Source organism: Chelativorans composti (genome assembly GCF_039541695.1).
In the GTDB taxonomy this organism is placed as follows: Bacteria; Pseudomonadota; Alphaproteobacteria; order Rhizobiales; family Rhizobiaceae; genus Chelativorans; species Chelativorans composti.
The window spans coordinates 111867-226843 of the sequence record NZ_BAABGS010000018.1 but is presented as its reverse complement, the minus strand read 5'-3'; the positions used below and the strand labels follow the sequence as shown (position 1 = coordinate 226843).

Here is a 114977-nt window from a genome sequence, read left to right as displayed (position 1 = left end):
TCAGGTCCGGGCCGACGCCGAAGGGTATGACGGCAATCACCGCGAGAAAGAACAGCGCTCCGGTCAGGGCGCCGCTGCCGGCACCGGCGGCGAGCTTCAGATCGCGGAGGTAGAGGGAAAGCATGTCAGGCGCCTCCGGCGGGGAATGCTGCGGCGGGAAGAGATTGGCCGATGGAACTCATGCGCGACCCGCCATTTGCAGTTCCTGCGTGTTGTCCAGCCCGAGCGGTAGATGGGTCGCGGCGACGATGAGGCCGCCCTCCGCGAGGTGGCCGCGCATCAGTTCGGCAAAGCGGGCCTCGGAGCGGCGATCCAGGCCAGAGGTCGGCTCGTCCAGCAGCCAGAGCGGCCGGTGGCACATGAGCAGGCGGGCGATGGCAACGCGGCGGCGCTGACCGGTCGAGAGATAGCCGAAGGGCAGATGGCCCACGTCCCAGAGACCGACCTGCTCTAGCGCATCGTCGACCGAGCAGCGGATTTCGCCAAGGAAACGGCTCCAGAAGGTCAGATTCTCCGCAACGGTAAGCGCCGGCTTCATGGCATTGGTGGCGCCGAGGTAATGGGCGGCCGCGGCCGGAGTGTCCCATTTCTCGCCACCGCCCAAAAACTTCACCTCGCCTTCGGCGGGAACCAGAAGGCCCGCGATGATTCGCAGGAGGGTCGACTTGCCCGCGCCGTTCGGGCCGGTGACCAGCAGCGCCGACCCCGCCTCGACGGTGAAGGAAATGCCAGAAAACACGGGCTCTCCACCGCGTTCACCGCCGAGGTCCGTCACGGCAAGCTGCACAATCTTTCTCCCGCTTCAGAAGGGATCCGACCCTAATCGATTCAGAGGAAACAAATGGTCCTTTCACTATGGAACTCTTTTGCAAAATTCTTTATATCGCGGTCAACCACGCCAGCGGCCGGTGTGACCCTTTGAAACCGATGACTGCGCGCGAGCCGCCTTTACCGGCTTGAGACGCAGGGAGCGGACAGCGGAAATGGCCGTACCCGCACCTAAGCACCCGTGTCTCAGGACGTCCGTTCCCCTTCGGATGCAACGACAGGATAGGATCGCACGTGTCTACCTCTCTTGACAGTTTCAATTGTCGCCGGACCCTTACCGTCGGTGGGAAGGAGTACACCTATTTTGATCTGAAGGAGGCAGAGAAGAACGGTCTTGCGGGCGTCTCCCGCCTGCCCTTCTCCATGAAGGTGCTGCTGGAGAACCTGCTTCGCAAGGAAGATGGCCGGTCTGTCACCAAGGAGAGCATTCAGGCCGTGGCGGCCTGGCTCACGGACCGCGGCACGGCTGGCGTCGAGATCGCCTATTCGCCCGCCCGCGTCCTGATGCAGGACTTCACCGGCGTGCCCGCCGTCGTTGATCTTGCCGCAATGCGCGATGCGATGGTGGCCCTCGGCGGCGATCCCAGCAAGATCAATCCGCTCGTGCCCGTCGATCTCGTCATCGACCACTCGGTCATCGTCGATGAATTCGGCTCGCCACAGGCCTTCGCCCGCAACGTGGAGCTGGAGTACCAGCGTAACGGCGAGCGCTACCGCTTCCTGAAGTGGGGCCAGAAGGCGTTCAACAACTTCCGCGTCGTTCCCCCGGGCACCGGCATCTGCCACCAGGTCAACCTCGAGTATCTGTCGCGCGTCGTCTGGTCCCGTGACGAGGACGGCGTCACCTACGCCTATCCCGACACCTGCGTGGGCACCGACTCCCACACCACGATGGTCAACGGCCTCGGCGTGCTGGCCTGGGGCGTGGGCGGCATCGAGGCCGAAGCGGCCATGCTTGGCCAGCCGGTCTCCATGCTGCTGCCGGAAGTGATCGGCTTCAGGCTCACCGGCAAGCTCAAGGAAGGCGTCACGGCCACCGACCTCGTGCTCACCGTCACGCAGATGCTGCGCAAGAAGGGCGTGGTCGGCAAGTTCGTCGAGTTCTTCGGTCCCGGCCTTGCCAACACCACCGCCGCCGACCGCGCCACGATCGGCAACATGGCTCCGGAATACGGCGCCACCTGCGGCTTCTTCCCGGTCGATGGCGAGACGATCAAGTATCTCGAGACCTCCGGCCGCTCGCAGGAGCAGATCGCCCTCGTCGAAGCCTACTGCAAGGCTCAGGGCATGTGGCGCGATGCCGACATGCAGGATCCGGTCTTCACCGACATCATCGAGCTGGACCTCGGCGACGTGGTGCCGTCCATGGCCGGCCCGAAGCGTCCGGAAGGCCGCCTGCCGCTCGAGGAGATCGCCAGCAACTTCGAAAAGGCGCTGGAGGCCGAATACAAGAAGACCGTTGACACCGCCAAGCGTTATGCGGTCGAGGGCGAGAACTATGACCTCGGCCACGGCGACGTGGTGATCGCGGCCATCACCTCCTGCACCAACACCTCGAACCCGAGCGTGCTGATGGCCGCCGGCCTGCTGGCCCGCAACGCCAACCGCCGCGGACTCAGGACCAAGCCGTGGGTGAAGACCTCGCTGGCTCCCGGTTCGCAGGTCGTGGCCGAGTACTTCAAGAAGTCCGGCCTGCAGGAGGAGCTCGACAAGCTGGGCTTCAACCTGGTTGGCTTCGGCTGCACCACCTGTATCGGCAACTCCGGCCCGCTGCCGGCGCCGATCTCCAAGACGATCAACGACAACGGACTGATCGCCGCCGCGGTGCTCTCCGGCAACCGCAACTTCGAGGGCCGCGTGTCGCCCGACGTGCAGGCCAACTACCTCGCCTCGCCGCCGCTGGTGGTGGCCTATGCGCTCGCCGGCACGGTTCGCAAGGACCTGACCAAGGAGCCGCTCGGCGAGGACAAGGACGGCAACCCGGTCTACTTGCGCGACATCTGGCCGACCGCTGCCGAGGTGCAGGAGTTCATCGCCAACAACGTTACCCGCGAGCTCTACGCGACCAAGTATGCGGACGTGTTCAAGGGCGACGAGAACTGGCAGGCGCTGGACGCCCCGAGCGGCCAGACCTACGCCTGGGACGAGAAGTCGACCTACGTGCGGAATCCTCCGTACTTCGCGGGCATGTCCAAGACTCCGAACCCGGCGGGTTCCATCCGCGGCGCACGGATCCTCGGCCTGTTCGGCGACAAGATCACGACCGACCACATCTCGCCCGCGGGCTCCATCAAGGTGGCCTCGCCGGCCGGCAAGTACCTGCTCGACCATGGCGTCGCGGTGGCCGACTTCAACCAGTACGGCACCCGCCGCGGCAACCACGAAGTAATGATGCGCGGCACCTTCGCCAACATCCGCATCCGCAACTACATGCTGGGTGAGAACCCGAAGGAAGGTGGCTACACCATCCACTATCCGTCGGGTGAAGAGATGTTCATCTACGACGCAGCGATGAGGTACAAGCAGGAGGGCGTGCCGCTCGTGATCTTCGCCGGCGTCGAGTACGGCAACGGTTCGTCGCGTGACTGGGCCGCCAAGGGCACCAACCTGCTCGGTGTCCGCGCTGTCATCGCGCAGTCGTTCGAGCGCATCCACCGCTCGAACCTGGTCGGCATGGGTGTCATCCCGTTCGTCTTCGCCGAGGAGACGAGCTGGAAGGAGCTCGGCCTCAAGGGCGACGAGATCGTCGAGATCGAGGGCATCGAGAACCTCAAGCCGCGCGCCACGCTCAACGCGAAGATCACCTTCGCCGACGGCAGCGTGAAGAACGTGCCCCTGCTCTGCCGCATCGATACGCTGGACGAGCTGGAGTACTTCAAGAACGGCGGCATCCTGCAGTACGTGCTTCGCGCACTGGCTGCCTAAGCCGCACCGCAAGGCAAGACGCAGAGGGGGCGGGTCCGACAGGGCCCGCCCTTTTCTTTTTGCCAGACGCCGCAACTCCCCACCTTCTTGCGCGCGGCGCGGCGGACGCTTATGTTGCGAGCCGTCTAACGGGGTGCCGAGCTGCATGGGGCAGCACGGCTGAGAGGCAAGCGTGCCAACCCGCAGAACCTGATCCGGGTCATACCGGCGGAGGGATTAGAACCATGACCGATCTGCTTTCTTCCCACCATCGTGGCTTCTTCTGCGCGAGCCTCCTGCTCGCGGCAATGGCGCTCGGGTCCGCCCAGCCGGCCCAGGCGCAGGATCTCACCGTCTACACCTACGACAGCTTCACGTCGGAATGGGGCCCCGGCCCCCAGGTCGAAAAGGCATTCGAGCAGGCGTGCAAATGCGATGTGCAGTTCGTCTCGATCGCCGATGGCGTCGCGCTGCTGAACCGCCTGCGGCTCGAAGGTGAAGGCTCCAAGGCCGACATTGTCCTGGGGCTCGATACCAACCTGACGCACGAGGCCAAGGCCACAGGGCTGTTCGCGCCGCACGGGCTGGACACATCCCGTATCAAGGTGCCGGGCGAGTTCTCAGACGATACGTTCATACCGTACGACTACAGTTATTTCGCCTTTATCTTGAACAAGGACTCCGGAATCACGCCGCCAGAATCCCTTAGGGCGCTGGTGGACGATCAAAGCGGGCTCAAGGTCGTAATCATGGACCCGCGCACGTCCACGCCCGGCCTCGGACTTCTACTGTGGGTGAAGGCCGTCTATGGCGACGAGGCAGCCGCCGCCTGGGAAAAGCTGCGCGACAAGGTGCTGACGGTGACGCCGGGCTGGAGCGAGGGCTACGGCCTGTTCACCAAGGGGGAGGCTCCCATGGTGCTCTCCTACTCGACCTCGCCGGCCTACCACGTCATCGAAGAGGGCACGGACAAGTACGTGGCGCTGCCTTTCTCCGAGGGCCACTACCTGCAGATCGAGGTGGCGGGCCTGACGAAGAAGGGCGTGGAGAACCCGCTGGCGAAGCAGTTCCTCGAGTTCATGCAGGGGCCCGGCTTCCAGGACGCGATCCCGCAGACGAACTGGATGTTCCCGGCGGGCGAGACATCCAAGCCGCTGCACGAAGCCTTCAATACGCTGATCGACCCCGCGAAGACTCTCCTCTTCACACCGGAAGAGGTGGCCGAAAAGCGGCGCGCCTGGGTGGATGAGTGGTTGGCAGTCATGAGCCGCTGATGGCTTCCGGAATGCGTATTGCGGCGGGCGCCCTGCCGCTGGCGCTGATCGTGGCGCTGGTGGGCGGGGCGCTGGCCGGTCTGTTGATGCAAGGCGCCTCTTCCGCGGGCAGCACTGCCCTGTTCGACTCCTATCTGTTCCAGGTAACGCGGTTCACCTTGTGGCAGGCGGCCCTCTCGACGCTCCTCTCGGTGCTGCCGGCACTGCTGGTAGCCCGGGCACTTGCGCGGCATCCAAACTTTCCCGGACGGCGCTTCATTTTGCAGATGTTCGCCGTGCCGCTGGGGCTGCCGGCGATCGTGGCGGCAATCGGCATCCTGTCGCTCTACGGGCGCGCGGGGTACCTCGCGCCGGTGGCGAAGGCGCTTTGGGACTGGCAGTGGCCCGGCGCCTACGGACTTTCGGGCATCCTGATCGCGCACGTCTTCTTCAACCTGCCGATGGCGGCGCGGCTGTTCCTGGCCGCGCTGGAGACGGTGCCGCCGCACCAATGGCGGCTTTCCGCGCAGCTCGGCATGGGAAGTCTCGCCTCGTTCCGGTTCGTGGAATGGCCGGTGTTGCGGACCGCCCTGCCGGGCGTCGCGGGCCTTGTGTTCATGCTGTGCGTGACCTCCTTCACCATCGTGCTGACGCTGGGCGGAGGACCGGGGGCGACAACGCTGGAGGTTGCGATCTATCAGGCACTGCGCTTCGACTTCGATCCGCAGCGGGCGGTGGCACTGACGGCCGTACAGCTGGTGTTGACCGCCGCGGCGTTGTGGCTGCTTACGCGCTTCGGCGTTTCGCTGACCGGGGACGCCAACCTGCCACTGTCGTCGCGCCGCGTGCTGTTTCCAACCGGGCCGGAGAGGGGTTTCAACGCGATCGTCATCGCGCTGGCGGTGCTCTTCGTGGGAAGCCCGATGATGACGGTGGTTGCGGCCGGGCTTGGAGCTAACCTTGCACGGCTTGCAGGCGAGGATGCGGTGCACCGGGCGACCGCGACCAGCCTTGGCCTCGCCTTTGCCGCGGCATCACTCAGCGTCACACTTTCCTTCGGGCTGGTAATCGCCCGCCGTGCGCTGGAACTCCGGCGCGGTGCGGGCAAGCCGGGCCTGACCGAGCGACTGTTCGACAATGGCGCCATGATGGTGCTGGTGATCCCGCCGATCGTGATCGGCGCCGGCTGGTTCGTGCTGCTGCGAAACTTCGTGGATGTGTTCCAGATCGCCCCGATCATGGTGGTGAGCGTCAACGCCGTGATGGCACTGCCGTTCGCCATGCGGATCATCCGTCCAGCTTATGACGCGGCCAGCCAGAGGCACGAGCGCCTGTGCGCCTCGCTCGGGATCGGCGGATTCGCGCGGCTGAAGCTCATCGACTGGCCGCCGATGCGGCGGCCGGCGCTGCTTGCCTTCGCTTTCGCGATGGCGCTCTCGCTCGGCGATCTCGGCGTGATCGCGCTGTTCGGCAGCGACCAGGTGCAGACTCTGCCCTATCTGCTGCTACAACGAATGGGCAGCTACCGGACGGCGGACGCCGCGGGACTTGCCCTTTTCATCGGAATTCTATGTCTGGGCCTGATGGCCATCGCAGGCCGGGAGAAGGCTGGCGCCAATGTTGCACGCGAATGAGACCATGCGGCCGAAAGGTGCCGCACTGACCCTCAGGGAGCTGGCTTTCACCTATCCCGGCGGGACGGAGATGCGGTTCGACCTGCATGTCGAGCCGTCCGACATCGTGGCCGTGATGGGGCCGAGCGGATCCGGCAAGAGCACGATGCTCAACCTCATCGCCGGCTTCGAGCAGCCTTCGTCCGGCCGGATCCTGATCGATTCGCGGGACGTGACGCGGCTTCCGCCGCACCAGCGCGGCGTATCCATGATCTTCCAGGAGAACAACCTGTTCGCCCATCTCACGGTGGAACAGAATGTGGGGCTCGGACGCTCGCCTTCGCTGCGGCTCAGCGCGAAGGACCGGGAGGACGTGGCAACAGCTATCGAACGCGTGGGACTTGCGGGAAAGGGCGGCAGGCTTCCGGGCTCGCTCTCAGGCGGGGAAAGGCAGCGCGCGGCGCTGGCGAGGGTTCTGGTACAGCAGAACCCCGTCCTTCTGCTTGACGAGCCGCTGGCCTCACTGGGGCCCGCGCTCAAGGATGAAATGCTGGACCTGATCGAGGAGCTGCATCGGGCGCAACGCATGACAATCCTGATGGTCACGCACGATCCGCGGGATGCGCGACGGCTTGCACAGTCGCTCGTGTTCATCGAAAAGGGTCATATTGTTGCCACAGGAAAAACAGAGGAACTGCTGCGCGAAGGCGCCCCGGAGGCACTCTCGCATTATCTCGGTGGCCGAAGCGTGGTATGATTTAGGGTCCGTTCCTATATCAACCGTGGCGGGGCAACTGAGGAGACTGCTTTTTGCCTGAACCAGTTGCTGTTATTAGGTGAGTCATAGGGCGGCTTCGTGTTGGATCGAAAGGACACATCCCTGTCACACCGCTTTTCGAGTCTCCGGAAAACAAGCGTCAAGGCATTGTCACTGCAAGCGCGGCTCCTGGGAGCGTGCGCAGCTGCGGCACTGCTTGCCGGCTGCGCGACCACGGATCTGGTCGAATCGAGCTTCACGCCGCCCCACGATCCGGTGACGGTGGACACGGTCATGCGCGGCGACCGCGTCGCGAGCATGGCCGCGCGGCAGCACCCCAAAATCCTGCAGACCTACGGCGGCGAATATTCCGATCCAAAACTCGAGCGCATGCTGGCGCGCATCGTCGGCAAGCTGACGCTCGATCCGGACAACCCGAACCAGACGTACCGCATCACCATCCTCGACTCCCCGAACGTGAACGCGTTCGCGCTGCCCGGCGGCTTCCTTTATGTGACGCGCGGGCTGCTGGCTCTGGCAAACGACTCGGCCGAGGTAGCGGCCGTGCTGGCGCACGAGATGGCGCACGTGACAGCCAACCACGGCCTGGAGCGGCAGCGACTCGAAGCGCAGACGCAGCTTGCCAGCCGGGTGGTCACCGAAGTGCTCGGCGCGGACCCGGTGGCCCGGGCGGCCGTGGTGCGCGGCAAGCTGCAGCTCGCGCAGTTTTCCCGCAACCAGGAGCTGGAGGCCGACGTGATCGGCATCCGCTCGATTGGCCGGGCCGGTTTTGACCCATACGCCGCGGCGCGCTTCATCCGCTCCATGGACGCCTACCAGAAGCTGCGCGATGTGAGCGGCGCCACCGATCCCAGCCTCGACTTCCTCGCGACGCACCCTAACGCACCGAAGCGCATCGAGCTCGCACTGCAACAGGCGGAGCAGTTCGGCGCGCCCGGATATGGCGTCACCGACCGCGACCAGTTCCTGGCCGGTATCGACGGGCTGATCTTCGGCGACAAGCCTGAGCAGGGCTATGTGCGCGGCAACAGCTTCCTGCATCCGACGCTCGGAATCGGCTTCTCGGTGCCGGAGGACTTCAAGCTCGACAACGCAGCGGGTGAGGTCATCGCGACTGGCCCGGGCGACCTCGCGTTCCGTTTCGACGGCGTGACGGTCAACCGCAACATTTCCATGACGGACTACCTGCGCGGCACGTGGCTCGCAGGCGTCGACCCCGCGTCCATCCGGCCGCTGACACTGAACGGCCTCGAGGCAGCGACGGCAACGGCCCATGCCGACCAGTGGAAGTTCCGGGTGACGGTGTTGCGCGTGGGCGACCAAGTCTACCGTCTGCTCACCGGTGCGCCCGCCTCCAATTCGCGGCTCGACCAGGTGGCCAACAGCATCGCCAGCAGCTTCCGCGTCCTGTCAAAGCAGGAGATCGCGTCGCTGCAGCCGTTGCGCGTGCGTATCATTACAGTTCAGCCGGGTGAGACGGTCGCCACCCTCGCCAACAAGATGACGGGCGTGAGCCGCAAGGTGGAGCTTTTCCGCGTGCTGAACGGCCTCGGGCCGGGCGGCAACGTGTCCGCCGGCGACAAGGTGAAAATCATCACCGACCGATGAAATCTGGGCTCTGACGAGGTTATGCTTTCCGCTCAGCCGACGGGCGGACCCAGCTCCGGATGGCGCCGCACGAGGGCTATCCTGAGCTTTTCCAACGCACGTGATTCGATCTGTCTGACACGCTCCTTGGAAATGCCGAGAGCGGCGCCCAGCGCCTCAAGCGTTGCGCCGTCCTCGGAAAGACGGCGTTCCCGCACGATCTTCAGTTCGCGGCCATTCAGCGTATTCAGCGCCTGGCGCAGCCAGAGAGCGCGACGCTCGCTGTCGATACGATCGGAGACCACCTGGTCCGGCGTCGGATCCTCGCAGACCAGGAACTCAATGCGCTCCGCGGCCGAGTCGCCGTTCAGGCGCGTGTTGAGCGACGTGTCGCCGCCCGCAAGGCGCGTGTCCATGCGCGAAACCTCGGAGGTGGTCACGTTAAGCGCCTCGGCCACGCGCTGGTAAACTTCTTCGCTCGGCTCTCCGCCGCCCAATTTCTGCAGACGAGCCCGAAGCCGGCGCAGGTTGAAGAACAGCGCCTTCTGGGCGGAACTGGTGCCGCCGCGGACGATTGACCAGTTGCGAAGGATATAGTCCTGCATGGAAGCGCGGATCCACCAACTTGCGTAGGTGGAAAATCTTACCTCCCGCGAGGGATCAAACCTGGCTGCGGCTTCCAAGAGCCCTACATGACCTTCCTGTACGAGATCCGCCATGGAAAGTCCGAAATGGCGGAACTTGCCAGCCATCGCGATCACCAGCCGCATGTGGGCGATGGTGATGTCGTGAAGCGCGTCCAGGTCGTTGTTCTCCTTCCACCGCCGGGCAAGGAGATGCTCCTGTTCGCGCTCCAGATAGGGTGCCGTCATGGCAGCTTTGACGAGCCTGCGACCACCGTCCTGCATTGTCCGCTCCTGCGGGAGCATTCCGGACCTCACCAACCGCCGAAATGCTCCAAGGGGTGATTTCTCACGGTCCAGGAAAGCGTGGCGAACACCCTTTCCGGCAACCGCGTTCATGCCGGCGTGTCGGAATTTCACCGGGTGAGTGTTAACACGGAAGAATTTCGAAGGTTCCACGGGTTCAACAGGTTGTGAGCGGTTCGCGGCGACAGACCGCCACAAAAAAAACCGGGCTTTCGGCCCGGTTTTTCGTTCGCTTCGATCCGAAAAGTTGTTACGCGGCCTGTTCGGTCTCGTCCTTCTCGGCATCCTCCGCATCGGCGTCCGACTTGGAACCGCGGCGGGGCGCCTTGGTCAGGTTCATCTCGATGAGGCGAACAGCCTCGGTCTCGGACAGGCCATTCACGGCAGCGATTTCACGCGCCATGCGGTCAAGGGCGGCCTCGAAGAGCTGGCGCTCAGAATAGGACTGCTCCGGCTGGTTCTCGGCGCGGTACAGATCGCGCACGACCTCGGCGATGAGAATGAGATCGCCGGAGTTGATCTTGGCGTCATACTCCTGGGCGCGGCGCGACCACATGGTGCGCTTCACGCGGGCACGGCCCTGAACAATCTTCAGCGCCTTCTCGACGCTGTCTTCCTGCGAGAGCTTGCGCATGCCACTGGATGTCGCCTTGGCGACAGGAACCTTAAGGCGCATCTTGTCCTTCTGGAAGTCGATGACGAACAGCTCCAGTGTGTGACCGGCAACTTCCTGGCTCTCGATGTTCACGATCTGACCCACGCCATGAGCGGGGTACACGATGAACTCGCCTGTCTTGAACCCGGACTTGTGTGCCACTTTCTTCTGCTGCTGGGTTGCCATACGCCTAAAACTCCTGTTGCAGGTGGCAGCAGCAATCGCTCAGCCACCCTGGGTGTCATGCTGCTTGATGACTAAACGCAGTAACGGAGGTGAATTCGTTTCATCCGTCTGCCGAGGCAGGTGAACTCTTGCGCGCGAAGACCAGGTTCAAGCATCCTTGTAAACAAGGCAACTCCACTTTTCGTGATTAAGATGTTCGCGCCGTCAAGACGTTCTTTACTGACATACACCCGTAGATTAACATAAGAAGGCGCGAAATTCAATTTTTCGCGCATGCAAAATGTAGGGTAGAAGCGGAAGCTTACTACCCCATCATAATGCGGCAAAGCGCCGCAGCGGGAATTATTGTCTCAGCGACCTGTCTCAGTCGCCCTGGCCGGGGTTCGGCGAGAAATACTGCTCATACTTGTTCGGCACGCCGTCCATTTCCTTGGCATCGGCCGGAGGTTCGCGCTTCACGGTGATGTTCGGCCAGACGGCGGCGTACTTGGCGTTGATTTCGAGCCACTTTTCAAGGCCGGGTTCGGTGTCCGGCTTGATGGCTTCCGCAGGGCATTCCGGTTCGCACACGCCGCAATCGATGCACTCGTCCGGATGGATCACGAGCATGTTCTCGCCTTCATAGAAACAGTCGACGGGACACACCTCAACGCAATCCATGTATTTGCACCGAATGCAATTGTCCGTCACGACATAGGTCATTTCGTGCTCCTGCGGGGTGTCTGTGGAAGCTCGGGCGTTCAGGTAGACCCTTTGACGCCTGATGGCAAGTACGCACATCGCGATGCACAACAACGCAGCGAGGCGGCTTGCTCACGCCAGCGGGAAAGGTATCCGCCGAACCCCTTTGGTTGGCGTGTTCATTATTCCATATAGCCTTACCGGATCTTGATTTCCCGCAAATTCTTGCAGGTACCGGTTATCCCGACGAGGATGCCCATCCCCGCAATGCATCTACACCATGCCAACGAACAACCCTGAGGGACCGTTTTTCGGGTCGAGGTGCGCTACCGGGGCGTACCTCCTCGGCGCATACCCGGAGGGCTATGGTCTTCCCTTCAGCTGGTCGAGCTGGCGGCGTTCGCGCTTGGTCGGCCGACCCGCTCCCGGCTCGCGTACCGGACCGGCTTCCGCCTCGGACCTGGGCGGCTCGGGAGGGGAGAGATCCTCATAGAGCAGCCGGGCCTCGGAGGCCGGGCCGCGGCGTTCGCCCGTGTCGAGAATGCGATAGACGAGGATGCGCCGGTCCAGCGTGATCGTGAGCACATCGCCCACCTTCACCTGATAGGAGGCCTGGTCGATCTTGTTGCGGTTGACACGGACCCTGCCGCCCTGGGCGAGCCTGGCGGCAAGCGTGCGGGACTTCACCACCCGCGCGAAGAACAGCCATTTGTCTATTCTCTGGCGTCCTTCGGCGGGCACGCGGACGGTCTCCTACTTGCGAAGCTGTTCCTTCAGGGCAGCAAGAGCGGCAAAGGGCGAGTTCGGGTCGATCTTGACCGGACGTTCCTCACGCTTCGGACGGCGCTGATCGCCCTTCTTGCCTTCGCCCTTCTTCGGGCGATCCTGGCCCCGGCCCTCGGCCGGACGAGCATCCCTGTTGCGGCTCTTTTCGGCGGCCTTGCGGTCGCGCTGCGGCTGCGGGCGGCGTTCAAAGCGGGCCTGACGCCAGACCAGAACGGGCTTCGGAGCCTCCTCGGCGGCGGGCTCACCTGCGGGAGCGGTGGCAGCGGCCTCCTCCGTCGTGGGCGTGGCGGTCTCAGCAGCCGGAGCTTCAGCGGCAGGCTGCTCGCCGGCCGTTTCCTCGGCTGCCGCTGCAGATGACTGCTCTCCCTCTTCTGTCGACGGAGTGGTTTCGGCCGCAGGTGCCGGCTTGGCTTCGGCTGCAGGGGCAGTCTCGGTCGCGCCCAGCGCGGCCAGATGTGCCTGAACCTCTTCAGCCGGCTTGGCCTCGGCGCGGTAGCCCAGCCCCTTCAGGATGGCCTCCATGTCCTCGGCAGTGGCGCCGAGAATGGACATCATGGCCGGGGTCACAACGAAGCTTTCGTTGCCATAGGCGCCCTCGGGGCGCTTGCCGCTGCCGGGCTTCCAGCCCAGGGTCGGACGGATGAGATCGGCCAGGCGCTCCAGAATGTCGACGCGGACCGCGCGGCGGCCGAGATTGCGGAAACCGGCCAGACGGTAGAAGGCGCGATCGAACTGCGGATCGGTGACGATGGATGTGCGGCCGGCTGCAAGGGCAGCCACCACATCGCCGTAACCGGGCTTCTCGCGGGCATCGTTCTTGAGGGCCCAGAGAAGCGTCGCAAGGCCGGCCGGACCCGGCTTGATGAGCGCGGGGACGAAAATGTGGTAGGCGCCGAAACGCACGCCGAGACGGCGAAGCGCAGCACGCGCATCCTGGTCGAGAGCGCGCACTTCCTCAGCGACATCGCGGCGGTTCAGGATGCCGAAGTTCTCGGAAAGCTGGAAGGCAAGTCCGCGGGCCGTGCCGGTGAGAGTTTCAGCATCGCGCAGATCGAGCAGGGGCTTCAGATGCGTCTCGATCTGGTAGTTGACGAAGCGCTCGGCGCGGGCGGCTACCTTGTCCCGGGCTGCGCCGGTGAGCTGCTCATCCGCCAGCAGGACAACCCTGGGCTTCAGCACGTCGTCGGTCGCGACGAGCGTACCGACGGGCGCCCCGAGCCAGCGCAGGATGCCGTCGGATCCCAGGGCCAGATCGCCGTTCGGCGCGGCCGCGAACCGTTCCGCCCGCAGCTCGAACTCCGCCGCCAGGGCTTTCTGAGCCGCGGCTTTCACCGCACGGGCATCTTCTCCCTCAGCGGTTCGGTCGGCCGTGAACCGGAACCCCTGCATTTCACCAACATGATGTCCCTCAACGAGCACTTCGCCCGACGGGTTGATTTCTGCTTCCGGCATTGCGTTCTCTCTAAGGCGCCTCATCAGCACAGATGTCCTGCGATCAACGAACCGTTTCGTCAATCGTTCATGCAGCGCGTCGGACAGTCTATCCTCAATCTCGCGCGTTTTTTCCTGCCAGTGTGTCGAATCAGACAACCAGCCAGGACGGTGGGAAACAAACGTCCAGGTCCGTATCTGGGCAATTCGTTGCGAAAGCGTATCAATTTCGCCTTCCGTCGATGAGGCTTTGGCGACCTGGCTGGCCATGTAATCCTCATCCACGTGACCGTAGCGCACGAGGTCGCGGAAGATCGCACCAACGATCTCGGCGTGCTGGGCCGGCGCGATCTTGCGGTAGTCAGGCAGAGCGCAGGCGTCCCAGAGCAACTGGACGCGGGCGCGCCCCGAAACGAGCGACCGGATGTCGTCCTCGCGGGAAAGGTACTCGAGGACACGCTGGTCGGTGGCCGGCAGGGCACGCGTGAGACCTTCGATGGCCGGGGGACGGTCCAGAGAGATCCGGAGCGCGTCGATGCTGGAAAAATCGAGATCCGCAGAGCGCCACTGAAGCACCTTCACCGGATCGAAACGGTGGGTCTCTATGGCTTCCACCAGGGCATCCGGGAACGGATCGACCTGGCCGGTGACGCCGAAGGTGCCATCGCGCGTGTGGCGGCCGGCACGGCCGGCGATCTGGGCAAGTTCCGCTGCCGTCAGTTCACGGTAATGGAAACCGTCAAACTTGCTGTTCTGGGCAAAGGCGACATGGTCCACGTCGAGGTTGAGGCCCATGCCGATGGCATCGGTGGCAACCAGATAATCGACATCGCCCGACTGGTAGAGCTCGACCTGGGCATTGCGGGTGCGCGGGCTCAAGGCGCCAAGAACGATGGCTGCGCCACCGCGCTGGCGGCGGATCAGCTCGCCGATGGCGTAGACCTCGTCAGCGGAGAAGGCCACGATGGCCGAACGGCGCGGCAACCGCGTGATCTTCTTGGATCCCGCATAGGTGAGCACCGACATGCGGGGACGGCTAATGATGGAAATGCCCTTGAACAGGCGCTCCAGAATGCCGCGCATGGTGGCCGCGCCAAGGAACAGCGTTTCCTCACGTCCGCGCAGGTGGATCATGCGGTCGGTGAAGATGTGACCGCGCTCGAGGTCGGCAGCCAGCTGAACCTCATCGATGGCGACAAAGGCCGCATCAGTCTGGCGCGGCAGAGCCTCGACGGTGCAGACGGAATAGCGCGCGTTCGGCGGGATGATCTTCTCCTCGCCGGTGATGAGCGCAACGTTGCCCACACCCACGCGAGCCGCCACCTTCGTGTATACCTCGCGCGCAAGAAGGCGCAGCGGCAGGCCGATCACGCCCGACGAGTGCGCAACCATCCGCTCGATGGCAAGATGGGTCTTGCCCGTGTTGGTGGGACCGAGAACAGCAGTCACTCCCCGACCATCGAGAGAAACCGTCTTGCTCTTATCAAGCAGGATATTCATTCAAAGCACTCGCGCGCGCCCTTGTATGCGTATGGCCTTGCGCAGACATATAGGAAATACGCCCGGGAGCAACAGGCAAATGCAAGGGCCTTAACCATTGGAACGAGTCTGGAACGAATCAGCGACGAATCGCTGACTCTCAGGAGTTCCAGCAATGTTCACCACCAGATCTTGTGGCAATGCCAGACAAATCTACGAAAAATTGAATCGACAGGTCAACTGAAGCCTCAATTTATGGCCTGAGCGTTAACCATTTCATCGCCCGGCCCAGGCGGGAAATCGCCAAGTCGGCTTAAATCGTTAATTTTATTAAGAAAAGTTTCCGATGTCTTTACATCTTCCGTTTCCGGAGGGCCGACCGGGGTCAAAAGCAGAACGAATCGGCGACGAATCGCTTATGGACGGATTATCTTCTGCGAAGCGTTGGGTTTGGCGAAAAATAATGCACCGGTCATGAACAGCTTATGCACAACGTGTCCACAGGAAGCACGTGCTTTCCGGTGGAAGCCGCGCGAAACGGGTTCACCGACGGATGCCATGTGGCGGCGCAGCTGGCCGTCAATTCATCAGACCAGATACTGACCGCCGTTCGCCGTCAGGGTCGAACCGGTGATGAAGCCTGCCTCATCCGACGCCAGGAAGGTCACGCAGCGGGCAATTTCCTCCGGTTCGCCAAGACGGCCAACCGGGATCTGGTCGACGATCTTCTGAAGCACTTGCTCCGGCACGGCCCGGACCATTTCCGTGGCAACGTAGCCGGGGCAGATCGTATTGACGGTAATGCCGAAGCGCGCACCTTCCTGCGCCAGCGCCTTGGTGAAGCCGATGAGGCCGGCCTTGGCTGCGGAGTAGTTCACCTGCCCGATCTGCCCCTTCTGGCCGTTGATGGATGAGATGTTGATGACGCGGCCAAAGCCGCGTTCGCGCATACCGCCCCAAACCTGATGGGTCATGTTGAAGACGCCGGTGAGATTGGTGTCTATCACCTGATGCCAGGCTTCGGGGGTCATCTTGTGGAACATGGCGTCGCGCGTAATGCCGGCATTGTTCACCAGCACCTCCACCGGGCCAAGATCGGCCTCGATCTGGGCGATTCCCTTCACGCAGGCTTCGTAGTCGGTCACCGACCAACGATAGGCCGACAGGCCATGCCGGTTGGCAAATTCAGCCGAGGCCTCGACACTCCCCACGAAAGTGACCGCAACCCTGTACCCCGCTTCCCGCAGGGCAAGCGCCGTGGCCGCACCGATGCCCCGGGTACCTCCTGTTACGACAGCCACTCGCGCCATGACGTTTCCTCTGCTCCTGTTATCGCGCAAGCCAATACAGCAAGTCGCATGCCAGGGGCTAGTGCATCGTCACAACAGGAGGAAGATCGCGGAACGCCGCGAACGCGCGAGCCCGTTGTGCTTCTTGCGGTTTTCAATCATGGGCGCCGCCGCGAGCCATGCGGCTCCCCGGTGATAACGATATCCTCAGGCGGTTTTTTTGCAGCGCACCATGAACTGCGCTAATATGTTTGAATGGAGGCGATAATTGCCCTTCCATTCCCGACCCGGTTGCGCCTATTTTTGCCAACCTGACGGCCCGCTGCCGGGTCTGAATACATGCGTTCAGGGGGAGGCCCTTATGCCCGAAAAGAACGAACCGGTGATCATCAAGAAATACGCGAATCGCCGGCTCTACAATACGGGTACGAGCACCTACGTGACCTTGGAAGACCTTGCCCAGATGGTGAGGCGCAAAGAGGAGTTTGTTGTCCGCGACGCGAAGACGGGCGAGGACCTAACGCATTCCGTCCTGACGCAGATCATCTTCGAGCTGGAGAACAACCGCGAAGGCCAGAATCTTCTGCCTATCTCCTTCCTTCGCCAGATCATCTCCTATTACGGCGACCAGATGGAGACGGTCGTTCCATCGTTCCTGGAGCAATCAATGCAGCTGTTTGCCAAGGAACAGGCGCGCATGCGCGAGCAGATGCAGCAGGCCTTCGGCGGTAAGGACTTCATGGATTTCACCGTGCCAATGTCGCTAATCGAGGAGACGACGCGGCGCAACATCCAGATGTTCCAGGAGGCGATGCGCTTCTTCGCACCGCAGCCGCCGCCCGCGCAGGAGAAGGAAGAAAAGAAGAAGGAAGAGCCTCAGCCCCAGAAGGCCAATGGCGGACCGACCAGCGCGGAGCTTCAGGAGCTTCGCGAGCAGCTCGCCGCTATGCAGCGCAAGATCGATTCGCTGACCAAGTAACCCCTGCACACCGCACCGCGCGCGGCATCCAGCACACACATCCGATCGACCATCAGAGCGGTGTCCGAGTTTCCCGGAACCGCTGCCGCCGGCAGCCGGACTGCATCAGCCCAGAAGTTTCAAGCGGGCACACGAAAGCAGGGCCCACGGTAACCCGTTGACCCTGCCAAATGTTGCCTGAGCCCCGGTGCGGTGCCCCGAACGAAAAACGGGGCAAACGACGTGAGTCGAAGCTTACGCTTCCTTCGGCTGCAGAACCTGGCGGCCGCGGTACATGCCCGTCTTCAGGTCGATGTGGTGTGGACGGCGCAGCTCACCGGAATTCTTGTCCTCGACGTAGGTCGGAGCCTTCAGGGCATCGGCCGAACGGCGCATGCCGCGCTTGGAAGGCGAAGTCTTTCTTTTAGGTACTGCCATGATACTCTCCGCTGCTCGACGGACCCGAGCGCAGAATCCGCGCTACTGCCTGCCGAGAAAATAGAATTCGCGCCGCCTATACACGGCTTGGATCGTTTTGGCCAGTGGGGGAGCGCGCATTTTTCGAGTCAAATGACGCCGAAACGCCCGTCACCCCGGCTCCTGGTCGGCTTCTATACCATAATCATCCCTTAAGGTTGGATGAAGAAGCCCCGCGTGCAGCATCAGGAGGACGATCGAGGCATCAAGGCCCTTCCCCACCTCCAGCGCCCGTTCGAGGCGCCCCAGAACGGCCCGACGTGCGGGCTCGCCGTTGTTGCGCGCAAACTCCTCCTCGCCCAGCGCAGCCAGCGCCATGAGAGCGCCAACCGGCGGATAGGCCCCGGTAGGCGGTTCCGGCCCGTCTTCGGCCATCAGGCTCACCGCGGCCATCTTCACGCCCTCGGGAACAAGCGACGGGTGCAGTCCGGCGCTCCGCAAGGAAGCGTCGAGATAGCGCATGTCCTGCGAACGGCCGAACCTGCCGAGAAAGCCGATTGAAACACCGCGTTTGACCATGGCTAACCCTTTGCTGTTGACAGAGCGGGCATCCAGAGGTGCGCCGCACACCGGATCATCGGGATTCCTGCACGATGCACCCGATATAGGCGCCCGACGCCCGGGCCCTGCGCTCGATCCGGTTTGCCAGCCGGTTCAGCTGGTTGGAGGGCTTGGCCGGATTGCGCGCGCTCGGATTTGGAAGGGTAACAGCGAGAAGAGCGGCCTGCCGCGCTGTCAGATCCCGGGCGGGACGGCCAAAGTAGTGCTGCGACGCCGCCTCAAGCCCATAGATGCCGGGTCCCCATTCGGCAACGTTGAGATAGATCTCCATGATGCGCCGCTTCGGGTAGATCAGGTCGAAATACATGGCCAACGGCACTTCCACCAGCTTGCGGACGTAGGACCGGCCAATGGGAAGGAAGAGGTTCTTCACGGTCTGCATCGTGATGGTCGACGCTCCGCGGGGGCTTTCACCGTTGAGGAACTCGTTCAGGACCGCCCGCATCTCGCCCCAGTCGACGCCGTTGTGGGCGCAGAACTTGGCATCTTCCGACATCATCACGGAGATGGGCCCGATCTGCCCCATCTCCTCCAGCGGCACCCAGCGCCGGTCATAACCCTTGAGCGCGACCAGATCTGCCAACATGAGGGTGGAGACGGGATGGATGAAGCCTGGCCGGTAAAGGATCGAGAGAACGAGCGGAATGGCAACGATGATCAGCAGCAGCTTCCAGAAGCGCCTGAGCCAGATCCGTGCAGAGGCGCGAATGCCGGTTCGCGGTGGCGGCATCTCAAGTGCCCTCTCTTCCGTCTCTACTTCCGGAGCTGCCAACTACTCGCCTCCCCAATTCTCAAACTGAGATACTCACAGACAGCACTTGTGGCAAATGTTTCTGATGATATGCCTTGACCGGAAAACCGTAACGGGCCATCGCTGACCAATGGATCACTCGACCCCCTTGTCATTTGAAACTCGTTTTTTCCTTCAGGCGGCGCAGGTCGAACAGCTCCTTGCGGAGCTGCTCTCGTCGCGCCCGCGCGAGGGAGAGATCGCCCGACCAGAAACCCTGATCGCCGCGATGCGCCACGGTGCGCTGAACGGTGGCAAGCGACTGCGCCCGTTCCTGCTGCTGGAAAGCGCGCGGCTGTTCGACGCCGAAGGCCCGGCGGTCCTGCGAGTGGCAGCTGCGCTGGAGTGCATCCACTGCTACTCGCTCATCCATGACGACCTGCCGGCCATGGACGACGACGATCTGCGACGGGGCCAGCCCACGGTGCACAAGGCATTCGACGAGGCGACCGCCATTCTCGCCGGCGACAGCCTGCTGACACTCGCCTTCGACATCATCGCCAGCGACGAGACAGAGCTGCCGGCGACGGTCAAGGTGCAGCTGATTTCCGCACTCGCGCGGGCAGCCGGAGTGGGCGGCATGGCGGGCGGACAGGCGCTCGATCTGGCCGCGGAGAAGGTGAAGCCCGACGAGGCGGAGATTGTGCAGCTGCAGGCGATGAAGACGGGAGCCCTCATCCGCTTCGCGTGCCAGGCCGGTGCCATCATCGGGAGCGCCACCGATGCCGAGCGGGAGAGCCTGACCGCCTTCGGCGAAGCGATCGGGCTCGCGTTCCAGCTCGCCGACGATCTGCTGGATGTGACCGCGAGCGCCGAGAAGGTCGGCAAGGCAACCGGCAAGGATGCCGCCGCCGGCAAGGGCACGCTCGTGGCGTTTCATGGCGTGGAGTGGGCCAGGCAGCAGCTCAACGGGCTTGTCGCGCAGGCCGAGGAATTGCTGGCTCCCTTCGGCGAGAAGGCCGGGGTACTCATCGAGACCGCGCGGTTCGTCGCATATCGGGAATACTAGGACGCCGCAGCCTCATTAGCCCGGAACCCTCAACCCGGGCTTGTCAACGGATGAGGGACAAAGCACCCGAAGGCGAATGCAAAATCGGCCCGTGGTTCGGCAGCTCACCATGAGGCCCGTCTCGCCGACCGGACCGGCCGTACTGCCAATCAGGCAGTGACAGCCCGATCCTGTTCAGATGTGTGCAGGCCGTATTTTCGCTCGATGTAATCGGCCAGCATCTGCTCGAATTCCTCGGCGATGCGGGGCCCGCGCAGCGTGGCCACCTTCTTGCCGTCGATGAAGACGGGGGCCGCGGGCATCTCCCCCGTTCCAGGCAGAGAGATGCCAATGTTGGCATGCTTGGACTCGCCGGGGCCATTGACGATGCAGCCCATCACGGCGACCTGCAGGCTTTCCACGCCGGGATATTTCTCGCGCCAGACGGGCATGTTGCGGCGGATGTCCTCCTGAATTTTCTGGGCAAGTTCCTGGAAGACAGTTGAAGTGGTGCGGCCGCAGCCGGGGCAAGCCGCGACCACGGGCACGAACTGGCGGAAGCCCATGGTCTGCAGCAGCTCCTGGGCAACCTGAACCTCGCGCGTGCGGTCGCCGCCCGGCTCGGGCGTCAACGAAATGCGGATGGTGTCGCCAATGCCCTGCTGAAGCAGGATGCCCATGGCAGCCGACGAGGCGACGATGCCCTTGCTGCCCATGCCGGCCTCGGTAAGGCCAAGGTGAAGCGCATGGTCGGAGCGCTTCGCGAGCTCCGTGTAGACGGCGATCAGATCCTGCACCTGGCTGACCTTGGCGGACAGGATGATGCGGTTGCGGGGCAGGCCGATCTCCTCGGCCATCTGGGCCGAGATCAGGGCGGACTGCACGATGGCTTCACGCATGACCTGCTGCGCGGTCAGCGGCGAGCCGTTGGCCTGATTTTCGTCCATCAGGCGTGTCAGCAGTTCCTGGTCGAGCGAACCCCAGTTCACGCCGATGCGGACCGGCTTGTCGTAGCGGATCGCCGTCTCGATGATGGCGCCGAACTGCAGGTCGCGCTTCTCGCGAAAGCCGACGTTGCCCGGATTGATGCGATACTTGGCCAGCGCCTCGGCGCAGGCAGGATGCTCGGCCAGAAGCTTGTGGCCGATGTAATGGAAGTCGCCGATCAGCGGGACATTGATGTTCAGGCGGTCGAGGCGTTCGCGAATGCGCGGCACGGCGTCGGCCGACTCCGCGCGATCGACGGTAATGCGCACAAGCTCCGACCCGGCGCGATGGAGTGCCGCAACCTGCGCCACAGTGGAGTCGACATCGGCGGTGTCGGTGTTCGTCATCGACTGGACGACGACGGGCGCGTCACCACCAACGATAACGCCGCCAACATCCACGGGAACGGAGCGCCGGCGCGGAAGCGGCGCAGAGAGATATTCCGAAACTGTCTCGGCGGTCATGGGACCTGCCCTTCCTTCTTGCGAACGCCACCGTGAGGTGGCGAAGCCGCGTTCAAATGTCAATGGGAATTGATGCCCCGCCCCAACTGGAACCAGCTTCCGACATTCCCGTTATGGATGAAACCGAACAGCGATATTCAGGAACCGTGTTATGGACAACAGATACGACACGACGCTCGGCGAAACGCTCCAGGACCAGATCGCCCAGCTTTCAAGCGAGGTAGCCTCCCTGCAGAAAAAGCTGCGCCGACACGGCCGCACCGCCCTGGGCGAAGCGCGCGAACTCAGCGGCGAAGCCTCCGAATGGATCCGCGAGCAAGCCCTGCCAGAAATCCAGAGGGGCGCGCGGCATCTGCACAGAACCGCACGCAATAATCCAGGCGCAACCGTGGGGGTGGCGGCCGGGCTGCTGTTCCTCGGCGCGGCTCTCGCATTCCTGATGCGCCGATAAGCAGAATTTTTGAACTGAGGTTCAAGAAAATCCATGGCGTTCGCGCGCGAACGCCCACTGCCGCCCGCCCGAGGAACGCGATAGTGCGTTCAATTAGGATAAGTGCGGAATATTTCTGAATATTCTAATACTGACATCATTCTGTCAGGAATAATCAACCCAATCACAATTAGACCACAGCCGTACTGTAGGGGTCAGCCGCCTTCCAGCGTCTGTGATATGGAAATATTGCGCACGCGTCCTTATCTGGGCCAAATGAGCTCACCAGGCCGGAAATGGATTCCAGTATGCCTAAGCTGAAGCTTCACAAGGTCATCGCAGTGGGCGTTCTTGGCGCCACGATTCTCTACGTCGCCACGGGCGAGTTTTCTTCCGTCGGCAGCGCCGAACCGGAACCGGTTCAACGAGCCAGCCAGGAGCAGACTGAAGCCGCGCCCGAGAAGACGGTTCAGGTGGCCGTTCCCCCGCAGCTTGAACATGCCCGCACGATCCGTGTGTCCGGCCAAACGGAGCCTGACAAGAAGGTGGTGCTGGCCTCCCGTGCAGCCGGCGTGATCGCGGAACTGGCCGTTGAGAAGGGCCAGCATGTGGAAAAGGGCGATCTGATCCTGCGGCTGGATACGGAAGGCAAGGAGGCCGCGGTCGCCTCAGCGGAACAGACACTTGCCCAGCGCCGTGCCGAAGCCGAAGCGGCCGAACGGCTTGCCAAGAGCGGCAATCTGGCATCCCTGCAGCTGGAAGCTACACGTGCAGCCCTGGCGGCAGCGGAATCGCAGCTGCAGCTCGCAAAGGCCGAACTCGACCGCGTCAAGATTCTTGCCCCGTTCTCCGGGATCGTCGACCGGACGCACGTCGAAGAGGGAAGTGCGATCATGCAGGGCGCGGAAGTGGCGACCCTGCTGAAACTCGACCCGATCGTCATTTCCGGCGAAATCAGCGAGCGCGAACTGGGCAACTTGCAGACCGGGGATCTTGCGTCGGTGACTCTCGTCAATGGCCGGACCGTCCAGGGCAAGCTGCGCTACGTGAGCCGTTCAGCCTCCCCGCAGACGCGGACGTTCCGTATCGAAGTGGAAGTGCCCAATCCGGACAACGCCATTCCCGCCGGAATGACGGCTGAGATCGCCGCCCAGGCGAAGGCTCTGGCCGCCGTGGCGCTACCGCGGTCGGTCATCACGCTGCATCCGAACGGCGATCTGGGCGTGCGCAGCGTGGAAGCCGACGGAACGGTGGTGTTCCATCCCATCGAAATCATCGATGACACGCCGGAAGCCCTCTACGTGGCCGGGGTGCCGGCGGATGCGCGCATCATCGTGGCCGGCCAGGACTTCGTCGTCGACGGTGAGAAGGTCGTCGCCCGCGATGCGGATGAAAGCATGATCAAGAACCTCGCGCGCATCAACGGCCACCGCGCGCTCCAATAACAACCCGGCCCGGACGCGTGATCCGGCCTACCGGTGTCCCGGAGAGACAAACTCGGTTGCTCGGAGGAGGGCAACGCCATGAACATCGTCCGTCTTGCCATTGACAATGCGCGGCTGACGCTTTCCATCCTGGCGTTCTTCATCGTCGCCGGGGCGCTGTCCTATCTACAGATTCCCAAGGAAGCCGAGCCCGACGTCCCGATTCCCATCATCTACGTGAGCCTCGTGTATCAGGGCATTTCGCCGGAGGACTCCGAGCGGCTGCTGCTGAGACCCATGGAAACCGCCCTCAAGGGCCTTGAGGGCGTGAAGGAAATGCGGTCTTCCGCCTATGAGGGCGGCGGTTACGTCCTGATCGAGTTCCAGGCGGGATACGATTTCTCGAACGCGCTCGAGGACGTGCGGGCCAAAGTGGCGGACGCGCGGCGCGAGCTTCCGCAGGCGGCGGAAGAACCGAGCGTTCACGAAGTGAACATCTCCGAGTTCCCGATCCTCGTCGTGACACTCGCGGGCGACGTTCCCGAACGCGTGCTCACCCACGCAGCCAAGGAGTTGCGCGACCGGATCGAGGAAGTGCCTGGCGTGCTGGAAGGCGCGCTCCAGGGCTCCCGTGACGAGCTGGTGGAAATCATCATCGACCCGGTGAAGCTTTCCTCCTACGGCATCCAGCTCAACCAGCTCATGTCAGGCGTGGCCGCCTCCAACAGCCTGGTTGCCGCCGGCGCTCTGGAAGGGGCTGACGGACGCTTCGCGGTGAAGGTCCCTGCCCTGATCGAGAACCTCGAGGATATCGCCAACCTGCCGATCGTCGCCAGCAAGGATGCGGTGATCCGCGCGCGCGATCTCGCGTCGTTGCGCTCAACCTTCACAGACGCCACGACGATCACCCGTCTGGACGGCCGGAAGGCGATTGCCATCGAGGTGAAGAAGCGCGTCGGCGCCAACCTGGTCGAGACGGTTGATCAGGTGAAGGCGATCGCCGAGGAATATGCCAAGTCGCTCGGGCCCTCGATCACCGTGAGTTACTCGCAGGACAAGTCGGAGATGATCCGCGAACTGCTGGATGAGCTGCAAAACCACGTGCTGGTGGCGGTCATCCTCGTCTTCATCATCGTGCTCTACACGCTGTCCGGGCGCGCCTCGATCATCATCGGCCTTGCGGTGCCGGCCTCGTTCCTCATGGGCATCCTTGCCCTCGCCCTGCTCGGCTACACGGTCAACATGATCGTGCTGTTCAGCCTGATCCTGGCAGTGGGCATGCTGGTGGACGACGCGATCATCGTGACGGAGTTCGCCGAGCGCCGCATGACCGAAGGCATGCCGCGCGACCAGGCGTTCGAGCTGGCTGCAAAGCGCATGGCGGGCCCGGTGATCGCCGCGACGATGACCCGCATCGCCGCCTTCTCACCCCTGCTGTTCTGGCCGGGCATCGTCGGCGAGTTCATGAAGTACCTGCCGATTACGCTGATCGTGACGCTGGCGGCGTCCATGGCCTATGCGCTGATCTTCACGCCGACGCTGGGCGCACTGTTCGCAAAGGCGCACGTGGAGCCTGAGCCGGGCCCGGACGGGTGGTACATCAAGCTTGTCCGCAAGGCGGTGCACTATCCCGTTACCGTGCTGGTGTTGGCCGTCAGTCTGCTGGTCGGCGTGAGCTTTGCCTATTCGCGCTATGGCGCGGGCGTCGAGTTCTTCCCGAATGTCGAGCCCGAATACGGGCTCATGTACGTGCATGCGCGCGGCAATCTTTCTCTCGATGAGATGGACCGGCTGGTGCGGCCGGCCGAAGAGAAGCTGCTCGACTGGCCCGGCATCAAGTCGGTTTATACGCGCGTCGGCAAGACGCGCGGCGGCGGGCAGGACATCGACGAGGATGTCATCGGCGTCATTCAGTACGAGTTCGTGGACTGGCGCGAACGCAAGCCTGCCCACGAGATCCTGAACGACCTGCGCGCCGAGATGGCCAACATGCCCGGCGTGGAAATCGAGGTGCGCGTGCCGGAGGCGGGCCCTCCGACGGGCCAGCCGATCCAGATCCGGCTCTCTGCCGCCGACCCCACGAACCTTGCCGACCACGCGAAGATGGTCGCGCAGCGGATAGCGGACATTCCCGGCGTGATCGACATTTCCGACGGTCTGCCGCCGCCGGGCGTCGACTGGGCGATCAGGGTGGATCGCGCCATGGCAGCGCGCTACCAGGTGAGCCCCGCCGCGGTTGGCTCCGTGGTGCAATTGGTAACGAACGGACTCAAGCTCTCCGAATACCGGCCCGCCGGGGTTGATGACGCCGTGGATATCCGGCTGCGCCTGCCGGACGACCGCCGCACGCTCTCGACACTCGACCAGCTGCGCGTGCAGACGAACGAGGGTCCGGTGCCGATCTCCAATTTCGTCGTGCGCGAGCCGGAGCCGAGCAGCGGAATTCTGAACCGCATCGACGGACAGCGTACGATTACCGTTACCGCGAACGTGGCCAGCAACTACCAGGTGGCGGCCGTGCAGCAGCAAGTGATCCAGGCCCTGCAGCAGATGGATCTCGGCTCCACACGTTGGAAGCTCGCGGGTTCGAGCGAGGAAAGCGACGCGGCGGCGGCCTTCCTGGGCAATGCCTTTGGCGCGGCAATCTTCCTGATCTTCGTGGTGCTGCTGGCGCAGTTCAACCGCTTCACCAGCGTGTGGCTGGTGCTGATGACGGTCGTCATGTCCACGATCGGCGTGTTCCTCGGCCTCCTGATAACCGGGCAGCCATTCGGCATCGTGATGTCCGGCATAGGCGTGATCGCGCTTGCCGGCGTGGTCGTGAACAACAACATCGTGCTCATCGACACCTACGACCGCCTCCGGCACGAGGGCCTGAACAAGTATGACGCCATCATCCAGACCTGTCGCGAACGCGCCCGGCCGGTGCTTCTGACCGCAATCTCGGCGGTTCTCGGCGTGCTGCCCATCGCGTTCGGCCTGGGTCTCGAACTATCGCACCACGAGGTCACGTTCAACGCGCCGTCGACGCAGTGGTGGGTCTCGCTGTCGAGCGCCATCGTCTACGGGCTCAGCTTCGCGACCATCCTGACGCTCGTTGTGACGCCCTCCGCGCTTATGGTGTTCACGCGCGAGCACCGGCATGAGGGCGGACTGACACGGTGGCTCGGATCGCTGTTCCACCGCCGCCGCGGGAGCACACCCGACGACGGAAAGGAAAGCGCGCCGCCAACCGCGCATCCGGCGGAGTGAACCTCATTATTACGCCGGGAAACATTTCCCGGAACCCCTGACGCCCAGGCGGCGTTGTTCTGTCGTATCGCAATCATGGGCAGGACAGAACAATGACGCTTGGCACAATTCTCATCATCATCCTCATCCTTCTTCTGCTGGGCGCAGTTCCAGCCTGGCCTTACTCCCGCGGATGGGGCTATGGACCGTCGGGGCTCGTTGGCCTGGTGCTGGTCGTCCTGCTCATACTCGTCCTCATGGGACGTATCTGAGGCGGGACCAGTCAACCAGTTTGCGGCCAGGTGGTTCAGCCTCTGGACCGCCCGACCGCTCCGTCAGCTCGGGTTGTGAGGTGCTTACGGTCTGAGTCCAAACTGGAGTCCATCTTCCTGGAAACCGACTAGCGCCGCGCGGAGGGATCCAGGAGACGGCCCACCGCCGGCGCCGTTCTGGCAGCGCCAAAGCGCACCTGATGCACCCTGCCCTGTGACGCTCGCAGCCATGCCGGATTTCTCGTGGTGAGCTCATAGCCCTGCGGCAACGTGCGGGTGTCCACCTTGAGGATGTAACTCGAGCCGAAACGTCCCGGCACGACGGCGCAGGGCAGGACGCACCGCCCCAGTCGATCCGTAACCACCCAGACGCCATGCACCGTTGCGATGGCTATGCCTGGAAGCCCGCGCTCGCCGCGGTCATGAATGCCGTTGCGGTTTTCATCGTCGAAAACCACCCCAATAATGTCGCTGCAGCTGAAAGCAGTGAAGGCGGCGTTCATGGCAAGGGCCGCAACAGCTCCAAGAGACGCAATCATCGTACCCAACTCCGTACACATGCGCCCCCACCGAAACTGAAACAAACGATGCGCGCGGAAACGGCCGAATTCGTGATACAATTATGACCTGTATCGACCCGTTGCGAGCATGGTTAAGGATAGCTGAAAGGCTGTGCGTGGCCGTCCTGCCGTGCCTTGCTGTTCATGGGCGCTCGCCTGCTCTTCCGGAAGCATGCACGGTGGCGTAGTATCCGGTCATGGCTCAGAAGAAATCTCATGAAGTCGACGGGTGGCTTGCTCGGCCCGACCCCAGCGTTCCCATTGTGCTCATCTATGGCCCCGACCGGGGTCTGGTGTCGGAACGGGCGGCGGCATTTGCCGCCAAGACCGGGCTGCCCCTCGACGATCCGTTCAGCGTGATAAAGCTGGATGCAAATGACGCCGATCAGGATGGCCGTCTTCTCGATGAAGCGCGAACCGTGTCTATGTTCACCGACCGGCGGCTTGTTTGGGTAAAAGGGATCGGCAACCACGCCAGCATCGTCAAGGACGTAGCCAGCCTGCTCTCCGAGCCGCCGCGGGACACGATCATCCTGCTGGAAGCCGGCGACCTCAAGAAGACTTCGCCGCTGCGCAAGGCCGTCGAGGACGCGAAGACCGCCATGGCTCTCCCTTGCTATGCCGATGATGCGCGCGGCGTGGACGGACTGATCGACGAGGCTTTGGCCAAGGCAGGCCTGAGGATTGCGCTCGAAGCGCGGCAGTTGCTCAAGGCGAATCTCGGCGGTGACCGGCTTGCTTCCCGCGGCGAGATCGAAAAGCTCGTCCTTTACTGCAACGGCGCCTCCGCGATCACCGTCGATGACGTCCGAAACCTCATCGGCGACGTGGCCGGGCAAAGCGCGGATGAAATTGTCGACGCCGTGCTATGCGGGCGTGTGGCCGAGTTCGACCGGCTCTTTTCTCGTTACCTCGCCGGAGGCAACCCTTCCTTTGTCATCCTTTCAGCTGCGCTGCGCCAGGTGCAGGGGCTGCAGATTCTGCGCGAGCAGATGGACAAGGAAGGCAAGCCGGCGTCAGCGGTCGTTGCCAGCGCCAGGCCGCCCATCTTCTACAGCCGGAAGAAGAACGTGGAACTGGCGCTCCAGCGGTGGACCCAGTCGATGCTGCAGTCTGCGGCGGACCGCCTGCTCGGCGCAGTGCTGCGCACGCGCCAACAACAAGCCTTGGCGAGCGAACTTAGCCGTCAGGCTTTGTTTGCTCTAGCGGTGGAAAGCGCGCGGGTGGGGCGGTAGGGCCAGCAAGCGTTTCACGTGGAACGTTCGTGCTCAGGAAATGAGCTTTCATTGGCGCTACTGTCGGCCAGGAGAGAGTGGCGCGCAGTTCCTTACCCCGACACAGATCGGCCAGCCGTCTCTTGCTTCAACTGCCTGACCAGAAGGCCGCTTCGAGTTCGCTTGCTGTGACGTGAACCGGGCACAAACCGAACGGCATTACGTTCCCCCCCCGTGGTCGACAAGTCTACTGTTTGGGGTGGGATGGCTGACGCGATGGTCCAAAGAACGCGAACAACAAAAAGCCCCTCGTGCTAAGCTTTTCGAAGCACGAGGGCCTTTTTTGCGCTTGGAATGGTTGCAATCCCAGAGCGTTGGCGGCTCACCCTGGACCGGGCTCATCCGGTGCCAAGCTCATCCTTCTACAAACTCAGGATGAGGGCTACACGTCAGCGCTGCAAAAGGCGGCAGAGTTCGTCCAACTGCTCGAGTGTCTTATAGCCTACGCGGAGTTCGCCGCCGCCATTTTCCTTATGGTTGATCTGGACCTTCAGGCCGATGTGGTCGCTCAGAAGCTTTTCCAGCGCGCGGGTGTCGGCATCCTTCTCACGGCGGACACGCGGCTTCTCTTCCAAGGCATCCGGCGAAGCGGCAAGAGCCTCCGCCTGCCGCACGGACAGGCCCTCTTCGATGATCTTCTTCGCCAATGCTTCGGGGTCCGGCGCATTCACCAGGGTGCGGGCATGGCCGGCCGTGAGTTCGCCGTTGACGATCATGTCACGTACGGACTGCGGGAGCTTCAGCAGGCGCAGGGTATTGGCCACGTGACTGCGGCTCTTGCCGATCACCTGCCCAAGGTCGGCCTGGGTGTAGTTGTGCTCCTCCATCAGCTGCTGGTAGCCAATGGCCTCTTCGATCGGGTTCAGGTCAGAACGCTGGACGTTCTCGATGATCGCCAGCTCAAGCGCCACACGATCGTCCACGTCCCGGACGATGACGGGAACTTCGGTGAGGCCCGCCCGCTGCGCAGCGCGCCAGCGCCGTTCGCCAGCGATGATCTCGTAGCGGCCTTCAACGGGCGCCGGACGCACGACGACAGGCTGGACAATGCCATGCTCACGGATCGAATTTGCCAGATCCGCCAGCTCTTCCTCGGCAAAACTGCGCCGCGGATTGCGCGGATTGGGCGAAATGAATTCGATCGGAACACGCCGATCCTCTCGCACGGCCGATTCATGGCCGGCGCTCGGCGGACGGTCGATCTCGCCGATCAAGGCCGCCAATCCGCGCCCCAGGCGCCTGCGGGAGGGATCTTCATTCATGACGCTTCACACTCCATGCAATACGGGGTCGGTTCACGCCGCCTTGGGCCGGCGCTCTCGCCGGATCACCTCCGAGGCGAGTTGCAGATAGGCCTGGCTGCCAGGACATTTCAGATCGTACAGGATAGCGGGCTTGCCATAGGATGGCGCTTCAGACACGCGCACGTTACGCGGAATAACCGTCTCGTAAACGGTATCGCCCATGAACGCCCGAACATCTTCGACCACCTGAACCGCCAGGTTATTCCGGCGGTCAAACATCGTCAGCACAATGCCCTGGATGCTCAACCGGGGATTGATTGTCGAGCGGATCTGCTCAACCGTCTTGAGCAGCTGACTAAGTCCCTCAAGCGCAAAGAACTCACACTGCAGAGGCACGAGGACCGAGTCGGCTGCCGCCATGGCATTGAGCGTGAGAAGATTGAGCGATGGCGGACAGTCGATCAATACATAGGTGTACGGGGCCGGCTGTGAAATATCACGCAGTGCGTGCCGGAGCTTCAGAACACGATCCGGCTGATGGGAGATTTCCAGCTCCACGCCCAGCAGGTCCATCGTGGACGGAACAATCCAGAGCCCTGGAACGGCGGTTTCCATCGCCGCATCCTGGATTCCGGCCTCACCCACCATCACATCGTAGGACGACTTCTTCCGCGCCTCCTTGTCGATACCCAGACCCGTGCTGGCGTTGCCCTGCGGGTCGATATCGATAATCAGGACCTTCTCGCCAATTGCCGCAAGCGCCGTCGCGAGGTTTATTGCCGTGGTGGTCTTGCCAACCCCGCCCTTCTGATTGGCTACGGTGATGATTTTCGGTCGCGTGCTCATTTGCTCACACAGCCTGTTCGCTACACCAGTGTGTTAGAGGTGCTGAAGATTGCGAATCTCCAGAATCACGCCATCACCCCATTTCGATTCATGGTCGTGTTTTACCAAATCGTAACGCCAACTGATACTGCTCTCTTCAATTTCGCGCTGATAATCCCGACCTTTATGAAACAAGCCGACGGCACCGGCAACGAGCCAGGGTTCAGCGAGCTCCAAAAGAAGCGGCAGCGGCGCCAAGGCGCGCGCCGTGACCACCTCGGGCTTTCCGACCCTGTCGTAAGACTCCTCGATCCGCATGGCGTGAACTTTCGCGGGAGCGTTGAGGCTCGCGAGGGTCACCGCCAGAAACGAGGCCTTTTTGCGGTTGCTCTCCACAAGATCAATGTGCGCGCCCGGGCGCTCGCCGAGCAGTATCGCCATCACGGCCCCCGGGAACCCCCCGCCCGAGCCGATGTCCACCCATTTCGTGGAATGCGGAGCTAGCTTAAACAGGCGGGCGCTGTCGAGAATATGCCGCTCCCATACGGTCGGGAGGGTCGAGGGCGCCACCAGATTGATCTTCACTGCCCAGCGCTTGAAGGACTCTTCAAAGTTGCAGAGCTTCTCGAATGTTTCACGTGAAACGGGGCCGGCCGCGTCTTGGAGGGATTGGTATTTCTCGGTCATGCGGCACCCTTCTCCAGGGTCTTACCCATGTGAAGCATGATGATCGCCAGGGCTGACGGCGTCATGCCGTCGATCCTTTGCGCCTCAGCTATCGTGCGCGGACGCCGGCGCTTAAGCTTCTCCCTTAATTCATTGGATAAGCCGGGCATCCCATCGAACTGAAGATCCTCTGGAATCTCCCGATTTTCCTCATGCTTCAGACGTTCCGCGTCTGCCCTCTGCCGCTCCAAATAGACCGCGTAACGGGCTTCCGTCTGTAGACGCTCCTGCGTCTTTGAGTCAAACTGGCGCAGTTCTGGCCAGACCTCCGCAAGGCGGTCGATGGACAGGTCGTTGTAGGACAACAGATCGTAGGCACTGCGGCGCACGCCATCCTGATTGAGCGTTATGCCGTGGCGGGCGGCTTCCGAGGGCGTAATTGTCAGGCTTTGGGCAAGCTGACGGGCGCGGGCGAGACGGTTCTGAAATTCAGTGAAACGCTCACGCCGTGCGGTGCCAACCAAACCGATTTCGATTCCGAGCGGAGTCAGCCGCTCGTCCGCGTTGTCCGCACGCAGGGAGAGACGGAACTCGGCCCGCGACGTGAACATGCGATATGGTTCCGTGACGCCGTTGGTGATGAGATCATCAATCATCACGCCAATGTAGGCATCCGACCGGCTGATGATCACGGGAGAAAGACCACCTGCCAGGCGCGCGGCATTCATGCCCGCTACGATGCCCTGAGCCGCGGCCTCCTCGTAGCCAGTGGTGCCGTTGATCTGCCCGGCGAGGAAAAGGCCCTTCACCCGCTTTGTTTCCAGCCAGGGGTACAACTCGCGCGGGTCGATGTGGTCATATTCAATGGCATAGCCGAATTGCAGGATGCGGACATTCTCCAGGCCCGGCATGCTGTGAATGAAACGGTCCTGCACGTCCTCGGGGAGCGAGGTCGAGATGCCGTTCGGATAGACCGTATGGTCGTCCAGGCCTTCGGGCTCGAGGAAGATCTGATGGGATTCGCGATCCGCAAAGCGCACGATCTTGTCCTCGATGGACGGGCAGTAGCGCGGACCGACACCTTCGATTGCGCCGGAATAGACCGCGGACTTCGTAAGGTTCTCACGGATGATACGGTGAGTCTCAGCCGTCGTGCGCGTGATCCCGCAGGTAATTTGGGGAACTGTAATTTTGTCCGTCATCAACGAGAACGGAACCGGATCCTCGTCCGCCTCCTGCTTGCCGAGCACTTCCCAGTTGATGGTCCGGCCGTCGAGGCGCGCAGGCGTGCCCGTCTTGAGGCGCGCCAGATTGAACCCGACCTTCTCAAGAGAGCCCGAAAGCCGTATAGCGGCCGGCTCGTTGATGCGGCCGGCGGGGATACGTTTTTCGCCGATGTGAATGAGACCGCGCAGGAACGTACCAGTCGTCAGGATCAGAGACTTGCAAAATAGCTTGCGGTCGCCACCGACGATCAGGCCGGCCACCTGGCCATTTTCTATCAGAATTTCCTCGGCCTCGCCCTCAATGACGTCGAGGTTGGCGGTGGCCTGGATTGCATCCTGCATCGCGAGCCTATAGAGCTTGCGGTCCGCCTGGGTGCGCGGCCCGCGGACCGCAGGCCCCTTGCGCCGGTTCAGCAACCGGAATTGGATGCCTGCGGCGTCAGCGACACGACCCATCAAACCATCGAGCGCATCGACCTCGCGGACGAGCTGTCCCTTGCCAATTCCACCGATGGCGGGATTACAGGACATTACACCTATATTGTCGAACCTGAGCGTGACAAGCGCGGTACGGACGCCCATACGCGCCGCAGCGGCTGCGGCCTCACAGCCGGCATGACCACCGCCAATGACAATAACATCATAGAGTTCGTGCATATTCAGCTCCACTTGCGCGCTGAATGCGCCTGTTGTCCGCTCAGGTCAAGGCTGTTTCACGTGAAACTGAACAACTCTTCGGAGCGCCTGTTTCACGTGAGTCATCCCGTTTTCATGCGACGTGTTTCACGTGAGTCGCGTTGGTATAGCAGGCTATGTTTCACGTGAGTCAGCTCAGACAGTCGTTTTGTCGCTGTTTCACGTGAATCATGGCCATAGGCGATCCAAGCCGCGCATACCTACTTCCCAATGCAAAAGCGGGCAAAAATGGTGTCCAGCAGGTCCTCCACGTCAATGCGGCCGCAAATGCGCCCCAGTGCATCTGAAGCGAGACGCATGCGTTCGGCGGCGAGTTCAAGCTCTGATTCCTCCAAAGCAATATCCAGATGGGCTAGCGCTTCTTCGAGGAGAACCTTGTGTCGTTCCCGGAAGGGAATGATCGACCCGGCGCTCGCAGTATATTGGTCCGCGTGCTGGCGCAATGACGAAATCAGGCGGTCGATACCTTCTCCCGTCCGCGTCGAGATCACACAATCGTAGTCCCTGCACTTGGTGTCAGTCACGAGATCAGCCTTGTTGCCCACCCGTATGGTTGGAACATCCGGTAGGCCGGGAACCATGACGGGGTTGGCCATGTCCTCGACCAGAAGAACCAAGTCGGCGGAGGACGCGCGGTCAAGCGAACGCTGAATGCCGATGGCCTCCACCTTGCCGGGGGTTTCGCGCAGTCCGGCCGTGTCCGCCAGGTTCACTTTCAGACCGCCGAGATCAAGATGGACCTCCAGTACGTCGCGTGTCGTTCCTGCCTCGTCCGTGACGATTGCCACGTCCCGCTGCGCCAGCACGTTCATCAGACTGGACTTGCCTGCATTGGGGGCACCCAGAATGACGACTTGCAGGCCCTCGCGAATGATTTCGGCATGATGATACGCGGATAGGTGCGCCGAGATGCGCCCTCGAAGCTCGCGCACGTCCTTCCAGACGCGGTCAGATACGGAGCCTGGCACGTCGGCTTCGTCCGCGAAATCCAGCTCTGCTTCGATAAGCGCCCTCGCCTCAATCAATTTCGCGCGCCAGGAATCATAGATCTCCCGATGGCGGCCGCTCGAATTGGCAATTGCAAAACGGCGCTGGGTTTCCGTTTCGGCTGCGATCAGATCGGACAATGCTTCAACGTTGGCCAGGTCCAGCTTGCCGTTCATATAGGCGCGACGCGTGAACTCGCCCGCCTCCGCTGCACGCAAACCCGGCATAGCCGACAAGGTAGACAGGAGCTTCGCCACCACAGCCTTGCTGCCGTGGACCTGGAGCTCGACGCAGTCCTCTCCGGTAAAGCTTGCTGGCCCGGCAAAGAAGATGCCGATTCCGCGGTCGATCAGTTCATTGTCTGTGTCGCGCAGCGCCACGTAAGCGGCCCTGCGCGGCTGTGGTTCGGATCCACAAAGCTCCTCCCAAATGGCCCGGCATTGCGGGCCGCTGATGCGGATCACGGCAACGCCCGATGGCAGGCTGCCGCTGGAAAGCGCAAAGATGGTATCCGTGCTGAAGATTTGATCGCGCATTAGTTCTGCTCTACCTATCGGTCACGTCGCGTTTTCCGGAGAATCATTGTGGCCCTGCCTCAGAAGAACCTGCTTGTCAACGAAACCAGCCCATATCTTCTCCAGCACAGGGACAATCCGGTGCATTGGAGGCCGTGGAGCGCGGCCGCGCTGCACGAGGCGAAGCAGCTCGACCGGCCCATACTCCTCTCCATCGGTTATGCCGCCTGCCACTGGTGCCATGTCATGGCGCATGAATGCTTCGAGGACGAGCAGGTGGCGGAGGTCATGAACCGATACTTCGTCAACATCAAGGTGGATCGCGAGGAGCGGCCGGACATCGACCAGATCTACATGACGTCGCTGCAGGCAATGGGCGACCAGGGTGGCTGGCCGCTTACAATGTTTCTTACGCCCGACGGAAAGCCCTTCTGGGGTGGCACGTATTTTCCGAAAGAACCGAAATTCGGGCGTCCGGGGTTCATCGAGATTCTGAACGCGATCCATCAGGCCTGGCAGGAGCAGCGTCGCACACTCGTCGAGAGCGCGGATGCGCTGGCTTCGCACGTCCAGAACGTGCTTTCGCCGCAGAAGGGTGGGAAGGAATTCCAACCGTCCGCGCTGCATGCACTGGCAAACCGGATTGGCACGACCATGGACCGTGAACGCGGGGGCATGAAGGGCGCGCCGAAATTCCCGAACGTGCCCTTCCTCAACCTGCTTTGGCTCGATTGGCTCGAATACGGCACGGCCGAACACCGAGACATGGTGCTGACGACGCTCAGGGCTATCCTCTCAGGCGGCATTTACGATCATGTGGGCGGCGGCATGTCGCGCTATTCGACCGACGACGAATGGCTGGTGCCGCATTTCGAGAAGATGCTTTATGACAATGCCCAAATCATCTCGCTCTGCTGCCAGGCTTACGGTGAGACGGGCGACCCGCTCTTCCGCGTGCGCGTGGAAGAAACGGTGAAATGGATGCTGAACGAGATGTGGCTGGCGCAGGGCGGGTTTGCCTCCAGCCTTGACGCGGATTCGGAAGGCAAAGAAGGCAAATACTACACCTGGACCGAGGACGAGCTCGTTTCAGTGCTCGGCAAGGACGGCGCCGAAGAACTGCTGCAGACCTATCAGCTTTCCAAGCCCGCCACGTGGGAAGGTGGACCCATCCTGCACAGGTCGGCCTCCCCCAACATTCTGGAAGAGCCCAGCGAGCGCCGGCTACACACGTTGAAACACAAGCTCGCGGATGCCCGAAAGGCGCGCGTGCGTCCCGGTTGCGACGACAAGATCCTGATCGACTGGAACGGTCTTGCGATCAATGCGCTCGCGGAGGCTGGGCGGGTGTTTTCACGGCCCGAGTGGATCGAGGCGGCACAATCGGTCTATGCTTTCATTCAGAGCACGATGCGCGACGGACGCCTGCCCCATAGCGTTCGCGGCGATGCCATGCTGTTCCCCGGCCTTTCCAGCGACTATGCCGCGATGATCAAGGCTTCGCTCGCGCTTTATCAAGCGACCTGGAACGAGGATTATCTCGTCCAGGCGGAACAGTGGGCGGAGATGCTCAATCGCTGGCACGGAGATGAAAAGGGCGAAGGCTATTATCTGACAGCCTCCGACAGTCGCGACGTGCCGGTGCGTATCCGTGGCGACATTGACGAGGCCATTCCCTCGCCCTCGTCACAGATCATCGAGGCCCTCACGAAGCTTGCGATCATTACCGGGAATGATACGCTTTATGACAAGGCACTGAAGGCAGCGGCGTCCGCCTCGGCGCGCGTTGAAACGTTGCTTTATGGCCAGGTCGGCGTGGTCTATGCCTCGGCAATCGCTCAGAAGCCGCACAAGCTGATGCTTCATGACGGGAGCGGCGCGCTGCTTGCCAAAGCAAACCGCATCCTCGATCCGCGCCGTGTGGATATCAGACTCGGGTCCGAACCCGCCAAGGCGGAGAAAGCAGCGGGCATATCCGTCGACCGCAGCAAGAACGCCGCTTGGCTGTGCGTCGGCCAAAGCTGTCTTGCGCCTATCACCGATCCTGCCGAACTCAGAAAAGCTCTTCTCTAAAGGTCGTCGCCGAACCGGGCACACCCGCGATCAGATCACACTCTCCTGCCGTCTGGCTGGAGGGTGTTTTCTTGCAAATGGCCGGCTGTGCTATTCGACACTTGGTCTCATCGCGGTTGGCCGGCAGCCGTTTCCAGATCGGTCAGGTCCCACAGAAACAGTAAGTATATTTGCTTTATTATAAAAGTAATACCTCAAACAATAAAACAAAAGGCGCCGGATGTTCCGGCGCCGTTCTGCATTCGTCCAAATAGTTTGACTGAAATCAAGTATTCATCGAATCAAAGAACTCTGCGTTGTTCTTCGTCTGTTTCAGCTTGTCGATGAGGAACTCGATCGCATCCGTGGTACCCATCGGCGCGAGGATGCGGCGCAGTACGAAGATCTTCTGCAGCTCGTTGCGCGGGACCAGCAGGTCCTCCTTGCGGGTACCGGACTTGAGGATGTCGATCGCCGGGTAGATGCGCTTGTCGGCAACCTTTCGGTCGAGAACGATTTCCGAGTTGCCGGTGCCCTTGAACTCTTCAAAGATCACCTCGTCCATGCGGCTGCCGGTGTCGATCAGCGCCGTGGCAATGATGGTGAGCGAACCGCCCTCCTCGATGTTGCGGGCCGCACCGAAGAAGCGCTTCGGACGCTGAAGAGCGTTCGCGTCAACACCGCCGGTCAGCACCTTGCCCGAGGACGGGATGACGGTGTTGTAGGCGCGGCCGAGGCGGGTAATCGAGTCGAGCAGGATGACGACGTCGCGGCCATGTTCCACCAGGCGCTTGGCCTTCTCGATGACCATCTCGGCCACCTGGACGTGACGGGCAGCCGGCTCGTCAAAGGTCGAAGAAATCACCTCGCCCTTCACCGAGCGCTGCATGTCCGTCACTTCTTCCGGACGCTCGTCGATGAGAAGGACGATGAGATAGCACTCGGGATGATTGGTGGTGATGGAGTGCGCGATGTTCTGAAGCAGCACCGTCTTACCGGTTCGCGGCGGCGCCACGATCAGGGCGCGCTGACCTTTGCCGAGCGGAGCGATCAGGTCAATGATGCGTGCGGACAGATCCTTGCTGGTGGGATCGTCGATTTCCATCTTGAACCGCTCGTTCGGATAGAGCGGCGTCAGGTTGTCGAAGTGAATCTTGTGACGGATCTTTTCGGGATCGTCGAAATTGATCGAATTGACCTTCAGAAGTGCGAAGTAGCGCTCACCTTCCTTGGGGCTGCGGATCGGGCCTTCAACGGTGTCGCCGGTCTTGAGAGAAAAGCGCCTGATCTGCGAAGGCGAAATATAGATGTCGTCAGGGCCGGGAAGATAGCTGGCGGAAGCAGAACGCAGGAATCCGAATCCATCCTGGAGAACCTCGACAACGCCCTCGCCGATGATCTCGATGTCCTGCGTCGAAAGCTTCTTCAGAATGGCAAACATCAGCTCCTGTTTGCGCATGATGCTTGCGTTTTCCACCTCGAGCGATTCGGCAAACGCGATCAAATCCGTCGGCGATTTGCTCTTCAGCTCTTGTAACTTCATCTGCTGCATATGGGTGGTCTCTAGGTAGGTGAGAGAATCAAAAAAGGAGTAGGCAGGCGCTTGATGGTCCGGTCGTGTCCGGATTTCCGCGGCAGAGACGACAACCTAACCTGATGTGGGAGGAGCCTTCTTCTACCGCGACTGGCAGCAAAGCGCAAGAAGCTTGTTGGTAGTTCGGTCCGTCCGCGTTCTAGATAAGAAGTCGCAGGCGACCTAAAAAGGCTTAACGATAACCATTATGACGATAAGGATCATCAGTACTGTTGGTAATTCATTTACCATGCGCCAATGGCGCGCAGGCTTCTCATTCGCATCACTGGCGAAACGGCGGACAGCGGCCGACAAATAGCCGTGAACACCAGACAGAAGAACCACCAGCGCGAGCTTGGCATGCAGCCAGCCGCCCTGGAAACCGAAGACTTTCCAGGCAAGCCAAAGACCGAACACCCATGAGGCGATCATGGCCGGGTTGATGATGTAGCGCAGCAGGCGCTTTTCCATCACCTTGAAGGTCTCGCTCTGCGGCGAGCCCTTTTCGCAGTCGGCATGGTAGACGAAAAGGCGAGGCAGATAGAGCATGCCGGCCATCCACGAGATGACCGCTATGACATGCAGTGCCTTGATCCAGAGATAGAGGTCGTCCGGAGCCAACGCGAAGAGCAGAACGGAAAGAACGGCAAAGATGAGCAGCGCAGTGAACGCGCGCTTTCCCGCCTTGCTGCCGTCCGTGTCAACCTTAGCCATCAGGCCTGTTTCCTCACCAGTTTCAACATCTGCTCCACGTGCTCGATCGGCGTCTGTGGCGTGATGCCATGCCCCAGATTGAAGATGAGCGGGCCATTCCCGAGCGTTTCGAGAATGGTACGCACCCCCTCTTCGAGCGCCTTGCCACCGGCCAGAAGCCGCATGGGATCAAGGTTTCCCTGCACCGGACCCTGAGTCTGCAGTTCAGAAGCCTGACTCATCGGCACGGTCCAGTCGAGTCCCAGGACGTCGACTCCTGTGGAGCTGCGGTAATTTGCGTAAAGCAGACCTGCATTCCGGGGAAAACCGATCACGGGAACGTCCGGGAAACGCGCCTTTACACGTTTCACGATCTCGGTCACCGGCTTCACGCACCAGCGCTCGAAACTGGGCTGATCGAGCACGCCTGCCCAGGAGTCGAAAATCTGGATCGCATCGGCTCCGTTCTCGATCTGGCGGATGAGATAGGCAGCGGAAGCTTCCGTCAGTTTCCCGAGCAATTCGTCCATAGCTTCCGGATGACGATAGCCAAAGACACGGGACGGCGCCTGGTCGGGGGTTCCGTGGCCGGCGATCATGTAGGTGGCAACCGTCCAGGGAGCCCCGCAAAAGCCGACAAGGGCCGTTTCGTCCGGCAGTTCGACGCGCAAGCGGCGGACCGTTTCATAGACGGGCTCGAGCTTCTCGTGGATCGACTCCGGTTCAAGAGATGCAATGTCGCCCGGTTCGATCGGCGTCATGACCGGACCACGTCCCTCTTCAAAGCGGAGATCACGCCCCAGGGCGTGAGGTACGACGAGTATGTCGGAGAAAAGGATGGAGGCGTCAAAGCCGAAACGGCGGATCGGCTGAAGAGTTACCTCGACGGCCAGCTCAGGGTTGTAACAGAGGTCGAGGAAGGAACCCGCTTTTTTCCGGGTTTCCCTGTACTCCGGGAGATACCGGCCCGCCTGCCGCATCAGCCAAACAGGTGGGGGGAACACACCCTGACCTTTTGCGGCCAGGAGAAACTTCCGCACTGTCATCTCCGATATCTCTCCGCGATCCGTCAAAAAGAATCCTGAATCTGGAATCTTCTTTTTCTAATTCCCTGTGCGCACTGTGAATTCCGACTTATCCACCAAAGGGCTGAAAATGCGAAGCCGGACAGCGCTCTGTGTGCAGCCCTTATAATCTCTGGATAAAGATTTGGAAGATCAGGAATCCTACATTGGAGTCAAGGAAGTAGGGATGAGGCGATTCGCAGCTGGCCGTGCGCGGGGCTGGGGATAACGGAACTGATTCCAACATAACTCTCTACAGGGCCGGATTCATTTTCACTGGGGGGTGAAATGTGAATAAGGGGGCCGATTATCCCAAGCGGCGGTCTCGCCTTGGACGGCTCTCCAAGCTATCAACACGTGTCCACAGCACGGGAGCAATGTGTGCATAAGCAGCAGAATTTCTTTCATCTCCACCTGATCTCCGATTCGACCGGAGAGACGCTCCTGGCTGCTGGTCGCGCCGCGGCGGCGCAGTACAAGAATGCGCGGGCGATCGAGCACATCTACCCGATGATCCGCACGGAAAAGCAGCTGGAGAAAGTGTTTGCCGGCATCGAGGCGGAACCCGGCATCATTCTCTACACGATGGTGGACCAGAAACTGGCCCGAAAGGTGGATGAATGGTGCGTCAACATCGGCCTGCCGAGCGTCAATGTTCTGGAGCCGGTGCTGTCCGTGTTCCAGGCCTATCTGGGCACGCCAGCGGGACGGCGCGTGGGCGCCCAGCACGTGCTGGACGCGGACTACTTCCGCCGCATCGATGCCCTGAATTTCACGATGGAGCATGACGACGGGCAGCTCGCCCACGAGCTTGATCAGGCAGACATCATTCTGGTCGGGATCTCACGCACGTCAAAGACGCCGACGAGCATCTATCTCGCCAATCGCGGCATCAAGACGGCCAACGTGCCGATCGTGCCGGGCGTGCCGCTGCCGGAGGCGCTCATCAATGCGAAGAATCCGCTGATCGTCGGACTCGTGGCGTCGGCCGAGCGAATTTCGCAAGTCCGCCGGAACCGGGAGCTAGGGACGGCGGAGCTGCCAGACCGCGTGGATACGTATATAGATAAGACGGCAATCGCCAATGAGCTCGCCTATGCGCGTCAGCTTTGCCAGAGACATGGGTGGCCCATCATTGACGTGACCCGCCGTTCGATCGAAGAAACGGCAGCCGCCATTCTCGACCTGCGCCAGAAGTGGCGCCAAGGAGGACACCATGCCGGAAGCTGAGACCATCATTCTCGCATCCACCAGCCCGTTCCGCCGCCAGCTTCTGGCCAATGCGGGGCTTTCGATCGAGGCGGTCGCGCCGGAAATCGACGAGCGTGCCGTGGAACAGAGCCTCGAAGGCGCTGACGTGACACCGGAGGACGTGGCGCAGATCCTTGCCGAGGCGAAAGCGGTGAACGTATCCGAGCGCTACCCGGACCGGTGGGTGATCGGCGGCGACCAGACGCTTTCGCTCGGCGACCGGATCTTCCACAAGCCCGCGGACATGGAAGGCGCGCGGCGGCATCTGCTGGCGCTGTCCGGCAAGACGCACCAGCTCAACAGCGCCATCGTGCTCGCCCGAAACGGCGAGGCGGTGTGGCGGCACGTCGAGATCGCGCGGATGACGATGCGCGAGCTTGATCCCGGATTCATCGGCCGCCACCTGGCGAGAGTGGGCGACATCGCCCTGAAGAGCGTCGGCGCGTATCAGATCGAGGGCGAAGGAATCCAGCTATTCGAGAAGATCGAAGGCGATTATTTCACGATCGTCGGGGTGCCGCTCCTGCCGCTCCTCGCCAGGCTCAGAGAACTGAAGGTCATCGATGGCTGAGAATTTTCCGCGCGCGTTCGTCTGCGGCTTTCCGGTGGCGCATTCGCGCTCGCCGCTCATTCACAATCACTGGCTGCGCGCCTATGGCATCGCCGGATCCTATGAGCGGCGGGAGGTGGCGCCGGAAACGTTCCCGGAGTTCATCCGGACGGTGCGGGAGGAAGGCTTCGCCGGCTGCAACGTTACCATTCCGCACAAGGAAGCGGCCTTCTCGCTACTGGAACAGAAGGACGAGTCGGCCGAGGCTATCGGTGCGGCCAATACGCTCTGGTTCGAGGATGGCAGACTTTGCGGCAGCAACACCGATGCTTACGGCTTTGCCGCCAATCTCGACGAGCGGGCGCCCGGCTGGGATCGGGGCGGCGTTGCCACGGTGCTTGGCGCCGGAGGTGCCGCGCGGGCGATCGTTCACGCGCTGCAGACGCGTGGCTTCCGCGATATACGCATCGTGAACAGGACAGTTTGGCGCGCCGAGGAACTGTGCCATCACTTCCGCGGCGGAACTTCGGCGCACGGGTGGGAGGCGATGGCTGAACTGCTGGCGGACACCAGTCTGCTCGTCAACACGACGTCGCTCGGCATGGACGGCGGTTCTTCCTACGACCTGCCGCTCGACCCGCTCCCTGAAAAAGCCGTCGTCACGGATATCGTCTACATACCGCTCGAAACACCGCTTCTCAAAGCGGCGGCGCAGCGTGGCCTGACGACCGTGGACGGTCTCGGCATGCTGCTGCACCAGGCTGTGCCGGGCTTCGAACGCTGGTTCGGCCGCCGGCCCGAGGTGACGGAGGACCTGCGGGCGCTGGTGATCGAGGACATGGAGAAGGCGCATTGATCATTCTGGGCCTCACCGGTTCCATTGGCATGGGCAAGACCACCACGGCCAGGCTCTTCATGGACGAAGGCGTGCCGGTGCATGACGCCGATGCTGCCGTCCACCGGCTCTATGCGGGTGAGGCCGCGCCGCTGGTGGAGGAGCTGTTTCCCGGAACGGTCGAGCACGGGGTAGTCAATCGCGAGAAGCTCGCGCAACGTGTGGTGGGAAACCCAGAGGCGATGAAGAAGCTAGAGACGGTCATTCATCCGCTGGTTCGGGCGGATTGCGAACGCTTCCTGGAGGAGCACCGGCAGAAGGGGACGCCTGTCGTCGTTCTCGACATCCCACTGCTCTTCGAGACGGGAGGGCGCGAGCGGGTAAACAAGGTGGTCGTCGTTTCGGCGCCCGCCGATGTCCAGAAGGAGCGGGTGCTTGCCCGTCCGGGCATGACGGAAGAAAAGTTGGAGGCCATCCGCGCCAGGCAGATGCCGGACGAGGAAAAGCGCCAACGCGCCGATTTCGTCATTGAAACAGGCTATGGGATCGAGCCGGCCCGGCAGGCGGTGCGGGAAATCTTGCGGCAACTGCGCGGCGCGTGACTTATCCACACGGGGACGCGGGCTCTGGCTTCGGCCATGATGGTCGCGTATGAAGGTCTACATGCGGGAAATCGTCTTCGATACGGAAACCACCGGCCTTGATCCACGCGAGGATCGCGTGATCGAGCTCGGCTGCGTCGAGCTGGTCAACCGGTTCCCGACGGGACGCAGCCTGCACTACTACATCAATCCGCAGGGTCGTTCCGTGCATCCGGACGCGCTGGCGGTGCATGGCATCTCCGATGCCGATCTGGCGGACAAGCCGACCTTTCCGGAGATTGCGGACGAATTCATCCAGTTCATCGACGGCGCGAAGCTCGTCGCCCACAACGCGAACTTCGACATCGGTTTCATCAATGCCGAGTTCGAGCGGATCGGGCAGTTGCTGATCCAGCCGGATCGGGTGATCGACACGCTCGCGATCGCGCGGCGAAAGCATCCGATGGGCCCGAACACGCTCGATGCGCTCTGCCGCCGCTACGGAATCGACAATTCTCGGCGCACCAAACACGGCGCTCTGCTTGACGCCGAGCTGCTGGCGGAAGTCTATATCGAGCTGGTGGGCGGCAAGCAGGCCAGCTTCGGCCTGGAAGTCAATCCGATCGAGCAGGCCAGCGATGATACGGGTCATCAGGTGGCGATCACGCTGCCGCCAAGGCCGCGCCCCCTGCCCTCGCGGCTGTCGCCCGAGGAACTTGCCGCGCACCAGGCCATGGTGGCCTCGCTTGGCCCCAAGGCGCTCTGGCTCAAGCTGGACGCGCCGGCGGACGAGGCCAAGACGGGTTAAGACCTTCCGGCAGTGTGGTCACGGAGGAAGCTCGAAGGTCGGGCAACCGGGCGCTCAAGAATTTCCAGAGCAGTTCAGATTTTCACGGAACCTCTGAATAGCTCCAAGCAATTGTCTTGTCGCAGTTCCGGACGGAAAACCGGTTTCCACTTTTCCCTGCTCCAAAGCCGGGCACAAATGAAAAAGCCGCGCTGGCTTCCCACCGCGGCTTGCTCATATCGTCTGTAGGACTCAGGTCTTAGGAGACCTGCACCTTGGCCTTCGCCTGTTCCTCGGCGATGCGCTGCTGGAACATGCGCGCGAAGTCGATCGGGTCGATCATCAGCGGCGGGAAGCCGCCGTTGCGCGTCGCGTCCGCGATGATCTGGCGGGCGAACGGGAAGAGCAGGCGCGGGCACTCGATGAACAGGATCGGCAGAAGGTGCTCCTTCGGGAAGCCCTCCACGCGGAAAACACCACCGTAGACCAGCTCGACGTTGAACAGGACGGAATTCTCCTGCTCAGCCTTCGCGGCGAGCGTCAGAACGACGTCGTAGTCCGTGCCCGAGACCGGGTTCGCGTTGACGTTGACGTTGATGTTGATCGAAGGGGGATTGCCGCGAGACACCAGCGACTTCGGCGCGCCAGGGTTCTCGAACGACAGGTCCTTCACGTACTGCGCCAGAATGCTCAGATTCGGCTGCTTGTTACCTTCCGGAGCGGCAGCCCCGTTGTTGTCCTGCGGTTGATCCGCCATTCCATCATGTCCTTTGCTGTTGCCTCAAGAGGCGTCATTTCCCTCGATTCGCTGCTAACACGCACCCTCTGTCATTACAAGTTGCGGGAGGTCTAATCCTTGTCGATCCTCCGCCAGGGGGTGTCTCCGGCCGAGCGGCTCGACGAATATTCGTCCTCATCCAGGTCGATGACCTTGTCTTCCCGGCTGTAGCGCCAGGTACGGGCCGAAAAGGTCGAGCTCTCGGACAGGATTATAATGTGGCGCCGCATGTAATGCCATGCGATGTCGCGCACGGGCGGGATGAAGAGCAGAAGGCCGATCGTGCTCGTGATGAAGCCCGGAACCACCAGAAGAAATCCGGCGACCAGGATCATGGCGCCGTGGACAAGCTCACGGTCGGGAACCCCGCCCTCGGTGGAAATCTGACGGATTCGTGACAGGACACCAAGCCCCTGGATGCGTACCAAGACGAAGCCCAAGACCGTTGAAAGAATAATCAGCCCGATCGTCGCCAAAACGCCAATTTGACGGCCTACGACGATAAAGCCCGCGATTTCCAGCAGGGGCAGGACGAGAAAGAAGACAGGAACCAAGGAGAACGGCAATGGCGTGGTTTAACCTCCGTGAGACAGGAATGGCTTTTCCCAAAGATAGGAACTCGTCAAGACAGTTTGAATGATCTTCAATCCCGTTCTATATGGGATAGTGCAAGGACGCAGGAAGGTTTGCCACGATGGCGCCGCTCCGGTCTTCTCCAGTACAATAACCGGCTAGGCTGATATGCAGTTCTTCGATTTTGGAACGATCTTCTTCATGGTCGCGGCGATCGTGATCTTCTTCCAGCTGCGTAGCGTCCTCGGCCGCCGGACAGGGAACGAGCGTCCTCCCTTCGACCCCTATTCCTCGGACCGCTCGACGCTTTCCGAGAAGGACAAGGTCGAGAAGAACGGCAATGTCGTCGCCCTGCCGCGACGCAACGCGGAGCAGCAGGCCAACATGTACGCGGTCATCGACCGCTATGCCGCGCCTGACACCGAGCTGAACCGGGGCCTGCGCGCGATCAAGGATGCCGATCCCAACTTCGATCCCAACAGTTTCATCGAGGGCGCCAAGCTGGCTTACGAGATGATCGTCATGGCCTATGCCCATGGCGACCGGAAGAGCCTCAAGAACCTGCTCTCCAAGGAAGTCTACGATGGTTTCGTGGCGGCCATCGAGGAACGCGAGAAGCGGGGCGAAAAGATCGAGTCGTCCTTCGTGGGCATCAACGAGATTTCCATCATCGCCGCCGAGATGAAGAAGACCGAGGCGCATGTCACGCTGCGGATCACCTCCGAGCTGATTTCGGCCACGCGCGACAGCGCCGGCGTCATCGTGGACGGCGATCCGGAGACAGTGGTCGAGGTCAAGGATGTCTGGACCTTCGCGCGTGACACGCGATCCAGGGATCCGAACTGGAAGCTGGTGGCCACCGAAGCCGAGGAGTGAGCCCGCATGCGGGCGCGGAAAGGGAAGAGAGGGACACCGTGAGTCTCTCGCCGCAACTCCAGCGAAGTTCCTTCCAGGAACTCCCGGGATGGCAAGAGGACAAAGGCATCTCAGCGGCGCTGGATGCCTTTTCTCGTTCCGCCCGTCGCGTGCGCGTGAAACCCTACCGCTCAGGCGCCCTCGGTCTGCGGCTCGAGGCGTTCGGGGAGGCATTCGATCGCGCGGCAGGTATTGCCGGGCCTGTTTCGGATGCGCAGGCGCGGATGTTCTTCGAGCAGTTCTTCGTGCCGTATTGCGTCATGCCCGAAGCGGGCGCGCGGTCGCTGGTGACGGGCTATTACGAACCTGTGGCCGAGGCCTCGCTGGTACGGACCGACGAGTACCTTCAACCGCTCTACCGCCAGCCGGACGACCTGATGGAAATCGAGGACCCGGCAAGCCTGCCCGGGTGGGATCCGAGCTTCCGGTTCGGGCGGAAGACGGCGGATGGTTTCGAGCAATATTTCGATCGCGGTGAGATCGACCGCGGCGCGCTCGAGGGACGCGGGCTGGAGCTTTGCTGGCTCAAGGACCGCGTGGACACGTTCTTCATTCATGTCCAAGGCGCGGCACGGCTCAAGCTTGCGGACGGAAGCCACATGCGGGTCACCTATGCGGCGAAGACCGGCCATCCATTCACCGGGATTGGCCGGGTGCTCGCCGACATGGGCGAGATCCCGCTCGCCGAAGTGACCATGCAGTCGATCCGGCGATGGCTGGCGGAGCATCCCGAGCGGATGGACGAGGTTCTCTGGCAAAACCGCAGCTATATCTTCTTTCGCGAGACGGAGCCCGGCGATCCGGCGCTCGGGCCCGTTGCCGCGGCGAAGGTGCAGCTCACGCCTGGCCGCTCCATCGCGGTCGACCGGCTCCTGCACACGTTCGGCACGCCGTTGTTCATCAGTTCTCCGGGGCTGGAGCCGGTGTTCGGCGAGCCCTTCCAGCGCCTCATGATCGCGCAGGACACGGGCAGCGCCATTCTCGGGGCAGCGCGGGCGGACCTGTTTATCGGGACCGGCCAAGCGGCAGGTGAAATCGCCGGAGTCATCAAGCACGACGCCGCGTTCTTCGTGCTGGTGCCGCGAAGCCTTGCGGGGGAGTCATGAGCAGGCGGAGAAAGTCCCTGACCGAAGAGGACCTTATCCTCTGGAGCCGCGTGGCGCGCACGGCGGTGCCGCTCAAGGGGCGGACGTATCCCGAAGAGCCGGAGCAGCCTGCAACCAAAGCGCCCGCGGACACCGTTCAGGATCTGAGCTTTCCGGCGGTCACGCCCGTCGGGGCACCGATTCCCCCGCAGACCCCGAAGAAGAAGGAACTCGTGGTCCGCAAGCTGGATCAGCCCACGCGAACCAAACTTGCGAAGGGGCGCCTGGAAATCACCGGCCGTATCGACCTGCATGGCATGACGCAGGACGAGGCCCATGCGGTCCTTCAGGCGTTTCTGTTTCGCGCATATCACAGCGGACAGCGCTATGTGCTGGTGATAACCGGCAAGGGCTCGACCGGCGAAGGCGTGCTGCGGCGTGCCGTGCCGCGATGGCTGGCCTCAGATCCGTTCCGCCAGTACGTCGGAAGCTATGAGGATGCCGCCCGGCATCACGGCGGGCATGGCGCGCTCTATGTCAGATTGCGCAAGAGGGGAATCCGGTGACACCGTTTGCCGCAAAGATCCGCCAGATCCGCAAGGCGCGCGGCATCAGCCAGAAGGAAATGGCCGCGGCGCTGGGCGTTTCGCCGGCCTATCTGTCGGCGCTGGAGCATGGGCACCGCAGCCCGCCCAACTGGAGCATGGTCCAGAAGATCATCGGCTTTCTCAATGTGATCTGGGACGAGGCCGACGAGTTGCAGCGCCTGGCGAAGCTCTCCAATCCGCGCGTCGTGATCGATACGGCGGGGCTGTCGCCCCGGGCCACGGAGCTCGCCAATTTGCTCGCGCAAAGGATTGGCGACCTCTCGGAAGAGGATCTCGCCCGTCTCAGCGAGACGGTCGGGAAGATGCTGGAGCGGAAGACGGAGTAACGGCGCTCCACACGGGGAAGCGACGAGCTCAGAACTCAGATGAGGCTACAAGAGCTTCCAGTTCCTCGCGCTTCTGGTTCACCAGCCAGCCGTAATAGTTTTCCTCCGGCAGTCTGATGGGCTGCCCCTTGGCCCGGCGGGCACGGTTTTCCGCCGCCAGCTTCGCGGCGCGGGCCTCCGGGTTGCCGATGTTGTAGAGCGTGGAGGTGATGCCGGGATTCTTGCTGATATCGAAGTTGGCGATGCGCTTGTAGGCCTCGATGGACTTCTTCAGCGTGGCCGCGACATAGGCCAGCGAAATATCGGGGTCCATGATTGCCTGATAGACCTCGGTGGGCTTGCAGTGGTCCAGCGGTCGGAAGCCGGAGACCTTGGCTACCGTGTCGGTCATCTTCAGGGCGGTGAGCGGGTTCAGCTGTCCGATGCCGAAGGTCTGGCCGGCGTAGAAGGGCTGGAAGAAGACGGCGCCGAAGCGGTCGTTCGGAAAGCGCTTTCCATCGACCGTCTTGCCGCGGAACTGGCCTTCCCAGATGTTCTCGCGGCAGGTCCAGAGGTCATAGCTGTCGGTGAACTTCTCGCAGCTCTTGAACTGTGGACGCTTGATGAATTCGTCGAGGGCTTCCCCGCTGTGGGAGAACGAAAAGCTCGACGTGAGGTACGACGCGGCCTTGACGTAGTAGGTCTGGAGGCGGTCGTAGGCATCGACGTTGTAGGTGTGCTCGCCGACGATAGCGCCAACGATGTGAACGGGCGCGATGCCATAAGCGGCCGCGACTTCGCGGATCTTGGCCCGCAGGCGGTTGTCCTTGCGAAGCAATTGGTAGACGCGCGCGTACTTGGCCTCATAGGTGGTCTGGGCTGCCCTGGTACGTTTCGCGGAAACGCCCGGGATGGGTGGCTGCTCGGCATTTCTGTTGCCGGGAGGCACGATCTGCGCTGCCTCAGCCGCGCAGGCGAGACCCGTGACAAGCGTCAGTCCGATCAATAAGCTGCGAATGGTAATCACCGCCCAAACCCATTGATGTGCCGCGTCGCAAGCGGCGAAGTTCACCGCTGGGCCGCAGTACAGTCAGTCAGATTGCGGCTTGCCGCGGGAGAATCGCTGCCGCCGCGAATAATCATGATTAACGATGGTTGCAACCTAGAAAAACCCCGCGCCAAAGTCGAGGACTTTGCCAGGCGCGGGGTCGATATTGCGGGAGTGTGGCCTTTCGCTCACAGGATGTAGCGCGACAGGTCCGTGTTGCGGGACAGGTCGCCCACATGCTGCTCCACGTAGCGGGCGTCAATCACCACCTTCGTGCCGCTCCGGTCGGGGGCGTTGAAGGAAATGTCGTCCAGCACGCGCTCCATCACCGTCTGCAGGCGGCGAGCGCCGATATTCTCGACATTCGCGTTCAGTTCGACGGCGATCTCGGCTAGACGGTCGATCGCGCCGTCGGTGAACTCGAGCTCAACGCCTTCGGTCGCCATAAGTGCAATATACTGCTTGATGAGGCTGGCTTCCGTCTCGGTCAGGATGCGGCGGAAGTCGTCCTTCTCCAGCGCGCGCAGCTCGACGCGGATGGGCAGGCGGCCCTGAAGCTCCGGCAGCAGGTCCGAGGGCTTCGAGACATGGAAGGCGCCGGAGGCGATGAACAGGATATGGTCGGTCTTCACCGGGCCATACTTGGTCGCGACGGTCGTGCCCTCGACCAGCGGAAGCAGGTCGCGCTGCACGCCTTCACGCGAGACGCCGGCGCCGAGGCCCCCTTCCCGCGAGGCGATCTTGTCGATCTCGTCGATGAAGACGATGCCGTCGTTCTCGGCGGAAGCCAGCGCGCGGCGGATCACCTCGTCCTGGTCCAGAAGCTTGTCGGACTCGTCGTTGATCAGGATCTTGTAGGATTCGCGGACCGTCGTCTTCACAGTCTTGGTGCGCACGCCGCCCATCGCCCGCTGGATCATGTCATTGATGTTGAGGACGCCGATGTTCGCGCCGGGCACGCCGGGGATCTCGAACCCGCCGAGCGGGCCGCCGTTGTCCGCGACCTGAATCTCGATCTCCTTGTCGTCCAGTTCGCCGTTGCGCAGCTTCTGGCGAAAGCTGTCGCGGGTGGCAGGGCTGGCAGTCTTGCCCACCAGCGCGTCAAGCACGCGCTCCTCGGCGTTCAGATGGGCGCGGGCCTGCACGCCCTGGCGCATCTGCTCGCGGGTGAGTGCGATGGCCGCCTCGACGAGGTCGCGGATGATCTGTTCCACGTCGCGGCCGACATAGCCAACCTCGGTGAACTTGGTGGCCTCGACCTTGATGAAGGGCGCGCCGGCGAGCTTCGCCAGGCGGCGCGAGATCTCGGTCTTGCCCACGCCGGTCGGGCCGATCATCAGGATGTTCTTCGGCATGACCTCTTCGCGCAGGTCCGGCGGCAGCTGCTGGCGGCGCCAGCGGTTGCGCAGGGCGATGGCTACCGCTCGCTTCGCCTCATGCTGGCCGATGATGTAGCGGTCGAGCTCAGAAACAATTTCACGGGGAGAGAAAGTCGCCATGTGCTGTTATAATCCAGATTGCCACTGCTTAATCGCCTCGGAGGGTAAAGCAGCATGATTACGTTGAGGGTCAGGTTGTCCCGGATGGCGTAGCCGACGCCAACCTCGAAAATGATGGCCAGAGTCACTGTCACCCATATAGGTAGCCGTGCGGCAAGTACAAAACCCACTATCATCCAGAGTGTGTCGGACACCGAATTGATGACGCTGTCGCCGAAGTAGTCGAGCGAGATGGTCGCCTCGCGGGAACGGTTGATGACCCGGTCTGTGTTCTCCAGAATCTCCCAGAAAACCTCGACCGCCGTGGCGATGGCGAGCCGGTAGCTGACGCGCAGCCGGCGGCGAAAGAGCGCCCATGTGGCGAAGTAGAACAGGAAGCCGTGAATGATGTGCGAGGGCGTGTACCAGTCGGCAAGATGCTGGCTGTTCTCGCTACTGTTGACCACGCCCCACCACAGCTTCACCGTGCCGCATTCGCAGATGAGCGGCTGGCCCATGAAGGTAAGCGCCATGCCCTGAAAGGCGACAAGCGCGGCGGTGATGAGAATGCCCCCCAGAAGGAAGCGATCGGAGTTCGCTTCCCCGCTGGTCATGATGGATCGTCTTCCGGATTGTCGATGGCCATGAGAAGGACCCTGCCGTATTCGCTCGTTCGTTCGCCCAGCGGGCGGAAGCCCGCCTTCGTGTAGGCGGCGATTGCGCGGGTATTGTCCGGGCTCGGATCGATGATCACGCGCGCGGCCCCTTCCCCGAACAGCTCTTCAACGAACTGCCGGAGGATCGCCGAGCCGTGACCCCCGTTAATGAGTTCCGCCGGGCCGATGGAGAGATCGACGCCCAGGGTGCCGAAGGGCTGATCGGCATAGGGATGGTCATCCTCGAGATGCGGGTCGTAGGACTGAAGGTAGGCAATGGGCCTGCCATCCAGCTCGACGATCAGCGGCTCGACCGAGACGCTGTCCATATGTTCACGGATCTCGGCGATTTCGCGGACGGGATCGCCCCACCATTCAGCCCAGTGCGGCTGCCTGATCCACTGTTCGAGGAGCGGAAGATCCGCTTCCTCGACAGCACGAAAATCGTAAGTGTCGTCCGACGGCTCACTCCGCGGCATCGAGCGATTCCAGGATGATGTTGTTGTTGGTGTAGATGCAGATGCTGGCGGCGATCTCCATGGCCTTGCGGGCGATCTCCTCGGCGCTCTTGTCCGTGTCGATCAGGGCCTTGGCCGCGGCAAGCGCGTAATTGCCGCCGGAACCGATCGCCATGATCCCCTGCTCCGGCTCGAGAACGTCACCGTTACCGGTGAGGGTCAGAGTCACGTTCCGGTCCGCCACGAGCATCATCGCCTCGAGGTTGCGCAGGTAACGGTCCGTGCGCCAGTCCTTCGCAAGCTCCACGCAGGCGCGGGTCAGTTGGTCCGGGTACTGCTCCAGCTTCTTCTCCAGGCGCTCCAGGAGGGTGAAGGCGTCGGCGGTCGCGCCGGCGAAGCCCGCAATCACGTTGCCATTGCCGATGCGGCGGACCTTGCGGGCATTGCCCTTGATCACGGTCTGGCCGAGGCTTACCTGGCCATCGCCGGCGATGACCACCTTGCCGCCCTTGCGCACGGTCACGATGGTCGTGGCGTGCATAGAGATTTTTTCACTCATTGATCGTTATCCTTGATGCCATCCGGCTGTCTTAGCCACCTATGTAAGCGCGGGGCGGCCGATTGCAATCACGGGCCGCGGTTGCGTCTGCGTGCTGGCGTTTGTTGTTCACATGCTCTAAAAGGCCCCCGTTGGCGATAAGGAATTGATTATGGTCCTCGGCAATTCTCGCGCGGCGCAGATCAGCCGCAAGACAAACGAGACGGACATTACCGTTTCCGTCGACCTCGATGGCAGTGGCCGGTACGAGATCTCGACCGGCGTGGGATTCTTCGACCACATGCTGGAGCAGCTGTCGCGGCATTCGCTGATCGACATGACCGTGAAGGCCAAGGGCGACCTGCACATCGACGACCACCACACGGTCGAGGACACCGGCATCGCCATCGGACAGGCGATCGCGCGAGCGGCGGGCGACCGGCGCGGCATCGTGCGGTATGCCTCGCTCGACCTCGCCATGGACGAGACGCTGACGCGCGCAGCCGTGGACGTCTCCGGCCGGCCTTACCTCGTCTGGAACGTCAATTTCCCGACCCAGAAAATCGGCACGTTTGATACGGAACTGGTGCGCGAGTTTTTTCAGGCGCTGGCCCAGAATGCAGGCATCACGCTGCACATCACCAACCACTATGGCGTGAACTCGCATCACATCGCCGAGACCTGCTTCAAGGCGGTGGCGCGGGTGCTGCGCACCGCGCTGGAGCCGGATCCGCGGCAGCCGAACGCCATTCCTTCCACCAAGGGTACACTGAACGGCTGAGCTGATGGCCAGTTACTACGTCCTTGAATCTCCTGAAACGGATGGCATGGGGCGACCAGCGGATGCCGTCCTGATCAGGGACGGATTTTCGGTCATCGCGTTCATCGCCCCCTTCCTGTGGTTCCTGTTCCACCGGATGTGGTTCGAGGCGCTGCTGGTCTTCGGTGCGTTCACCCTGCTGGCCATGCTGTCGCTGGTGCCAGGGCTCGACTTCTTCTCAGTGCTTGGGATCATTGTCTGCCTGTTCTGCGGACTCGAGGCGCAGAACCTGTGGGCCGCATGGCTCCGGCGCCGCGGCTGGAGGGACTGGGGCATCGTCGTCGGGGCAAACCGGGACGAAGCCGAGCTGCGCTATCTTTCCGCGCTGGCGGCAGAGGGCGATGAGGACGGGACCGCAGGTCTCACTGTTCCACGTGAAACCGCTTCGCAGACCGGACCATGGTCCGATGGTTCCCAATTTGGCTTGATTGACTACCCACGAAAGGCCTGACGCAATGCGTGTCGCCATTATTGATTACGGCTCGGGCAACCTCCGGTCTGCCATGAAGGCTTTTCAGAAAGCCGCGGAGAATTCCGGCATCAGCGCGCAGATCGAACTCGTGAGCGAGCCCGAACGGGTGAAGTCGGCGGACCGCATCGTGCTGCCCGGCGTCGGGGCCTATGCGGACTGCAAGGCAGGCCTGGTGGCCGTGCCCGGCATGATCGAAGCGATCAACGAGGTTGCCATAGAGCGCGGACGTCCCTTCCTAGGCATCTGTGTCGGCATGCAACTCATGTCCTCGCGCGGGCTCGAGAAGCAGGTCACCCAGGGCTTCGGCTGGATCAAGGGCGACGTGAAGCTGATGACGCCGGATGATCCTTCGCTGCGCATTCCGCAGATCGGCTGGAACACGATTCACGTGAAATATTCGCACCCCCTGTTCGAGGGTATCGCCACGGGACCCAACGGCTATCACGCCTATTTCGTGCACTCCTACCATCTCGACGCCGAGAACAAGGAAGACGTTCTCGCCACGACCGACTACGGCGGCGAGGTAACCGCTGCGGTCGCGCGCGGCAATCTCGCGGGAACCCAGTTCCATCCCGAGAAGAGCCAGGTGCTCGGCCTGCTTCTCATCGCAAACTTTCTGAAGTGGAAGCCATGATCCTGTTTCCTGCCATTGATCTGAAGAATGGCGAGTGCGTCCGCCTGAAACTGGGCGAGATGAGCCAAGCCACGGTCTACAACACGGACCCCGCGGCGCAGGCGCGGACGTTCGAGGAGCAGGGTTTCGAGTGGCTGCACGTGGTAGACCTCGACGGCGCGTTCGCCGGCACCAGCGTGAACGGGGCAGCGGTTGAAGCGATCCTCAGGGCGACGAAGAACCCGGTGCAACTCGGCGGCGGCATCCGCTCGATGGAGCAGATCGAGGCGTGGTTCGACAAGGGGCTGGCCCGGGTGATCCTGGGCACGGTGGCCGTGCGCAATCCGCAGCTGGTGCGCGAGGCCTGCGCGGCGTTTCCCGGCCGCATCGCCGTTGGCATCGACGCGCGTGGCGGGCGCGTGGCGGTCGAAGGCTGGGCCGAGACCTCGGACCTGACGGCAGAGGAGCTTGCCAAGCGCTTCGAGGGCGCGGGCGTGGCTGCGATCATCTACACCGATATCGACCGCGACGGCGTGCTCAAGGGCATCAACTGGGAGTCCACCATCGCGCTCGCGAATGCGGTCAACATTCCGGTGATCGCCTCCGGCGGGCTGGCCTCCATGGCGGATATCGAGCGGATGATCCAGCCGGATGCGGCGGTGCTGGAAGGCGCAATCTCCGGACGCGCACTATATGATGGGCGTATCAATCCTGCCGAAGCCCTGGCTCTACTCAGAAAGGCACGGTCATGAGTTTCAAGGCGCGCGTCATCCCCTGCCTCGACGTCAAGGACGGACGGGTGGTCAAGGGCGTGCAGTTCGTCGACCTGATCGACGCGGGCGATCCTGTGGAAGCCGCCAAGGCCTATGACGAGGCCGGAGCGGACGAGCTCTGCTTCCTGGACATCACGGCGAGCAGCGACAACCGCGAGACCATTTACGACGTGGTGGCGCGCACGGCCGACCAGTGCTTCATGCCTGTCACCGTCGGCGGCGGCGTGCGGGAGGTGCAGGATATCCGCAAGCTGCTGCTCTCGGGCGCCGACAAGGTGTCGATCAACACGGCGGCGGTCCGGAATCCGGAGTTCGTGGCCCGGGCGGCGGACAAGTTCGGCGACCAGTGCATTGTCGCCGCCATCGACGCCAAGAGGGTCTCGGGCGAAGGCGAGACGCCGCGCTGGGAAATCTTCACGCACGGCGGGCGCAATCCAACCGGCATCGATGCGGTGGAGTTCGCCTGCAAGGTGGTGGAGCTGGGCGCGGGTGAAATCCTGCTCACCTCCATGGATCGCGACGGCACCAAAGCCGGCTATGACATTCCGCTGACGCGCGCTATCACCGATGCGGTGCGCGTGCCGGTGATCGCTTCGGGTGGCGTCGGAACGCTGGAGCACATGGTGGAAGGCATCCGCGACGGACACGCCACCGGCGTGCTGGCCGCCTCCATCTTCCATTTCGGCACCTACACGATCCGGCAGGCGAAGGATTACCTCGCGAAGGCGGGTATTCCCGTGCGGCTTGATCCAGTGAGAGAAGGGTGATGGCGATGAGCGACTTCGACCTCAAGAAACTCGAGGCCATCATCGCCACGCGAGGCAGGTCGGGCGACCCGCAGTCGTGGACGGCGCAGCTGTTCAACGCGGGCATGCCGAAGGCTGCCCAGAAGATGGGCGAGGAGGCCGTCGAGGCGGTGATCGCCGCCGTCAAGGGCGACCGCGAGGAACTCGTCTCCGAAAGCGCCGACCTGCTCTATCACTGGCTGGTGGTGCTGGCGCTCGCCGGCGTGTCGGTGGATGAGGTCATGGCCAAACTGGAGTCCAGGACCGGACAGTCGGGCATTGCGGAAAAGGCTTCCCGCCCGAAAGCGTGAGCGCACGCCGGCCGGGTTTCTCCACGCGAGGCACAGAATTCAATGATCCAGAACGCCCAGAACGAACGCTATTCACCGTATCGCGTTTTCACTGCGGAGGAGTGGGCGCAGTTTCGCAACGACACGCCGCTGACGCTGACGGCGGAAGAGGTGGAGCGGCTCCGGTCGCTCAACGACCCGATCGACCTGGAGGAGGTCCGCCGGATCTATCTGTCGCTGTCGCGCTTGCTCAGCGCCCATGTGGAAGCAAGCCAGCTGCTTTACCGCCAGCGGCGCGTGTTCTTCCAGATGGACGATTCGGTGAAAACGCCGTTCATCATCGGCATTGCCGGTTCGGTGGCAGTGGGCAAGTCCACCACGGCACGCGTGCTGAAGGAGCTGCTGCAGCGGTGGCCGTCCAGTCCGAAGGTGGACCTGGTCACCACCGACGGCTTCCTCTATCCCAACGAGGTGCTGCGCAAGAACGGGATCATGGACCGCAAGGGCTTTCCGGAAAGCTACGACATCGGGGCGATCCTGCGGTTCCTGTCGGCGATCAAGGCGGGCATGCCGAACGTCAAGGCGCCGCTCTACTCGCATCTGACCTATGACGTGTTGCCGGGCCAGTATGTCACGATCGACCGGCCGGACATCCTGATCTTCGAGGGCATCAACGTGCTGCAGACGGGTAACCTCCCCGCTGATGGCATCGCGGTGCCGTTCGTCTCGGACTTCTTCGACTTCGCAATCTACATCGACGCGCCGGTGGAGCTCATTCACGACTGGTACGTGGAGCGGTTCATGCGCCTGCGCGAGACCGCCTTCCGCGATCCGCAGTCGTTCTTCCACCGCTATTCCAAGCTCTCCGAGCACGCAGCTAGAGCCATCGCGGAGCAGCTCTGGGAGAACATCAACCTCAAGAACCTGAAGGAGAACATCCTTCCGACTCGGCCGCGCGCGGACCTCATCCTGCGCAAGGGCGCCAACCATCTCGTGGAGCGGGTCGCCCTGCGGAAGCTGTAAGGCTTGGCTGCAATCCACAGCGGTGCAGCGGGATCAAGCTTCTTCTCCACCCCCGCAGATTGATCTCTCCGCCGAGAGGAACACTCACCGTTTCACGTGATGATTTCCGAGGCCCGTGGCGGCGTCACGCGGCGGAGCGTCAGGTTGATGCGGCCGCCGTTTTTCAGGAGCGTCGAGGTGCCGGGGTAGATGCGGTCGACGCCGTGGAAGGCCAATCGCCCCTCCCCGCCCAAAACGAAGACATCGCCGCTCTGCAGCTTGTAGGAGACAGTCGGACCCTGGCGGGTCTTGCCGCCGACGCGGAAGCGGCAGGTGTCGCCCAGCGAGACGGAAACCACGGGGGCGTCGAAGTCTTGCTCGTCGCGGTCCTGATGCAGGCCCATCTTCGCTTCCGCATCGTAATAGTTGATGAGGCAGGCTTCCGGATCGAAGGGATAATCCGCAACGGCACGCCAGAGGTCGAGCAGCATCGGCGGGATCGGCGGCCAGGGCTTTCCGGTGACGGGATGGATGGGCTGGTAGCGATAGCCACGCTCCTGGTCGGTCACCCAACCGAGCGCACCGCAATTGGTCATGCGCACGCTCATCGGCTTGCCGGTGCGCGGCATGCGCGGGACAAACAGTGGCGCTTGGGCGACCACCGCCCTTACCTCTTCGAGGAGAGCCTTCTGCTCGTCGGCGCTGAAATACGCCGGCAGGTAGCGGATGCCAGGAAGCATTTCCGTCATGGATCAGGTCTCCAGCCCCGTGGTGAATCGTCTTCCTGGTCAGTATCTAGAACATTCAGCGTTCCGGAAAAATGCCGAAACGCAGCGGGTTCCGTGCCGGGAACCGTCCCTGGTCATCTCCTGATAAAGGTTCTGGACCGAGAGCCGGTTCCCGCTTTTCCTTGAGCCGTTGCGGCGGCTATTCGTCCAGCTCGGGAATGCGGAGCACCTGACCGGGATAAATCTTGTCCGGGTGGGTAAGCATCGGCTTGTTCGCCTCGAAGATCAGGGTGTGCTTGTCCCCCTTGCCCTTGCCGTAATGGGCCTCGGCGATCTTCCAGAGGTTGTCGCCCTTCTTAACGGTGTAGAAAACGGGGTCCTTCGCAGGCGCTTCGGCGACCTTCAGCTCGGCAGCCTCAACCTTCGATACGCCCAGGGTGTTACCGACGGCAACGATGGCCTTCTCGAAGATCGACTGGTCCTTGACCTCTCCGGAGAGGATCACCTTGTCGCCCTCGACCTTCACGTCCACCTTCTCGGTGCCAAGAGAGTGGGATTCCAGCGCCTTCTTCAGTTCTTCCGCATCGGGCGCCTTCTCCTCGTCCACCAGGCCGAGCTTGACGCCAACCGATTTCACAAAGTCAAAAACACTCATGCATTATCCTCCGGAGGTTGAAAATTCCACTTTAGCCGCAGCCAATGCAGGAAATCAAAACATATTCAGCACTGTCATGCGACCGCGCGCCTATTCCGGCGTGACCTTGCCGCGCATCTTCTTCACCTGCCCGCGGGCAGATTTCGCCTTCAGGCGGCGTTCGACGGCGCCGCGGCTGGGGCGGGTTTTCCTGCGGGGCTTGGGCGGCGGTTCGGATGCCCGATAGAGGAGGTCCACGAGACGGGCGCGGGCATCCTGGCGATTCTGCTCCTGGGTACGGAAGCGCGAGGCCTCGATGACAACCACGCCATCCTTCGTGGCGCGGCTGCCCGCAAGTTCAATGGCGCGAAGGCGGACGGCTTCGGGGAGATAGCCGGCATTCATGACATCGAAGCGAAGCTGGACGGCTGTGGCGACCTTGTTCACATTCTGCCCGCCCGGGCCGGATGCGCGGATGAACTGCTCGTCGAGCTCGTCTTCCTCAATCCAGATGCCAGGTCTGACGTCGAGTCGTCCGCCGCTCACGGTCTTTCTCCAGGTCTCAAGAATGAAACAGGCCGCCCCGAGGCGGCCTGTGAACCGTCATTCCTTGACGCGACGCTTACTCGGCAGCCTGAGCCAGCCGGGGGGCCGCGTTCAGCACGTCCTCGCCGACATAGTCCGCGAACTTGGCGAAATTGTCGATGAACATGCCGACCAGGCGGGCGGCCTGCGCGTCATAGGCGGCCTTGTCGGCCCAGGTCTCGCGCGGGTTGAGGAACGAGCTGTCGACGCCCGGAACGGAGACCGGAACCTCGAAACCGAAGTTCGGATCGCGGCGGAACTCGACGTTCTTCAGCGAGCCGTTGAGGGCAGCGGTGAGCAGCGCGCGGGTGACGGCGATCGGCATGCGGCGGCCGACGCCATAGGCGCCGCCGGTCCAGCCGGTGTTCACCAGCCAGCAGTCGACGTTGTGCTCCTTGATGAGGTCGCGCAGCAGGTTGCCGTAGACCGACGGATGGCGCGGCATGAAGGGAGCGCCGAAGCAGGTCGAGAAGGTCGCTTCCGGCTCGGTTACGCCACGCTCGGTTCCGGCCACCTTGGCGGTGTAGCCGGACAGGAAGTGGTACATGGCCTGGGCCGGCGTCAGACGGGCGATCGGCGGCATGACGCCGAAGGCGTCGGCCGTCAGCATGATGATGTTCTTCGGCTGGCCGGCGCGGCCCGTGGCGCTCGCGTTGGGGATGTAGTCGAGCGGATAGGCGCAGCGGGTGTTCTCGGTCAGGCTGCCGTCATCGAAATCCGGAACGCGGTTCTCGTCGAGGATGACGTTCTCGAGAATGGTGCCGAAGCGGCGGGTGGTTGCGAAGATCTCCGGCTCGGCCTCGGCGGACAGGCGGATGGTCTTGGCGTAGCAGCCGCCCTCGAAGTTGAACACGCCCTCGGGGCCCCAGCCGTGCTCGTCATCGCCGATGAGGGTGCGGTTCGGGTCGGCGGAAAGCGTGGTCTTGCCGGTGCCCGACAGACCGAAAAAGACAGCCACGTCATCCTCGGCCCCGACATTGGCCGAGCAGTGCATCGGCATGACATCGCGCTCGGGCAGGATGTAGTTCAGGGCGGTGAAGACCGACTTCTTCACCTCGCCTGCGTACTCGGTGCCGCCGATGAGCACGATCATGCGCTTCATGTCCATGGCGATTACCGTCTCTGTGCGGGTGCCGTGACGGGCCGGATCAGCCTTGAAGGACGGAATGTCGATGATCGTCATCTTCGGGACGAAGGTCTCGAGCTCTTCCTTCGTCGGACGGATCAGGAGATTGCGGATGAACAGCGAATGCCAGGCGTACTCGGTGACGACGCGGACCGGCAGCTCGTTCTTCGGATCGGCGCCGCCGCGCAGATCCTGTACGAAGAGGTCCATGTTTGCCGCATGCTTCAGCATGTCCTGGTAGAGGACCTCGAAGTGCTCCGGCGAAAGCGGCTTGTTGTTGTCCCACCAGACGTTGTTCTCCGTCAGATCATCGCGAACGATGAACTTGTCCTTCGGCGAACGGCCGGTGTGTTGGCCGGTCGTGGCCACCAGCGCGCCATGAGCCGTCAGCCGGGTCTCGCCGCGTCGGATGGATTCCTCGGCCAGTTCCGCCGGATTCAGGTTGAAGAACACCTTTCCGGTGGTTTTGAGGTTGCTCTGCTCAAGTCCAAAAGTAGGATTGCGAAGGCCGGTTTCGGGCATTGACTTTACCAAAGTTAGAATTCTGTCCAGGAAGCCGGCCATCAAGCCGGGTGAGACCCGCCAGTAGCAGGCGGCGCAGCTTTAATCATCAGAAAAGGTGAGTGAAATCAAATCATTAATCGATTTAGATTTTTTAAAATCTTTTTAAATCGGTTAGATGTGTGAATACCGCGGGATCGGGAACCGGGAATGTGCAGGCGTTTGCCACAGGGCGCGGGGGTTCCCACATGGTGCGCAAATCAGGGTGTGACTTTGAACGTTATGTGTGCCACATTTTGTACCTAATTTGTCCTGCAACTGAGCGCACAGCACAGAGAGGGACATTCGCAGATGAGGGAGCCTTCCGATATGGCGACAATCGCGCTCGTAGATGATGACCGTAACATTCTTACGTCTGTGTCTATCGCGCTCGAGTCCGAGGGATACAGGGTGGAAACCTATACGGATGGCGCGTCAGCCCTGGAAGGTCTGATTGCCCGTCCGCCGTCGCTCGCGATCCTCGACATCAAGATGCCCCGCATGGACGGCATGGAGCTGCTGCGGCGCCTGCGGCAGAAGAGCGATCTGCCGGTGATCTTCCTGACCTCCAAGGACGATGAGATCGACGAGCTGTTCGGCCTGAAGATGGGCGCCGATGATTTCGTCCGGAAACCTTTCTCGCAGCGGCTGCTGGTCGAGCGCGTCCGGGCCGTGCTGCGCCGCGCCGGCGCGCGGGAACAGGCCGCCAAGGGTGGTGACAAGCCGACGCGGTCGCTGGAACGCGGCAACCTGGTCATGGACCAGGAGCGGCATACCTGCACCTGGAAGGGCGAGCCGGTGACGCTGACTGTGACGGAGTTTCTAATTCTGCATGCGCTGGCGCAGCGGCCGGGTGTGGTAAAGAGCCGCGATGCGCTGATGGATGCAGCCTATGACGAACAGGTGTATGTGGACGACCGCACGATCGACAGCCACATCAAGCGGCTGCGCAAGAAGTTCAAGGCGGTGGATCCCGATTTCGACATGATCGAGACGCTCTACGGTGTGGGATACCGCTTCCGGGAAGTGTGACGTCTGAGGCGGATGATCAAGCGAGCGCGTAACAGGCTGGACAGTGTCGCCAGCAGCCGGCCGGTTCGACCGTGGCTGCCGAAGCGGCTCGCCCAGCCGGTCCGCCGCGTGCTGGGTCACTACATGTTCTCGAGCCTGACCCGGCGCATCCTGATTCTGAATTTCGGCGCGATTGCCGTCCTTTTCGTCGGCATCCTCTACATCAACCAGTTCCGCGACGCGCTGATCGAGGCCCAGGTCGAAAGTCTGAAGACGCAGGGCGAGATCATCGCGGGCGCCATTGCGGGATCGGCGACGGTCGAGACCGACACCATTCTGGTCGATCCGGAGAAGCTGCTTGAACTGCAGGCCGGCGAAACCCTGCCGCCGCGAAGCGACCGGCTTGAAAACCTGCACTTTCCCATCAATCCGGAGATCGTTGCGCCGCTGCTGCGCCGGCTGATCTCGCCTACCAAGACGCGCGCGCGCGTCTACGACGGCGAGGCCAATCTCATCTACGACACGCGGCAGCTCACGCAGATCCTCCGGTACGATCTGCCGCCCCTCGACCCGCCCAAACCGGGCCTGTGGGACCGGTTCCGCACCTGGGTGACGTCCTATTTCCTCGACAACAACCTGCCGATCGAGCGCGAGCAGCCCGGCGGCAGCGGCCTGGCCTATGACGAGGTAACGACCGCGCTGAAGACGGGAACAGTGCAGGCCGTGCAGCGGCGCAGCGAAAAGGGCGAATACATCATTTCGGTCGCGGTGCCGATTCAGCGTTACCGCGTGGTCGTGGGCGCGCTGCAGCTCTCGACCCAGGGCGACATCGACCGGATCATCGCCGAGGAGCGCAGGGCCATTTTCCGTGTGTTCGCGGTGGCGGCGGCGGTCACGGTCATGCTGTCGCTGCTGTTTGCCTCCACCATCGCCAATCCGCTGCGCAAGCTCGCTGCTGCGGCAATCCGTGTGAGGCGGGGCGTGCGCAGTCGCGAGGAGATCCCGGACTTCTCCCACCGCCAGGACGAGATCGGCAACCTCTCGGTGGCGCTGCGCGACATGACCAAGGCGCTCTATGCCCGGATCGACGCGATCGAGAGCTTTGCGGCCGACGTGGCGCATGAGCTCAAGAACCCGCTGACCTCGCTCGGCAGTGCCGTGGAAACGCTGCCGTTGGCCAAGGACAAGAAATCGCGTGACCGGCTGATGGAGATCATCCAGCACGACGTTCGCCGTCTCGACAGGCTGATCACGGACATTTCCGATGCTTCGCGCCTCGATGCGGAGCTGGTGCGCCAGGAGGCTGAGCCGGTCGACCTCAAGCAGCTGGTCGATCACATCGTCGACGCGGCGCGGAATGTCAGCGCGAAGAAGAAGCAGGTGGAGATCGTCGTCAGCGTCGAGGACAAGGGCAGGAATTTCATCGTGATGGGCCATGACCTGCGTCTGGGGCAGGTGCTGACCAACCTGATCGAGAATGCGCGCTCCTTCGTGCCTGCCGAAGGAGGACGCATTACCATCACGCTCATGCGCACCGGCAAGCGCATCGTCATTTCGGTGGAAGACAATGGCCCGGGTATCCGGGCGGAGAACGTCGAGCGGATCTTCGAGCGCTTCTACACCGACCGGCCCGGCGAAGAGTCCTTCGGCCAGAACTCCGGCCTTGGCCTCTCCATCAGCCGGCAGATCATCGAAGCCCACGGCGGCACCCTCACAGCGGAGAACATTCCGGGTGCCAAGCCAGGTGAAGTGCGCGGCGCGCGCTTCGTCATTTCTCTCCAGGCGGAGGGACAATAGTGCCGGCCAGCAATGTTCACGGTACGCTCGTTTCGGTTGCCGGCAAGGGTGTGCTGATCGAAGGGCCGTCCGGCTCGGGCAAGTCCACGCTGGCGCTGAAACTCCTCATCACCGGAACGGCACTCGGCTTGCCGGTGAAGCTCGTCAGCGACGACCAGGTGTTTCTTTCGGTTCAGGACGGCAGGCTGGCCGGCACGGCGCCGGAGGCGATTGCCGGGCTCATCGAGGTATGGGGCGTGGGGCCAACGGCGGTGGATCATGTCGCGTCGTCGCCAGTAGACCTGCTGATTCGCCTCGTGCCCAGGGGCTGCGCTCCCCGCATGAACGACGACCGCCGGGAGGAACGATTCGGCATCGGGCTGCCCTTGCTGGAACTGGAAGAGCGGAACGCGGATGGCGCCGTGCTGGCAATTCTTGCCGTTCTCAAGCGCGGCCCCTTCCGCGAGCATTAATCGTGATGGCAAAAAAGCCGCAGCGCTTGACCGATTTGGACTTGTCATTAATGGCAGGCTGGACAAGATAGCGCTCCGGCCTGGAAAATGCATTCCAGCAAGAATTCCGCGACCTGGTGGCGAAAACAGGCAAGTAAACGGAGAGTGCTCTCGCAGTGAGTAGAGAAGTGGTGATCCGGATCCCGCATCACGAGTGGGCAGGCCTTCGCCCGATGGCGCGCATGAAAAATGACTGGAGGGCGGTCCGATGATTGGAATTGTCCTCGTTACCCATGGCAGGCTGGCTGATGAGTTCCGTCACGCGCTCGAGCATGTGGTTGGCGCCCAGGAGCAGATCGAAACCGTATGTATCGGGCCTGACGACGACATGGAAAAGCGGCGCCAGGATATCCTGGACGCTACCGCGAGGGTGAACACCGGGGCGGGCGTTGTTGTCCTCACGGACATGTTCGGCGGCACACCCTCCAACCTCGCCATCTCGGTCATGGAACCGGGGCGTATCGAGGTCATCGCCGGGGTCAACCTGCCCATGCTGATCAAGCTTTCCAGTGTCCGGGTCAGCGATGACCTCGAGAGGGCGCTCGAAGAAGCGCAGACCGCCGGCCGCAAGTACATCAATGTCGCCAGCCGGGTTCTGCAAGGAAAATGAACGACAGCGCCACTTCTTCCGCCACCGGACCGCAGACGATTTCCCGCAGCTTCACCATCGTCAACCAGCGCGGGCTGCATGCGCGCGCCTCGGCCAAGTTCGTGCAGCTCGTGGACGGCTTTCAGTCGAAGGTCACGGTCGAGAAGGACGGCATGAAGGTGGGCGGAACCTCCATCATGGGGCTGATGATGCTTGCCGCCAGTCCCGGCTGCTGCATCCACGTGACGGCCGAAGGGCCCGACGCCGGAGAGCTTCTCGACGCGCTCGGGGAGCTGATCGCCAACCGTTTCGGCGAAGAGATCTGAAGGCTCTTTTCCAGGAAGCCTGTTCCGGTTTAGAACCGCCAATCAAGCCGTTGGTACCGTAAGCCCTGCGTGAGAACAGGACCCGGATGTTCCGGTCAGCGTCAGCAGGCAGAAAGCCTATGCGAAGCCGTGCAGCAACCCTCATTTCCGAAGCGGCAGTTGGCTTCCGCCAAAAAGGAGAGGCCGGAATCACATAAAGAGTTCCTTATATCGTTGTACGCTGATGCGGGTTCTGCTAGGCATCAGGAAACGCGCGTCCGCCCGGGCGCGGAAAATTATTCCAAACGGAGCTCGGATCATGGCCGAAGACTACGTCGTTGCCGATATTTCGCTCGCGGACTGGGGGCGAAAGGAAATTGAGATCGCCGAAACGGAAATGCCGGGCCTGATGGCCTGCCGCGCAGAGTTCGGAGCGCAGAAGCCTCTCAAGGGCGCCCGCATCAGCGGCTCCCTGCACATGACCATCCAGACCGCCGTGCTGATCGAGACGCTGAAGGAGCTCGGCGCCGAAGTGCGCTGGGCCTCCTGCAACATCTTCTCGACGCAGGACCATGCCGCGGCGGCGATCGCGGCTACCGGCACGCCGGTGTTCGCCGTCAAGGGCGAGACGCTGGAGGAGTACTGGTCCTACACCGACCGCATCTTCCAGTGGCCGGATGGCGAGCCCTCCAACATGATCCTCGATGACGGCGGCGACGCCACCATGTACATCCTGCTCGGCGCGCGTGCCGAGGCGGGCGAGGACGTGCTCTCCAACCCCGGCAGCGAGGAAGAGGAAATCCTCTTCGCTCAGATCCGGAAGCGCATGACCGAGACGCCGGGCTTCTTCACCCGCCAGCGTGACGCAATCCGCGGCGTGACCGAGGAGACGACGACGGGCGTCAATCGCCTGTACCAGCTGCAGAAGCGCGGTCTGCTGCCCTTCCCCGCCATCAACGTGAACGATTCCGTCACCAAGTCGAAGTTCGACAACAAGTACGGCTGCAAGGAATCGCTCGTAGATGGCATCCGCCGCGCGACCGACGTGATGATGGCCGGCAAGGTCGCCATCGTCTGCGGCTATGGCGACGTGGGCAAGGGCTCGGCCGCCTCGCTGCGGGGCGCGGGCGCGCGCGTCAAGGTGACCGAGGCCGATCCGATCTGCGCCCTGCAAGCGGCGATGGACGGTTTCGAGGTGGTCACGCTCGACGACGCGGTGGAGACGGCTGACATCATCATCACGGCGACGGGCAACCGCGACATTGTCACGGTCGAGCACATGCGCCGCATGAAGGACATGGCCATCGTCGGAAACATCGGCCACTTCGACAACGAGATCCAGGTCGCGGGTCTGCGCAACTACAAGTGGACCAACATCAAGCCGCAGGTGGACATGATCACCTTCCCCGACGGCAAGCGCATCATCCTGCTGTCGGAAGGCCGCCTGCTCAACCTCGGCAACGCCACCGGCCATCCGAGCTTCGTGATGTCGGCCTCCTTCACCAACCAGGTGCTCGCACAGATCGAGCTGTGGACGCGCGGCCACCAGTACGAGAACAAGGTCTACGTGCTTCCGAAGCATCTGGACGAGAAGGTCGCCCGCCTGCATCTCGACAAGCTTGGCGTGAAGCTCACCAAACTCACGCCCGAGCAGGCCGCCTATATCGGCGTCTCGCCGGAAGGCCCGTTCAAGCCGGATCATTACAGGTACTGACGCGCCTTCAGCGCGGACGGTTACGTTCACTGCGCAGAAATGCCGGGTCACGGAGGTGGCCCGGCATTTTCATTTATGGTTAATGGCTTCTTCACCTGGATTCGTCCAACTAGTACAGTGCGATGATTCGAGAATGCAGACGAATCCGCCATGCGGCCATGGTCTTGATCTATTTGCTGGAGAGGAACCAATGCTGGGGCTGAGCCCGCTGATCGGCGAGGTTCCGGAGCCTCAGGGCCCGGAAGCATCGTCATGGCGAAAAGCGCGCCGGTTTGCCGGCCGGGCGCTGTCGAGCATGATTGCGCTTTCCGCATCCATCGAAGGGGCCGCCGCCCAGTCCGTCGTCAACCTGCCGGTCATAGGTCAGACCACGATCAGTACCCACGGCGCCCTCCAGTTCGCCATCTTCGCCGGTGTCATGGGCGCGGCTTTTCTATGCGCCCTGGGGGTCATCAAGCTGAGGGCGCGTTCCCTCGCCGAGATGTCCGTTCTCAAGGGGCGCGTGGCGGAACTGTCGAGCGCCCTGTCGCGCTCGGAAGCCCTGCTCAACCTCAGAGACCAGCGCATCGTCGTGTGGCCCACAGGCGGTGACACGCCGTCCGTGGTCGGCGACCTGCCGGCCGAATCGGGGGCGCCGCTCGAACGCAACGCATTTCTCGCCTTCGGGCGCTGGCTCAGCGCCAAGTCCGCAGCGGCACTGGAACGCTCGCTGCAGGCCCTTCTCGATCGCGGGCAGTCCTTCGATCTCGTCGCGGAGACGCAATCCGGTACGCTTCTCGAGGTGCAGGGACGGCGCTCGGCGCTTCATTCCGTGCTGCGGTTTGCCTCCTACACGTCCCTTCAGGAGGAACACGCGCGGCTGAAGCTCGAACTCGACCAGCTGCGCGCCAGCCATGAGACGTTGATGCGGCTGCTCGATCAACTGGATACGCCGCTGTGGCTGCGCGACCAGAGCGGGCGTCTTGCCTGGGTCAACCGCGCCTATGCGCAGGCGGTGGAAGCAAGCGAGCCGTCGGTCGCCATCCAGGAAGGCCGGGAGTTGCTGCCGGCCGCCTCGCGGGATGGGCTTGGGCAGAGCGGCGCAGTCACCCAGCAGTCGGTCTCCACCGTGGTCAGGGGCGAGCGCAAGGTCTACGAGGTCACATCTGTTGCCGACGGCGCGGGCAGTGCGGGCATCGCGAGCGACACGAGCGAACTCGAGGCGCTGCGCAAGGAATACGAAAGCATGGTGCGCAGCCATGCCGATACGCTCGACAAGCTGACGACGGCGGTCGCCACCTTCGACGCGGAACAGAAGCTCAAGTTCTACAACCAGGCCTTCCAGCAGCTGTGGGGGCTGGACACCCGCTTCCTCGACAGCCAGCCGGAGAACGCCATCCTGCTCGACCGGCTGAGGAGCGAGGGCAAACTTGCCGAGCAGCCCGAGTGGCGCCGGTGGAAGGACCAGGTATTGTCCGTCTACCGGGCGGTGGAGCCGCAGGAGTTCTGGTGGCACCTGCCGGATGGACGCACCATCCGCGTGATCGCCAACCCGCAGCCGCGCGGCGGCATCACCTGGGTATTCGAGAACCTCACCGAGAAGATCAGCCTCGAAAGCCGGTACAACGCCATCGTCAAGGTCCAGAGCGAAACGCTGGACAACCTGGCCGAGGGCGTGGCCGTGTTCGGTTCGGACGGCCGGCTGCGCCTGTCCAACCCGGCGTTCCGGCGGCTGTGGGGCATTCCCGACAAGTTCCTCGAGGGCGACATTCACATCTCGCTGCTCAAGACCGCCTGCGATCCGCTCGCGAACCCGAGCCCGTGGGGGGATTTCGTAGCGGCGGCCACCGGCTTCGACGACGAGCGGCGCGACAGCCACGGCCAGACCGAACTCACCAACGGCACGGTGCTGCAGTGGGCCATTATCTATCTGCCCAACGGGCAGACGATGCTCACCTTCGTGGATGTCACCGACAGCGTGCAGGTGGAGCGCGCGCTCAAGGAGAAGAACGAGGCGCTCGAGAAGGCCGACAAGCTCAAGAACGACTTCGTACAGCACGTGTCCTACGAGCTGCGCTCACCGCTTACCAACATCATCGGCTTCACCGAGCTCCTGTCGCTGGAGACGACCGGACCGCTTACGCCGCGCCAGCGCGAGTATGTCGAGCACATCAGCTCCTCGTCCTCCATCCTGCTGACGGTGGTGAACGATATCCTGGACCTGGCAACCGTGGACGCGGGCATCATGGAACTCGATGTGCGCGAGGTGCCGGTGGCCGCGACTGTGCAGGCGGCGGTCAGCCTCGTGGAGAAACGGTTCGCCGAGCACGACATTTCGGTCGAAGTGGACGTGTCGCGGGCGCCGTCGCATTTCTTCGCGGACGAGCATCGCGTAAAGCAGATCCTCTACAACCTGCTCAGCAACGCCGCGAACTATGCGCCAGAGGGCGGCAGGGTCACGGTGTCGGCCTGGGACAGCGGGGATGGCGTGGTTTTCCGCGTGCACGACAACGGTCCCGGCATGGCGCCGGAGGTATTGCGCACGATCTTCAAGCGCTTCGAGTCCAGCAACAGCGGGCGCCGGCGCGGCGCGGGGCTGGGGCTCGCCATCGTCAAGAGCTTCGTCGAACTCCACGGCGGCACGGTGGAGATCGAAACGGGCGAAGGTCGCGGTACCGCCGTCATCTGCCGGTTCCCCTTCGCCCCCAATGGCGTGCGCGCGGCTGCTGAATAAAGGTCCACATGCCGACAGCCGATCCGATCGTACTCGACCTGCCCGACGAAGCGGCCACGCTGCGGCTGGGCGAGGATCTGGCGCAGGCCGTGAGGCCCGGTGACGTGGTGGCGCTCCATGGCGACCTTGGCATGGGGAAGAGCACGCTCGCGCGCTCCATCATCCGGGCGATCGCGGACGATGAATGGCTCGAGGTGCCGAGCCCGACGTTCACGCTGGTGCAGAGCTATGCGCTGCGCATCCCCATCCATCATTTCGATCTCTACCGGCTGTCGGAAGCCGAAGAGATGGAGGAACTCGGCCTCTCCGAGGTGCTGGCCGAGGGCGTGGCGCTGGTCGAGTGGCCGGAAAGGGCCTCTGATTACTTCATAACAGCGATTCACGTGAAACTTTTCGAGCAAGGCGAAGGCCGGCGGGTGGAAATCCACGCGCCGGAGGCCGCCCGCGCGCGGATCGTCCACTCGCTGCACGTCCGGGCGTTCCTCGATGCGTCGGGCTACCCCGGCGCGAGCCGGCGGTACATGCTCGGGGATGCTTCCATTCGAGCCTATGAGACAATCCGCACGGAGGCCGGAGAACGGCTCGTGCTGATGGACGCGCCGGAGCGGCGAAACGAGCCGGCGGTGCGGGATGGCCTGCCTTACAGCCGGATCGCCAGGCTTGCGCAGTCGGTGGCGGCCTTCGTTGGCGTCGCGAAGTGCTTGAAGGCGCACGGGTTTGCGGCGCCCGAGATCCATGCGATGGATCTCGACGCCGGACTGCTGCTGATCGAGCATCTGGGCGACGGCACCTTTTTGCTGCCTGACGGGAGCCCGAGCGCGGAACGCTATGCGGAGGCAGGAAGGCTTCTGGCGGCGATGCACGGGCAACAATGGCCGCGCCGCATGCCGGTGCGCGAGGGCGTGGAGCACATGGTGCCGGACTATGACCGTGCGGCATTCGAGATTGAAGCATCGTTGCTGCTGGACTGGTATGTGCCTTTCGCGAAGGGCCGCCCGGCGAGCGACGAGGAAAGAGCGGAGTTTGCCCGGCTGTGGGCCCCGCTCATCGAAAGGCTGCTGACTTGTGAGCAGAGCCTTGTGCTGCGAGACTATCATTCGCCCAACATCATCTGGCGCGAGGACCAGGAAGGCTTCGACCGGCTCGGCATCATCGACGTTCAGGATGCGGCGATGGGGCCTGCGGCCTATGACGTCGCGTCGCTCGCGATGGATGCGCGGGTTGATATATCAGAAGAGATCGAACGGGTTGTGGTGGAGGCTTATTGCGCAGCGCGAGGATCAGGCTTCGACCGCGCAGCCTTTGAAGAGGCCTATGCGATCACGGCGGCGCACCGGAACACCAAGATCCTCGGCATCTTCGTGCGGCTGGCGAAGCGCGACGGCAAGCCCGGATATCTGAAGCACCTGCCCCGCATCCAGGATTATCTGCGGCGCGCGATGAACCACCCGGTGCTGGCTGATCTGCACGCCCATTACGAAAAGCAGGGCTTTCTCGGGGATCAGGCATGAGTACGCGCGGGCCGGAGAAGGCTATGGTGCTGGCGGCGGGGCTCGGCACGCGCATGCGTCCGATCACCGAAAGGATGCCGAAGCCGCTGGTGCCTGTCGGCGGCAAGACGCTCATAGACTGGGGGCTCGACGCGCTGGCGGAAGCCGGCGTTCGGAAGGCTGTGGTGAACGTCCACTACCTGCCGGACATGCTGATCGGGCATCTCAAGGCGCGGCGCACACCCGCGATCGCAATTTCCGACGAGCGCGACCAGCTTCTCGATTCGGCAGGTGGGATCGTGAGGGCGCTGCCGCATCTCGGGGAAAAGCCGTTCTATATCCTCAACGCCGACACATTCTGGATCGACCGTGATGGCTCGAACCTCGCTCGCCTGGCGGCGGCGTGGGATGCGGAACATATGGACATGCTGCTACTGCTGGCCGCTCCGGCGCAGGCGACCGGGCACACGGGCAAGCTGGATTTCGTGATGGACGATGCCGGGCGGCTGCGGCGTGCAAAGGATGCAGCCGACGGGTATATCTATGCCGGAGCCGGGATCATCCATCCGCGCATCTTCGAGGGGGCTTCTGCGGAACCGCATTCGCTGAACCTCTATTTCGACCGGGCGATCGCGGAAGGGCGGCTGTTCGGCCTGCCGCTCGAGGGGCACTGGCTCACGGTGGGCACGCCGGACGCCATCGCACCGGCTGAGGCTGTGTTGGAACGCGAACGAAGGACTTCATGACGGAAGCGAGGAAAGCGCCGAGACTCTATTCCATACCGCCGGGCGTACCTTTCCTGCCGGCGCTGACGGAGGCGCTGCTTTCGGGCAGACTGGTGCCCGGGTTCCGTTTCGAGGGCGATCCGCTCTCGCTGTCGAATGTCACCATCTATCTGCCGACGCGGCGCGCGGTGCGCGAGCTGCGGGCGGAGTTCATGCGCCAGCTCGGCGGCGACACGGTCATCCTGCCATCCATCCGGGCGCTGGGCGAGTTCGAGGAAGAGCTGACAGACGTCACCGACGAGGGCGGGGCGGAGCAACTCGTCGCCATCAACCCGCCGATCTCGCATCTCGACCGCATCCTGATGCTGGCGCCACTGGTGCAGGCATGGAAAAGCCGCCTGCCAGGCCATGTGGCCGCGCTGTTCGAGGAAGGCGTGGTGATCCCCGCCTCAATCGCGGACGGGCTGTGGCTCGCGCGCGACCTCGCAGACCTCATGGACGAGGTGGAGACGGAGGAAGGGGACTGGACGCGGCTTGCCGATCTTGCGCCCGAGGATCTGGCGGTGTGGTGGCAGGTGACGCTCGAATTCCTGCAGATCGTGACGGAAGCCTGGCCGCAGGCGCTGGCCGAGATGGGCAAGTCCAATCCGGCCGCGCACCGCAATGCGATGATCTCGGCGGAGGTAGAGCGGCTGAAGCGCAACCCACCCAAGGGGCCGGTGATCGCGGCCGGTTCGACGGGTTCGAACCCGGCGGTGGCGCGATTGCTCGGCGCGATTGCGCGGCTCGAGCAAGGGGCCGTCGTGCTGCCGGGCCTCGACCTGCAGCTGGACGATGCTTCCTGGGCCGCGATCGGCGACAGCGCGGAGCTTTCCTCCTGCGGCCATCCGCAGTTCGGCCTGAAGCGGCTGCTCACGACCATCGGGGCGGAGCGGGTGGAGGTGCAGGAGCTTGGTGCGCCCTCCCCTACCCTCGCCGCGCGGCGGCGGGTGGTGTCCGAGGCGCAGCGTCCGGCGCAGACGACAGACTATTGGGCCTATGACCGCGCGATTGTCGACAAGGCGCTGGCGCTGGGTGCCTTGCAGACGGTGAGCCTCATCGAGGCGGCGACGGAGCGCGAGGAGGCGGAAGCGATTGCGGTCGCGCTGCGGCACGCGATCTCAGCCAGCGGGAACGCCACCGCGGCGCTGATCACGCCCAACCGCGAAATGGCGCGGCGGGTGGCGATGGAACTGCGCCGGTTCGGCATCCGGGCGGACGATTCGGGCGCGCGGCCGCTGGCGGATTCCGTGCCGGCGACACTACTGCGGCTGATGATCGAAACGGTCTGCCATCCGGAAGAGCCGGTGGCGATCGTGAGCCTGCTCAAGCATCCGTTGCTGCATCTCTCGCTGCCGCGTGAGACGGTGCGGCGGGCGGCCGAACTCATCGAGCTGGTCGCGCTTCGCGGCGGCACGGGACGGCCGGACATCGCGCATCTCGGCAGCCTGTTCGAGAATCGCCTGGTGGAGATTGCCGCGAGCCATTACGAGCCGAACTGGTTCAAGCGGATGAGACCGGAGGCCATCGAGGAAGCGCGCGACGTGCTCGCCCGGATGGCCGAGGCGCTCGCGCCCCTGGCATCGCTGCGCGAGAGGATGGGCCGCGTGCGGCTTGCCGAGATGGCGCGGGCGACGGTGCTGGCATTCGAGAGCCTGGCGCGGCAGGAGGACCAGAGCCTCACGGAACTCTACCGTGGCGAGGCGGGCGACACGCTGACGCGCTTCCTGCGCGAGCTGGTTGAAACGCAATCGGGTATCGAGGTTTCGATCGACGAGTGGCCGGATGTGTTCGCCGCGCTGATCGCCGGGCGGATGGTGAAGCCGCCGATGGGCGGCGATCACCGCGTGTTCATCTGGAGCCCGCTCGAAGCGCGCCTGCAATACGTGGACACGCTGGTACTGGGTAGCCTCAATGAGGGCAGCTGGCCGCAGGTGCCCTCCTCCGACCGGTTCATGTCACGTCTGATGAAGAGTGAGCTTTCGCTGTTACCGCCTGAGCGGCGCATCGGCCTCGCCGCCCACGACTTCATGATGGCGATGGGTGCGCCGAACGTGGTGCTGTCGCGCTCGGCGCGGTCGGGGAACGCGCCGGCGGTTGCCTCGCGCTGGCTGCAGCGGCTTGCCGCCTGCATCGGACCAGACGAGGCGGAAGCCATGTGGAAGCGCGGGCGGAAGTATCTCGACTGGGCGGCGGCGCTGGCGGCGACCGAAAGCGTCGATTTCGCACCGCGGCCCAACCCGAAGCCGCCGCTCGAAGCGCGGCCGAAGAAGTTCTCCGTGACGGAGATCGAGACGCTTCGGCGCGATCCTTACGCGATCTATGCGCGGAAGATCCTGCAGCTGCAAGCGCTGGAACCATACTTGCGCGATCCGGGCGCGGCCGAGCGGGGCAACCTGTTCCACGAGGCGCTGCACGAGTTCGTGCGGTCAGGCATCGACCCGATGGACCCGGAGGCGGGCCGCAAGCTCATCGAGGCGGGTGAGATGGTGTTCAGGGAAGCGGAGCTGCCGCAGGACGTGCACATGGTCTGGTGGCCGCGCTATGTGCAGACGGCACAGGGCATTCTCGAATGGGAGCGGGCGCGAGCCGGGCGCGTCCTGTCGCGATACGCGGAAATTTCCGCCTATCCGCGCGAGATCGGTTCCACCGGCGTGACCCTGTCGGGCCGAGCCGACCGCATCGACTTGCTGGAGGACGGGTCCGCCGAGATCATCGACTACAAGACGGGAAGCTCCCCTTCGGTGAAGCAAGCGTACACGCTTCTCTCGCCGCAGCTCGCGCTCGAGGCGGCTCTGCTGAAGCAAGGGGCATTCGGGGAGATCGGCCAACGCTCGCCCGGAAACCTCACCTATGTGCGTTTGCGCGCCAATGGCGAGGTGGAGGCGGAGTCGATCCTCAAGCCAGGTAAGGGTGACAAGACTGCCGAAGATCTGGCGCAGGAGGCGTGGGAACGGCTCGAGCGGCTGATCAAGCATTACGGCAGGCCCGGGACAGGTTACCTCTCCCGCGCCCTGCCCTTCAAGGAAGGAGACGTCAGCGGCGACTACGATCATCTGGCACGCGTACTCGAATGGTCGGCGGGAGGCGATGGCGCCGAGGGAGACGCGGAATGAAGGCTTTCCTGCGCATTCCCCCGGATACGATCGAGAAACAGGCGAAGGCATCGGATCCGAGCCTGTCCGCCTGGGTGTCGGCCAATGCCGGTTCCGGCAAGACGCACGTGCTGTCGCAGCGGGTGATCCGGCTGCTTCTCAAGGGCACCGATCCGTCCAAGATCCTTTGCCTCACGTACACGCGCGCGGCGGCGGCCAACATGGCAAACCGCGTCTTCGCCAATCTTGCGAAGTGGAGCACGCTGCCGGACGACGAACTCGCCGAGGAGATTTTCAAGCTGGAAGGCGAGCGGCCGGGACACGCAAAGCTCAGACGGGCGCGGCAGCTGTTCGCCCGGGCGCTGGAAACGCCGGGCGGGCTCAAGATCCAGACGATCCACGCCTTCTGCGAGGCGATCCTGCACCAATTCCCGCTGGAGGCGAACATCGCCGGTCACTTCGAGCTGCTAGACGAGCAGATGGAGCAGGCGCTGTTTCTGGAGGCGCGGCGGGAGCTGATGACCACGGTCTCGGCGCACGAGGACGGGCCGCTGGGCAGAGCCTTCGCGGATATCCTGCAGCGCGGCGGCGAAGCGGGCCTGCAGGACCTGCTCAAGGAAATCGTCGCCAAGCGGGACAAGCTGCGCGAATTCATCGACGCGCTCAGCGACGGGCATTCCATCCTGGGCGCGCTGAAGCAGGAGTTCGGATTCAGCGCGGAGGATACGCTCTCCTCGGTGGCCGCCGCGGCCTGGCCGCTGCCCGGATTGAGCCCGGAGCAATTTGCAGAGCTCGTGCGGGTCGCGGAACAGGTGGGTGCGACCGGCCTCACGAATGCCATGCTCGAGGATGCAGCGGCGGCTTTCGAGAGTCGTGATCCGCTGCACCGGCTGGACCTGCTCAGGAAGGCGTTCTTCACCGGAAAGGGCGAGCCCCGAAGCGAGCGCACTTTCACCAAGGCGCTCAGGGAGCGCCTGCCGGACATCTATGACCGGTATCTGGAGGCCGCCAGGTTCGTGCAGGAGGCCTGCGACCGGATCGCGCTGCTGAAGCAGCTCGAGGCAACGAACGGCGTGGCGGTCATCGCCGACGCGCTGATCGGCCAGTACGAACAACTGAAGCGCGCCCGCGGCTTCCTCGACTTCAATGACCTGATCCAGCGAACGGTGCATCTGCTGGCGCGGTCCGATGTAGGGCCGTGGGTGCAGTACAAGCTCGACCGCGGCATCGACCACATCCTGATCGACGAGGCGCAGGACACGAGCCCGCCCCAGTGGGAGATCGTGCGCAAGCTGGCGGAGGAGTTCTTCGCCGGCCACGGCGCGCGGGAGGGCGTGCGGCGGACGATCTTTGCGGTGGGCGACGAGAAGCAGTCCATCTACTCGTTCCAGGGTGCCGAACCATCGGCCTTCACCGAGACCGGCATGATGTTTGAGCAGGTCATTCCCGGCAATGGCGGCCAGTTCATGCGGATCAAGCTGGAACGTTCGTTCCGCTCGACCGAGGACGTGCTGCGGGCCGTGGACCTGGTGTTCAGCCGCCCGGAGGTGGCGAAGGGCGTCACCTACTACCAGGAGCCGATCGAGCACAAGGCGATCCGCGAGAACGCGCCCGGCTATGTGGAAGTCTGGTCGCCGCTGAGCCCGATCACCGTGGAGGAACCGGACGACTGGACCGAGCCGATCGACCACGCGTCAGCCCCGGCGGTGCGGCTGGCGGAGGTGATCGCGGAAAGGATCAAGACCTGGCTCAGGGACGACATCCTCGAGGGCAAGGGACGCAAGATCCGCGCAGGCGACATCATGGTGCTGGTGCGCAAGCGCGACCGGTTCGTGCATGCGCTCTCCCGCGCGCTCAAGAACCGCGGAATCGCCGTGTCCGGTGCGGACCGGCTGCGGCTCACCTCGCACATTGCCATCCAGGACCTTGTCGCTCTCGGCCGTTTCCTCATCCAGCCGCAGGACGATCTGTCGCTCGCCGCCGTGCTCAAGAGCCCCATCTTCGGGCTCGACGATGATGACCTGTTCGATATCGCCTACGGGCGCGGAGACCTTTCGCTGTTCGCTGCGCTGAAGAAGAAGGCGGAGACGGACGCCCGGCTCTCCGGAATCGTCTCCACGCTGCTCGAATGGCAGTCGAACGCGGTGTTCATGCCGGTCTACGAGTTCTATGCCAGTATCCTCACCGGTGCGCCGGAGCGCGCGGGCGCGCGCAAGCGCTTCGTGGCGCGGCTCGGTCTTGAAGCCAACGACGTGCTGGACGAATTCCTGTCCTTCTGCTTTACGGCCGAGAAGACGGGACTGCTCGGGCTCGAGGCGGTACTGGCCACGCTCGAAGGTGCCGCGCCGGAGATCAAGCGCGAGATGGACCAGTCGCGCGACGAGATACGCATCATGACCGTGCACGCTGCCAAGGGCCTCGAAGCGCCGGTCGTGTTCCTCGTGGACCCGGGCAGCGCCGCCATCACCTCAGCCCATCTTCCGGACCTGCTGCCGTTCAAGCTGCGCGACCGCGGCATCACCGGGTTCCTGTGGCGAAAGGGAAAGGATCTCACCAACAGCGTCATGAAGGACCTGGAAGCCGAGGTAAAGCAGAAAGCCGAGGAAGAGTATCGCCGGCTGCTCTACGTGGGCATGACGCGCGCCGAGGACAGGCTCATCGTCTGCGGCTACCATGGCGCGAGGCCGAGCAAGGATACCTGGCACAGCATGGTGCTGGCGGCTTTCGAGGGGCAGCCCGGAACCGAGACGCGCGACGATCCGCAGGAATGCGCGCCGGTACTGCGCTTCCGGGTGACGCCGGTTCCCGAGACCGTGAGCGCTGTGGCCGAGGGCGAGGGAGGACAGGCGGAAGCGCCGGAACCACTGCCGGCGGCGCTGCTGCAGCCGCTGCCGCCGGCGCCTGCGGTGCCGAAACCGCTTTCGCCCTCCAGCGCGGGACTGCTCATCGAAGGCGACAGGGAGATCGTCCCCTCGCCCGTGTCGCCGGTGCTCGGACCCGCCCAGCAGCCGGGCTTCGCGCTGGAACGCGGCACGGCGATTCACAAGCTGCTGCAGTACCTGCCCGAATTCCCCGTCGATCGGCGGGAGGCCGTCACGCGCGACTATCTGGAACGGGCAGGCGCATCCTGGCCGGCGGGCGAGGTGGAAAAGGCGGCCAGGGCGGTGCTCACCATCCTCAACGACCCGCAGTTCGCGCCAATCTTCGCGCCGGGTTCACGGGCGGAGGTCTCCGTGATGGGCAAGCTCCGGCTGGGCAGCACTGAACGGGCCATCTCCGGCAAGGTCGACCGGCTGGCGGTGACGGAGGACCGGGTGCTGATCGTCGACTACAAGACCAACCGCCCGGCGCCCGCGAGGGCAGAAGAGGTTCCGCCCGCCTATGTGGCGCAGCTTGCGCTCTATGCGGAGCTCATCAAGCCGCTTTATCCAGACAAGAAGGTGGTGGCGGCGGTGCTGTTCACGGAGACGCCAATCCTCATCGAACTTGACGATGGACAATTGGCAAGGACGCTTGCGGGACTCGCGGTCGCGTGACAAAAACATTCCTTGATAACATTCCCGCAGTCCCCCACATAGCGGGCAACCCCTTACAACATTCCTAGGAGAGGCTTATGGCCACCGTCACCGTCAATGCTGGCAACTTCGATGCCAATGTGCTGCAGTCCAGCGAACCTGTTGTCGTCGACTTCTGGGCGGAGTGGTGCGGACCCTGCAAGATGATCGCACCGGCACTCGAGGAGCTTGCCGCCGAATTCGCTGGCAAGGTGAAGGTTGCCAAGCTGAACATCGACGAGAACCCCGAGATCGCGGCACGCTATGGCATCCGGTCGATCCCGACCCTCATGCTGTTCAAGAACGGCGAGGTCGCGGACATGAAGGTTGGCGCCGCGCCGAAGACCGCGCTTGCCGCCTGGATCAGCTCGGCAGCCTGATACACGTTTCCAAGACAGCAAGAAGCCCGGGACCGGCTCTTCGGCCCGGGCTTTTTTATTTGAAGTCAATGGGCTGAGTGATGTTGGCTAACGTGCGAGGGGATAAGACCTTCTGATCGATGGAGCTCGATCTCCGTTCCCCCCGTGCGATTTCAGGCGTTGCATCCACGGTTCGGCAAATCGCAATCGCTGGAGATTTGGCACCAAGTCCGTGCCGGCCCATCCACTGCTGTGGGGGAAGAGGAGACATCGGCACTCGGTGCAGCCACGTGCCTGATTTTTCAGGAGGACAATCCGGTTTCGCTGACTACAGCCGACCGCTCAGGTGGGCGGCATGTTGTTTGCCGCGAGCACGTCGCCGGCGAGATAGAGCGAGCCGCAGATGAGAATGCGGGGGGCGACATCGCCGGTCCAGGTGTCCCGAAGCAGGGAGAGAGCGCTTTCGACGCTGCTCATGGGCTCGGCTTCAAGGCCCGCTTCCATCGCACGCGCGGCAAGCACGTCATGGGGAACACCCGCTTCGCTGCTGGTGATCGGAACGGTGTAGACGCGCCGGGCCATGCCCTGGAAGGCACGGAAGAAGCCGGTCTGGTCCTTGGTGTTGATCATGCCCGCAACCAGGATCAGAGGGCGGGGATGGCGCTCTTCGACCGCGGCGAGAGCCTCGGCAATCACCGCACCGGCATCCGGGTTATGCCCGCCATCGAGCCAGAGCTCGGCCCCTTCCGGGGCAAGGTCGACCAGCGGGCCACTGGTGAGTTGCTGGAGCCGCGCCGGCCAGGTTACCGCCTGCATGGCGGTTTCGGCCGCCTCCAGGGTGAGGCTGAAACCCGCGGATTTCACCGCGGCAATGGCCGCGGCGGCGTTGGCGAGCTGGTGGCGGCCGCGCAGGCGCGGCAACGGCAGATCGAGCAGGCCGTCTTCATCCTGATAGACGAGCCGGCCCCGCTCCTCGTGGGCCACGAAGTCCTGTCCGTAGACCCTGAGCGGGCAGCGCAGGCGTTCGGCTCTCTCGATGAGGACGTCGCGGGCCGTATCCCATTCCTGGTAACCGATGACCACGGGACAGCCGCGCTTGATGATCCCGGCCTTCTCGGAGGCAATCAGCTCCACGCGGTCGCCGAGGAATGCCTGATGGTCGAGCGAGATCGGCATGATGACGCTGACGGCCGGGCTTGGAATGACGTTGGTGGCGTCGAAACGCCCGCCAAGGCCGACCTCCAGAATCGCGGCGTCGGCAGGGTGCTCCGTAAAGAGCAGGAACATGGCGGCCGTCAGCAGCTCGAAAACGGTGATCTTCTCGCCCTGATTGGCATCCGCCACGCGCTGCAGGGCATCGGCGAGAACGTCGTCCCCGACCAGACGCCCTCCGCCAGGCGTGCCGATACGGTAACGCTCGTGCCAGTTTACGAGATGGGGAGACGTGTGGACGTGAACGGTATGGCCGGCTGCTTCCAGCAGGGCGCGGCTGAAGGCCGATGCCGAGCCCTTGCCGTTGGTGCCGGCGATGTGGATCACCGGCGGCATGCGCAGGTGCGGATTGCCGAGCCGTTCAAGGAGGCGGCTGATCCGCTCCAGGGACAGGTCGAAGCCCTTCGGGTGCAGCTCCGACAGGCGCTCGATCAGCCGCGCAGCCTTGCTCATGAACGTCCTAGCTCCAATGCCCCGATCAGGCGTTTGCCGCGAGGGCCGGTTCCGCGGGGAGCACGGACGGGGCGCTGGCAGCCGGGTCCACCTTCAGCAGGATCTTCAGCAGGCGGGCGATGGTCGATTTCAGCTCGAGACGGGAGACGACCATGTCGACCATGCCATGCTCGAGCAGGTATTCGGAGCGCTGGAAGCCTTCCGGCAGCTTCTCCCTGATGGTCTGCTCGATCACGCGGGCGCCGGCAAAGCCGATGACGGCGCCAGGTTCGGCAATGTGGATGTCGCCCAGCATCGCGTAGGACGCAGACACGCCGCCCGTGGTCGGGTTGGTAAGCACGACGATGTAGGGCAGACCAGCCTCCTTGAAGCGGTCCACCGCCACGGTCGTGCGCGGCAGCTGCATGAGCGAAAGGATGCCTTCCTGCATGCGCGCGCCGCCGGAAGCGGCGAAGAGCACGAGCGGCAGGCGGCGCTCGACGGCAACCTCGAAGCCCTTGATGATGGCTTCGCCCGCGGCCATGCCGAGCGATCCGCCGATGAAGGCGAAGTCCTGCACGGTGGCGACGACCTCGAGGCCCTCAATGCGGCCGACAGCGTTCAGCACGGCGTCGTCGAGGCCGGTCTTGGCCTTGGCGTCGCGCAGGCGGTCGGTGTAGCGGCGCTCGTCGCGGAACTTGAGCGGGTCAACCGGAACCTTGGGATTCTCAAGGATTTCGTAGACACCGTCGTCGAAGAAGAACTTCAGACGGTTTTTCGCCGAGATCTTCATGTGCGCGCCGGACGACGGCACGACCCACTGGTTCTCCTCGAGATCCTTGTGGAAAACCATCTCGCCCGTTTCGGGGCATTTGATCCAGAGGTTCTCCGGTATCTCCCTCCGGCCAAGCATGGAGTTGATTTTGGGCCGTACGAAATTGGTGATCCAGTTCATCGGAAACTCTTACTCTACTTGCGCGGCGATACTATCCGGCAAAATTAAGTCGTTTGTTCGGCTGCGGCCTGGCGAGCTTCGCGCACACCCTTCGCGAGACCGCGCACAAGCGTTGCGACCGCCTCGGCCGGGTCGGCCGTCTTCTGGCCGTCGGGGCCCAGCACGTTCGCCACGGCATTGACGATGGCGGTGCCCACGACGACGCCGTCGGCGGAGGCGCCGATCACCCTCGCCTGCTCGGCGGTCTTGACGCCGAAGCCTACGCAGACCGGCAGGTCCGTATGCGACTTGATGCGGGCGACCGCGTCCTTGACCTTCGCGGTGTCAGACAGGGCCGAACCGGTGATTCCAGTCATGGAGACGTAGTAGACGAAGCCGGATGTGTTTTCGAGCACCTTCGGAAGACGGTTATCATCGGTGGTAGGCGTCGCCAGGCGGATGAAGTTGTGGCCGGCCTTCAAAGCCGGAATGCACAGCTCCTCGTCCATCTCCGGCGGCAGGTCCACCACGATGAAGCCATCGATGCCGGCAGCCCTCGCGTCGGCCAGGAAGCGATCCACGCCGTAGATATAGATGGGGTTGTAGTAGCCCATCATCACGATCGGCGTGGTGTTGTCCTCGCGGCGGAACTCCTCGGCCATCTTGAGCGTGCGGGCAAGCGTCTGGCCGCCCTTGAGGGCACGCAGGCCGGCCGCCTGAATGGCGGGGCCGTCGGCCATCGGGTCGGAGAAGGGCATGCCGAGCTCGATGATATCGGCGCCTGCCTTCGGCAGCGCCTTCATGATGGCGAGTGAGGTCTCGTAGTCCGGATCGCCTCCCATGAAATAGGTCACCAGGGCCGGACGGCCCTCCTGCTTCAGCCGGGCGAAGAGGTCGTCGATGCGGGTGGAGCTCATGCCGGGCTTTCCTGCTTCGTTCTGCGACATGCTCAGATCTCCATGCCCATCATCTTCGCGACCGTATGGACGTCCTTGTCGCCGCGGCCGGAGAGATTGACGATCATGATCTGGTCCTTGCCCATGGTCGGGGCCACCTTGATCGCCTGGGCGATGGCGTGCGCGGACTCCAGCGCGGGGATGATCCCTTCCAGCTTCGTGGTGAGCTTGAAGGCTTCAAGCGCCTCGTCGTCCAGAATGGGCACGTATTTCACGCGGCCGGTGTCCTTCAGCCAGGCGTGCTCGGGGCCGACGCCGGGGTAGTCGAGGCCGGCGGAGATCGAGTGGCCGTCGAGGATCTGGCCGTCCTCATTCTGCAGCAGATAGGTGCGGTTGCCATGCAGGACACCGGGGCGGCCCGCGTTCATCGAGGCGCAGTGCTCGATGCCGTCGAGGCCGCGCCCGCCAGCTTCCACGCCGATGATCTCAACGCCCTTGTCGTCAAGGAACGGATGGAAGATGCCGATGGCATTTGAGCCACCGCCAACGGCGGCGATGACGACATCCGGCAGGCGACCCTCCTGCTCCAGGATCTGCTCGCGGGCTTCCTTGCCGATGACGGCCTGGAACTCGCGGACCATCTCGGGATAGGGATGCGGACCGGCGGCGGTGCCGATCAGGTAATAGGTGTTCTCGACATTGGTGACCCAGTCACGCAGCGCCTCGTTCATGGCGTCCTTCAGGGTGCCATGGCCGGCGGTGACAGGGCGAACCTCGGCGCCGAGCAGCTTCATGCGGAAAACGTTGGGCTTCTGCCGCTCCACGTCGGTGGCGCCCATGTAGACGACGCAAGGGAAGTTGAAGCGCGCGGAGACGGTGGCGGAGGCCACGCCATGCTGGCCGGCGCCGGTCTCGGCGATGATGCGCGTCTTTCCCATGCGCTTGGCGAGCAGGATCTGGCCCAGGCAGTTGTTGATCTTGTGGCTGCCGGTGTGGTTCAGGTCCTCACGCTTCAGGTAGATCTTCGCGCCGCCCAAATGCCGGGTCAGGTTCTCGGCGAAATAGAGCTTGGAGGGGCGGCCGGCATAAAAGGTCGAAAGCTGCTTCAGCTCGGCCTGGAACTCGGGATCGTTCTTGGCCCGCTTCCAGTGCTTCTCCAGATCGAGGATGAGCGGCATCAGCGTCTCGGCGACGAAGCGCCCGCCAAAAATGCCGAACATGCCCTGCTCGTCGGGGCCAGTCCGGAAAGAGTTTGGTTCCATCGGCTTGGTCATGCCGCTCCTCGTGAATCTAAAGCCCGAACAGCCCGGAAAAACGCGCGGATCTTTTCAGGGTCCTTTTCTCCGGGCGCCCTTTCGACACCGGATGAGACATCGACGCCGGAAGGTTTTACCATTTGAAGCGCCGCGCCGATATTTCCAGCGTTAATCCCACCGGAAAGCATGTAATCCACATCGGCGTCAAGGGAAGCGAGGATCGCCCAGTCGAAGGCGATGCCGTTGCCGCCGGGAAGCTCCGCGCCGGCCGGCGGCTTGGCATCCAACAGGAAACGGTCGGTCACGCCGCGATACGGCGCGATTGCGGCAAGGTCTTCCGCGTCGCGGATCGAAATGGCCTTCATCACCGGCAGGCCGTAACGCGTCCTCAACTCGGCAACACGGTCGGGAGTTTCCCTCCCGTGGAGCTGAAGAACATCCGGCTGCATGGCCGCAACGATGGTGTCGAGCGAGGCATCGTCGGCATCCACGGTCACGGCGACGGCAAGCGCCCTGCCCCGCGCGGCCCCGCGCAGGCGGGCTGCCTCGGCGACGGATACGTGGCGCGGGCTCTTCTCGAAGAAGATGAAACCGATGTGGCTTGCTCCCCCCTCCAGGGCGGCCGCCACGGCCTCCTCCGTCTTCAGGCCGCAAATCTTGATGTCCAGCGTCATGGCCGGTGGAGTGCCATGAATTGCAGCAGAAGTCGAGGTGCGAAGCTGACCCAGGGGGAAAATCACTCGAAGCGGAGCGCCTGCAGGGCGGTCCCGTTGCGCTTCAGCCAATCGCGGCAGCGCTCCGTGTCGGGACAGAGTTCCGTGCAGAGCTTCCAGAACCTCGGCCCGTGGTTCATTTCCCTGAGATGAGCAACCTCGTGCGCGACGAGATAATTGATCACCGGGGATGGGGCCATCATGATGCGCCAGGAAAAGGAGAGAACGCCGTCCGCGGTGCAGGAGCCCCAGCGGCTGCTCGTGTCCTTGTAGCGGATGGCCTTGGCGCGTCTTCCGACGGTGGCCGTGTGGGTCGCGACCAGCGGTTCGATGTGGGTCTTTGCCTCTCGCTTCAAAAAATCGGCTACGCGGCGCGGCAGGTGCTCGATGGCGCCGGGTACGAGCAGAACGGGCTCGCCGTCGAGAACGGTGGCGGTGGCCAGTCCGCGGCTTGCCTCGACATGAACGATCCGGTGCGGCTTGCCGCGGAGCGGCAGCCTGATACCGGGCCGCACGAGCGCATCAGGGGGATATTTCCGGTACTTCTCCTCGAGCCAGCCCTGGTGGCGCTCCAGAAACCGCTGGATTTCCGCATCCGGAACACCGGGCGGAACGGTTACGCGCAACCCCTGCCCGCCCGTGGCGATGCGCAGCGTCAGCCGCCGGGCGCGGGCATTTTCCACGATCTTCAGGGGAACCGCCCTGCCCGCGACCTCGTGCATCCGCTCCCGGGGCTGGGGCGGCTCGCGGAACGGGGATCTGAAGCGCAGCAGCGACATGGATCGGAAAGATTGATTCGGCGATCAGCCTACAGGGTTAAACGACCTGCAATGTGAGGGGAAGCGGAAAGGGAGAAGGCGGCGCTCGCCGCGCCGCCTCCGGTCGTGAAACGGGTCAGGCCGAATGCGTGCCGTCCGCCGACGGGGCGGGACGGTTGCGGTTCTGCATGAAACGCTCGAATTCTTCCTGATCGCGGGCGCGGCGAAGTTCGCGCATGTAGTCGTCGAACTCGTCACGCATGGCGTCCAGCTTGCGGCGCTCTTCCTCAAGTCGCGCAAGCTCCCCGGCGCGCCACTCGTCAAAGGCGACATTGCCGGTCGCGCGCGGCGCGCCGGCATGGCGGCCTCCGCGGCAGTTGGCAAACATGCCATCGGTGACGCGGTTCACCTCGGTCTTGAAGCTGCCGAGCCGGTCACCCCAAAGGATGTAGGCCAGCATAGCAAGGCCGAGCGGCCAGTAGACAATGAAGCCCAGGACCATTAGGGCAATGGTGGCGGGCGTCCAGGCCGGGCGGAGGGCGGATTGGGTCATCTTCGGTGTCCTCTCATCAAGGCCAGCCGGAAGTGGCTGCTAGGGGACACATGGATACCCCTGCCCTCCCCTTCAAGAACGGCGCGTTCAAACGTCTGAAATAATCATGCCCCGCAACTAATCCATATTAGGGCGTTCGCCCAAGCGAGACCTCGCGCAGGGCCGTCAGGGCCTTGATCATCAGCGAGAGGTCCTGCGGACGCGACAGGCGATGGTCGCCGTCGCGGATCAGCGTGAGGGTCACGTCATCTTTCGGCAGATGTTCGAGCAGGCGCAGGGCGTGGCGGTACGGCACGTCCGGGTCGGCCATGCCCTGCAGGATGTGGACCGGGCAGTGAGTGTCGATGATGCCGTCGAGTACGCGGTTGTTGCGGCCGTCATCGATCAGCGCCTTCGTGTAGACGTAGGGCTGGTCGGAGTATTGCGAGGGCTGCTCGAGCTTGCCCTTTTCCTCGAGGATGCGGCGCTGCTCGTCGGTCAATCTCGGCTCGATGAGCTCCGAGGTGAAGTCCGGCGCCGGTGCGATCAGAAGCAGGCCGGCCAGACGGTTCGCCTGGCCCGCCTTCACCAGTTCCTGGACCATGCGCAGCGCGATCCAGGCGCCCATGGAGGAGCCGACAAGGATCTGGCTGCCCGCGGTGAAGCGGTGGAAGACGGCGAGACTTTCGTTGAGCCAGCGGGAAATGGTTCCCTCCTTGAAGTCGCCACCGGACTCGCCGTGACCGGAATAGTCGTGGCGGGTGACCATGACGCCGTTCTGGATGCCCCACTCGTGCAGGACCTGGGCCTTGGTGCCCCGCATGTCGGACTTGTAGCCGCCGAGCCACATGACGCCCGGCGCCGAACCGTCCCGATGGCGCACCGCGATCTTCACGCCATCGACCTCAATCATTTCGGGTTCCAACTCATTCATGATACATCCCATCCCTGCCGGTGGCCGCCCGCCGGGCGGCGCAAGCGTGTCAACCGGGAGCAGTTCCAGTTCCTGTCCAGGTCTGGTGCTGCCCGGTCAGTTCGTCTTGCGAGGGTTCGGGCTGAAAAACCAGCGCGTGCCGTCCCCCTGAACCGCTTTAGCGCTTAACCGCGGAAATCGAAACCGGGTTTCATCTCCCCCCCCCCCGTGATTCTTTGCACAGGTTGTGCTATTGACCTAAGAAATTGACTGCGCACATGGCGAGTGATGCCCGCTGTGAGCAGTCAATATTGTATCAACGACGTGGAGATAACGACCATTCGCAAGCCATTTAAAGCAGCGCCCATTGTAAAAGAAGGCCCTCGTGCCAACCGTGAGATTCGCGCCCCCAGGGTGCAGCTTATTGATGCGGACGGTACGAATCGTGGTGAGGTATCCCTGGAGGAAGCCCTTGCTGCTGCAGAAGAAGCCGGGCTTGATCTGGTGGAAATCGCACCGAACGCTACCCCGCCCGTCACCAAGATCGCTGACCTCGGCAAGCTGAAGTATCTCGGCCAGAAGAAGGCCGCGGAAGCGCGGAAGAAGCAGAAGACAGTCGAGATCAAAGAGATCAAGATGCGTCCGAACATCGATCACCACGATTACGAGGTGAAGATGCGGGCGGTGAAACGCTTCTTCGAGGACGGCGACAAGGTGAAGCTGACCCTGCGTTTCCGCGGGCGTGAAATGGCTCACCTCGAGCTCGGCATGAAGCTGCTCGACCGGGTGAAGCAGGACACCGAGGCCTTCGCCAAGGTCGAAGTCGAGCCCAAGCTCGAAGGCCGCCAGATGATGATGGTTCTGGCTCCACGGTAATTTCAGTCCAATCTGCAATAGTCCCGGGCCGCGCGGCACTTGCGCGGCCGGGAACTTGCTGTTATGAGACGGCCTGTTCTGAACCGCCCGGCAGGGCATGCCGTGGCGGTTCATAATGCTTGCGGGCTTGGCGGCCCGAAGAAAACAAGCGCCTACGGCGCGCATACAACTGGAGAAGCAAAATGCCCAAACTGAAGACCAAGTCATCGGTCAAGAAGCGCTTCAAGCTCACCGCCACCGGCAAGGTGAAGGTGCAGGCTGCCGGCAAGCGCCATGGCATGATCAAGCGCAGCAACAAGTTTATCCGTAACGCTCGCGGCACGATGGTCCTGTCCGACGCGGACGCCAAGATCATCAAGAATTACGCCCCGTACGGACTCTAAGAGCGGCGCAGTTACAGTAAGGAGATCATGCAATGGCACGCGTGAAGAGGGGCGTTACCGCCCATGCCAAGCACAAGAAGGTTCTGAAGGCCGCCAAGGGTTTCTACGGTCGTCGCAAGAACACGATCCGCATCGCCAAGCAGGCGGTTGAGCGTTCGCTGCAGTATGCCTATCGCGACCGCCGCAACAAGAAGCGTAATTTCCGCGCCCTGTGGATCCAGCGCATCAATGCGGCTGCCCGCGAGCATGGCCTGACCTATGGCCGCTTCATCGACGGCCTGAACAAGGCTGGCATCGAGATCGATCGCAAGGTCCTGTCCGACATGGCCATCCATGAGCCACAGGCGTTTGCCGCGCTCGTGGCCAAGGCCAAGACCGCTCTTGAGTACCTCAAGAACGGCACGCCGAACGAGTTTGAGAGCGCGGTCGCCTAAGCCCAGCGCTCCCGACAACCTATACATCCAAGTTCGGGAACCCGCGCTGGCAGGCTGGCGCGGGTTTTCTTTTTCTCACCTGCAGGATCACAAGTGAAGCGGGTGGCATGAGACGGAAGAGCTTCCGCAGCGCCGGCGCGCACGGAGGCGGTGACGCAACAACCTGGTATGCGGCCAAGACGCAGTGCCGAGGGCAAGGGAAGATGATGAACGATCTGGACCAACTGGAAAAGCAGCTGCTCGACGAGATTGCTGCAGCGGGCGATGAGGCGGCGCTTGAAGCCGTGCGCGTCTCCGCCCTCGGCAAGAAGGGATCGATCTCGGAGAAGCTCAAGATGCTGGGCTCGATGACACCGGAAGAGCGCCAGACGATGGGGCCGGTCATCAACGGGCTCAAGAACCGGATCACGGACGCGATCACGGCACGCCGCACCGAGCTGCGCGAGGCGGCAATCGCGGCACGCCTGGAGCGCGAGCGCGTGGACGTGACGCTGCCCGTGGCGAAGCCTGCGGCGGAGCGGGGTCGCATCCATCCGATCAGCCAGGTGATCGACGAGATCACCGCCATTTTCGGCGACCTCGGCTTCGAGATTGCCGAGGGTCCGGACATCGAGACCGACTACTACAACTTCACGGCGCTCAACTTCCCCGAAGGCCATCCGGCGCGCGAGATGCACGACACGTTCTTCCTCGAGCCCAATGCCCAGGGCGAGCGGAAGCTTCTGCGCACGCACACCTCGCCGGTGCAAATCCGCACCATGGAGGCCAAGAAGCCGCCGATCCGAATCGTCATTCCCGGCAAGACCTATCGCGCCGACTCCGACGCCACCCACACGCCGATGTTCCATCAGCTCGAGGGCCTGGTGATCGACAAGACGGCCAACATCGCCAACATGAAGTGGGTGCTGACCGAGTTCTGCAAGGCCTACTTCGAGGTCTCTTCTCTCAACATGCGCTTCCGCCCGAGCTTCTTCCCGTTCACGGAACCGAGCCTCGAGGTAGACATCCAGTGCGACCGCTCGCGTCCGGGCGAGGTGCGCTTCGGCGAGGGTAACGACTGGATGGAAATCCTCGGCTGCGGCATGGTGCACCCCAACGTGCTGCGCTACGGCGGGCTCGACCCGGACGAGTACCAGGGCTTCGCCTGGGGCATGGGCATCGACCGTATTGCGATGCTTAAGTACGGCATGCCGGACCTGCGCGCGTTCTTCGACGCGGATGTGCGCTGGCTCGAACACTATGGCTTCCGTCCGCTTGATCTGCCGACGCTGTTCGGCGGTCTGAGCAGCTAACCTTCAGGGCAGGCAGAAAAACCATGAAATTCACGCTTTCCTGGCTCAAGGATCACCTTGATACCGACGCCTCGCTCGACCAGATCGTCGAAACGCTGACCATGATCGGGCTGGAGGTCGAATCCGTCGACGACAAGTCCCAACTGAAGCCGTTCGTTATCGCCAAGGTCGTCAGCGCCGAGCAGCATCCGGACGCGGACCGCCTGCGCGTGTTGCGCGTAGATGACGGCTCGGGCCAGCTCATCCAGGTCGTCTGCGGCGCGCCGAATGCGCGCGCGGGCCTGATCGGCGCCTTCGCCAAGCCCGGCACCTACATCCCGGGTACGGGCATTACTCTTTCCGTAGGCAAGATCCGCGGCGTCGAAAGCCACGGCATGATGTGCTCCGAGCGGGAGCTGCAGCTTTCCGACGAGCACAACGGCATCATCGAACTGCCGGAGGACGCGCCGGTCGGCCAGTCCTTCGCCGAATGGGCGAAGCTCGACGATCCGGTGATCGAAATCGGGCTCACGCCGAACCGTCCAGACTGCACCAGCGTCCATGGCATTGCGCGCGATTTGGCGGCGGCCGGCCTCGGCAAGCTGAAGGATGGTACGGTCGCGCCGGTTCCGGGGAAGGGGGTCTGCCCGGTCGACGTGGTCATCGAAGCACCGGAACTCTGCCCGGGCTTCGGCCTGCGCCTCGTGCGCGGGGTGAAGAACGGCCCGTCGCCGAAGTGGCTGCAGCAGCGCCTGATCGCCATCGGTCTGCGCCCGATCAACGCGCTTGTCGACATCACCAACTACATCACCTTCGATCGCGGCCGCCCGCTGCACGTGTTCGACGCCGCGAAGGTGGCCGGTAACCTGGTCATCCGCCGCGCGAAGGACGGCGAGAAGATCCTGGCGCTCGATGGCCGCGAATACGCGCTGACGCCTGAAAACTGCGTCATCGCCGACGAAAAGGGGGTCGAATCCATCGCCGGCATCATGGGCGGCGAGCTGTCGGGCTGTGACGAGAGCACCACCGACGTGCTGATCGAGTCGGCGCTGTGGTCGCCGCTCAACATCGCGCGCACGGGCCGCGACCTCGGCATCATCACCGACGCGCGCTACCGGTTCGAGCGTGGCGTCGATCCGGAGTTCGCCATTCCGGGACTGGAGCTGGCGACGAAGATGGTGCTGAACCTTTGCGGCGGCGAGCCGACCGAAATCCGCGCCGTCGGCTTCAAGCCGTTCGAGCCGAAGGTCGTGAAGTTCCCGGCTTCCGAGGTGAAGCGGCTGACCGGCCTCGACGTTCCGGCCGAGGAAAGCCACGCCATCCTCAAGCGCCTCGGCTTCGAGCCGCTGGGCGAGGGCGAGGTGGTGGACGTGAAGGTTCCGTCCTGGCGTCCTGACGTCGACGGCAAGGCTGACCTGGTGGAAGAGGTCATGCGCATCCATGGCGTCAACCGGATCGAGCCGCAGCCGATGATTTCCAAGGATTCGGTGAGCGGAAAGATCCTCACGACGGCGCAGATCCGCACGCGGATGGCACGCCGGGCGCTCGCCGTGCGCGGCATGATGGAGGCCGTCACCTGGTCCTTCATTTCCGAGCCGCAGGCGCGGCTGTTCGCCGAGAACCGTCCGCTGATCAAGCTCGCGAACCCGATTGCGGCCGACCTTTCGACCATGCGGCCTTCGCTGTTGCCCGGCCTCATCGCCGCGGCAAAGCGCAACGGCGACCGCGGCTTCCGCGATGTCGCGCTGTGCGAGGTGGCCGCGACCTACGAGGGCGACCGGCCCGAGGACCAGCGCCGCGTGGCCGCCGGCGTGCGCCGCGGCACGGCGCGTCCGGAAGGACAGGGTCGCAGCTGGTCGGGCAACGTCGCGCCGGTGGACGTGTTCATCGCCAAGGCTGATGCGCTCGCCGTGCTGGAAGCCTGCGGCGTTCCGGCCGAACGTGTGCAGATCGAGGCAGGCGGTCCGAGCTGGTACCACCCCGGTCGCAGCGGCACCCTCAAGATGGGGCCGATGGTTCTGGCCACGTTCGGCGAGTTCCATCCCAAGCTGCTCGAGGAGATGGACGTGACCGGGCCGATCTGCGGCTTCGAGGTGTTCCTCGATGCCATTCCGGAGCCGAAGGCGCGTCCGACCCGGACCAAGCCGCGGCTGGATCTTTCGCCGTTCCAGGCGGTCACGCGCGACTTCGCCTTCGTGGTCAACCGCAAGGTGCAGGCCGCCACGGTGATGCGCGCTGCCGCTGCCGCCGACAAGAAGCTGATCACGGGCGTGACCGTGTTCGACGTGTTCGAGGGCGAGGCGCTGGGCGCCGGCAAGAAGTCGATAGCGATCGAGGTAACGGTGCAGCCGACCGACAAGACGCTGACCGACGAGGATTTCGAGGCGCTTTCCAAGCGCATCGTCGACAACGTGGCCAAACAGACGGGCGGCGTGCTGCGCGCCTGATTGCCCTCGGCCGGATCGGGGTGCCCTGCATTCGCCGCGGGGGGCCTCGGTGATGACCGTATTGACGGGATTGCACCCGCTTCCAGGGTAACCCGGCGTCAGGCCAGTGACGCCGGGTTCTTGCTTGGTACACCTTACACCAGAGGGATGCACGGAATACTCGAACTCTTTACGCTGAAACTCCTTACGCTGTGTTCAGCGGCTGAATGCTGCACAGCGTTAACGGGTACTCGGGCGAGAAGGTAAAGCCGTAGGCGACCCGAACCTCCAGGGCGCCCTGAGTAGCTTCCTCCTGCTCTTCATACATGGTCACTGCCATGCACTCCTTGCTCAAGACCTGGCTACGGTCTTCGCCGGGAGTGGCGACGGCCTTGGCCAAGACGACTTCGCCAGCGACGCCATGCGAAGCCGCCGCGGTCCGTGCACTTACTTCGGCGACAGGCGCTGCGATGCAGTTCCTTGCCAACACAAGAAACGCAATACCCCCCAACAGGAGAACGTACTTTCGCACTTTGCTCAATCCACACGTTATTCAGGGGTACACAACGCGGACATCATCGCGCCAAAGTTTAAAGAAATGGTATCATACAATTTTTAGTCGATTATGGGCGGGTTGCAGCCGCATCCGAAAATGGCTGCATTCGATGCTTTCTCCGCCTTGCACCTCAAAAGGGCGCTTCTTATATACGCGGCAGGTCGCGGCTCGGCCTTCGGTCGTTGAGCGGTGAGCAAACATTCTTGTCAGAGGGGCTGTCATCGGGAACGCCAAGATGGGTCCTGACAGTCTGCTAAGTGGAGAGAATAAATGGCAAAAGTCATTGGCATCGATCTGGGTACTACCAACTCCTGCGTCGCTGTTATGGACGGCAGGGACGTGAAGGTCATCGAGAATGCGGAAGGCGCACGGACCACACCTTCGATCGTAGCCTTTACCGATTCGAACGAGCGCCTTGTCGGCCAGCCTGCCAAGCGCCAGGCGGTTACCAATCCTGAAAACACGTTCTTCGCAATCAAGCGACTGATCGGCCGCCGTTTCGACGACCCGATGGTCGAGAAGGACAAGAAGCTTGTCCCCTACAAGATTGTCGCCGGCGACAATGGTGACGCCTGGGTCGAGTCCCAGGGCAAGAAATACTCGCCCTCGCAGATCTCCGCGATGATTCTTCAGAAGATGAAGGAGACGGCGGAGGCCTACCTCGGCGAGCCGGTCACGCAGGCTGTCATCACGGTCCCGGCCTATTTCAATGACGCTCAGCGTCAGGCCACCAAGGACGCCGGCAAGATCGCCGGCCTCGATGTGCTCCGCATCATCAACGAGCCGACCGCTGCGGCGCTCGCCTACGGCCTCGACAAGAAGGACGGCAAGACGATCGCCGTCTATGACCTTGGCGGCGGTACGTTCGATATCTCGATCCTTGAGATCGGCGACGGCGTCTTCGAGGTGAAGTCCACGAACGGCGACACGTTCCTCGGCGGCGAGGACTTCGACATGCGCCTCGTGAACTACCTCAACGAGGAGTTCAAGAAGGAGCACGGTATCGACCTCAAGAACGACAAGCTGGCCCTGCAGCGCCTGAAGGAAGCTGCCGAGAAGGCCAAGATCGAGCTGTCGTCGGCCGCGCAGACGGAAATCAACCTGCCGTTCATCACGGCTGACCAGACCGGTCCGAAGCACCTCGCCATGAAGCTCACCCGCGCCAAGCTGGAGAGCCTGGTCGAGGACCTGATCGAGCGCACGATCGAGCCCTGCAAGGCTGCCCTGAAGGATGCCGGCCTGAAGGCAGGCGAGATCGACGAAGTCGTTCTGGTCGGCGGCATGACCCGCATGCCGAAGGTGCAGGAAGCCGTCCGCAACTTCTTCGGCAAGGAGCCCCACAAGGGCGTCAACCCGGACGAGGTCGTGGCCATGGGCGCTGCGATCCAGGCCGGTGTGCTGCAGGGTGACGTCAAGGACGTGCTGCTGCTCGACGTAACGCCGCTGTCGCTCGGCATCGAGACGCTGGGTGGCGTGTTCACGCGCCTGATCGAGCGCAACACGACCATTCCGACCAAGAAGAGCCAGGTCTTCTCGACCGCGGAAGACAACCAGAACGCCGTGACGATCAGGGTCTTCCAGGGCGAGCGCGAGATGGCCGCGGACAACAAGCTGCTCGGCCAGTTCGACCTGGTCGGCATTCCGCCCGCACCGCGCGGCGTGCCGCAGATCGAGGTGACCTTCGACATCGACGCGAACGGTATCGTCAACGTGTCGGCCAAGGACAAGGGCACCGGCAAGGAGCAGCAGATCCGCATCCAGGCTTCGGGCGGCCTGTCTGACGCCGAAATCGAGCGGATGATCAAGGAAGCCGAGGCCAACGCCGCCGCCGACAAGAAGCGCCGCGAGCTGGCGGAAGCCCGCAACCAGGCAGAATCGCTGCTCCACAGCTCGGAGAAGTCGCTCAAGGAGTACGGCGAGAAGGTCTCGGCCGATGACCGCAAGGCGGTCGAAGATGCCATCGCCGCCCTGCGTTCGGCCACGGAAGGCGACGATGTCGAAGACATCAAGGCCAAGACCGCCGCGCTTGCCGAGGCGTCGATGAAGATCGGCCAGGCGATGTACGAGGCCTCCCAGGCCGAGGCTGCCGGCGGCCAGTCGGAGAACAAGGCCAAGAACGACGATGTCGTGGACGCCGATTTCGAGGAAATCGACGACAACGACAAGAAGCAGGCCTGAAGCGCGTATCAGAGTTGAGGAAAGCCCGGGACACGTCCCGGGCTTTCCGTGCCAATGCGACGACCGATGCGAACGGCCTGTGCTCTCCGGGAGGTGTCGCAGGTGATAGCGTCGGTCCTTGAAACCTAACGACGAGACGGAACCCGGTTGGGGAGTGGTATCCGTTCGACAGACATGCGGGATCGTCCTGAATGAAGCCGGACTACTACGAGACGCTCCGCGTATCGCGAAATGCCGATGAAAAGGAGCTGAAGGCCGCTTTCCGCAAGCTCGCCATGCAGTATCACCCTGACCGCAATCCGGGTGATCCAGAGGCGGAGAAGAAGTTCAAGGAAATCAACGAGGCGTACGAGACGCTGCGCGACCCCCAGAAACGCGCGGCCTACGACCGCTACGGCCACGATGCCTTCCAGAACGGCGGCATGGGCGCGCGCGGCGGTTTCAGCGCCAGCGGGTTCGCCGACATCTTCGAGGACATCTTCGGCGACATCATGGGAACCTCCCGGCGCCGTTCGGGCCGCGAGCGCGGCGCCGACCTGCGCTACAACATGGAGATCACGCTCGAAGAGGCGTACACGGGCAAGACAGCCCAGATCCATGTGCCGACCTCCGTCACCTGCACCGAATGCTCAGGTTCCGGCGCCCGGCCGGGCTCTTCGCTCGTGCAGTGCCGCATGTGCAACGGCATCGGACGTATCCGCGCCACACAAGGCTTCTTCGCCGTGGAGCGGACCTGTCCGCAGTGCCAGGGCCGCGGCCAGATCATCGAGGATCCGTGCCCCAAGTGCGCGGGGCAGGGGCGTACGGTCGAGGAGCGCAAGCTGTCGGTCAACATTCCCGCCGGCATCGAGGACGGCACGCGTATCCGCCTGGCCGGCGAGGGCGAGGCGGGTCTGCGCGGTGGACCGCCCGGTGACCTCTACATCTTCCTTTCCATCAAGCCGCATGAGTTCTTCCAGCGCGACGGTGCGGACCTCTACTGCAGGGTTCCCATTTCGATGACGACGGCTGCCCTGGGCGGCTCGTTCGAGGTGACGACGCTGGACGGTACGCAGACGCGGGTGAAGGTGCCGGAAGGCTCGCAGAACGGCCGGCAGTTCCGTCTGCGCGGCAAGGGCATGCCCGTATTACGGCAACAGCAATACGGTGACCTTTACATACAGATCGTTGTGGAGACGCCGCAGAATCTGACCAAACGGCAGAGAGAACTTCTCGAAGAGTTCGAGAGGATCTCTTCCCAGGAAAACAGTCCCCAATCCACCGGTTTCTTCAAGAGAATGAAGGAATTCTTCGAGTCATTCGGCAAAGAATAGATTTACGGCGGCGAGCCTTCATATAACATGCGCCAAGTGGGATCGGAGAGGGGGACGGAAGGCTTGCAGGAGGGAGAATGACATGAGCAAGGTCAAGGAGGTTCTCGCCGCGAAGTTTGATGAGGAGCTGCGGTTCTTCAAGGGCTGGATCGACAAGCCGAAGGCAGTCGGCGCGATCGTCCCGACCAGCGGTGTGACGGCCCGCAAGATGGCCTCGGTCGTGCGGCCGGAGAGCGACGATCTGGTGCTGGAGCTCGGACCCGGGACGGGAGTCATCACGCGCGCCATCCTTGCCAGGGGCATCAAGCCGGAAAAACTCGTTTCCATCGAATACTCGAAAGATTTCGTCGACCGCCTGACGCAGGAACTGCCGGGCGTGAACTTCGTGCACGGAGATGCATTTGACCTGGAAACCGCGCTTGCCCCGTGGAAGGGCCAGCGGTTCGATGCGGTCATCTCCGCCATTCCCATGCTGAACTTCCCCGTTGAGGCACGCATCAGGCTGGTGGAATCCCTGCTCGATCTCATGCCGGCGGGCCGTCCGATCGTGCAAATCACGTATGGAGCGCTGTCGCCGGTGCCGGCGGGCCGCGGAAGCTACACCGTCGACCGGTTCGACTTCATCGTCCGCAACATTCCGCCCGCACATCTGTGGATCTACCGGCGGCCGGAAGGGTCGGACGCGGGCAAGAAGCGGGCCTGAGCAGTGAACGGAGCGGGTCCGCGCATTCTCGTCTTCGCCGGGTCGATCCGCGCCGGCGCCTTCAGCGGAAAGACGGCGGATGCGGCGGTGCGTGAGCTCGCCCTGCAGGGCGCCGCGGTCACACGCATTTCGCTGGCGGATTATCCTCTCCCGCTCATGAACCAGGATCTCGAGCGGGAGTCGGGCGTGCCGGAGCCTGCGGTCCGGCTTGCCCACATGATCGCCGCGCATGATGGCCTCCTGATTGCCACGCCGGAGTACAACGCATCCGTTCCGCCCCTGCTCAAGAACACTATCGACTGGGTGAGCCGGGTCAATCAGGACCGGCAGGGACAACCCTTCCGTGCCTTCAAGGGCAAGGTCATGGCGCTCTGCTCCTCTTCCAACGGCAATTACGCGGGCATCCGCGCCATAAATCACCTGAGGGCAATCCTGGTCCACTGCGGGGCGGAGGTGATATCGCCCCAGTGCTCCGTGCCGCGCGGGCAGGACGCATTCGATGATGAAGGCAATTTCCGCGACGATGCTCTGCGCAAGAGCATGGCCAATGTGTGCCGGGCGCTGATCGAACGGGCGGGGCTGACCCGGGCCTAGCGGCCAGCCGGGGGGCGCATCCTCCCCGCCTGCGGGAGATGAGGTGGTATCACCATAGGCCAGATTGCCCAGGAACGGATCGCATCCAGCGCGAATCGGGTTGCCTGACGGCGGGCAGTGTGCCAGTTGTGCCTTCCGCAAGCCTTGAGCAGTTCAGGGGTACAGAGCCCGGTACCGGTCGGGCCGAAAGTGCATCCGCGCCCGAGGCAGGCATTTCATTCCAACAGCGGAGGCAAGCCCATGACAGCCGACATCACAGCCGAGATGCGGGACCGCCTGATTGTCGGTCTGGACGTACCAACCCTGGCCGAGGCCGAGAAGGTGGTCCGGGAGCTGGGCGATACGGTCAACTTCTACAAGATCGGCTATCAGCTCGTGTTTGCCGGGGGGCTGGACTTCGCCAGCGAGCTTGCCCAGTCGGGCAAGAAGGTCTTCCTCGACATGAAGCTGCTCGACATCGACAACACGGTGGCCAAGGGCGTGGAAAACATTGCGCGCATGGGCGTGTCGATGCTTACGCTGCATGCCTATCCGAAGGCGATGCGGGCGGCGGTTGCCGCCGCGGAGGGCTCCGGCCTCTGTCTGCTCGGGGTGACGGTGCTGACCTCCATGGACGAGCAGGATCTGATCGAGGCGGGCTACGACACCGACCCGAAGTCGCTTGTGCTGAAGCGAGCGGCGCAGGCGCGCGACGCGGGCATGGGCGGCGTGGTGTGCTCGGCGGCCGAGGCAGCGATGATCCGCGAGACGGTGGGACCGGACCTTGCCGTGGTAACACCGGGGATCCGCCCCGTGGGCGCGGATGCGGGCGACCAGAAGCGCGTGGTCACGCCCGCAGATGCCATTCGCGCGGGCGCGAGCCATCTCGTGGTGGCGCGGCCCATCGTCGGAGCGCCCGACCGCAAGACTGCCGCCGAAGCCATTCTGGCGGAGATGGAGGCCGCAGCGGGCTGAGGCGTCGCGGGCTGATTTCTTGCCTTCAGGCGGCGCCAGGGCGCCGCGTCCCGTCATTCTTGCCGTGGCTGACCGCCCACGATTGCCAGTCTCGGTGGCAAATGCGCGGGCGGAACCGTTTCACGAAGAGGGCAGGGTGACGACCATCGCGCCGTTGCGGGTGACAACGAGCGTGTGCTCGTACTGAACCGTCGGCCGGCTGGGCGAACTCAGAAGGGTCCAACCGTCGCCGGCGTCTTCCGCCCAGGTCGCGCCGAGGGAGAGAAACGGCTCGATGGTGAAGACCTGACCTTCCTTCATCCGGCGCCGGTCCGAAGGATCGGGCCAGGTGGCGATCTCCTCCGGATATTCGTGCAGAGAGCGGCCGACGCCGTGGCTCGCCAGATTCTGGATCAGCGTGTAGCGGTTCTTGCGCGCGAAGGCGCCGATCGCGTTACCAATGTCGGAATACCTGCGGTTTGCGCCCACCTGGCGAATGCCGGTCCACATGGCCTTGCGTCCGTCGCGGCAAAGGCGCTCAATCGCACTTGGGACAGGCGGGATGGCAAAGGACGCGCCGGTGTCGGCGAAGAAGCCATCCTTCATCGCCGAGACGTCGATGTTGACGAGATCCCCCGGCTGCAGGCGGCGGTCGCCGGGGATGCCGTGAGCGACTTCCTCGTTGACGCTGATGCAGGTCGCTCCCGGAAAGTTGTAGGCGAGCTCGGGCGCCGTTTGGGCTCCCTCCTGCTCCAGCAGCTTGCGGCCGAGTGCATCGAGTTCCGCCGTGGTCATTCCCGGCTCAAGAGCCTCGCCCATTGCCTTCAGGGTGTTGGCGACGATTCTGCCGATTTCCTGCAGGCGCCGAAGGTCTTCTTCTTTCGTTATGATCATGCGGGTCGGATTCCGTTTGAGGGAGACTTATCCCAATCTGGAATTATGTTGCAATGCAGCAACCAAGGGAGTAAAAAACCGCACGTAGTCAGGCCCCCTTGGAAACCCTTGGGCTCACCCCGTTCCGCCGGTTCCGCGCCGGCGCTGAACCTCCCAGGGTTCTTGGGTCTTCGTCGCAGGTCTGTCCAGGCCGGCAGAGCGCCCATCAGCCATAGGTCGCGAATGTTCTACCAGTTCTACGAACTTCAGCAAGCAGCCCTGCAGCCTGTCCGGGCGTATGCGGACGCGCTGAAAAACATCTGCTCTGATCCGAACAATCCGCTGGCGAACACGTCAATTGCGCGCGCCATCGCGGCCTCCGCCGAGCTGCTGGAACGCTCCACGCGCCGGTACGAGAAGCCGGAGTTCGGCATTACCTGGACGCTGGTGGACGGCAAGGAAGTGGCGGTCCGCGAGGAAGTCGTGTGGGAAAAGCCCTTCTGCCGCCTGCTGCATTTCGTGCGGGATTTGCCGAAGAAGCGCAAGCCTGACCAGAAGGTGTTGCTGGTGGCGCCCATGTCCGGCCACTTCGCCACGCTGCTGCGCGGCACGGTGAAGGACCTGCTGCCCTGGGCGGACATCTACATTACCGACTGGACGGATGCCCGCAAGGTGCCGCTCTCCGAGGGCACGTTCGATCTCAACGACTATGTCGACTACGTGATCGAGATGCTGGGGGCAATCGGCCCGGGCGCTGCGGTCATTGCCGTGTGCCAGCCATCGGTGCCAGTTCTCGCCGCCGTTTCGCTGATGTCGAAACACGGGCACCCGGCGCTGCCGTCCTCCATGGTGCTGATGGGCGGGCCGGTGGATACGCGCCGCAATCCCACGGCGGTGAACCGGTTTGCCGAGGAACGCGACCTCGACTGGTTCAAGAACCACGTCATCATGCCGGTGCCGTGGCCCAATCCGGGCTACCAGCGCATGGTTTATCCGGGCTTTCTGCAGCTCTCCGGCTTCATGGGGATGAACCTGGACCGGCATCTGTTCGCGCATCAGGAGTTCTTCAAGCACCTGGTTCGCGGCGACGGCGAGCCGGCCGAGAAGCACCGCGAGTTCTATGACGAGTATCTGGCGGTGATGGATCTGACCGCAGAGTTTTACCTGCAGACCATCGAGCATGTCTTCCTGAACAAGTCCCTCGCCAAGGGCGAATTCATGCACCGGGACGAGCTCGTCGAGCCGGCGGCGATCACGAAAGTGGCGCTGATGACGGTGGAAGGCGAGAAGGACGACATTTCCGGCGTCGGCCAGACGCAGGCGGCACACGATCTCTGCGTGAACCTGCCCGACAGCCTGCGCGCCCACCATGTGCAGCCGCACGTGGGCCATTACGGCGTGTTCAATGGCTCTCGGTTCCGGGCGGATATCGCGCCGCGGATCATTGCTTTCATCAACGAGCACGGAAAGCGGAGCTAGAGCAGTCCGGGAAAAGTGGAAACCGCTTTTCCGTCGGGAACCGCGACAAAGCAATCGCTCTAGCGGCATTGCGTTCGCGACGTCCTGGATACCGCGGGGAGAACGGTCCTGCTTCCGTCGAAGGCGACGCATGTCTTCCATCGGGAGACCCGGCAGGCCTTCTCCCCACGCCTCACGAAACGTCACAACAAAAATTAAACATGTTATCTCAATGCAACACGCGGGTGAGAATCGACCGCGTGAGCGCCCCTGCCGGTAACCATAACCCCAAAAAGCGCCGGCCACCCGATTGACGCAAAAGGGCCAAATTCCTTAACGTTTCGTTAAGAAACTGGAAGGGGTTGCAGCAATGGCTGCTCGGCGGGTGGTGCGTAGCGCCATACAGATGGTGTGCTTCATGGCGGCTGGTTTTGCCGGAAGCATGGCTATGGCTGGCGGGTTGATGTCGGTCGGCGGTTACACGTCGCAGCCGATCGGCCACTACGAGTTCTGCAAGACCTATCCCCACGAGTGCGCGATCCGTTCGCGGGACAAGGGCCCGCTGGTCATGACCGCCGCGTGGCGCGCCACGATCGAGCAGGTCAACCTGGCGGTGAACCGCGAGGTTCGCCCGATGAACGACATCGACATCTACGGCAAGGAAGAGCACTGGGCCTATCCGGTGAGCGGCGTCGGTGACTGCGAGGACTATGTGCTCGAGAAGCGCCGCCGGCTGCACGCACTTGGCATTCCGCTGTCGAACCTGCTCATCACTGTCGTCCGCAAGCCGGACGGCGAAGGCCATGCGGTTCTCACCGTGCGCACGACAGAAGGCGACCTGATCCTCGACAATCTTTCCGACGAGGTGAAGCTTTGGAGCTGGACGAGCTATGAGTTCCTGAAGCGCCAGGCAGCCACGCACACCGGCCGCTGGGTCAGCCTGCAGGATGCCAACAACCTGCTCGTTGGCGCGGTGCGCAACTGATCGCCGGGCGGGGCCGCAGCCCCGCTTCTCATGTAAATCCCCGACAGGACCAGGGTTTCACGCTGCCGTCGCGGTGAGGCGGGGGCCCGCCATGCGGTAGGAAATCGCCTCGGCGATGTGGATGCGGCCGGGTTGAGGCTGGCCGTCGAGGTCGGCCAGGGTTCGCGCCACCTTCAGAACGCGATGATAGCCGCGGGCGGAAAGACCAAGCTTTTCGCTGGCGTCCTGCAGGAGCGACATGGCGCCCGCGTCGGGCTCTGTCACGGTTTCGATCAGGGCTACGGAGCAGCGGGCATTGGTCGTGTATTCCGGCAGGCCAAGCCGGGAACATCGCTCGCGCTGGATGTCACGCGCGCGTTGCACGCCGCCGCCACGGTCGTGCTGTCCTCCCCCTGTCCCGGCGCGATCAGGTCGGCGGCGGTGACGGCCGGAACCTCGATGCGCAGGTCAAGGCGGTCGAGCAGGGGACCTGAAAGGCGCGACTGGTATTCCTGCAGGCAGCGGGGCGCTTTCGCGCAGGTGTGGCCGGGCTCGCCGGCCATGCCGCAGCGACAGGGATTCATGGCTCCGATCAGCTGCACCACGGCAGGGTAGGTGACGCGATGATTGGCACGCGCCACCGCGCACTCGCCCGTCTCGAGCGGCTGGCGGAGCGAATCCAGTACCTGGGGCGAGAATTCCGGCATCTCGTCGAGGAAGAGAACGCCGTGATGGGCGAGGGAAATTTCACCGGGGCGCACGCGCAAGCCCCCGCCCACCATCGCCGCCATGGAGGCCGAGTGATGCGGTGCGCGGAACGGGCGGCGGTCGGTCAGCTTGCCTTCCTCCAGTTCGCCAGCGAGCGAGGCGATCATCGAGACTTCCACCAGCTCGCGCGGCGACAGCGGTGGCAGGATCGTGGGCAGACGCTGGGCGAGCATGGACTTGCCGGCACCCGGCGGGCCGATCATGAGCATGTTGTGACCACCGGCGGCAGCAACCTCCAGGGCGCGGCGGGCGGTTTCCTGGCCCTTGATATCCGCCATGTCCAGCGAAGAGCTGGAAGGCGCGCGGAGGGCCGGTTCAGGACGCACGAGAACCTGCGTGCCGCGGAAATGGTTGGCGAGCGCGATCAGGCTGCGCGGGGCGAGAATGTCGAGGTCTGGCCCCGCCCAGGCGGCTTCCGGCCCGCATTCCCACGGACAGATCAGGCCCTTGTCCATGGCGCTCGCGCCGATCGCTGCCGGCAGAACGCCGACGACCTTGGCGATCGTGCCGTCCAGGCCGAGTTCGCCGAGCACCACGTAGGAGCCGAGAGCGTCCGCGGGAATGGCCCCAAGCGCGGCCATAAGCCCCAGGGCGATGGGAAGGTCGTAGTGGCTGCCCTCCTTGGGCATGTCGGCGGGCGCGAGGTTGATGGTGACCTTTTTCGGCGGCATGGAGAGGCCGGAGGCATGAAGGGCTGCTTGCACGCGCTCACGGCTCTCGGCCACGGCCTTGTCGCCCAGGCCGACGATCTGCATCCCCATCTTGCCTGGAGCAACCATTACCTGCACATCGACGGGCACGGCCTCGATGCCATCAAACGCAACCGTCTGCACATGCGTGACCAAGGCACACCCCCCCCCACTGGCCTGTCTGACTACAGACAAGCACAAGCAAAGGTTGTGTTCAACAAATCAAAGATAGCGCAGTGCGTGTTCTTCCAGTCAGCCCTTGCGGGTGGCGAGACGGGCCTCTACGGCATCCCAGAACAGGGATGCAATGTCAGCGCCACCGAAACGCTTCACTTCGCGGACGCCGGTGGGCGACGTCACGTTGATCTCGGTGAGGTAGCCGCCGATCACGTCGATGCCGACGAGGATCTGGCCGCGCTCGCGGAGGGCAGGGCCGATGCGGGCGCAGATCTCGCGCTCGCGGTCGGTAATTTTGGTCGGCTCGGCGCGGCCGCCGACATGCATGTTGGATCGGGAGTCGTGCTCGGCCGGTACGCGGTTGATCGCGCCGACGGGCTCGCCCTCGATCAGCAGGATGCGCTTGTCGCCGCCGCGCACTTCCTTGAGATAGCGCTGGACGATGAAGGGCTCGCGGAACATCTGCATGAACATCTCGAGCAGCGAGGCAAGGTTGCGGTCGGCCTCCTGCATGTGAAAGATGCCGGCGCCGCCGTTACCGTAAAGCGGCTTGATGATGATGTCGCCGTATTCCCTGCGGAACGCGTCAACCTCCGAGGGGTCGCGGGTGATGAGCGTCTCCGGCATGAGGTCCGGGAACTGGGTGACGAAGAGCTTTTCGGGGCAATTGCGTACCCAGGTCGGGTCGTTCACCACCAGCGTGTCGGGATGGACAAGATCCAGAATGTGCGTGGTGGTGATGTAGTTCATGTCGAAGGGCGGGTCCTGCCGCAGCAGCACCACGTCCATCTCGCGCAGGTTGCGGCGGACGGGTTCCTCGAGCGTGAAATGGTCGCCCTTCACGTCTCGCACGGAAAGCTTCTGCATGCGGGCGAGGGCCTGGTTGCCGCGCTGGGAGAGATCGGCGGGGGTATAGTGCCACAGTTCAAAACCGCGACGCTGCGCCTCCAGCGCAAGGGCGAATGTCGTGTCCCCGGCGATGTTGATCGTCGAAATGTGATCCATCTGGATGGCAACAGCGAGCGACATGGAAGAACTCCCCGAAAAGAACGTGATCTTTCCAGTGGGGACAGATGGTCCGTCTGTCAAGATTGGGAGACGGTGAGAGTCGCGCCGGCCCTCCCGCCGGGCGCATCGCAGCTGCCCCGCGCTGCAGCAATGCCGGGCCCGACGGCGGGCCGGAACCGGCATCCGGCCGCAAGCCCTTACATGGATGCGGCGTAGTAGAAGACGTGCCGGCCGACCTTGCCCGTGCGCTGGAGCTTGCTGGCCCAGCGCGGCTTCACATGGTCCGCGTGATAGTGGGTCGAACGGGTCAGCGGAGTCGGCTTATCGCATTCGTTCTGGCCGCAGGCGAGCACGTCAGAGGCGATCTGCCTGGCCGTCTTGTAGGCGGCCTTTTCGCGGATGACATCCGACTTGCCGTCACAGGCGAAGGAAAACTGGCAGGCGCGCTTCCGGTTGACGCCCTGATAGACGACGCCGCAGACGGTGTTCGGATAGTGCTTGCTCTTGACCCGGTTCATGATGACGAGCGCGACGGCTTCCTGGCCTTTCACCGGCTCTCCCCGCGCCTCGAAGTAGATGGCGCGCGCGAGGCATTCGAGTTCCTTCTTGTAGCTTGTATGTTTCGTTGATGACGGGACGGAGACTTTGGCCTGGGCAACGGCCGGAAGAAGTGCAAGCAAAGCGCCCAACAGGCAACAGCGGATCATGCCGCTCAAAGTTGATCGGTTCACACCCAACCTCATTTTGTTCTGGCTTATTTTGTTGGGGTGCTTTGTCCACAAGTAATTTGTCCGCAAATTGAAGCCAAAAAGGCGAGAAAGTGACCATTGCAGCACGTGGTGGCGCATATTGTCGCGCCTGAGAGCAGTTCAGAAGAATTCGATTAGCCGGAAAAATGAAAGAAAATACGGCCCAATAAAAAGTATTACTTTGTTGTTACATCGTGTGTATTCTTTGTTCCCTCAGATCTATTCGTTAATAGTTCGTTAATTCGACGCCAGAATTGGCACAAAAAAGCCCCGGGCGCAGGGTGCCCGGGGCCGGTTCTCAAAAAACGGACGCTATCAGGCGGCGGTGTAGGCCGCGAAGGCGGCCATGTTCACGATGTCGGAGTCCTTCGCGTTCATCGGAACGATCTGGACCGGCTTGTTGAGGCCGACGAGCATCGGGCCGATCACCGTCGAGCCGCCCAGCTCCTGCAGCATCTTCGTGGAGATCGATGCAGCGTGATAGGCGGGCATGATGAGAACGTTGGCCGGGCCCGAGAGGCGGCAGAACGGATACTGCTCCATCAGCTTCGGATTGAGGGCCACGTCGGCCGCCATCTCGCCATCGTATTCGAAGTCGACATGGCGCTTATCGAGGATCTGCACCGCCTCGATGACCTTGGCGGAACGTTCGCCCTGAGGATGGCCGAAGGTGGAGTAGGCCAGCATCGCCACCTGCGGCTCGTAGCCCATGCGCCGCGCGAACTTGGCGGCTTCCTCGGCGATGTCCGCGATCTCCTCGGCATTCGGCATGTCATGCACCGCGGAGTCGGCCACGATCACGGTGCGTCCGCGTGCAAGCACGATCGAGGCGCCGATGACGCGGTGGCCGGGGCGGGTGTCGATCACGCGGCGGACATCCTCCAGCGCCGTGGAGTAGTTTCGCGTCACGCCCGTCACCATCGCGTCCGCGTCGCCGAGGGCGACCATGCAGGCGGCGAAGTGGTTGCGGTCGTTGTTGATCATGCGCTGGCAGTCGCGGAACAGGTAGCCCTTGCGCTGCAGGCGCTCATACAGAAAGTTCGCGTAAACCGTCGCGCGATCGTGGGCGATGCGGGCGTTGACGATCTCGATGCCGCTGCGGTCGAGGTCCACGCCGGCAATGCGGGCCGTCTCGCGGATCTGCTCGTCACGGCCGAGCAGGATCGCGGTGCCCAGGCCCTGGTTGGCGTAGGACACGGCGGCGCGCATGACCTGCTCCTCCTCGCCCTCGGCGAAGACGACGCGCTTCGGATTGCGGCGCACGCGCTCGTGGATGCGTTGGAAGGTTGCCGCGATCGGGTCGCGGCGGGCGGACAGCTCCTGCGCGTAACGCTCGAAGTTGAGGATCGGCTTGCGGGCGACGCCCGTATCCATCGCGGCCTTGGCGACGGCCACCGGAACGGCGGAGATCAGGCGCGGGTCGAACGGAACGGGGATGATGTATTCCTTACCGTAACGCGGCCGGGCGCCCTGATAGGCAGCCACGACGTCGTCGGGCACGTCCTGGCGGGCGAGCTCGGCCAGCGCTTCGGCGGCGGCGATCTTCATCGCGTCGTTGATCGTGGTGGCCTGCACGTCGAGCGCGCCACGGAAGATGTAGGGGAAGCCGAGAACGTTGTTGATCTGGTTCGGATAGTCCGAGCGTCCGGTCGCCATGATCGCGTCGTCACGGATGGCGGCAACCTCCTCCGGGGTGATTTCGGGATCCGGGTTGGCCATGGCGAAGATGATCGGGTTGGGTGCCATGGAGGCCACCATCTCGGGCGTCAGGGCACCCTTGGCGGAGACGCCGAAGAACACGTCGGCGCCGACCATCGCATCCGCCAGCGTGCGCATGTCGGTCTCCACCGCATGGGCCGACTTCCACTGGTTCATGCCCTCGGTGCGGCCCTTGTAGACGACGCCCTTGGTGTCGCAAAGGATCACGTTCTCGGGCGCGAAGCCATAGGCCTTGGCCAGCTCGATGCAGGCAATGCCGGCAGCGCCAGCGCCGTTGCAGACGAGGCGGGTCGTCTTCATGTCACGGCCAGTCAGGTGCAGGGCATTGATGATGCCCGCGAGCGCGATGATCGCCGTGCCGTGCTGGTCGTCATGGAAGACAGGAATGTCCATCAGCTCGCGCAGCTTGCTTTCGATGATGAAGCATTCCGGCGCCTTGATGTCCTCGAGATTGATGCCGCCGAAGGAGGGGCCGAGGAGCTTCACGCAGTTGATGAATTCCTCGGGGTCCTCGGTGTCCACCTCGATGTCGATGGAGTCCACGTCGGCGAAGCGCTTGAAGAGGACGGCCTTGCCTTCCATCACCGGCTTGGAAGCCAGAGCGCCAAGGTTGCCGAGGCCGAGGATGGATGTACCGTTGGAAATGACGGCAACGAGGTTGCCGCGGGCAGTGTAGTCGAAGGCACGGCTGGGATCTTCGGCGATGGCCTTTACCGGTTCCGCAACGCCCGGCGAATAGGCGAGCGACAGGTCGCGCTGCGTAGCCATCGGTTTCGTCGCGGTGATTTCCAGCTTTCCGGGGCGGCCCTGGACGTGGAAATCCAGAGCTTCCTGAACGCTAAACGACGGTCTTGTCCTTCCGTTACCAGCCTTTTCTGACATGCCCAGCGATACCTCTCTGCGCTTCTCGGTTCCTGTGGAGTTTGTGGCGTTAGGGCGTGCATAAGGCTACAATTTCGATAGGTAAATGGTCTGCTGATTTAGAACGCGAATTTTTAAGGATTTCAGTTGGTCATAGAAGCCCCAGAAGCCACCGAGACGGATGCAGCCCATTACGCTCGCATGATGGAAGGCGCCACGCCCATGATGCAGCAGTACCTGGAGATCAAGGCTGCCAATGCCGATTCGCTGCTGTTCTACCGGATGGGCGACTTCTATGAGCTGTTCTTCGAGGACGCGGAGATCGCCAGCCGCGCCCTGGGCATCACGCTGACCAAGCGCGGCAAGCACCAGGGCGAAGACATTCCGATGTGCGGCGTGCCGATCCATGCGGCCGACGACTATTTGCAGAAGCTGATCGCCCAAGGCTACCGCGTCGCGGTCTGCGAGCAGCTGGAGGACCCAGCGGAAGCCAAGAAGCGCGGATCGAAGTCCGTGGTGCGGCGCGACGTGACGCGGCTGGTAACGCCGGGTACGGTGACCGAGGAAAAGCTGCTCGACCCTTCCGAGGCCTGTTACCTGATGGCGCTCGGCCGCGTGAAGGGGGCGGACGACGCGCAGCTGGCGCTGGCGTGGATCGACATTTCCACCGGCGTGTTCCGCGTGGCGCGCACGGCGCCCGACCGGCTGCTCGCGGACATCTATCGGGTCGATCCGCGCGAGCTGATCGTCTCCGAAGCGGTGTTCCACGATCCGGACCTGAAGCCGGTGTTCGACCTGCTCGGCCGCATCGTCGTGCCACAGCCGCCGGCCTTCTTCGATTCGGCGAGCGCGGCGGACCGCCTGTCGCGCTTCTACGAGGTTTCGACGCTGGACGGCTTCGGTCAGTTCTCGCGGGCGGAGCTTTCAGCCATTTCCGCGGCGGTGGCCTATGTGGAGAAGACGCAGAAGGCGGAGCGGCCGCCGCTTGGGCGCCCGATGCGGGACGAGGACGGGACGAGCCTGTTCATCGACCCGTCGACGCGCGCGAATCTGGAGCTGGTCCGCACGCTCTCCGGCAGCCGCGAGGGCAGCCTGCTCAAGGCGATCGACCGGACGGTGACGGGCGCGGGCGGGCGTTTGCTTGCCGAACGCCTCATGTCGCCGCTGACCGATCCGGCTGCCATCGGCGAGAGGCTCGATTCCATTTCCTTCTTCCTGGACGAGCCGGCGGTGCGGGACGGGCTGCGGCTCATCCTCAAGGGTGCGCCGGACATCAGCCGGGCACTGTCGCGGATTGCGCTCAACCGCGGCGGCCCGCGCGACCTCGGCGCGCTGGCGAAGGGTCTTGCGGCGGCGCGGGAGGCGGTCGCGCTGCTCGCCTCGCGCGAGCTGCCGGTGGAGCTTGAAGGCTGTGTCAAGGCGCTGAAAGCGCTGCCGGTGGAGCTGGGTCAGCATCTCGATGCGGCGCTGGCGGATGAGCTGCCGCTTCTCAAGCGCGATGGCGGGTTCGTGCGCGAGGGCTATCATGCGGAGCTCGACGAGATGCGGGCGCTGCGCGACCAGTCGCGGCGGGTGATCGCGGGCATGGAGCGCGACCTGATCGAGGAGACGGGCATCCGCTCGCTCAAGATCCGGCACAACAACATCCTCGGCTATTACATCGAGGTTACGGCAAACAACGCGTCAGTGCTGACGGATAGCCCGGAGGCCAAGGCGCGATTCATACATCGCCAGACCATGGCGAATGCCATGCGCTTCACCACGACGGAGCTGGCGGACCTCGAGTCAAAGATCGCCAACGCGGCAGATCGGGCGCTGGCCATCGAGCTTGCCGTGTTCGACCAGCTCGCACAGGAGGTGGTGGCGGCGGCGGAGCAGGTGCGGGGAGCGGCCAACGCGCTCGCGGTGCTCGACGTGTCGTCGGCGCTCGCCGTGCTCGCCGAGCAGGAGAGCTACTGCCGTCCGCACGTGGACACGAGCCTCGACTTTTATGTGGAGGGCGGACGCCATCCGGTGGTGGAGCAGTCCATCCGCAAGCAGCTCGGCCAGCCGTTCGTGGCGAACGACTGCGACCTGTCACCGGGGGACGGGCAGAAGTACGGCGCGATCTGGCTGCTCACCGGGCCCAACATGGGCGGCAAGTCAACCTTCCTGCGGCAGAACGCGCTGATCGCCGTGATGGCGCAGATGGGTTCCTTCGTGCCGGCGCGGGTGGCGCGGATCGGCGTGGTGGACCGGCTGTTCTCGCGCGTCGGCGCTTCGGACGATCTGGCTCGCGGGCGCTCCACCTTCATGGTCGAGATGGTGGAGACGGCCGCCATCCTCAACCAGGCAACGGAGCGGTCGCTGGTGATCCTCGACGAGATCGGGCGCGGAACGGCGACGTTCGACGGCCTGTCGATCGCCTGGGCGGCGGTGGAGTATCTCCACGAGCACAACCGCTGCCGCGCGCTGTTCGCCACCCATTTCCACGAGATGACGGCGCTTACCGAGAAGCTCAACCGGCTCGTCAACGTGACGATGCGTGTGAAGGAGTTCGAGGGCGAGGTCATCTTCCTGCACGAGGTGGCCCGCGGCGCGGCGGACCGCTCCTACGGCATTCAGGTGGCGAGGCTCGCCGGACTTCCGGAAGCTGTGGTGGAGCGCGCGCGCGACGTGCTGCACCGCCTGGAGCAGGGAGAGACCAGCGCCAAGCCGGCGCGCATCGTGGACGATCTGCCGCTGTTCGCGGCGGCAGCGGAGAAGGCGCGCGCGCCGAAGCCGGAGCCCGCCGGCAACAGGCTTGCCGAGGAACTTGACCGCCTCAATCCGGACGAGATGACGCCGCGCGAGGCGCTCGACGCGCTCTACCGGCTGAAGGAGCTGGCGCGCAAATAGGCCCATTTCCTGCGGATGCGAAAAGGGATATAGACGCGTCTATTCCTTCCCGCTCGCACAGGTGGCGTCCATGGCCAAGCTCCCGCTCAAACTCGACCAGATCATCGACCGCGAGAGTTTGCAGAAGGAGCTGGACGAGATCGCGAAAGCGGGCAAGCCAGCCAGCGAGACGCGCAACGCGGTCCTCAAGGCGCTCAAGAACCGGCTGGTGGACGGTCGAAAGGCAGCCGAACAGATGCTGCTGGAGGACGGAGGCGGAACAGCATGCGCGATCCGCCTTTCTCATTTGATGGACGAGATCGTCCGCGCGCTCCACCGCTTTGCGCACACGCATGTCTTTCCGGTCAGCAATCCGTCGCTGGCGGAGCACATGTGCGTCGTCGCCGTGGGCGGCTACGGGCGCGGGACGCTGGCACCGGGCTCCGACGTCGATCTCCTGTTCCTGCTGCCGTACAAGCAGACGCCCTGGGGCGAGCAGGTCGTGGAGTACATGCTCTACATGCTCTGGGACATGGGCCTGAAGGTTGGGCACTCCACCCGCAGCGTCGACGAGTGCATGCGCCAGGCGGCCGAGGACATGACGATCCGCACCGCGGTGCTGGAGGCGCGCTACATCACCGGCGACAAGGCGCTCTACGACGAGCTCATGCGCCGCTTCGACGAGGAAATCGTCAAGGACACGGGCGCGGAGTTCATCCAGGCGAAGCTCGCCGAGCGCGACGCGCGGCACGAAAAGCAGGGCGGCACGCGATACGTGGTCGAGCCGAACATCAAGGAAGGCAAGGGCGGGCTGCGCGACCTGCACACGCTGTTCTGGATCGCCAAGTATTATTACCGCGTGCGGGGAACGCAGGAGCTGGTCGACAAGGGCGTGTTCACGCCGAGCGAACTGCAGCAGTTCAACAAGGCCGAGGACTTCCTCTGGGCGGTGCGCTGCCACATGCACTTCCTCACCGGCAAGGCGGAGGAACGGCTGCACTTCGACATCCAGCCGGAGATCGCCGCGCGGCTCGGCTACACGGCGCACCCGGGCCTGTCGTCTGTCGAGCGCTTCATGAAGCACTATTTCCTGCAGGCGAAGGTGGTGGGCGATCTCACCCGCATCTTCTGCGCGGCGCTGGAGGAGCAGCAGGCCAAGCAGGTCTCGGGTTTCAACCGGTTGTTCCCAACCTTCTACCGCCGGCGGCGCAAGCTGCCGGGTACGAGCGATTTTTTCATCGACAACGACCGCATCAACATCGCGCGCGAGGACGTGTTCGAGCGCGATCCGGTGAACATGCTGCGGCTGTTCTGGTTCGCCAGCCGCCACGGGCTGGAATATCATCCGGACGCGCTGAAGCTGCTCACGCGGTCGCTGCACCTGATCGACCGGAACGTGCGGCGGGACAAGGAGGCCAACGAGATCTTCATGGAGATACTGACCTCGCCCCGCGATCCGGAGCTCAACATGCGGCGGATGAACGAGGCGGGGCTGCTCGGCAAGCTCATCCCCGAGTTCAACAAGATCGTCGCCATGATGCAGTTCTCCATGTACCACCAGTACACGGTGGACGAGCATCTGATCCGCACCGTCGGCGTGCTGGCGGAGATCGAGCGGGGCGAGTGCGAGAGGGAACTGCCGCTCGTGCATTCGCTGATGCCGATGCTGAAGCCCTGGCGGCGCGTGCTTTACACCGCCGCTCTGTTCCACGACATCGCCAAGGGCAGGCCGGAGGACCACTCCATCGCCGGCGCCCGGATCGCGCGGCGCCTCTGCCCGCACATGGGCTTCAACCAGGCCGAGACGGACATGATCGCGTGGCTGATCGAGCAGCACCTGACCATGTCCATGATCGCGCAAACGCGCGACCTGCACGACCGCAAGACGATCCAGGATTTCGCCGACATCGTGCAGTCGGTGGACCGGCTGCGGCTCTTGCTAGTGCTCACCGTCTGTGACATCCGCGCGGTGGGGCCGGACGTGTGGAACGGCTGGAAAGGCCAGCTTCTGCGCACACTCTATCAGGAAACAGAGCTGCTTCTCACCGGCGGATTTGCAGACGTGCCGCGCAAGGCGCGGGCCGACATGGCGCGCGAGGAGCTTGCCCAGGCGCTTCTCGAGAAGGGCTGGGGCGAGGAGGAGATCCGGCAGTATCTGGGCTTGCACTACAGCGCCTATCTGATCGTCACGCCGCTCGAGGACCAGGTGCGGCACGCGGAATTCATCCGCAGCGCGGACCGCGAGGGCAGGAAACTCGCCACCATGGTGCGGCCGCACCAGTTCGAGGGGGTCACCGAGATTTCCGTGCTAGCGCCAGACCATCCGCGCCTGCTGTCGGTGATCGCCGGCGCGTGCGCTGCCGCCGGCGCCAACATCGTGGACGCGCAGATCTTCACCACGTCGGACGGACGCGCTTTCGACACGATCCTCATCAACCGCGAGTTCGAGATGGATTCGGATGAACTCAGGCGCGCACAGCGGGTCAGCAAGCTGATCGAAGACGTGTTGGCCGGGCGCGAATACCTCAACAACGTGATTGCAACGCGGACAAAGCCGAGGCGCAGCACCAAGGCGTTCAAGATCGAGCCGAGGGCAGAAATCCGCAACTCGCTGTCGCACCGCTTCTCCGTCATCGAGATCGAATGCCTCGACCGGCCGGGCCTGCTGTCGGAAATCACCGGCGCGATCTCGGACCTGTCGCTCGACATCGCCTCGGCACACATCACCACCTTTGGCGAGAAGGTGATCGACACCTTCTACGTGACGGACCTTACCGGCGCGAAGCTCGAAAGCCCGGACCGGATGGAGGCGGTTGCCAGGGGGCTGCTCCACGTGCTGCAGCATGGCCGCAAGGCTCCGACCCGCGGCAGGAGCAAGGCGTCGGCGAAGGGAGAAGCGGTGGCCGGGGGCTAGGAGCGGCCGGAGCTCAGGCGGAGAAGGCGGCTGACGCGGCTTTTAGTAATTCTTATAAGGTCCCGCGCGACAACACCGCCAGGCACGATTCACCGCAGAGGCGAAAAAAGGAGCTTCCAGCACATGAGTTTGGTCGGAAAGTTCGCGAGCGTCGGCGGCGCGACCATGGTCAGCCGCCTCCTCGGCTTCGTGCGCGAGGCCATGATCGCCGGCGCGCTGGGCGCGGGGCCGGTGACCGACGCGTTCTATGCGGCGTTCCGTTTTCCGAACCTGTTCAGGCGCGTGTTTGCCGAAGGCGCGTTCAATACGGCCTTCGTGCCGCTTTTCGCCAAGGAGGTGGAGGGGGGCGGCAACGAGGCGGCGCAGAAGTTCGCCGAAGAGGTGCTGTCGGTGCTGTTCACGGTGCTGTTCGTGTTCTCCGCGCTTGCCATGATCTTCATGCCGTTCCTGGTGAGCACGGTGGTGGCGCCGGGCTTCGTCAGCTCGCCGGAGAAGTTCGAGCTCACGGTGTTGATGACGCGCATCATGTTTCCCTATCTCGCCTGCATGTCGCTGATGGCGATGATGGCGGGAATCCTCAACACGATGCGGATCTTCTTCCTGCCCGCGGTGGTGACGACGCTGCTCAGCGTCTTTCAGATCATTGCGATCGCGGGTGGCATGCTGCTCGGCATCGGCGACGAGACGATGGGCACATGGCAGGCCTGGGCAGTCTTCTTCTCCGGTCTCGTCCAGTTCGGCGTGCTGGCGATTGCCGTGCGCAGGCAGGGGCTCAGGCTCAGGCTCAGGCTGCCGCGCATTACCCCGGAGGTGAAGCGCCTGCTCATCCTCATGGTGCCGGCGCTGGTCACCGGCGGCGTCACGCAGATCAACCTGCTGGTAGGGCAGATCATCGCTTCGCTGCAGGAAAACGCCATTTCCGTGCTGAACTTCGCCGACCGCATCAACCAGTTGCCGCTCGGCGTGATCGGCGTGGCGGTGGGCGTGGTGCTGCTGCCGGAGCTGTCGCGCTCGCTCAAGGCGGGCAACTTCGCGGACGCGCAGCACCTGCAGAACCGGTCGCTGGAATTCGCGCTGGTGCTGACCGTTCCGGCGGCCATCGGCATGGTGGTGCTGCCCGGGCCGATCGTGAGCCTGCTCTATGAACGCGGGTCGTTCAGCGCCGCCGACACGGCAATGACGGCAGCCGCGCTCGCCGCCTTCGCCACGGGCCTGCCGGCCTATGTGCTGCAGAAGGTGTTCCAGCCCGGCTTCTTCGCACGCGAGGACATGCGCACGCCGATGTGGTTCTCGATGATCTCGGTGGCGGCGAACATCGCGCTGAGCCTTGCCATGTTCCCCTTCCTGGGCCACGTGGCGATTGCGCTGGCGACCTCGATTTCCGCCTGGGTGAACGTCGTGCTGCTGGCGATGACGCTCTGGCGGCGCAGTCACTTCCGGCCCTCTTCGGTGACGGTGCGGCGCTGCACGATGATCCTGCTGTCGAGCGCGGTGATGGGTGTCGTCGCGTGGTGGCTGGGTCATGCGCTGATCGAGCCGGCCATGGGCGAGGGGCTCGTCAGAAAAGCGGCAAGTA

General features: G+C 63.3%; 100 protein-coding genes, 2 pseudogenes and 1 riboswitch (2 of these 103 cut by a window edge). Of the genes and pseudogenes, 56 read left to right on the top strand and 46 right to left on the bottom strand.

Features of this window, described 5'->3' with window-relative positions; translation table 11 throughout:
• On the bottom strand, positions 1-124 hold the start of the coding sequence (gene ccmB / locus ABD906_RS06445) for a heme exporter protein CcmB (RefSeq protein WP_345098676.1). Its footprint begins 539 nt before the window's first position; only the first 124 of its 663 coding nucleotides appear in the window; the start codon lies at positions 122-124; the stop codon falls past the left edge of the window.
• Positions 125-178: 54 nt separating this feature from the next.
• Complete coding sequence (gene ccmA, locus ABD906_RS06440; protein WP_345098675.1) at positions 179-787, bottom strand: heme ABC exporter ATP-binding protein CcmA; 609 nt, start codon at positions 785-787, stop codon at positions 179-181.
• 275 nt (positions 788-1062) lie between these two features.
• Here ccmA and acnA point away from each other — a divergent pair, with 275 nt between their 5' ends.
• The 5 genes from acnA to ABD906_RS06415 all read left to right on the top strand — a co-directional run bounded on the left by acnA (position 1063) and on the right by ABD906_RS06415 (position 8984).
• Complete coding sequence (gene acnA / locus ABD906_RS06435; protein ID WP_345098674.1) at positions 1063-3753, top strand: aconitate hydratase AcnA; 2691 nt, start codon at positions 1063-1065, stop codon at positions 3751-3753.
• A 119-nt stretch (positions 3754-3872) separates the two neighbouring features.
• Positions 3873-3986: riboswitch (TPP riboswitch) on the top strand.
• Positions 3978-5006, top strand: a complete 1029-nt coding sequence (thiB, locus tag ABD906_RS06430) for a thiamine ABC transporter substrate binding subunit (protein ID WP_345098673.1) — start codon at positions 3978-3980, stop codon at positions 5004-5006. Its footprint overlaps the riboswitch before it by 9 nt.
• Entirely contained in the window at positions 5006-6619 is a 1614-nt protein-coding gene (gene thiP, locus ABD906_RS06425) for a thiamine/thiamine pyrophosphate ABC transporter permease (RefSeq protein ID WP_345098672.1), read from the top strand. The genes thiB and thiP overlap by 1 nt, the downstream gene beginning before the upstream one ends.
• Positions 6603-7355 carry a thiamine ABC transporter ATP-binding protein gene (gene thiQ, locus ABD906_RS06420; RefSeq protein ID WP_345098671.1) on the top strand — a complete coding sequence of 251 codons (753 nt, stop codon included), beginning with the start codon at positions 6603-6605 and terminating at the stop codon, positions 7353-7355. Before thiP ends, thiQ begins: the two co-directional genes overlap by 17 nt.
• Before the next feature lie 168 nt (positions 7356-7523).
• On the top strand, positions 7524-8984 hold the full coding sequence (locus tag ABD906_RS06415; protein ID WP_378188242.1) for a M48 family metalloprotease: 1461 nt from the start codon (positions 7524-7526) through the stop codon (positions 8982-8984).
• Between the two features lie 32 nt (positions 8985-9016).
• On the opposite strand, the gene ABD906_RS06410 is transcribed toward ABD906_RS06415, so the two are convergent.
• The 6 genes from ABD906_RS06410 to phbB all read right to left on the bottom strand — a co-directional run bounded on the left by ABD906_RS06410 (position 9017) and on the right by phbB (position 16420).
• The gene (locus tag ABD906_RS06410) at positions 9017-9871 is read right to left on the bottom strand and encodes an RNA polymerase factor sigma-32 (RefSeq protein WP_345098670.1); all 855 of its coding nucleotides are present in this window, start codon (positions 9869-9871) and stop codon (positions 9017-9019) included.
• A gap of 271 nt (positions 9872-10142) precedes the next feature.
• On the bottom strand, positions 10143-10733 hold the full coding sequence (locus ABD906_RS06405; RefSeq protein WP_345098669.1) for a CarD family transcriptional regulator: 591 nt from the start codon (positions 10731-10733) through the stop codon (positions 10143-10145).
• A 363-nt stretch (positions 10734-11096) separates the two neighbouring features.
• The gene (fdxA, locus tag ABD906_RS06400; RefSeq protein ID WP_345098668.1) at positions 11097-11435 is read right to left on the bottom strand and encodes a ferredoxin FdxA; all 339 of its coding nucleotides are present in this window, start codon (positions 11433-11435) and stop codon (positions 11097-11099) included.
• Positions 11436-11777: 342 nt separating this feature from the next.
• Positions 11778-12155: an RNA-binding S4 domain-containing protein gene (locus ABD906_RS06395; RefSeq protein WP_345098667.1), complete on the bottom strand. Its 378-nt coding sequence runs from the start codon at positions 12153-12155 to the stop codon at positions 11778-11780.
• A gap of 12 nt (positions 12156-12167) precedes the next feature.
• On the bottom strand, positions 12168-15131 hold the full coding sequence (locus ABD906_RS06390) for a helicase-related protein (RefSeq protein WP_345098666.1): 2964 nt from the start codon (positions 15129-15131) through the stop codon (positions 12168-12170).
• A 566-nt stretch (positions 15132-15697) separates the two neighbouring features.
• Complete coding sequence (gene phbB, locus ABD906_RS06385; RefSeq protein ID WP_345098665.1) at positions 15698-16420, bottom strand: acetoacetyl-CoA reductase; 723 nt, start codon at positions 16418-16420, stop codon at positions 15698-15700.
• 340 nt (positions 16421-16760) lie between these two features.
• On the opposite strand from phbB, the gene phaR reads away from it, so the two are divergent.
• Positions 16761-17378, top strand: a complete 618-nt coding sequence (gene phaR / locus ABD906_RS06380) for a polyhydroxyalkanoate synthesis repressor PhaR (protein ID WP_345098664.1) — start codon at positions 16761-16763, stop codon at positions 17376-17378.
• Positions 17379-17612: 234 nt separating this feature from the next.
• On the opposite strand, the gene rpmF is transcribed toward phaR, so the two are convergent.
• From rpmF to ABD906_RS06365, 3 genes are all read right to left on the bottom strand, one after another.
• Positions 17613-17795 carry a 50S ribosomal protein L32 gene (gene rpmF, locus ABD906_RS06375; RefSeq protein ID WP_345098663.1) on the bottom strand — a complete coding sequence of 61 codons (183 nt, stop codon included), beginning with the start codon at positions 17793-17795 and terminating at the stop codon, positions 17613-17615.
• A 150-nt stretch (positions 17796-17945) separates the two neighbouring features.
• Positions 17946-18353: a hypothetical protein gene (locus ABD906_RS06370; protein WP_345098662.1), complete on the bottom strand. Its 408-nt coding sequence runs from the start codon at positions 18351-18353 to the stop codon at positions 17946-17948.
• Between the two features lie 55 nt (positions 18354-18408).
• On the bottom strand, positions 18409-19125 hold the full coding sequence (locus tag ABD906_RS06365) for a biosynthetic peptidoglycan transglycosylase (RefSeq protein WP_345098769.1): 717 nt from the start codon (positions 19123-19125) through the stop codon (positions 18409-18411).
• A 151-nt stretch (positions 19126-19276) separates the two neighbouring features.
• Here ABD906_RS06365 and ABD906_RS06360 point away from each other — a divergent pair, with 151 nt between their 5' ends.
• A complete protein-coding gene (locus tag ABD906_RS06360) occupies positions 19277-20194 on the top strand; it encodes a polyprenyl synthetase family protein (RefSeq protein ID WP_345098661.1) in 918 nt (305 codons plus the stop codon).
• Between the two features lie 149 nt (positions 20195-20343).
• Here the strand turns inward: ABD906_RS06360 and ispG are convergent, their stop codons facing one another.
• The gene (ispG, locus tag ABD906_RS06355) at positions 20344-21624 is read right to left on the bottom strand and encodes a flavodoxin-dependent (E)-4-hydroxy-3-methylbut-2-enyl-diphosphate synthase (protein ID WP_345098660.1); all 1281 of its coding nucleotides are present in this window, start codon (positions 21622-21624) and stop codon (positions 20344-20346) included.
• A 151-nt stretch (positions 21625-21775) separates the two neighbouring features.
• On the opposite strand from ispG, the gene ABD906_RS06350 reads away from it, so the two are divergent.
• The 4 genes from ABD906_RS06350 to ABD906_RS06335 all read left to right on the top strand — a co-directional run bounded on the left by ABD906_RS06350 (position 21776) and on the right by ABD906_RS06335 (position 26981).
• Positions 21776-22075, top strand: a complete 300-nt coding sequence (locus ABD906_RS06350; RefSeq protein WP_345098659.1) for a hypothetical protein — start codon at positions 21776-21778, stop codon at positions 22073-22075.
• Between the two features lie 287 nt (positions 22076-22362).
• On the top strand, positions 22363-23499 hold the full coding sequence (locus ABD906_RS06345; protein ID WP_345098658.1) for an efflux RND transporter periplasmic adaptor subunit: 1137 nt from the start codon (positions 22363-22365) through the stop codon (positions 23497-23499).
• Positions 23500-23577: 78 nt separating this feature from the next.
• Entirely contained in the window at positions 23578-26730 is a 3153-nt protein-coding gene (locus tag ABD906_RS06340; RefSeq protein ID WP_345098657.1) for an efflux RND transporter permease subunit, read from the top strand.
• Positions 26731-26822: 92 nt separating this feature from the next.
• The gene (locus ABD906_RS06335) at positions 26823-26981 is read left to right on the top strand and encodes a DUF3309 family protein (protein ID WP_345098656.1); all 159 of its coding nucleotides are present in this window, start codon (positions 26823-26825) and stop codon (positions 26979-26981) included.
• A 128-nt stretch (positions 26982-27109) separates the two neighbouring features.
• On the opposite strand, the gene ABD906_RS06330 is transcribed toward ABD906_RS06335, so the two are convergent.
• Positions 27110-27520: a hypothetical protein gene (locus ABD906_RS06330; RefSeq protein WP_345098655.1), complete on the bottom strand. Its 411-nt coding sequence runs from the start codon at positions 27518-27520 to the stop codon at positions 27110-27112.
• A 218-nt stretch (positions 27521-27738) separates the two neighbouring features.
• On the opposite strand from ABD906_RS06330, the gene holA reads away from it, so the two are divergent.
• Positions 27739-28776, top strand: coding sequence for a DNA polymerase III subunit delta (holA, locus tag ABD906_RS06325; protein ID WP_345098654.1), 1038 nt, complete (start codon positions 27739-27741; stop codon positions 28774-28776).
• A gap of 428 nt (positions 28777-29204) precedes the next feature.
• Here the strand turns inward: holA and ABD906_RS06320 are convergent, their stop codons facing one another.
• From ABD906_RS06320 to mnmE, 5 genes are all read right to left on the bottom strand, one after another.
• Complete coding sequence (locus ABD906_RS06320; protein ID WP_165277349.1) at positions 29205-30077, bottom strand: ParB/RepB/Spo0J family partition protein; 873 nt, start codon at positions 30075-30077, stop codon at positions 29205-29207.
• A gap of 33 nt (positions 30078-30110) precedes the next feature.
• Entirely contained in the window at positions 30111-30905 is a 795-nt protein-coding gene (locus ABD906_RS06315) for an AAA family ATPase (protein WP_165277348.1), read from the bottom strand.
• 33 nt (positions 30906-30938) lie between these two features.
• On the bottom strand, positions 30939-31571 hold the full coding sequence (gene rsmG, locus ABD906_RS06310; protein ID WP_345098653.1) for a 16S rRNA (guanine(527)-N(7))-methyltransferase RsmG: 633 nt from the start codon (positions 31569-31571) through the stop codon (positions 30939-30941).
• Positions 31568-33433, bottom strand: coding sequence for a tRNA uridine-5-carboxymethylaminomethyl(34) synthesis enzyme MnmG (gene mnmG, locus ABD906_RS06305; protein WP_345098652.1), 1866 nt, complete (start codon positions 33431-33433; stop codon positions 31568-31570). Before mnmG ends, rsmG begins: the two co-directional genes overlap by 4 nt.
• A 239-nt stretch (positions 33434-33672) precedes the next feature.
• Positions 33673-34983 carry a tRNA uridine-5-carboxymethylaminomethyl(34) synthesis GTPase MnmE gene (gene mnmE / locus ABD906_RS06300; RefSeq protein ID WP_165277380.1) on the bottom strand — a complete coding sequence of 437 codons (1311 nt, stop codon included), beginning with the start codon at positions 34981-34983 and terminating at the stop codon, positions 33673-33675.
• Positions 34984-35043: 60 nt separating this feature from the next.
• Between mnmE and ABD906_RS06295 the strand changes: the two genes are divergently transcribed.
• On the top strand, positions 35044-37047 hold the full coding sequence (locus ABD906_RS06295; RefSeq protein ID WP_345098651.1) for a thioredoxin domain-containing protein: 2004 nt from the start codon (positions 35044-35046) through the stop codon (positions 37045-37047).
• Positions 37048-37312: 265 nt separating this feature from the next.
• Here the strand turns inward: ABD906_RS06295 and rho are convergent, their stop codons facing one another.
• The 3 genes from rho to hemE form a co-directional block, all read right to left on the bottom strand.
• Complete coding sequence (gene rho, locus ABD906_RS06290; RefSeq protein WP_345098650.1) at positions 37313-38578, bottom strand: transcription termination factor Rho; 1266 nt, start codon at positions 38576-38578, stop codon at positions 37313-37315.
• A 204-nt stretch (positions 38579-38782) separates the two neighbouring features.
• The gene (hemJ, locus tag ABD906_RS06285) at positions 38783-39313 is read right to left on the bottom strand and encodes a protoporphyrinogen oxidase HemJ (RefSeq protein ID WP_165277343.1); all 531 of its coding nucleotides are present in this window, start codon (positions 39311-39313) and stop codon (positions 38783-38785) included.
• Positions 39313-40338 carry a uroporphyrinogen decarboxylase gene (hemE, locus tag ABD906_RS06280; protein WP_345098649.1) on the bottom strand — a complete coding sequence of 342 codons (1026 nt, stop codon included), beginning with the start codon at positions 40336-40338 and terminating at the stop codon, positions 39313-39315. The genes hemJ and hemE overlap by 1 nt, the downstream gene beginning before the upstream one ends.
• Positions 40339-40737: 399 nt before the next feature.
• Here hemE and ABD906_RS06275 point away from each other — a divergent pair, with 399 nt between their 5' ends.
• The 5 genes from ABD906_RS06275 (at position 40738) to dnaQ (ending at position 44381) form a co-directional block, all read left to right on the top strand.
• The gene (locus ABD906_RS06275) at positions 40738-41586 is read left to right on the top strand and encodes a pyruvate, water dikinase regulatory protein (RefSeq protein ID WP_165277341.1); all 849 of its coding nucleotides are present in this window, start codon (positions 40738-40740) and stop codon (positions 41584-41586) included.
• A complete protein-coding gene (locus tag ABD906_RS06270; protein ID WP_345098648.1) occupies positions 41573-42178 on the top strand; it encodes a Maf-like protein in 606 nt (201 codons plus the stop codon). The genes ABD906_RS06275 and ABD906_RS06270 overlap by 14 nt, the downstream gene beginning before the upstream one ends.
• The gene (locus ABD906_RS06265) at positions 42171-43013 is read left to right on the top strand and encodes a shikimate dehydrogenase (protein WP_165277339.1); all 843 of its coding nucleotides are present in this window, start codon (positions 42171-42173) and stop codon (positions 43011-43013) included. The genes ABD906_RS06270 and ABD906_RS06265 overlap by 8 nt, the downstream gene beginning before the upstream one ends.
• A complete protein-coding gene (gene coaE / locus ABD906_RS06260; protein WP_165277338.1) occupies positions 43010-43594 on the top strand; it encodes a dephospho-CoA kinase in 585 nt (194 codons plus the stop codon). Before ABD906_RS06265 ends, coaE begins: the two co-directional genes overlap by 4 nt.
• Before the next feature lie 61 nt (positions 43595-43655).
• Complete coding sequence (gene dnaQ / locus ABD906_RS06255; RefSeq protein ID WP_345098768.1) at positions 43656-44381, top strand: DNA polymerase III subunit epsilon; 726 nt, start codon at positions 43656-43658, stop codon at positions 44379-44381.
• 238 nt (positions 44382-44619) lie between these two features.
• On the opposite strand, the gene secB is transcribed toward dnaQ, so the two are convergent.
• Positions 44620-45117, bottom strand: a complete 498-nt coding sequence (gene secB / locus ABD906_RS06250; protein WP_165277337.1) for a protein-export chaperone SecB — start codon at positions 45115-45117, stop codon at positions 44620-44622.
• 92 nt (positions 45118-45209) lie between these two features.
• Complete coding sequence (locus ABD906_RS06245; protein WP_165277336.1) at positions 45210-45704, bottom strand: FxsA family protein; 495 nt, start codon at positions 45702-45704, stop codon at positions 45210-45212.
• Between the two features lie 175 nt (positions 45705-45879).
• Here ABD906_RS06245 and ABD906_RS06240 point away from each other — a divergent pair, with 175 nt between their 5' ends.
• The 4 genes from ABD906_RS06240 to ABD906_RS06225 are packed head-to-tail and all read left to right on the top strand — an operon-like array spanning position 45880 to position 48645.
• On the top strand, positions 45880-46587 hold the full coding sequence (locus ABD906_RS06240) for a Tim44/TimA family putative adaptor protein (protein WP_165277335.1): 708 nt from the start codon (positions 45880-45882) through the stop codon (positions 46585-46587).
• Positions 46588-46625: 38 nt separating this feature from the next.
• Positions 46626-47732: a murein transglycosylase A gene (gene mltA, locus ABD906_RS06235; RefSeq protein ID WP_165277334.1), complete on the top strand. Its 1107-nt coding sequence runs from the start codon at positions 46626-46628 to the stop codon at positions 47730-47732.
• Positions 47729-48277 (top strand): Smr/MutS family protein, encoded by a 549-nt coding sequence (locus tag ABD906_RS06230; protein WP_165277333.1) that lies wholly within the window; start codon positions 47729-47731, stop codon positions 48275-48277. Before mltA ends, ABD906_RS06230 begins: the two co-directional genes overlap by 4 nt.
• Positions 48274-48645 carry a helix-turn-helix domain-containing protein gene (locus ABD906_RS06225; RefSeq protein ID WP_165277332.1) on the top strand — a complete coding sequence of 124 codons (372 nt, stop codon included), beginning with the start codon at positions 48274-48276 and terminating at the stop codon, positions 48643-48645. Before ABD906_RS06230 ends, ABD906_RS06225 begins: the two co-directional genes overlap by 4 nt.
• Positions 48646-48673: 28 nt before the next feature.
• On the opposite strand, the gene ABD906_RS06220 is transcribed toward ABD906_RS06225, so the two are convergent.
• The 5 genes and pseudogenes from ABD906_RS06220 to hslV all read right to left on the bottom strand — a co-directional run bounded on the left by ABD906_RS06220 (position 48674) and on the right by hslV (position 52823).
• Entirely contained in the window at positions 48674-49630 is a 957-nt protein-coding gene (locus ABD906_RS06220; protein WP_345098646.1) for a DUF1402 family protein, read from the bottom strand.
• Between the two features lie 230 nt (positions 49631-49860).
• Positions 49861-51171 (bottom strand): ATP-dependent protease ATPase subunit HslU, encoded by a 1311-nt coding sequence (hslU, locus tag ABD906_RS06215; protein ID WP_345098645.1) that lies wholly within the window; start codon positions 51169-51171, stop codon positions 49861-49863.
• 6 nt (positions 51172-51177) lie between these two features.
• Positions 51178-51764 (bottom strand): annotated as a pseudogene (locus ABD906_RS06210) (DUF2585 domain-containing protein).
• Positions 51761-52285 carry a GNAT family N-acetyltransferase gene (locus ABD906_RS06205; RefSeq protein WP_345098644.1) on the bottom strand — a complete coding sequence of 175 codons (525 nt, stop codon included), beginning with the start codon at positions 52283-52285 and terminating at the stop codon, positions 51761-51763. Before ABD906_RS06205 ends, ABD906_RS06210 begins: the two are co-directional and overlap by 4 nt.
• Positions 52272-52823, bottom strand: a complete 552-nt coding sequence (hslV, locus tag ABD906_RS06200) for an ATP-dependent protease subunit HslV (RefSeq protein WP_165277330.1) — start codon at positions 52821-52823, stop codon at positions 52272-52274. Before hslV ends, ABD906_RS06205 begins: the two co-directional genes overlap by 14 nt.
• A 151-nt stretch (positions 52824-52974) precedes the next feature.
• Between hslV and hisB the strand changes: the two genes are divergently transcribed.
• The 7 genes from hisB to coaA are packed head-to-tail and all read left to right on the top strand — an operon-like array spanning position 52975 to position 57578.
• Entirely contained in the window at positions 52975-53583 is a 609-nt protein-coding gene (hisB, locus tag ABD906_RS06195; protein WP_165277329.1) for an imidazoleglycerol-phosphate dehydratase HisB, read from the top strand.
• 4 nt (positions 53584-53587) lie between these two features.
• Positions 53588-54073 carry a DUF2628 domain-containing protein gene (locus tag ABD906_RS06190; RefSeq protein ID WP_165277328.1) on the top strand — a complete coding sequence of 162 codons (486 nt, stop codon included), beginning with the start codon at positions 53588-53590 and terminating at the stop codon, positions 54071-54073.
• A gap of 4 nt (positions 54074-54077) precedes the next feature.
• On the top strand, positions 54078-54728 hold the full coding sequence (gene hisH / locus ABD906_RS06185) for an imidazole glycerol phosphate synthase subunit HisH (protein ID WP_165277327.1): 651 nt from the start codon (positions 54078-54080) through the stop codon (positions 54726-54728).
• A complete protein-coding gene (gene hisA / locus ABD906_RS06180; RefSeq protein ID WP_165277326.1) occupies positions 54725-55459 on the top strand; it encodes a 1-(5-phosphoribosyl)-5-[(5-phosphoribosylamino)methylideneamino]imidazole-4-carboxamide isomerase in 735 nt (244 codons plus the stop codon). Before hisH ends, hisA begins: the two co-directional genes overlap by 4 nt.
• Positions 55456-56247 carry an imidazole glycerol phosphate synthase subunit HisF gene (gene hisF / locus ABD906_RS06175; protein WP_165277325.1) on the top strand — a complete coding sequence of 264 codons (792 nt, stop codon included), beginning with the start codon at positions 55456-55458 and terminating at the stop codon, positions 56245-56247. Before hisA ends, hisF begins: the two co-directional genes overlap by 4 nt.
• A gap of 5 nt (positions 56248-56252) precedes the next feature.
• Entirely contained in the window at positions 56253-56576 is a 324-nt protein-coding gene (locus ABD906_RS06170) for a phosphoribosyl-ATP diphosphatase (protein WP_165277324.1), read from the top strand.
• Positions 56577-56618: 42 nt separating this feature from the next.
• A complete protein-coding gene (gene coaA / locus ABD906_RS06165; protein WP_165277323.1) occupies positions 56619-57578 on the top strand; it encodes a type I pantothenate kinase in 960 nt (319 codons plus the stop codon).
• 92 nt (positions 57579-57670) lie between these two features.
• On the opposite strand, the gene ABD906_RS06160 is transcribed toward coaA, so the two are convergent.
• The 4 genes from ABD906_RS06160 to ABD906_RS06145 form a co-directional block, all read right to left on the bottom strand.
• Entirely contained in the window at positions 57671-58306 is a 636-nt protein-coding gene (locus ABD906_RS06160) for an alpha-ketoglutarate-dependent dioxygenase AlkB (RefSeq protein ID WP_165277322.1), read from the bottom strand.
• Positions 58307-58484: 178 nt separating this feature from the next.
• Positions 58485-58940, bottom strand: coding sequence for a peptidoglycan-binding protein LysM (gene lysM, locus ABD906_RS06155; RefSeq protein ID WP_165277321.1), 456 nt, complete (start codon positions 58938-58940; stop codon positions 58485-58487).
• Positions 58941-59030: 90 nt separating this feature from the next.
• A complete protein-coding gene (gene arfB, locus ABD906_RS06150; RefSeq protein ID WP_165277320.1) occupies positions 59031-59465 on the bottom strand; it encodes an alternative ribosome rescue aminoacyl-tRNA hydrolase ArfB in 435 nt (144 codons plus the stop codon).
• Positions 59466-59541: 76 nt separating this feature from the next.
• A complete protein-coding gene (locus ABD906_RS06145) occupies positions 59542-61152 on the bottom strand; it encodes a phosphoenolpyruvate carboxykinase (RefSeq protein WP_345098641.1) in 1611 nt (536 codons plus the stop codon).
• A gap of 348 nt (positions 61153-61500) precedes the next feature.
• On the opposite strand from ABD906_RS06145, the gene ABD906_RS06140 reads away from it, so the two are divergent.
• From ABD906_RS06140 to trxA, 12 genes are all read left to right on the top strand, one after another.
• Positions 61501-62202 (top strand): response regulator, encoded by a 702-nt coding sequence (locus ABD906_RS06140; RefSeq protein WP_165277318.1) that lies wholly within the window; start codon positions 61501-61503, stop codon positions 62200-62202.
• A 12-nt stretch (positions 62203-62214) separates the two neighbouring features.
• On the top strand, positions 62215-63978 hold the full coding sequence (locus ABD906_RS06135; protein WP_345098640.1) for a stimulus-sensing domain-containing protein: 1764 nt from the start codon (positions 62215-62217) through the stop codon (positions 63976-63978).
• The gene (locus ABD906_RS06130; protein WP_345098639.1) at positions 63978-64430 is read left to right on the top strand and encodes an HPr kinase/phosphorylase; all 453 of its coding nucleotides are present in this window, start codon (positions 63978-63980) and stop codon (positions 64428-64430) included. The genes ABD906_RS06135 and ABD906_RS06130 overlap by 1 nt, the downstream gene beginning before the upstream one ends.
• Before the next feature lie 247 nt (positions 64431-64677).
• Complete coding sequence (locus ABD906_RS06125; protein ID WP_165277315.1) at positions 64678-65079, top strand: PTS sugar transporter subunit IIA domain-containing protein; 402 nt, start codon at positions 64678-64680, stop codon at positions 65077-65079.
• Positions 65076-65384 (top strand): HPr family phosphocarrier protein, encoded by a 309-nt coding sequence (locus tag ABD906_RS06120; protein WP_165277314.1) that lies wholly within the window; start codon positions 65076-65078, stop codon positions 65382-65384. The genes ABD906_RS06125 and ABD906_RS06120 overlap by 4 nt, the downstream gene beginning before the upstream one ends.
• Positions 65385-65682: 298 nt before the next feature.
• Positions 65683-67077: an adenosylhomocysteinase gene (gene ahcY, locus ABD906_RS06115; protein ID WP_165277313.1), complete on the top strand. Its 1395-nt coding sequence runs from the start codon at positions 65683-65685 to the stop codon at positions 67075-67077.
• 190 nt (positions 67078-67267) lie between these two features.
• Positions 67268-69790: a sensor histidine kinase gene (locus ABD906_RS06110; RefSeq protein WP_345098638.1), complete on the top strand. Its 2523-nt coding sequence runs from the start codon at positions 67268-67270 to the stop codon at positions 69788-69790.
• A gap of 8 nt (positions 69791-69798) precedes the next feature.
• On the top strand, positions 69799-71301 hold the full coding sequence (gene tsaE, locus ABD906_RS06105) for a tRNA (adenosine(37)-N6)-threonylcarbamoyltransferase complex ATPase subunit type 1 TsaE (protein WP_165277311.1): 1503 nt from the start codon (positions 69799-69801) through the stop codon (positions 71299-71301).
• Positions 71298-72026, top strand: coding sequence for a sugar phosphate nucleotidyltransferase (locus tag ABD906_RS06100; RefSeq protein ID WP_165277310.1), 729 nt, complete (start codon positions 71298-71300; stop codon positions 72024-72026). The genes tsaE and ABD906_RS06100 overlap by 4 nt, the downstream gene beginning before the upstream one ends.
• The gene (gene addB / locus ABD906_RS06095) at positions 72023-75160 is read left to right on the top strand and encodes a double-strand break repair protein AddB (protein ID WP_345098636.1); all 3138 of its coding nucleotides are present in this window, start codon (positions 72023-72025) and stop codon (positions 75158-75160) included. The genes ABD906_RS06100 and addB overlap by 4 nt, the downstream gene beginning before the upstream one ends.
• Complete coding sequence (gene addA, locus ABD906_RS06090; protein WP_345098635.1) at positions 75157-78675, top strand: double-strand break repair helicase AddA; 3519 nt, start codon at positions 75157-75159, stop codon at positions 78673-78675. The genes addB and addA overlap by 4 nt, the downstream gene beginning before the upstream one ends.
• 77 nt (positions 78676-78752) lie before the next feature.
• A complete protein-coding gene (gene trxA / locus ABD906_RS06085) occupies positions 78753-79073 on the top strand; it encodes a thioredoxin (RefSeq protein WP_165277307.1) in 321 nt (106 codons plus the stop codon).
• A 321-nt stretch (positions 79074-79394) separates the two neighbouring features.
• Here trxA and ABD906_RS06080 read toward each other — a convergent pair whose 3' ends face one another.
• From ABD906_RS06080 to ABD906_RS06045, 8 genes are all read right to left on the bottom strand, one after another.
• The gene (locus ABD906_RS06080) at positions 79395-80717 is read right to left on the bottom strand and encodes a bifunctional folylpolyglutamate synthase/dihydrofolate synthase (RefSeq protein WP_345098634.1); all 1323 of its coding nucleotides are present in this window, start codon (positions 80715-80717) and stop codon (positions 79395-79397) included.
• 25 nt (positions 80718-80742) lie between these two features.
• A complete protein-coding gene (gene accD / locus ABD906_RS06075; RefSeq protein WP_165277305.1) occupies positions 80743-81651 on the bottom strand; it encodes an acetyl-CoA carboxylase, carboxyltransferase subunit beta in 909 nt (302 codons plus the stop codon).
• Positions 81652-81695: 44 nt separating this feature from the next.
• Positions 81696-82547: a tryptophan synthase subunit alpha gene (gene trpA, locus ABD906_RS06070; protein WP_345098767.1), complete on the bottom strand. Its 852-nt coding sequence runs from the start codon at positions 82545-82547 to the stop codon at positions 81696-81698.
• A gap of 32 nt (positions 82548-82579) precedes the next feature.
• The gene (gene trpB / locus ABD906_RS06065; RefSeq protein ID WP_345098632.1) at positions 82580-83800 is read right to left on the bottom strand and encodes a tryptophan synthase subunit beta; all 1221 of its coding nucleotides are present in this window, start codon (positions 83798-83800) and stop codon (positions 82580-82582) included.
• Positions 83797-84456: a phosphoribosylanthranilate isomerase gene (locus ABD906_RS06060; protein WP_165277303.1), complete on the bottom strand. Its 660-nt coding sequence runs from the start codon at positions 84454-84456 to the stop codon at positions 83797-83799. The genes trpB and ABD906_RS06060 overlap by 4 nt, the downstream gene beginning before the upstream one ends.
• Before the next feature lie 62 nt (positions 84457-84518).
• A complete protein-coding gene (locus ABD906_RS06055; RefSeq protein WP_165277302.1) occupies positions 84519-85274 on the bottom strand; it encodes a YgjP-like metallopeptidase domain-containing protein in 756 nt (251 codons plus the stop codon).
• 115 nt (positions 85275-85389) lie between these two features.
• The gene (locus ABD906_RS06050; RefSeq protein WP_165277301.1) at positions 85390-85806 is read right to left on the bottom strand and encodes a DUF2852 domain-containing protein; all 417 of its coding nucleotides are present in this window, start codon (positions 85804-85806) and stop codon (positions 85390-85392) included.
• Positions 85807-85933: 127 nt separating this feature from the next.
• Positions 85934-86731: an alpha/beta hydrolase gene (locus ABD906_RS06045; RefSeq protein WP_378188272.1), complete on the bottom strand. Its 798-nt coding sequence runs from the start codon at positions 86729-86731 to the stop codon at positions 85934-85936.
• 306 nt (positions 86732-87037) lie between these two features.
• On the opposite strand from ABD906_RS06045, the gene infC reads away from it, so the two are divergent.
• From infC to pheT, 5 genes are all read left to right on the top strand, one after another.
• Positions 87038-87574: a translation initiation factor IF-3 gene (gene infC, locus ABD906_RS06040; RefSeq protein WP_345098766.1), complete on the top strand. Its 537-nt coding sequence runs from the start codon at positions 87038-87040 to the stop codon at positions 87572-87574.
• 182 nt (positions 87575-87756) lie between these two features.
• The gene (gene rpmI, locus ABD906_RS06035) at positions 87757-87957 is read left to right on the top strand and encodes a 50S ribosomal protein L35 (protein WP_165277299.1); all 201 of its coding nucleotides are present in this window, start codon (positions 87757-87759) and stop codon (positions 87955-87957) included.
• A gap of 32 nt (positions 87958-87989) precedes the next feature.
• On the top strand, positions 87990-88391 hold the full coding sequence (rplT, locus tag ABD906_RS06030) for a 50S ribosomal protein L20 (protein WP_165277298.1): 402 nt from the start codon (positions 87990-87992) through the stop codon (positions 88389-88391).
• 206 nt (positions 88392-88597) lie between these two features.
• The gene (gene pheS / locus ABD906_RS06025; RefSeq protein WP_165277374.1) at positions 88598-89683 is read left to right on the top strand and encodes a phenylalanine--tRNA ligase subunit alpha; all 1086 of its coding nucleotides are present in this window, start codon (positions 88598-88600) and stop codon (positions 89681-89683) included.
• Between the two features lie 23 nt (positions 89684-89706).
• Positions 89707-92109: a phenylalanine--tRNA ligase subunit beta gene (pheT, locus tag ABD906_RS06020; protein ID WP_345098628.1), complete on the top strand. Its 2403-nt coding sequence runs from the start codon at positions 89707-89709 to the stop codon at positions 92107-92109.
• Between the two features lie 184 nt (positions 92110-92293).
• Here the strand turns inward: pheT and ABD906_RS06015 are convergent, their stop codons facing one another.
• Positions 92294-92488, bottom strand: a complete 195-nt coding sequence (locus ABD906_RS06015; protein ID WP_165277296.1) for a hypothetical protein — start codon at positions 92486-92488, stop codon at positions 92294-92296.
• A 426-nt stretch (positions 92489-92914) separates the two neighbouring features.
• Between ABD906_RS06015 and dnaK the strand changes: the two genes are divergently transcribed.
• The 5 genes from dnaK to pyrF all read left to right on the top strand — a co-directional run bounded on the left by dnaK (position 92915) and on the right by pyrF (position 98386).
• Positions 92915-94822 (top strand): molecular chaperone DnaK, encoded by a 1908-nt coding sequence (gene dnaK, locus ABD906_RS06010; RefSeq protein ID WP_165277295.1) that lies wholly within the window; start codon positions 92915-92917, stop codon positions 94820-94822.
• Between the two features lie 191 nt (positions 94823-95013).
• The gene (gene dnaJ / locus ABD906_RS06005; RefSeq protein WP_165277294.1) at positions 95014-96135 is read left to right on the top strand and encodes a molecular chaperone DnaJ; all 1122 of its coding nucleotides are present in this window, start codon (positions 95014-95016) and stop codon (positions 96133-96135) included.
• 82 nt (positions 96136-96217) lie between these two features.
• Positions 96218-96838: a phospholipid N-methyltransferase PmtA gene (gene pmtA, locus ABD906_RS06000; protein ID WP_165277293.1), complete on the top strand. Its 621-nt coding sequence runs from the start codon at positions 96218-96220 to the stop codon at positions 96836-96838.
• A 3-nt stretch (positions 96839-96841) separates the two neighbouring features.
• Positions 96842-97432, top strand: a complete 591-nt coding sequence (locus tag ABD906_RS05995; RefSeq protein ID WP_345098627.1) for an NADPH-dependent FMN reductase — start codon at positions 96842-96844, stop codon at positions 97430-97432.
• A gap of 240 nt (positions 97433-97672) precedes the next feature.
• The gene (gene pyrF / locus ABD906_RS05990; RefSeq protein WP_165277291.1) at positions 97673-98386 is read left to right on the top strand and encodes an orotidine-5'-phosphate decarboxylase; all 714 of its coding nucleotides are present in this window, start codon (positions 97673-97675) and stop codon (positions 98384-98386) included.
• Positions 98387-98506: 120 nt separating this feature from the next.
• Here the strand turns inward: pyrF and map are convergent, their stop codons facing one another.
• Positions 98507-99259 carry a type I methionyl aminopeptidase gene (gene map / locus ABD906_RS05985; RefSeq protein ID WP_345098625.1) on the bottom strand — a complete coding sequence of 251 codons (753 nt, stop codon included), beginning with the start codon at positions 99257-99259 and terminating at the stop codon, positions 98507-98509.
• A 222-nt stretch (positions 99260-99481) separates the two neighbouring features.
• Between map and ABD906_RS05980 the strand changes: the two genes are divergently transcribed.
• The gene (locus ABD906_RS05980; protein WP_165277373.1) at positions 99482-100717 is read left to right on the top strand and encodes a polyhydroxyalkanoate depolymerase; all 1236 of its coding nucleotides are present in this window, start codon (positions 99482-99484) and stop codon (positions 100715-100717) included.
• 349 nt (positions 100718-101066) lie between these two features.
• The gene (locus tag ABD906_RS05975; protein ID WP_165277289.1) at positions 101067-101681 is read left to right on the top strand and encodes a transglutaminase-like cysteine peptidase; all 615 of its coding nucleotides are present in this window, start codon (positions 101067-101069) and stop codon (positions 101679-101681) included.
• 57 nt (positions 101682-101738) lie between these two features.
• Here ABD906_RS05975 and ABD906_RS05970 read toward each other — a convergent pair.
• The 4 genes and pseudogenes from ABD906_RS05970 to ABD906_RS05955 all read right to left on the bottom strand — a co-directional run bounded on the left by ABD906_RS05970 (position 101739) and on the right by ABD906_RS05955 (position 107652).
• A pseudogene (locus ABD906_RS05970) lies at positions 101739-103273 on the bottom strand (YifB family Mg chelatase-like AAA ATPase).
• Between the two features lie 96 nt (positions 103274-103369).
• Positions 103370-104323 carry a glutathione synthase gene (gshB, locus tag ABD906_RS05965; protein WP_345098623.1) on the bottom strand — a complete coding sequence of 318 codons (954 nt, stop codon included), beginning with the start codon at positions 104321-104323 and terminating at the stop codon, positions 103370-103372.
• Positions 104324-104499: 176 nt separating this feature from the next.
• Positions 104500-104982, bottom strand: a complete 483-nt coding sequence (locus ABD906_RS05960) for a cell wall hydrolase (RefSeq protein ID WP_345098621.1) — start codon at positions 104980-104982, stop codon at positions 104500-104502.
• Positions 104983-105366: 384 nt separating this feature from the next.
• The gene (locus tag ABD906_RS05955) at positions 105367-107652 is read right to left on the bottom strand and encodes an NADP-dependent malic enzyme (protein ID WP_345098619.1); all 2286 of its coding nucleotides are present in this window, start codon (positions 107650-107652) and stop codon (positions 105367-105369) included.
• A gap of 201 nt (positions 107653-107853) precedes the next feature.
• Here ABD906_RS05955 and mutS point away from each other — a divergent pair, with 201 nt between their 5' ends.
• The 3 genes from mutS to murJ all read left to right on the top strand — a co-directional run.
• Entirely contained in the window at positions 107854-110508 is a 2655-nt protein-coding gene (gene mutS, locus ABD906_RS05950; protein WP_165277284.1) for a DNA mismatch repair protein MutS, read from the top strand.
• A 70-nt stretch (positions 110509-110578) separates the two neighbouring features.
• Positions 110579-113401 (top strand): [protein-PII] uridylyltransferase, encoded by a 2823-nt coding sequence (locus ABD906_RS05945; protein WP_345098618.1) that lies wholly within the window; start codon positions 110579-110581, stop codon positions 113399-113401.
• A 123-nt stretch (positions 113402-113524) separates the two neighbouring features.
• Positions 113525-114977: the 5' portion of a murein biosynthesis integral membrane protein MurJ gene (gene murJ, locus ABD906_RS05940; RefSeq protein ID WP_165277282.1), read on the top strand. The gene runs 110 nt beyond the window's last position; only the first 1453 of its 1563 coding nucleotides appear in the window; the start codon lies at positions 113525-113527; the stop codon falls past the right edge of the window.

What these genes read in the sequence shown, in the direction of transcription:
- phaR (WP_345098664.1), top strand. Translation starts at nt 16,761, where the DNA reads ATGCCCGAAAAGAACGAACCGGTGATCATCAAGAAATACGCGAATCGC.
- mnmG (WP_345098652.1), bottom strand. Translation starts at nt 33,433, where the DNA reads ATGCACGAACTCTATGATGTTATTGTCATTGGCGGTGGTCATGCCGGC.
- trpA (WP_345098767.1), bottom strand. Translation starts at nt 82,547, where the DNA reads ATGAGCTCCACCCGCATCGACGACCTCTTCGCCCGGCTGAAGCAGGAG.
- ABD906_RS06265 (WP_165277339.1), top strand. Translation starts at nt 42,171, where the DNA reads ATGGCTGAGAATTTTCCGCGCGCGTTCGTCTGCGGCTTTCCGGTGGCG.
- hslV (WP_165277330.1), bottom strand. Translation starts at nt 52,823, where the DNA reads ATGAGTGAAAAAATCTCTATGCACGCCACGACCATCGTGACCGTGCGC.
- addA (WP_345098635.1), top strand. Translation starts at nt 75,157, where the DNA reads ATGAAGGCTTTCCTGCGCATTCCCCCGGATACGATCGAGAAACAGGCG.
- ABD906_RS06120 (WP_165277314.1), top strand. Translation starts at nt 65,076, where the DNA reads ATGAACGACAGCGCCACTTCTTCCGCCACCGGACCGCAGACGATTTCC.
- ABD906_RS06410 (WP_345098670.1), bottom strand. Translation starts at nt 9,871, where the DNA reads ATGCAGGACGGTGGTCGCAGGCTCGTCAAAGCTGCCATGACGGCACCC.
- ABD906_RS06330 (WP_345098655.1), bottom strand. Translation starts at nt 27,520, where the DNA reads ATGATTGCGTCTCTTGGAGCTGTTGCGGCCCTTGCCATGAACGCCGCC.
- ABD906_RS06370 (WP_345098662.1), bottom strand. Translation starts at nt 18,353, where the DNA reads ATGGTCAAACGCGGTGTTTCAATCGGCTTTCTCGGCAGGTTCGGCCGT.
- ABD906_RS06160 (WP_165277322.1), bottom strand. Translation starts at nt 58,306, where the DNA reads ATGACGGAAATGCTTCCTGGCATCCGCTACCTGCCGGCGTATTTCAGC.
- ABD906_RS06365 (WP_345098769.1), bottom strand. Translation starts at nt 19,125, where the DNA reads ATGCCGCCACCGCGAACCGGCATTCGCGCCTCTGCACGGATCTGGCTC.
- hemJ (WP_165277343.1), bottom strand. Translation starts at nt 39,313, where the DNA reads ATGGCTAAGGTTGACACGGACGGCAGCAAGGCGGGAAAGCGCGCGTTC.
- holA (WP_345098654.1), top strand. Translation starts at nt 27,739, where the DNA reads ATGGCTCAGAAGAAATCTCATGAAGTCGACGGGTGGCTTGCTCGGCCC.
- phbB (WP_345098665.1), bottom strand. Translation starts at nt 16,420, where the DNA reads ATGGCGCGAGTGGCTGTCGTAACAGGAGGTACCCGGGGCATCGGTGCG.
- hisB (WP_165277329.1), top strand. Translation starts at nt 52,975, where the DNA reads ATGGTCCTCGGCAATTCTCGCGCGGCGCAGATCAGCCGCAAGACAAAC.
- hisH (WP_165277327.1), top strand. Translation starts at nt 54,078, where the DNA reads ATGCGTGTCGCCATTATTGATTACGGCTCGGGCAACCTCCGGTCTGCC.
- thiQ (WP_345098671.1), top strand. Translation starts at nt 6,603, where the DNA reads ATGTTGCACGCGAATGAGACCATGCGGCCGAAAGGTGCCGCACTGACC.
- ahcY (WP_165277313.1), top strand. Translation starts at nt 65,683, where the DNA reads ATGGCCGAAGACTACGTCGTTGCCGATATTTCGCTCGCGGACTGGGGG.
- ABD906_RS06045 (WP_378188272.1), bottom strand. Translation starts at nt 86,731, where the DNA reads ATGGGATGTATCATGAATGAGTTGGAACCCGAAATGATTGAGGTCGAT.
- hisA (WP_165277326.1), top strand. Translation starts at nt 54,725, where the DNA reads ATGATCCTGTTTCCTGCCATTGATCTGAAGAATGGCGAGTGCGTCCGC.
- ABD906_RS06135 (WP_345098640.1), top strand. Translation starts at nt 62,215, where the DNA reads ATGATCAAGCGAGCGCGTAACAGGCTGGACAGTGTCGCCAGCAGCCGG.
- ABD906_RS06110 (WP_345098638.1), top strand. Translation starts at nt 67,268, where the DNA reads ATGCTGGGGCTGAGCCCGCTGATCGGCGAGGTTCCGGAGCCTCAGGGC.
- ABD906_RS06240 (WP_165277335.1), top strand. Translation starts at nt 45,880, where the DNA reads ATGCAGTTCTTCGATTTTGGAACGATCTTCTTCATGGTCGCGGCGATC.
- secB (WP_165277337.1), bottom strand. Translation starts at nt 45,117, where the DNA reads ATGGCGGATCAACCGCAGGACAACAACGGGGCTGCCGCTCCGGAAGGT.
- thiP (WP_345098672.1), top strand. Translation starts at nt 5,006, where the DNA reads ATGGCTTCCGGAATGCGTATTGCGGCGGGCGCCCTGCCGCTGGCGCTG.
- rsmG (WP_345098653.1), bottom strand. Translation starts at nt 31,571, where the DNA reads ATGACCGAGAAATACCAATCCCTCCAAGACGCGGCCGGCCCCGTTTCA.
- ABD906_RS06230 (WP_165277333.1), top strand. Translation starts at nt 47,729, where the DNA reads ATGAGCAGGCGGAGAAAGTCCCTGACCGAAGAGGACCTTATCCTCTGG.
- rpmF (WP_345098663.1), bottom strand. Translation starts at nt 17,795, where the DNA reads ATGGCAGTACCTAAAAGAAAGACTTCGCCTTCCAAGCGCGGCATGCGC.
- ABD906_RS06360 (WP_345098661.1), top strand. Translation starts at nt 19,277, where the DNA reads ATGGATCACTCGACCCCCTTGTCATTTGAAACTCGTTTTTTCCTTCAG.
- dnaQ (WP_345098768.1), top strand. Translation starts at nt 43,656, where the DNA reads ATGCGGGAAATCGTCTTCGATACGGAAACCACCGGCCTTGATCCACGC.
- ABD906_RS06320 (WP_165277349.1), bottom strand. Translation starts at nt 30,077, where the DNA reads ATGAATGAAGATCCCTCCCGCAGGCGCCTGGGGCGCGGATTGGCGGCC.
- accD (WP_165277305.1), bottom strand. Translation starts at nt 81,651, where the DNA reads ATGAACTGGATCACCAATTTCGTACGGCCCAAAATCAACTCCATGCTT.
- mutS (WP_165277284.1), top strand. Translation starts at nt 107,854, where the DNA reads ATGATGCAGCAGTACCTGGAGATCAAGGCTGCCAATGCCGATTCGCTG.
- ABD906_RS06080 (WP_345098634.1), bottom strand. Translation starts at nt 80,717, where the DNA reads ATGAGCAAGGCTGCGCGGCTGATCGAGCGCCTGTCGGAGCTGCACCCG.
- pmtA (WP_165277293.1), top strand. Translation starts at nt 96,218, where the DNA reads ATGAGCAAGGTCAAGGAGGTTCTCGCCGCGAAGTTTGATGAGGAGCTG.
- rpmI (WP_165277299.1), top strand. Translation starts at nt 87,757, where the DNA reads ATGCCCAAACTGAAGACCAAGTCATCGGTCAAGAAGCGCTTCAAGCTC.
- trxA (WP_165277307.1), top strand. Translation starts at nt 78,753, where the DNA reads ATGGCCACCGTCACCGTCAATGCTGGCAACTTCGATGCCAATGTGCTG.
- dnaJ (WP_165277294.1), top strand. Translation starts at nt 95,014, where the DNA reads ATGAAGCCGGACTACTACGAGACGCTCCGCGTATCGCGAAATGCCGAT.
- rho (WP_345098650.1), bottom strand. Translation starts at nt 38,578, where the DNA reads ATGCAGCAGATGAAGTTACAAGAGCTGAAGAGCAAATCGCCGACGGAT.
- ABD906_RS06345 (WP_345098658.1), top strand. Translation starts at nt 22,363, where the DNA reads ATGCCTAAGCTGAAGCTTCACAAGGTCATCGCAGTGGGCGTTCTTGGC.
- ispG (WP_345098660.1), bottom strand. Translation starts at nt 21,624, where the DNA reads ATGACCGCCGAGACAGTTTCGGAATATCTCTCTGCGCCGCTTCCGCGC.
- map (WP_345098625.1), bottom strand. Translation starts at nt 99,259, where the DNA reads ATGATCATAACGAAAGAAGAAGACCTTCGGCGCCTGCAGGAAATCGGC.
- ABD906_RS06170 (WP_165277324.1), top strand. Translation starts at nt 56,253, where the DNA reads ATGAGCGACTTCGACCTCAAGAAACTCGAGGCCATCATCGCCACGCGA.
- coaA (WP_165277323.1), top strand. Translation starts at nt 56,619, where the DNA reads ATGATCCAGAACGCCCAGAACGAACGCTATTCACCGTATCGCGTTTTC.
- dnaK (WP_165277295.1), top strand. Translation starts at nt 92,915, where the DNA reads ATGGCAAAAGTCATTGGCATCGATCTGGGTACTACCAACTCCTGCGTC.
- addB (WP_345098636.1), top strand. Translation starts at nt 72,023, where the DNA reads ATGACGGAAGCGAGGAAAGCGCCGAGACTCTATTCCATACCGCCGGGC.
- rplT (WP_165277298.1), top strand. Translation starts at nt 87,990, where the DNA reads ATGGCACGCGTGAAGAGGGGCGTTACCGCCCATGCCAAGCACAAGAAG.
- ABD906_RS06315 (WP_165277348.1), bottom strand. Translation starts at nt 30,905, where the DNA reads ATGAGCACGCGACCGAAAATCATCACCGTAGCCAATCAGAAGGGCGGG.
- fdxA (WP_345098668.1), bottom strand. Translation starts at nt 11,435, where the DNA reads ATGACCTATGTCGTGACGGACAATTGCATTCGGTGCAAATACATGGAT.
- ABD906_RS06100 (WP_165277310.1), top strand. Translation starts at nt 71,298, where the DNA reads ATGAGTACGCGCGGGCCGGAGAAGGCTATGGTGCTGGCGGCGGGGCTC.
- hisF (WP_165277325.1), top strand. Translation starts at nt 55,456, where the DNA reads ATGAGTTTCAAGGCGCGCGTCATCCCCTGCCTCGACGTCAAGGACGGA.
- hslU (WP_345098645.1), bottom strand. Translation starts at nt 51,171, where the DNA reads ATGGCGACTTTCTCTCCCCGTGAAATTGTTTCTGAGCTCGACCGCTAC.
- ABD906_RS06205 (WP_345098644.1), bottom strand. Translation starts at nt 52,285, where the DNA reads ATGCCGCGGAGTGAGCCGTCGGACGACACTTACGATTTTCGTGCTGTC.
- pheS (WP_165277374.1), top strand. Translation starts at nt 88,598, where the DNA reads ATGAACGATCTGGACCAACTGGAAAAGCAGCTGCTCGACGAGATTGCT.
- ABD906_RS06140 (WP_165277318.1), top strand. Translation starts at nt 61,501, where the DNA reads ATGGCGACAATCGCGCTCGTAGATGATGACCGTAACATTCTTACGTCT.
- gshB (WP_345098623.1), bottom strand. Translation starts at nt 104,323, where the DNA reads ATGTCGCTCGCTGTTGCCATCCAGATGGATCACATTTCGACGATCAAC.
- ABD906_RS06390 (WP_345098666.1), bottom strand. Translation starts at nt 15,131, where the DNA reads ATGAATATCCTGCTTGATAAGAGCAAGACGGTTTCTCTCGATGGTCGG.
- ABD906_RS05945 (WP_345098618.1), top strand. Translation starts at nt 110,579, where the DNA reads ATGGCCAAGCTCCCGCTCAAACTCGACCAGATCATCGACCGCGAGAGT.
- ABD906_RS06350 (WP_345098659.1), top strand. Translation starts at nt 21,776, where the DNA reads ATGGACAACAGATACGACACGACGCTCGGCGAAACGCTCCAGGACCAG.
- ABD906_RS06145 (WP_345098641.1), bottom strand. Translation starts at nt 61,152, where the DNA reads ATGCCCGAAACCGGCCTTCGCAATCCTACTTTTGGACTTGAGCAGAGC.
- ABD906_RS06055 (WP_165277302.1), bottom strand. Translation starts at nt 85,274, where the DNA reads ATGTCGCTGCTGCGCTTCAGATCCCCGTTCCGCGAGCCGCCCCAGCCC.
- pyrF (WP_165277291.1), top strand. Translation starts at nt 97,673, where the DNA reads ATGACAGCCGACATCACAGCCGAGATGCGGGACCGCCTGATTGTCGGT.
- ABD906_RS06060 (WP_165277303.1), bottom strand. Translation starts at nt 84,456, where the DNA reads ATGACGCTGGACATCAAGATTTGCGGCCTGAAGACGGAGGAGGCCGTG.
- ABD906_RS06405 (WP_345098669.1), bottom strand. Translation starts at nt 10,733, where the DNA reads ATGGCAACCCAGCAGCAGAAGAAAGTGGCACACAAGTCCGGGTTCAAG.
- ABD906_RS05980 (WP_165277373.1), top strand. Translation starts at nt 99,482, where the DNA reads ATGTTCTACCAGTTCTACGAACTTCAGCAAGCAGCCCTGCAGCCTGTC.
- lysM (WP_165277321.1), bottom strand. Translation starts at nt 58,940, where the DNA reads ATGAGTGTTTTTGACTTTGTGAAATCGGTTGGCGTCAAGCTCGGCCTG.
- ABD906_RS05955 (WP_345098619.1), bottom strand. Translation starts at nt 107,652, where the DNA reads ATGTCAGAAAAGGCTGGTAACGGAAGGACAAGACCGTCGTTTAGCGTT.
- ABD906_RS06125 (WP_165277315.1), top strand. Translation starts at nt 64,678, where the DNA reads ATGATTGGAATTGTCCTCGTTACCCATGGCAGGCTGGCTGATGAGTTC.
- ABD906_RS06270 (WP_345098648.1), top strand. Translation starts at nt 41,573, where the DNA reads ATGCCGGAAGCTGAGACCATCATTCTCGCATCCACCAGCCCGTTCCGC.
- ABD906_RS06190 (WP_165277328.1), top strand. Translation starts at nt 53,588, where the DNA reads ATGGCCAGTTACTACGTCCTTGAATCTCCTGAAACGGATGGCATGGGG.
- tsaE (WP_165277311.1), top strand. Translation starts at nt 69,799, where the DNA reads ATGCCGACAGCCGATCCGATCGTACTCGACCTGCCCGACGAAGCGGCC.
- thiB (WP_345098673.1), top strand. Translation starts at nt 3,978, where the DNA reads ATGACCGATCTGCTTTCTTCCCACCATCGTGGCTTCTTCTGCGCGAGC.
- ABD906_RS06335 (WP_345098656.1), top strand. Translation starts at nt 26,823, where the DNA reads ATGACGCTTGGCACAATTCTCATCATCATCCTCATCCTTCTTCTGCTG.
- ABD906_RS06340 (WP_345098657.1), top strand. Translation starts at nt 23,578, where the DNA reads ATGAACATCGTCCGTCTTGCCATTGACAATGCGCGGCTGACGCTTTCC.
- pheT (WP_345098628.1), top strand. Translation starts at nt 89,707, where the DNA reads ATGAAATTCACGCTTTCCTGGCTCAAGGATCACCTTGATACCGACGCC.
- ABD906_RS06050 (WP_165277301.1), bottom strand. Translation starts at nt 85,806, where the DNA reads ATGACCCAATCCGCCCTCCGCCCGGCCTGGACGCCCGCCACCATTGCC.
- trpB (WP_345098632.1), bottom strand. Translation starts at nt 83,800, where the DNA reads ATGACCAAGCCGATGGAACCAAACTCTTTCCGGACTGGCCCCGACGAG.
- ABD906_RS05975 (WP_165277289.1), top strand. Translation starts at nt 101,067, where the DNA reads ATGGCTGCTCGGCGGGTGGTGCGTAGCGCCATACAGATGGTGTGCTTC.
- hemE (WP_345098649.1), bottom strand. Translation starts at nt 40,338, where the DNA reads ATGACAGTGCGGAAGTTTCTCCTGGCCGCAAAAGGTCAGGGTGTGTTC.